Genomic DNA, 115,343 nt, shown 5'->3' with positions numbered 1-115,343 from the left:
GCTTGAATTACCGCTAAAGGATTTTTGCGTTCGATGCGGCTGGAAAAGTCGAATACAAACAGAAAAATAAATTTATCTTTAGGTAAATCCAGTGCTTCTCTGTTCCGGGAAGGTGCGGGGAGAGCAATACTGGGCATGATTTTGATAACGGGAATTGGCGAGACTGCGGAAATTGCCTCGGCGCAATAGTTGCTGTAAGTCCATATTTCGTGAAAGTGATTAAATGCGGGCTGCCATTCTGGGGGAAATGCGGGAAGTTCCCAGGCCCAAAAGCCGATATTGTATTTGTTTTCAAAATATCTGGAACCTATATGTTTGATAAAGGTTGCAACTTCATCGGCGTTGACTTGAATTAAGTTTATGGGATGGGGATTGTCTTGGCTAAAATTTTGGTATGTGGTGTCTTGCTTGCGGTGGGGACTAAGGGTAAAATTGTGAATATTGAAGGGAATGTTGGCGGCTTCTGCGGCTCTGATATTTGCTCTGACACCTTCTCCTATGCCAAATTCGCCGTTGATGTAGCCGGCGATGTTAATTCCTAGATTAGGGTTCATAGTTTCTAATGTATTCAGTAAATTGTTGTGTTGATTTTTTGGAAAAAAGCAGAATTAATGGAGTTTATCAATCGCGCTAAATGAGGGTATGGGTTGAGAATAAATTATAATTTGGCTCACTATTTTCTAAGATATAGCAATCATTGTAGGATGGGTGAATAAGATTAAATGAACCGCAGAGGGCGCAGAGAACGCAGAGGAAGAGAAAAGAGGGAAGAGAAAGAGTTGGCAACAGAAAATTTGGTGCTTGACAAATGTGCCGATCGCCATTGTATACTGGCATCGCAATGCTAACCTTCGGCTGGTTGTCTGTCGGCATGGGTTGCTCTGTTTTATTTTACGATCAACTAATCAGGAATTTTAGACAAAGTGATCGATCGCGTCAACCACGACCTCTTGAAGTTGCTACCGCCGGATGCTAAAGTCATTGTTGAAATTGGCTGCGGTACGGGCTCGACGGGCGAACAGTACAAGCTGATCAATCCCCATTGTCAGTATATTGGCATTGAATGCGATCGAGAAAAAGCTAAAATTGCAGTCGATCGGCTAAACTGGGTGACGTTCGCCAATATTGAAGAAATTGCCGTCGAAAGTCTCGACATCGCCCCAGGAACCGTCGATTGTTTGGTTTTTGGCGACTTGCTACCCTACCTCAAAAACCCTTGGGATATCCTCAAGCAGTACAGTGGTTTGCTGAATCCAGAGGGGCAAATTCTCGCCAGAATCCCCAACGTTCAATACTGGCGGCGAATTGTCAATCTGTTGCGGGGACAGTGGGAGAATCCCGACAGCAAGATGCAGCACTGGTTTACCCTAGAAAGTATTAAATCACTATTTGCTCAAGCCGGATTGCAGGTTTATGAATTTCAAGGAAAGGGACACAAAACCGAAAATTTTGTCCGCTTTCAGGAATTACTGCATCCCATGGTAAAGGCTTTAGAGCTAACATCAAGCAGTTTTGCTACGGAAACCGGTGCTGAATATTATATCGCGCGATCGACCAAATCGACTGTACCGGCGCGCAGACTGCTGATTCAGACTATCATTATGGCTCCTACAGGGTGCGATCGCGTGCGAGTTTTGGAACCGGACAAATTTAGCGCTACAATTCCGGGTGTCCGCACCGTATCAGCGGTGAAAACAGCAGAGTTAATTCCCCCCCTGCTGGGAGAAGAAAAAGTCTTCATCTGGCAGCGGACAATCATGCAATATCCCGCCTACATTCCCCAACTCAAAGAATTGCTGCAACAAGACTATTTAATAGTAGCTGAAATTGACGACAATCCCATCCGTCGCCGCGAATATGCAGATAATAATTACCTCAGCTATCGCGGCTGTCACTGCGTGCAAACTTCTACAGAAGCCCTAGCAAAAATTTTGCGCCAATACAATCCAAATGTGGCTGTATTTCCCAATCACTTAGCTTATCTACCTCCGCCGCGAATTTATCCGACAGAAGAGACAGTAACAATTTTTTTTGGTGCACTCAACCGCGAAAAAGATTGGCAGCCGATTATGGCAGCACTCAATCGAGTTTTAGTCGCCCACAAGCACCGGATTCGAGTTAAAGTAATCCACGACCGAAAATTTTTTGAATCCTTGAAAATACAGCAAAAAGAATTTGAACCGTTTTGCAGTTACGAACGGTATCAAGAAATCATGTATAGTTGCGATATAGCTTTGCTGCCGCTTGTTTCCAACCCGGTTAACGAAACGAAATCCGACTTAAAGTTTATTGAATGTGCAGCGCGGGGAGTAGCGGTGCTGGCCAGTCCCACTGTTTACGAACATTCGATTGTCGAAGGTGAAACCGGATTTATTTATAGATACGAAAAAGAGTTTGAAACCAAACTAAATTCGCTGATATCTGACACTTCTCGGCGCCGGGAAATAGCCGCGAATGCTTACGAATGGGTGCGGGACAACCGCTTGCTGTGCGGGCACTACCGGCAGCGCCGAGATTGGTACTTGCAGATGCGGGACGAGTTGCCGCGTTTAAATGCTGAGTTGCGCGATCGCCTGCCGGAGTTATTTGATGACTAAGTGCGGAGATGGGGAGAGGGGGAGATGGGGAGAGGGGGAGATGGGGAGATGGGGAGATGGGGAGATGGGGAGAGAGATTGACAATAATTTTTTAGACGAAACTGATGTGAGGAGAAGATGAGCAATCAACGAATTCAAAGTCATCGAGATTTACAAGTATATCAACAGGCTCTCAATGCTGCCATGCAGATTTTTAGGTTAAGCAAAAAGTTTCCTGTTGAAGAGAGATTTTCATTAACCGATCAGATACGTCGTTCATCACGCTCTGTATGTGCTAATTTGGCTGAGGCTTGGCGAAAACGCCGTTATGAAGCAGCTTTTGTGGCTAAGTTAAGCGACTCTGAAGCCGAAGCGGCTGAAACTCAAACCTGGATTGAGTTTGCTGTCAAGTGCAATTATTTAGATATTCAGTCGAGCCAAGAACTCGACCTAGCTTACGATCAAATTCTCGCTATGTTAGTGAACATGATTCACCATTCCTCAGATTGGACAATCCCAAATAATACAAAAAAGTAAGGTCTCCCCCTCTCCCCCTCTCCCCCTCTCCCCCTCCCCCTGTCCCCCTCTCCCTCTCCTCGACACCAATGCGAATTCTATTCACTATTGCTCACTTTTACAATCCCAGCGGCGACGGGAAACACGCTTCCCAGCGAAATGATCCGCAACCGCGACTAAATGCTTTAACCGCTTGCCTGACATCGCTGCAAGCTTTGTACGGCAAATCTCAGTCCATGATTGACATTAGCGAATGTGCAACTATCCCAGCCAATCAATCTCAACAGCACGAAATTGACATTGTTGTTTGCACTACTCAAGGTTATCATCTGTTGCCTCAATTGCCAGTGCAGCCCAGATGTTTTATGCACCATGCTACAAAATGCGAACCGCTGCTGTTGGGGTTTGAGTGTCAAGCAGTATTGCGAGCGTGTCTTGACAAATACGATTATTTTTGTTATTTAGAAGATGATTTAATTCTGCACGATCCGTGGTTTTTTAGTAAATTAAAGTGGTTCACACATCACGGGGGAAATGGAAATTTGCTGCAACCTAATCGCTATGAAATAGCGCCTCAAGGCCCGGTTTTTAAAGCATATATTGATGGTGATTTAGCGGCAACAGCTACTGCTAAGTTTCAAAATGTGGAGGAGCAGCGGCAGTTAAAGGGAAAAATAATGGAACAAACAATCGCTTTTGAGCGGGCTTTGAATCCTCATTCCGGCTGCTATTTTTTGAATGCGGAACAGATGACACACTGGGCTAAGCAGTCTCATTTTTTGGATAGGGATACTAGCTTTATCGGCCCGCTGGAAAGTGCCGCGACTTTAGGAATTATGCGGACTTTTAGAGTTTACAAGTCAACTCCTTCCTATGCTAATTTTTTGGAGATTCAACATTTTGGCACGAGTTTCCTGAACTTGATTGGTAATAAGGTGAGGGTGCCGGAAGCAGGATGAGTTAAGATATTCAGGTAAGTTGCAATACTTGAGAGGTAGCATGACCCCGGCAACCGAAAAAATTGTCCTTCCCTCTCCATTCCCCGACCACACTCAACTGCCAGAGGAAGATGGCACTTTTGTGAAGAATTTTCAGGAGCATCCCCAGAGCATTCTTTTGACTGATTCTATCGGGTCGGTATTGCAACGGCTTCATGCCGACGGGCAATATGCTATAGGGCAAGACTGTGGCATCTACTGGCGAGAAACTGACCCGCTTGAAAAGGGAGCAGAAGCTCCTGATTGGTTCTACGTGCCGAACGTGCCACCAAGACTAGGAAATCAGATTCGTCGCTCTTACGTGCTGTGGCGGGAATTCATGGCTCCGATGATTGCTTTGGAGTTCGCATCGGGAGATGGTTCAGAAGAGCGAGACACAACGCCGCTATCGTACTCGGAAGTTGGAGCGGCGCAAAGGCCTGGGAAGTTTTGGGTATATGAGCGGATCATGCGGATTCCGTATTATGGCATCTATGAAATCAATAGTGGCAGGCTGGAGGTTTACAGCCTGAACAATGGGTTTTATCAGCAGTTGCTTCCGAACGATCGCGGTCATTATTCGATCGCGCCAATGGGCGTAGAATTAGGACTGTGGCAAGGCAGTTATCAAAACCAGACAATGCTGTGGCTGCGGTGGTGGGACAGCGAGGGCAATTTGCTGCTGACAGGTACAGAACGAGCTTCCTTAGCAGAGCAGGCTTTGACGGCAGAAGCCCAAGCGCGGCGGGATGCCATCCCTCGGTTGTTGGCAATGGGATTGAATACAGAGCAAGTGGCAGAAGCACTGAGTTTATCAGTAGAAGAAGTTAGGCAGCATTCACCATCTTGATGTGGCTTTTGATTAATATCTCAGTTAATATCAAGTCCGAGCGATCGCTTATATTGATTGTTTAGTGCGAGCTTCTAGCTCGCGAGCTTCTAGCTCGCACTCAAATGATAATCGCACCCCGTGCGATCGCGAACTGTTAAGCAGTCAAAACATCGCCGATTTTAACATTGCCACTGTCGATCACTTTAGCTAAAACTCCGGTTTGCGCGTGACCGAATTCCTGTTGCAGTAAACTGAGTAGAGAAATATCCCGATCGCCCGTTTCTGGATTCACTTCTATATTGACACAGCGACCGATTCGTGCTGTAACTTGTATGCGCGCCGTGCCTAATTGAAACTGTTTTCCGATCAACTCAAATTCTGACCAAGCTGCCATACCTTCTAGCACAATGTTCGGGCGAAATCGGCCCACGTCAATGTTTTGAAGAGCAATTTCTGTTAATTGGTCTAATGTGGCTTGACTGAGTAAAGAAATGTGTACGGGTTCTCGATCGGGATAGCGAGTTTCGCCGCTGGTGTCGCCCACTAACTGCACAGGTGCAAGCTGCGGGTGTCTCGCTTCTTTTGTGGGTTCAATTTCCGCCAAATATTCGGTGAAAAAAGCGCCGATGCGATCGCGCCCCGCTGCTGTATTTGTTTCTGCGGATAACACTTCAACTCCTTGACGCTTGACTGTTAAAACCGTCGTTTCCGGTTGATAATCGCATTCTAAAGCTGCTAAGAGAGGCCAATCGTTTTGGACAGCAAAATTTTTTTTGCTCATCCAAGGCACATTGTCTGCCGGCATTTTTGCAGCTTCAAGATTATCTGCAAACATTAAGGCAAAAGCTCGATCGCCCTTAATTCCGTGTCCTGCTGTTAAAGCAAACTCCGACATTTCTTGCGGTGTCAGTCCCTTAATTGGATAAATAAATAACTGTTTTATTGTTGCTACTGTCATAATTTTTTTAGCTCTGCTTCAATTTAAACTGAACTCTTGTCCCCCCCTTACTAAGGGGGGCTAGGGGGGTCGAAGCTATTTTATAAACATTAATAAAATTGCTATAAAAACCCGATTAAGCTAGCAATTCATAGCGGCGGATATCTGGATGCCCAACGGCCAAACCGTCTAATTTCTGCACAGCGTCTTGAATGTGAGTTGAACCGAGATGTAGTTCGAGCAAATCTGCACTTTCCCACTCTTCAACAAACGTAAAATCTGTGGGATCGGCTTGATTTTGCAGGAGTTCGTATTTGATGCAGCCTTTTTCTTTGCGAGTTGGTTCTATAACGCTCAGCAGCAGAGATTTAAGTTCTGCTACTTTGTCGGGAAACGCGACGAGGCGGGCGACTACTCGCAAGGTTGTTTTGGACATAGGACAAAAAAGTCACAGATAGGACGATCGAATTTACTGATTTTTATTTGGCAAACTCAGCAACACACGATTTTACTTAAAATAACCTAAAGAGGTCGATCGGTCAACGGCAGTAAAATCAGTGCTGGACGCACTCATATCTCAGAAACCCGGTTTCTTTCCAAATTCTTCGTTACTAACCGCAGAGCGTCGTATAAACCCGGTTTCTTGATAAATTTGGCGAATACCGGAGGAACTCAATCTTTGGGATAAAATCGCTTTTTTTCTGTAGAATATTCCCAGGCGATCGCCTCCGGGTCTTTTTCGCGGCTCCACTGAGCAAACTCCGGCTTAAGTTTCCACTTGCCGATCGTAGTTGCGTGAACTTTGAACCTGCGGGAGAGGTCCGTTTGGGTAAAAGAGATTTTGGGCTTTTCAGGAGTCTTGGTTTGAGCAATGGGGAATAAATTTGGTTTTTTATCTTGTGCTTTTTCCCGATTTGTGGGAGGTTCTTGAACAGCTATTCCCGCATTAGCTGTTTCGCTTTGATTGACAGGTGGAGCTATTTGAAAATAATACAAAATTCCGCCTTGTTCCGTCACCTCAAAATCCGCTGCAAATTCAGAGGCTCGTTCGTCGAGATACTCTTGAACTTTTTCTCCGGGGAGTTTCGCATTCATCGCCAAATCCAAAGCCGTAACTCGCCCTTGATTTTCCTTGATCAACTTGTAGAAAACCGAGTCTAAATGAGCGAGTTTATGTTTTTGCTGCTGCTGGTAGAGCCTGCAAGCCCAAGCAATGCCCGCTGTGGTGGCGATCGCCCAAAACATCCTTCCAGACTCGAAACTGGCAACCGCCGTCAAGGAAATAGGCAAAAGCAGGGTAAGATATCCCCAAATGCTTCCCTTCTTTAGGTTATTGCTGTTTTTGACCATAGTTCCCAAACAGGTACGTAGTTTAGCTTAGTAGAGCGTGTCTGAATGCCGCGAAAGTTTTTCGACAGTCGATATATCGATCGGCCCGCTGACACACCCAAAAACGGATACTGTGCCGCGTACACTCGCCTTGTGGACAATCCCTAATTTTAGACCAAAGTTCCAGCTCCTTTGATTCAATGTCGCAAGTAAATCGAAAATCGAAAATCGAAAATCGAAAATCGAGTGACGCACTCTACGACAAAATCCCAGAATCTACTTTTTTTGCAACCGAGGGTTCATGTACTTTTTTCGCAAACAGATTGCCATCCTGCTGATAGTTGTTGCTTGCTGTACGCTGACGGTTAGTTGCAGCGATAGCCGAGCTGTCCAGTGTACTAAATTTACTGAAATTGTCAACAAAGGCAACGCTCTCATTGATGTTGATAAAGACAGCAACGATGCTGCGACGACCGACCACTTAGCTAAAAATTTGAACCTGATAGCGAATGAACTTGAGGATCTGCGAATAACAGATCCAACCCTCAAAGAAATTCAGGAGCCATCGGTTAAATCCTTCCAGGAAATTAGTCAAGCACTCGGCGACATAAGCAAAAGCCTTCAGGCTGGAAATCTCGCTTCTACAAGTATAGAAGGTCGAGAGCAAATCCAAACAGCTCAAGCAGATATTATTAGAGCCGGACAGCAGGCGAATCAAGCAGCCGCAAATCAAGACGCTTTGACTGGCAAACTGATTAATTATTGTAAGAGCGATCGCTAAAAGCTAAGAGTTTTGAGTTTTGAATGCGTGAGTTTTGAGTTTGAGGAAGGCATCGCCTTCATCTATAGCGGTCTTCAAGGAAGTGAGGTACGCGCTATAGAATTCGGAGAAAGAAAAGGAAGCGCCGATGCCCGATGCCCGATGGCCGATGCCCAGGAACACCTAATTTACCTGAGAAAGGCTATAGCATCTACTAATTCCCCATTACCCATTACCAATTACCCAGTTTAGTGATGAATTTCTAGATTCAAAATATAGCGACCGAGTTGTACTTTCTCCGACCACAATTCGTATTCTAACCGCAAGTGTTCCGGTTCTGGCTTTCCTGTCAGCGTCAAGTTGCGGGTGAAGTTGCGGAGCCGCAACTGTTCGGGAGTCGCCAGCGAGTTACCCTGAAGCCAATAACGACTCAAGCCGTACATTCCTCGTTCCCAGCAGTGGCGGTAACTGTATTTGCCGTTTCCTTGCATGGTCATAATGACTCGATAGGGCGAAACTTCTAGCCAGAGCAACCGGGGTTTTGTAGTTGCGGGCAAGATTGTAACTTGCTCGCCAGATTCGTCGGAGTCGTCGGAAAATTGGCGATCGATGATTGCTGGTTCGTGCAACAACAAGTGAAAGCGATCGCGGTCTTTTTGATAAAGCGTACCAGCGGTTTCAACAACTGACCACAATGGTAAATCTGTGGATACCAGCGATAAACTTACAGGCTTGCGGTGATGCGTCAGCATAAATAAAAGTTTAGGAGTTATTGTGAATTGGGCGGTTTGAGATTTGAAATTTTAGGCTTGAGATTTTAGATTTTAGATTAGCTGGGCTCCTAATTCCGGAGCTTTTGCTTAAAAAAATGAAAAATCTACAATTTGCAATCGAACCTCTAAAATGGTTCACTCAAAATTCAATCATCTGGTCGATAACTGAGAGCGGGAGATGAAATCTAAGCAGATACACGGATAATATTGGTGAAATTAAGATGAAATTAAAGTTAAATCCGTGCCGTTGCGTCCGCACTCCCGTGTCGCCGACAAGTGACAGCGGAGTCTCCGGGCGAGTTTAATCAGCCTTTGAGTTAACCGGACACATTGGGAAAAAACCCGCAGCCCGTACAAAAGACGACTGACTTAGGACTGGGAAAAAGGTAGGATAGCTAACGCCATCCAATCCTAGTTTATCTCAATGCAAGCTGACATTATAACTACTACGCTTCTTGACAAAAGCCAAACTTTAAGCATTCAAAAACCTGCCTCTGGCTTGTCACTGGTGGGGAGGATTCGAGTTCCGGGCGATAAGTCGATTTCTCACCGAGCTTTGATGTTGGGTGCGATCGCCCAAGGTGAAACTACTATTGAGGGACTACTCCTAGGGGAAGACCCCCGCAGCACGGCTAAATGTTTCTCGCTCCTGGGAGCCAAAGTTTCTGAACTCAACGCGGAACGGGTGACAGTCCGGGGCGTCGGAATTGGCGAGTTAGAGGAGCCTGTGGAAGTCTTGGATGCGGGTAATTCCGGGACGACGATGCGGCTGATGTTGGGAATTTTAGCGTCTCATCCGGGGCGTTTTTATGCAGTAACGGGTGACAGTTCTCTGCGATCGCGCCCCATGTCGCGCGTCATTAAACCGCTGCAACAAATGGGAGCGCAAATTTGGGGTAGAAAGAGCAATTCTTTAGCTCCTTTAGGGATACTGGGACAGCAGTTAAAACCGATGCACTACCATTCTCCGATCGCCTCGGCTCAAGTTAAATCTTGCATTTTGCTCGCCGGTTTGATGGCAAGCGGAGAAACTACAGTCACAGAACCCGCTCTGTCGCGGGATCACAGCGAGCGAATGCTGCGGGCGTTTGGAGCACAATTGAGGGTCGATCCAGAAACTTGCAGCGTGACAGTCACTGGGCCGACACAACTGCAAGGGCAGAATGTGATTGTACCGGGAGATATTAGTTCGGCGGCTTTTTGGCTAGTTGCTGGGGCGATCGTCCCGGGTTCGGAACTCGTAGTCGAAAATGTCGGCGTCAACCCAACTCGTACAGGCATTTTGGAAGCTTTGGAAATGATGGGGGCCGACATTGAACTGCAAAATCAGCGAGAGGCGGCCGGGGAACCGGTAGCGGATATTTTGGTTCGCAGTTCCGGCCAATTGCGGGGATGCACCATTGCGGGCGACTTAATTCCCCGACTGATTGACGAAATCCCGATTTTGGCAGTAGCGGCGATCTTTGCGTCGGGTACTACAATAATTCGAGATGCGGCCGAGTTGCGAGTCAAAGAGAGCGATCGGCTGGCCGTGACTGCTGCGGAACTCAACCGCATGGGAGCTCAAATTTCCGAGTTACCCGACGGTTTAGAAATTATCGGGGGAACTCCTTTGACCGGCGCGGATGTTGACAGCTACACCGACCACAGAATAGCGATGAGTTTGGCGATCGCAGCGCTCAACGCCACAGGTATTACTAACATTCACCGGGCCGAAGCCGCTGCCATTTCCTACCCCGACTTTACTGCCACTTTGCAACAAGTTTGCCATCCAAATTGAGAGGGGGAGAGTGGGAGAGGGGGAGAGGGGGAGAAGGGGAGAGTGGGAGAGGGGGAGAGGGGGAGAAGGGAGAGTGGGAGAGGGGGAGAAGGGAGAGTGGGAGAGGGGGAAAAATCCTCTTTCTTCCTTCTTCCCTCTTCCCTCTTCCTTCAACATCCGTTTAAGAATCTTTACCTACAACTTGTTCTTTTAAAGAATCAATTTCCGTTAACAACTCTTGGCGATCGGAAGCCTTGAGCAGATATCGGTAAACAAACCAACCCGTATATCCCATGCCAATCAACTCAAAAATTGGAGCCACCAAAGGGACATCATTAAGAGCATCTAAAACTCCCAGCATTACCTTAATACTAATACCGCCTGCCAGGATTAAACCAACAGTTATGAGGGGCTTTTGGTAGTCAGCAAAAAAATTAGAGAGATAGGCTGGAAGTTCCGACAAAATTGTAATAACTTGGTCTTTAATATCTTGCAACTGGCTGGTCGGTGTTTCTGTGGTTGTCACTGCAGTCATGACCCCCGGTTCGTCCTCCACCAGGTCTACTGTGACGACTTCAGTGATTGTTTGTGTCTCGTCCGAAAAGTTAGCTTGTGTCATTGGATACTTCCTCCGTTGTCAGGTAAAATTGCAGGCTGTGAATTGCTGCCAGTATAATTCTCCGGCAATTAGCACAGCATCCGCGCTGCAGGGACTAATTGATGAGACTAAGGCAGAGTTTCACAAATTGCAAGCAAAAATAACGATATGACTTGATTTTAAACAATTGCCTTCGCTGCCAAATCGGTCTTTTGACTCATTTTTTCACTCGATCGAGGTCGATTTGATTGGGGCATGGGCGTCCTTGTTCAAAGTCGGTGATATTGGCGATCGTGGTTTCGGCGATATTTTTCAAAGCTTCCTCGGTGAAAAAAGCTTGGTGTCCGGTAATCAGGACGTTGGGAAAAGTCAGCAAACGTTGAAAAACATCGTCTTGAATGACGTGATTTGACAAATCCTCAAAAAACAGATCCGTCTCTTGTTCGTAAACATCTAAACCGAGGTAGCCAATTATACCAGACTTCAGTGCTTTGGTAACAGCTTTAGTGTCAATCAACTGACCGCGGCTGGTATTGATCAGCATCATCCCGGGTTTCATTTGCCCGATCGCCTCTGCACCGATTAAATGGTAAGTTTCCGGTATCAGCGGACAGTGGAGGCTGACAATATCAGAGGTGGCGAACAGTTCCGGGAGTGCGACGTATTCCATACCTAGGGCGAGGCAATCTGGGTTTTGATAAACATCGTATCCCAGCAGACTGCACCCGAATCCGTGCAGAATTTGGGCAGTAATTGCGCCAATTCTGCCTGTTCCGACGATTCCCACCGTTTTGCCGTGGAGGTCAAAACCCAACAAACCGTCTAAGGCGAAATTGCCTTCGCGGACGCGGTTGTATGCCCGATGGATTCTGCGGTTGAGGGACAAAATCAAAGCGACTGCGTGTTCGGCGACTGCGTAGGGAGAATAAGCCGGAACTCGGAGGAGAGTTAGATCTAAATCCTTCGCTGCTGCTAAATCGACGTGATTGAATCCGGCGGATCTCAGGGCCAGCAAGCGGACGCCATTTTGGGCAATGCCCAGCAGCGTTTTCGCGTCCAAGGAGTCGTTCACGAACGCGCAGACTGCCGGAAATCCAGCAGCCAAAACGCTGGTTTCCAAGTTCAGACGCGGTTCAAAAAAAACTAAATCGTGTTTGCCGCCGACATTCGCTGCTTCCAGAAATGTGCGATCGTAGGATTTGGTGCTGAATACGGCTACCTTCATGATTTTTGCCTGCAAACCCAGTAATAGTTGGAAATTCTTTTCAGATCGACTCTAAATTTTACTAGAATGCCGTTGCCCCAAACAACCCAGTTTCCAAGATCGATATTGAGTTTCGCAACGAGAGCATCTCTGAAGAAACCAATTTTTAACTTGAGGCCAACTCCTGCTTATTTTTTGAATCTAATTGCTTATACTGTAGTAAAGTGCGAGCGTTGATTGTTCATTTATTAGGAGAAACTCAGATGCCTAAACAAATCAAAACTCAAATTTATGAAATTTTAGAAAAATCTGAAATCGGCAATTTATACAGTTTAGCCGACGATATTGTTATAACTTGTTTAATTGTGATAAACGTCGCAGCTTTTATTGCTTCTACTTCACCCACATTGTCCCCAGAACAAAAGTTTATTTTGGAAAATATTGAAATTGTTTCATCTTTAGTATTTACCATAGAATATCTTTTGAGGTTGTGGGTGTGTACAGTCGATAGCAGATACAGCCACCCGCTTTGGGGAAGATTGATATACGGTCTTACACCGCTAAGTCTGATCGATTTAATTTCAATCCTACCCTTTTACTCATTGCTGTTATTTCCTAATTTAAGCTTCGTTAATTTAATTCGCCTACTGCGCTTGTTGCGGTTGCTAAAAATGAGCCGTTATTCAGAGTCACTCAGAACTCTGGGAACAGTCTTGTATGCTAAAAAAGAGGAGTTGATTGCCACTGCCTTTGCAGTTTTTATTCTGTTAATATTTGCCTCTAGCGTCATGTATTTTGTTGAAAACGAGGCCCATCCAGAAACTTTTGCGAGCATCCCCGATGCAATGTGGTGGGGAGTTGTGACATTAACTACTGTCGGTTACGGTGATATTTATCCAATCACTCCTTTAGGGAAGTTTTTAGGAGCAATATTAGCATTTTTGGGAATCGGAATTTTTGCGTTACCTGCGGGGCTCATTGCTGCGGGTTTTTCCGAGGAAGTACAAAGGAGAAAGCAGGAAAAAGTGGCGGCAAATTTACAGCAATCTGCTAACGATCGATCGGTCAAAATGCTGGCGGAAATCGAGGTCGGGTTTCAACAAAACCAAAGTGCGATCGCGCTGCACATCGAAAGTTCATCCGAGTTGATGAAAATCTGTGTTTTAACGGCGAAAGAAAAGTTAGGCAATGATTTTACAAATGAAGAAATTATTCGCGATTTAGCTGTTCATTTTTATAATGAAGCTGTTCGGAAATTCGAGCTTTAATTACAGATATATATGGCCTGTCATTGCGACAGAAGTGTTAGCAGAGCAAGCCGAAGGAAAGCAATCACTTGCAGTTAGCACCGAAAGCATCCAGGATACAAGCCCTCGGATTCATTCCTTCGCAGACTCATGACGGAGAAATAAAAAACTTGTATCCGATGAAACTTGCCCCCCGGATTCATCCGTGAGGTGGATGCTTCAATCTAAAATCTAAAATCTAAAATCTAAAATCGATTGACCGCTTTACGTACAGCAGTAATGACTAATGGCTAATTACCAGTCTGGCGGCAAATTGTAATATTCAAGAGTCGATCGATCTTTTAGCAATTCTTGCGTTTCTCGATCGACCTGAATCTGACCGTCAGCCAAAACTAATGCCCTTTGAGTCGTTTTCCCGATCCAATTCAAATTGTGGGACGCGATCAAAATTACCTCGATCGGCAATTGGGACAAAACCTTAGCCAAGTGACGCCGCCACGACGGATCGAGTCCGTTAGTCGGCTCATCTAAGATTAAAATTGCCGGCTGTAATGCTAAAATTGCTGCTAATGCTGCCAACCTTCTTTGACCTCCCGAAAGTTCGTGGGCCGAACGGTTGGCAAATTCTACTAAACCGAATTCGTCTAATAGGGCTAAAGCTCGATCGCGCGCAACTCTCGGAGGCACTCCGTAATTCCGCGGCCCGAACATTACATCCTCTAAAATAGTCGGCATAAATAGCTGGTCGTTAGCGTCTTGAAAGCAAAATCCAATCTGCTTGCGCGCCTGCGATAAAGTCGCCTCTTCCAGCTTCTTTCCCTGCACTCTAATCTCGCCGGATTGAGGCATTTTTAATCCGATCAAGTTTTCTAGCAAAGTGCTTTTACCAGCACCTGTCAGGCCAAGTAGAGCAACTCTTTCTCCCGGCTGCAAAGTAAACGAAATTCCCCGCAACACTGGCTTTTGCTCGGGATAGCCAAATACTAAGTCTTGCACTTCGATTGTTGGCGGGGATTTGAGATTAGTCATCCGATTTTAGATTTTAGATTTTAGATTGAATAATTTTTACTCGTTACCAGGGTCTGTCTGGGAACGCAGATTGGGAGGCTCTGCCTCCAATTTCCCTCCACAAGAAGCGAGGCAGAGCAAGAGTGAAATCGGTTCCCAGGTTGTTCATGGGAACCAGTTAATTACCCATTCCCAATTACCCATTCCCAATTACCGTAAGAAGCTGTTGTTAATCCGGCTACTGTTAAAATTGTTATTGTCAGCCAGAGTCGCTCTTTTGGTGTGGATTTTGAGTCGGCGGGCAAACTTCCTTGATAGCCGCGAATTAGCATGGCTGCGTGTACTCTTTCTGCCCGATCGAGACTTCGCAAATAAAGGGCTCCGATCATGGAAGCACTGGCGTAGCGCAGCCATCCTCCCGTACCGGACAAGCCCCGGAGTTGGGCAGATATTTTCATGCGGTTGACTTCGGCCAGGAGGATTTCTAAGTATTGTCCTGTTAAAAGTACAATCTCTTGCAATCCTGCTGGTAGGGGTAATCCTTTGAGGGCGATTCCGAAACTGTGGGGTGGCAAAGTTAGCAGAAAACTGTTCATAATGAGCAAGCAAATTAGGGAACGCAGCAACAAAAAACTGGCGCGTTCCCAACCTTGGGGCAGCACTAATAAGGAGAGAAAAAGCAATTCTGCTCCCAAAAGTTGCGCTAGGGTTCGCGCCGGAGCCCTGAGCCAAAACGACCAAAAAAGTGCGATCGCCCCATAAACTCCCAGCCACAGCCAAGCGCCTGTCTTCAGAAAACCCATGCCAATCACAATTGTGAGAGACACTCGCAATCGAAAAGGTATGGACAGTTTAGACATCTTTAGGTTTTACCACCAACTGAGCAATCCCAAAAGCCGCGCCGAAGCTGAAGGCAGACCCTAAAAGTCCAGCAATGCTAGTACCAATAGGCTGTTCTTCTAATCCTTTAACTGTGTAATCTGCTAAAGGAGTGGGATTTTCGATCGCCACAGCTTCTTTATCTTTAAAGCCGTATTTTTCGGCTACCGCTTCTAACCCGTCAGGCCAACTTGAAGCAAACAGCGAAAGCACCCCGGAAATTAATAAAACTCCGATTACTGGCACTACCCATTTCTGCAATTGTGGCTGTTGTCCCGGCAGTAAATCCGGCCGCACTTTGACGAGATAAGTTAAAACACCACCTGTAATTACCCCTTCGCCAATCCCAATTAAAATATGTACGCCTACCATTGCTGGCAATGCGATATTGAGCCCTACTGTTCCAGAAATTGCCAATTGGATCGCCACACAAATCGAAGCAGCCACGACGCTCAGACCGGCGGCTATACCTGCAGCTAAGGGCAAACGATTTCTGGAACCTCCCAAGAGTTGCTGCAACGGCTGCAACAGCCACCAGCCCACCCAAATGCCAACTAGCCCCATGTTAAAAATATTGGCTCCGAGGGCGGTGATGCCCCCGTCGGCAAACAAGACGCTTTGAATTATAAAAACCGTGCTCATCGCCAGAGTTGCCGCCCAAGGGCTCCCCAAAACTACAGATGCCAGCGCCCCTCCCAACAAGTGGCCGCTGGTACCGCCGGCTACCGGAAAGTTGATCATCTGGGCCGCAAACACGAAAGCTGTGGTTAAGCCCATGATTGGGGCTTGCCGCAGTCCAAGACTGGCGCGGGTTCGATTTAGGGCAACTGCGATTGCTGCTGCACTTGCTATGCCGGTGGCAACGGCTACTGGCGGTGAAAGAAAACCATCAGGTATGTGCATCGATCTATCCCAAACGAGAAAACTTCCAACCTTTTAGTCAACTATTTTTTACAAAAATTTACCATCCCCTCTGGGGGTATTGGTGTCGGCGAGCGATCGGGGGATTGGCGGCGGGCGATCGGTCTTTTGATATAGATTACCGCCTCAGGGGCAGAAATTTGAGGAGGAGAAATTGTACATTAAATAATCCTTAAGAATTATTTTGATATTTTACCGACCACCTCCACATCGAAGCTTTTTGATAAAAATTATCAATATTTCTTTACAGATTCAACTGCAAAATTGTATTCACCGTCAAGCTAAAACAAGAATATTAAAACAATATAAAGAATCATCTGAAAATCCCTCATTGGTTTTATTTTTAGCTCTTGAGAATAAATAGCATTAAGTTTTTGACAAGCGCAGCAGTGAAATTAGCAGATAGCTAGTCAAAGCCAAAGTATTGCGTGTTCTGGATCTTCCTTACTTAGTAAGCTAAATTTATAGGAAAATGTCAAAAAAGTAAAGCTCGCGTTTCAAAATTTTTAAAATTCCTAAAACCAAATCCACTACGTCTGAAAAGTTTTAATTTGTTATTAATTACCTCAACTATAGCAATCCTCAATGATTTTTTATGTATAAGTGTACTGATGAGTTTTGGCAAAGTAAAATTTATGTTTGTTAGTAAAATTGTTAGTAAAAAATTCAATACAAATTGGAATATCTTAAAAGAATTACATAAATACCAGTGTTTTATCAAAAAGTTTTTAGCTGGCACCCAAATATATTCAACGGGATTCTGTTGTGAAGCATTGGGAGCAAATAATACACAAGTAATTGACCAATCATCTGGTTCTCGATCGCGATTTGCTTCCGACAAAAAGTCTTTAAATGCTCCAAATCTACGAGAACTAGCTCCATCCAAAATGAACATTATTTTCCGACCTTTATATTTATCTTGTAAGTATTTGATAAATTTAACTGTTGATTCTCCATTGCCAGATGGATAACTTTGAATGTATGATTCTTGGCTTTGATAATTCAATGCCCAAATAAGTTTGTCTCCCTTTTTCATTAGCAATCGGGACCTCAATCCTTCGATCGTATCTCCCCCAAACGCAGCCATTTATATCGCCATGAAGCTGAAGCAGATGAGATTCATATAAAAAAAATACTATTATTTCCCTGAATTCTATACTAAGCCTGTGTTCGGACAACATCTGGTTGATTTATTATCTATTTTTTTTACTATCTCATTATCAAACTTTGGATGTTTTTTTTGAGTTATTTCTCGATTGATATTCGCTCTAATGAAAAGTTCATAATAGCTTTGTTTTGATTGATATACCACACCAAAATCTCGCTATACATAAGCTACTAACTTATCTAAATTCCAAGAATTTTGATTCTTGAGCCACTCGATTATTTCAGCCTTTTGTAGCTCTGTTAAATACCCGCGCGACCCTTGATAACCCAATTTGATTCCTGAAATTCCTTTGCTTTTAAATATTTTTTTCCAGTCACCTACAAAAAATTTACTTACACCTAAGATTTTGCTGATTTTGTGGTATAGTTTACCTTCAAGCGCCATCCTGACCGCTATTGATCGTTTGAGCTCTATTGCATCTCGAACGCTCTTAATTAAAGACTCTAATTTAGCTATTTCGTTTTACCAATTTTTGAATTCACGTTCTAAGTTATTCATTTTTTTATTGTCACGTTCGATTCTTGTATATAATTGTATCATACTCGCGATCTTGAAAATAATTTAGGATTGCTATATACGCTCCGGCTGAGGGTTATAAAGTTGTGTTTTCTAGTCAGAGTTATGATGAGGCGCAGTATTGGCTTTTAGAGGATGAGTATGAACCCGTAGAAGGGCGGCTGAGAGTGTCAGAGTTAGTTTGAATAATTCATGTAGGGGCGATTCCCTACGGGATAGCTGCGCTTCACGCGCTTTTTGACAATTGGGGACGTAAGGGCGATCGCTATTTCATTACGATCGCGATCGACCCCTACAAGCTACAAAAACTCATCTACGAAACCCGGTTATTCTCACTTATAAATTAGCTATAAACTCATCAGGTGTGACCTTTGCTTGCTTTATAACACCGCTGAGAGTACCAATTTTTAACTCGCGGTGGAGTGGCACAACGCAAACAATTTCTCCGTCTGGAAGAGGCTTTTTAATGACAACGTGGCTACCCGTTTGTCTGGCTTGATAAAAGTCTAAACGCTCTAGTACGCGAATTACTTCTAGGCTTGATATTCTGGGCAAGCTAGGCATAGCTAACCTCTATGCTAGTTACAAACCTGGGAGTGATTTCGTCGGGTAAAGGAGACTCTTCGAGATAGAGCCTTGTAGCTTCTTTGAGATTGGCTATCGCTTGTTCTATGGTTTCGCCTTGGTCAATTGTGCCGACTTCTGGACATTCGGCAATGTACATATCTTCTTCTTTGTAAATGATGACTGTGAAGCTTTTAGTTTTCATTATATTTTTGCTTTCAGCATCAGAGGTTGCTTAGTTTCTATTTCCTAGTTTATCTTGGATGTAATTTTTTTGCAAGTACAGGGGAAGAGGCGCGATCGCGCTTTGGGACAAGTTGGGATGTAAGGGCGATCGCGCTTTTTGACAAGTTGGGATGTAAGGGCGATCGCATGATTTAATCATACTTGTATGCTCAGTAATTAATTAATGAGTGGAATTAATTGCCAAATCACCCTTGACAGCAGGCACATTGCGAAACACTTGCCAGACACGCCACAAATGAGAAGACTGCTTAATAAAGGACGTGCTGCTCATGTTTTTAACGATGAGGCTACTATGAATCAGGTAGCTCAAGCCATAATAGAAGATGGAGAATTTACAGGTACGATTCGGGGCTACGATCGTTATGGTATGTTTTTTGTTGAATCAATTGGTTATAGAGTTGACCCGGATGGTAGCCGTCTTTTACTTTATTACGGAGAGATAAAAGTTGATGCAGAAAACCGATACCACGTTACGCCTCGAAGCCGATTTAGTGAAGAATAACTGGGAATTCACAGAGGTATGGATCGATCCAAATCTTTCACCGCCTTATCTGCTTTTATTACTAAGTGATGCTGAGGGGAATTGTCGCATATACGATCCGGCTGAGGGTTATAAGGTTGTGTTTTCTAGTCAGAGTTATGATGAGGCGCAGTATTGGCTTTTAGAGGATGAATATGAACCCGTAGAAGGGCGGCTGAGTGTGTCGGAGTTAGTTTGAATGATGCAAGTTGAAGGGGCGATCGCACTTTTGGACAATTTGGGACGTAAGGGCGATCGGGCTTTTTCAGCTTCAAGTATTCGGATTAGCTGTAGCCTTCGTGATGGACTGGATAATCACATCAAAATCCTTACGGATGTCTGCCAGTTGTTTTACCCAAGTATTAGAAGCAGAAATCGCTTCCTCTCCCTCCTGACGAGCGGCTGCAATTTTCTTCTCAATCTCTCCGTAAACCTGTTGCTCAAATTCAAATAGCTGTATTTCAATTTGATTTTCCAAGTCTTTTGCTATTGATTGAAACTGACTGGTAATATCACGACGGACATCAGACATTTGCCTTTCTCGCTGATGTTCCTGTTGCATTTGTAAAATATCTACTCCTACTGAAACAAGTGCTAGAGCCGGCCCCAGGAATTTAGCAGCATTGCCGATGTTTTTGGCCATACCAACCGCCTGCCAAGGCTTAAACTTAAAGCCGACAAATTTTCCCACAGCCACAACACCTTGATGTAGACCGCTTCCTACTACATCTCTAGAACGTAGAAAGCCTTGTCCAGCGGTCTGTGCAAAACCCCTCGTTGCCAAATTAGTCAGCTCCACTCCGGCCGTCTCACCAATTTTTTTAAACCAGTTAACTTGGTCTTTAAGTCGCTCCACATCCATACCAGAACCAGGATTTTGGGCTGATATATTTTGATTTTTATCTAGGCAAGCAACAAAACTATTGACTAGATCACCTTCTAGAACTTTTTCAACTTCCTGCTGGATATCGTCAACTGCTACATTAACAGCTTCTTGCAGTTTGGTTTCTGCTTTCTCATAGTGCTTCTGCACGTTGAGTTCAGTTTGTTTATTAAGCCTTTCAAAGTTCGGATCGCTACCTACTGCTGCGGCAAGAGTGTTACCTTCGCTAGCAACTCCTGAAGACATCTCCAGGGCTATATTTTTAACCTTGGTTCGCAGGCGATCGCGCTCTTTACGCACGGTGCGAGATAACCGTGTTAGCACTTCAAAAAAAGTAGAATCTTCGCTAGAGTTGCGAGTAAAGCTCAACTGAGCATCATCAACACAGCTAAGGGCAATTCGGACTGGTGTATCAAAACGAGCAAGAGAGCCACGACGCTCTATAAACTGATTGAGCGCCTCAATAAAAGTTGGAAATCGGCTGATTTCCCTCAGAAAATCATCGTTAGAATCAATGCCTTCACAGTAGTCTTTGGCATCGATAAAGCAGATAGGAAATTCATCAAGACTGTAAGGCTTCAGTGCATCGGCAAGACTTTGGCGGTAGTTGACAATTTTTTGCTCTTCTTCTCCTGCTTCATCAGACATTTTATTAATAACCAGCATCATTTTCCAGCGATAGCCTTTTTCATAGGCTAACTTCTTGAAATTCTCTGCTGTCAGTGAGTCAAAGAGCATATAGGTGAGGCAGAAAACCAGCAAGTCTGATTTGTTGATCGCTTCATAAGTAGTTTCATCGTGATCTTGGCGGTCTGTAAAAAGTCCAGGCGTATCAATTAGCTTGATCCCGTTCCAGTCATAATTGGTAGTTTTATCAGTAGCAATATCAGCATCAATACGGATATCGCGTCGTCCTGTCATGCCAGAGATAATAGTTGATTTGCCTGCACTGTACTGCCCCACAAAAGCTACGCCGACAATTCCCTGTTCTCGATACTCTTTTAACTCATCGCGCACTTTTTGGCGAATCGCTGTTAGTTCGGCTGTGTTTCCCTGAGCCAGCAAATTGTCAAATTTTACTAGCGTTTTCTTGAAATAAGCACCGACATCAGCCGCTTTAAAGTTGGGGTTGTTCTGAGTCATGATAGTTTAGTCCTTTTTAGTAGATTTGAGGCTAAAGGAAATATCCTCTTGAAGGATGTGTTTAATATCCTCTAGGGATTTTAGTAGCTGAACTTGGGATTTGGTAACAATTTTCATTTTACTACGCCCGAAATCTCGCTGAACTTTGGCAATGGTTTCGTTGATCCGCTCATCTGTGAGAGTTTCATTTTCTTCAACACACCAGTCAATAATTCGCTTAGCATAAGCACGATTTAGATAATTTGCTGTACCTGATAACCTGTTTTTTGCTTTTTCAAGCTCAGTGGCGATCGCCTCTAGCCCTGCAATCAATTCTTCAAAATAGATGTTGATATTCCTGGTTACAGAATCAGAATACTTGCCAAAGTCCCCCTTAGCCTGCTGTAGAGTTCTTTGCCGATGAGTGTTGAGCTGACTTTCCAATGAAGTAGATATATTTATAACAGCTTCGCGTCGCTTTTCATCTTGGGATTTAAACATTCCAACAATCCCGCTAACCACAGCACTTACGATGCCGATAGCGAGACCAATAGGAGGGGCGAAGAACGTTATAATAGCAGAAGCTATCAAGAGCAGACTGCTACCAATTCGCACAAAATCTCGCAAATTGTTTGAATCCTGCTCAGTAAAGCTGAAATCGCTGCTGCTAAGCTGAGATATTAGCTGTAATTCATTTCCTATTTCCTCCAGAGCTTCCTGAACTTCCTTATTAAAATTTTTGCTCGCCTCTTGATAAGCTATTTTTAAGCGTTCTTCAAATCGAAGTGCTTTTAATTTTTGTTGCCATCCCACCTTTATCGCAATTTCTTTAGAGTTCCAATGATCTTCTGCAAAGGATGGTATAGCATTGATAGTATCTTGAAAAATACTATCAATTTGTTGAACTAAAGAGTCTTTAGCGTCCTTAGCTGCTTTTCGGAGGTCTTTTTGGATTCCCTCGCGCTTATTTTTCAGAGTTCCTGTCAATTTTTCATAGACTAAAGCTTGTTGATTCACCCATTTATTAGGATGATCAATTGCACCTACGGTAGAACCAAGCAGAGTTTGAGAGCGACGAATTGCCCCATGATTAACCAGAGATACACGGATTGACTCCAGAAATTTCTGCATCCGACTTGCCTTAAAAAGCTCCTGTTTCTTCTTGACGTGTTCTGGTTCGCGGGAAAGCTGCGCCGCCAGCAACATCACAGGAATAATATCGAAGTAGTCATTAGCATAATGCTGTTTAGCGTACCGGCGGATACGTTGAATGTGCCCACCAATACCGCTTTGACCATCCATTTCAAACAGTTTATCAGGGTTCTGTAAGAAATGCTCCAACCGTCGAGGATCGCGCAGGTTGTTCTTGACATTCAGTAAAATAATTAATGGCTTGGCTTTTTCCTTTAATAGCCGCAAGAAACCAAACTCACTCTCTTGGATACTGTCATTTGTCACCACATAACAAATCACATCTGACTCGTCGATAATACTTTTAGCAATTTCTTCATCACTTTGACCACCGGGAGCGCCAATCCCAGGAGTATCAATGATGCGGATATTCTTCCACTCGTACACCCGATTAAACCGAGTTGTGCGTTGCTTGCCTACACCGATCGCATCCCACCCATCATCTGTAACGATGGCGTGAAGAGTGCTTTTTCCTGCCTTAGTTCTGCCCATAAAGGTGATGCTGAAATGATTGAGAGCGCGTTCCTTGGCACGAAGTGACTCCCGTACACTCTCAATTTCTTTGATAATTTCGGCACTTAGATCATTTCTAGTATCCTCAAGTTGCTTGGCGACTTCCTTAGCTGTGGTAGCTTGACCTTTACCACCTGTTTTATGTTTGATGTCTTCGATAGCAACTTGAATATTTTTGTCCAATTTTTTAAGTGCTGATAAAGTGCTTTTAAGTGCCAATTCTGCAAATTTGTAATCTTCATCCGCGATGACTGCACACTGACGAATCGCCTCATCATATTCTGGCCCAGTTAACAGGATTTCCCGTCGTATTTGTTCAACTTTTTGCTCACTCCCAGTGAGCTTTGCTACATTATCCACCAATGCCCGTGAAAGGAGAGAATCAGCCCCTTTAAGGAAACGCGCACCGAAAGAGACTTTCTGTTGTTGGTTGTGTTCGCCTATGAATCGGGTATCAGTGAAGGCTCCAACTTCTGCCAACTGTCGCTGTACTTCTCCCGGTGGCCAGTTCCAAATCCGTGCTACTTGTTCCGCCATCTGGCGTTCTAATGCTGAACAGAAACCGTCAACATAGGCGATCGCCAACATTTGCGACATGGCCTCACTTTGCTTACCGGGCGACACTTTCCGAGCTAAATCCTCTACAGAAAGCTGGTTTTCGTCTTGAGCCAGAATTTTTTCCATCTCAGCGAGAGTGCGTTGAGAAGCGCCGATATGCGTTGCTAGTTCGCGTAGTGCTTTCGACTCTTCACTGTGAATCTGCTGATCCGCACATACCATGTGCGTGACTAATAGAAATGGGTAGTCTAGGTGTTCGGTGGTTTTTGAGATTAGGTCAGACATATTAATTTATTCAATATCTGGTAATTGCAAAGTTAATTGGTCATCTCGATATAGGTCATAAAAAGTCACATTTAGTTGCTTGCTACTGAAAAAGCTATATACCGAATTATTTTTAGCTTTTTCTTGGTTTATTTATCTGTACTATCTAAACGTTCTTGGAGAGGAACTTTATCAATTACATTCTGGAACTGAGGACAATATACTTTTGTAGCCGCTCCTTGTATCTCTAGTTCTACCACAAATAAATCTAGATTTTCTCGCTCACTCATAGTTCCGTTTTGTATAGAGTTCATATGTCTATTCAGTTGTCTATCGTTGTAGGCACGGAATAATGTTTCTTTACTAATACCTTTTGATAAGTCACTGCAATACTCTAGACCATATTTTTTTGCTCTCTCGAAGGTATAGGCTTCAAACATTTTTTTGTAATTTTCTTGTTGGGATTTTTTCGGGTAGCTATCAAAGGAAGCATATACTTCACTTTTAAACTTCGCATCTTTATTGAAATATATCCCAGTAACTATTCCTAGCGCTATCAATAGAATAGCGATTGTCAGCGTTTTTTTATTTTTTATAAAACAATTATTGTCTGTGATAAAAACTAAACTTTGTTCATACAGTTTACTGATTATTGGATGACTAAGCAATGTTGTTTGGAGAAAGTTTAAAGCTGACTGAGCTAGTTGTTTTTGCGTATTTTTGTCTGGAATCGTCACTTTAAAACCTGAAGCTTGATTATTCACGCTTAATTTCGCTGGGCTTGATGTCAATTGTACTTGCGCTATCTCAAACTCTCGATTCCAAGCCGGAAAATCCTCACCCGCCTGCTGCCCGTAAACCTTCACAGATGCGATCGCCCCCGCCTTCAAATTCATCAACTCCCTGCGGACAATCCTGATAGAAACCTCCTCATCAGGAACCACGTCCGACTCCAGCATCACCTGTAAACAACCATCTTGCAAACTCGCAGTCGCACTAATCCCTTTATTTTGCAACGGAAGATTTAACAGACTGGCGATCGCCTCCACATCCCCAAGCTTAGCCCGTTCCTTCAAACTAAGCTGATTTGACTCCGTATTCTCACCAGAACTTGCTCGCCCCTCTGTAACATTTGCAACAGGCAATTTTTGCCCTGCCACTTCAAACTCTTGACTCCACGCCGGCACCTTCGCCCCCGTCTGTCGCCCGTAAACCTTGACTTTCTCAATCGATGCAGCCCCCAAATCAGCGATCGACTTACTCACCCACGGGGCCAAAACTTGCTGACTAGGCGCTTCTGCCGCTTCCAGCATCACCTGTAAACAACCATCCTTAAGGGAAGCTGCGGCGGTGATGCCCTTGGCTTGTAGCTGGCGGTTCAGCAGAAGCGCGATCGCCTTTGCATCTCCCTGTTTCGCGAGTTCCAAAATATTCGGTTGTGTCATAACAGGTAGATACAACTAGCGCTTAGCATAACTTTTTGTTGTCTTAAGTATAAATTCTTTCCTAAATACCAAAGCTTGTCAAGCCATATAAAGTCATTTTTAGTAGTTGTTTTCATCCCAACTAGGTCATAAAAAGTCACATTTAGTTGGTTGCTATTGAATAAAGTCATATTTAGTTGGGTTACAATCAGGTCAACCCCTTGCATCTGCCTGACTGATGGACGTTGAAGAAGCCTTAGAATTTGTTGACCATCTAGCTTTGACTACTACGGGAAAACATTTAGATAGTCTGCAAAAAGCTATATTACGTGGGGCTTGGAACAATCAAAAATATAAGGAAATTGCACAGCATCACAACCGTTCAGAGAAATACGTTAAAGAGGTTGGCTTTAAATTATGGAAACTTTTATCAGTTGCATTAGGCGAGGAACAAGTATCTAAAGCAAATTTTAGAGCCAAACTGGAAAATTTACAAGTTTCCAATGTCTCACTCGTGGGGAATGGCTGTATCCATATTCGTAACATATCCGCAGATACTTTTTATTCTCCAAAATTCTCACAAACTGAATTGCAAGACAAGGATAGATTTAACGAAAAAACAAGCAATTCCGAACCGAAAGTACATTTAGATTTAGGTGATGCACCAGAACCCAACCTATTCTATAACCGCACATCCGAACTCACCACCCTCGAAAACTGGATTTTAAGCCGCACCCGCCTCATCACCATTTTAGGCTTATCCGGTATTGGCAAAACCGCCCTTACTCTCCAACTAATCCCACAAATTCAACACGAATTCGATCGCATTATCTGGCGAAGTCTCCGCAACTCTCCACCGCTGGCATCACTTCAAACCGACTTAATTAAATTCTGTAGTGGCGGTGTCCCCGTGCCCGCCCCCTATCCCGAAGAAAGGGCAACCACGGGGGGATTGCCCCTACTAGAATATTTACGATCGCACCGCTGTCTCATCATCCTCGATGATCTCCAAACCATCTTCAGCAGCGGACAACTCGCAGGAAATTACCAACCCGGCTATGAAAATTACGGCACATTCTTTAAAAAAATAGCAGAATCATCCCACAACAGTTGCTTAATCCTCCTGAGTTGGGAAAAACCCAGAGAAATTGCCGCCTTAGAAGGCGAAAACCGCCCATGCAAATCTCTACAACTCAACGGTTTAGGCGCGGAAGCACAAGAGATATTCAGAGAAAAAGGTTTAGCAGAACCGGAGAAATGGTTAGAACTGATCGACCTTTACCGAGGCAATCCCCTATGGTTAAATATAGTTGCAACTATGATTCAAGACTTATTCGGCGGTAGCGTTTCCGAATTCCTCTCCTATGATACCCTATTCTTAGGTGACTTAGAATCTCTGCTGCACCAGCAGTGCGATCGCCTAACCGCATCCGAACAACAAGTTATCTCTTGGCTAGCAAGTACCCCCGAACCAGCAGACATCTCAAAAATACCAGCAAACCTGCAAATATCACGGGCAGAACTATTAAATGTCATGCAATCTTTAGGACGACGGTCATTAGTTGAAACAGTACAACAAAATGGGCGAGCGCACTTTACGATCGTGCCAGTAATCAGAGAGTATATAACCAACAAAAAATGAAAATCGCCACCTGGAACGTCAACTCAATCCGCACCCGCCTAGAACAGGTTACTAGCTGGCTGCAAACAAACTCCCCAGACGTTCTCTGCCTCCAAGAAACCAAAGTTACAGACAAAGACTTCCCCCTAGAACCATTCACCAACCTCGGCTACAACTGCTACATTTCCGGTCAAAAATCCTATAACGGCGTCGCCATTTTTAGTCGATCGCCCATGTCGGAAATCAGCAGCGGATTTGCCCCCCTTCTCGGCGACGAAACCGCAGGTATTTTTGACGAACAAAAACGCCTCATAGCCGGAATTATCGACGATATTCAGATTATTTGCGTATACGTTCCCAACGGTTCCGAAGTCGGAAGCGAGAAATATGAGTACAAGCTAAAGTGGCTCAAACTGCTGCAAGAATACCTCAAAATAGCACTAGATAAATCCCCCAACTTGTGCATTTGCGGCGACTTCAACATCGTCCCGGACGATCGAGATATCCACAATCCCAAAGCCAATGCTAACTCCGTCGGCTTGTCTGTCGCCGAGCGGCTCGCACTCACAGAAATCATAGAATTAGGATTAAACGACCCCTTTCGCAAATTCACCTCAGAAGGCGGCCATTATAGCTGGTGGGACTACCGCGCCGCCGCATTTCCCCGCAACAACGGCTGGAGAATCGACCACCATTATCTCAGCCCTCCCCTGTACGAACAAGCAAAAAACTGTACAATAGACATTGCTCCCAGAAAATTAATTAAACCCAGCGACCACGCCCCCGTAATTGTCGAAATTTGATTTATAAGTTATAAGGTTAATAACAATTGATATCTTGCACCATTCTCAACAATTCTTTTATTGGCGGGCAGGATGCTCACCCCACAATAAAATTCACTCTTTGTGGTACAGGCATCTTGCCTGTTCTTGAGAAAGGTGCCATATGTAAGTAACAACCAACCACAAAAAATCATGTTCTTAGTAACCGGAGCAACAGGCGCACTAGGCCGCCGAATTGTACGAGAAATCAGACAGCAAGAAAAGCCTGTCCGCGCATTCGTTCGCCTCGCATCTCGCTACTCAGAACTAGAAAACCGAGGCGCTGAGATTTTTATAGGCGACTTAAAACAAGACAAAGATATTAAAAAAGCCTGCCAAGGAGTGAAATACATCATCAGCACCCACGGCACCGGCGGCGACGTTCAAGCAGTACACTACCGCGCTAACATAGAATTGATCGACTGCGCCAAAGAAGCAGGAGTGCAGCACTTTGTCTTTGTTTCGGTACTGGGAGTCGATCGGGGATACGAAGATTCCGCAGTATTTAAAGCCAAACGAGAAGTTGAAAAATACCTGCAAAACAGCGGATTAAATTATACCATTTTGCGGCCGGCTGGTTTTGCTTCGAGTTTGGTGCCGCTAGCAGAAAGATTTCGAGAAACCGGACTTTACCTGCTGATTGGCGATGGCAAAAACCGCACATCTGTTGTCAGTACCGACGACTTGGCAAGGATTGCTGCAGACTCACCAACAGTCGAAGGTGCGCGCAACCAAATTTTACCAGTCGGCGGCCCGGATGTGCTGACCAGAGACGACATTGCCCGCATTTTTGGACGCTTGTTCAAGCGCGAACCGATACTCATCAACCCGCCATTGGTTGTGTTTGACGGCTTGCGAAATGCCGTGGGTTTATTCAACCCTCAAGCTCAAAAAGGCTTGGGAACTTTGCGGGTATTGTTGGGTAATGAATTTTTTTGCACTCCTGAAGAAGTGCAAAACTTGGAATCAATCTACGGTCTGAAAATGGAATCCCTAGAAAGCTTTTTGCGGCGCAACGTGAGTGTTTAAAAGGCTAGTTTGCAGTTGCGGTAAAGCGCAACTGCAAACATTTTAAGCAGACACAGGCAAAGCTTCCACCTCACCAATATAGCTCGTAACTGCGATCGGTGGAGAAGTTGGCTTCGCAATCAAATAACCTTGAACAAAAGTTGCTCCCCGTTCCCGTACCCACTCCAACTCCTCCACAGTTTCCACACCTTCGGCAACAGTTTTAATCTCCAATTTACAGGCAATTTCTAACATCTTTTCCGTAATTAGTGCCTTATAATAATCTTGATGGACATTGCGAATCAATTCCATATCCAATTTAATAAAATCAGGACGCAACTGGTGCATTAAGTTTAAATTAGAAGAACCGCTGCCAAAATCGTCCAGGGCAATTAAAAACCCAGCTTCTCGGTAAAACTCAAGAATCCTAATCAGGTGAGCAATATCTGGAGGATGCCGAGATTCCGCTACCTCAAAAACAATATTGCTGTGAGGGATTCCGGATTCATCAATAGCGTTCACCGTCCTTCGCAGACACGTAGCCGGATCGTAAACAGAAGTCGGCGAAAAATTCATAAAAAGTAGTTCCTTCATCTCGTGTACCTTGGCTTCTTGGATAGCGCGAGTCCGGGCTAAAGCATCTAGTTGAAAAATTATACCCGCTGATTCTGCTTGGGCAAAAATGCGACCCGCAGGAATTAAGTTGCCCTGCTCGTCAATTCCTCGGAGCAGCGCTTCCTGGGCAAAAATTTTAGAAGGATCTGAGGTATAAACAATGGGCTGAAAATGCGTAGTAATGCGTTCTTGGGACAATAAATCTAACAGCCAATCAGACTTGCTGAAGTTAATAAAAGAGCCTAATGAAGTGCTGCGATAAAAATCGCTAAGTTTTGGCTGTTCAACTTCGCGCATCCACAAAACTTTTGTTTCTTTCAACTCTTGATTTGTCAGCGCCGATGATGCTAGGGCGCTAAACTTTTCTTTCGCTATTCCTTCAAGCATAATGTACAAACACTTGCTCTCTTCTAAAAGCAGGAATTCAAGTTTAGCCTTGGTCAGTGCAGAAATAACCTTGTTCAGCGTGTGCGATACTGGAAACCACAGGTATAGACCTCCCCTGCCCTCTATTTTTTCAGGTATTGTTTCGCAGCCAGAGCAGGAGCCGAAGGCTTTGCCACTTCTTTGCATTGGAATATCGTCCAGTTTGTGGGTTGAGTTGAGGAATACTAGGAAATATTTTTTATTATAAGCTCATTCAGCTATTAATACATATATCTCAAGATGTAAATCTTAAGCAACTTGTATTTAAGAATAATTGCAGTATTTATACTTGCCTCTGGTTTCAAACCTTGGTTAAATTGCTCGGCATTGACCACGTAGGTGTCATTAAAGACTATCCAAATCCTCACAGAGGGAGAAGGCAAAGACTTGTTCTTTACTATCTACTGCTGATTTGATTCTTTACGTTTTATTCTCTAATTGCTTTTTCAAAAATAGCAGCTACAGTTAATTTTTTTCCACATGGGAATTAAAAGGACAATGGGCCCAACAAATGTCAGCCGCACTACAAATATACACAGCCGGTCGATCGCCCCAAACAAACTCAGTTCCTGCAGAATATCCGATTTTATTTGAAAATCGGGATGACAGGATTTGAATTAACCTCTCGGAACTATTCTACCACTTTCCGCCATCCTAGCCCATTTTTTCGCTCAATCTAGGCAACATATCTTGCGCCTGAGCGAAAACTGAGCAGCCTGCTGTATCCTTTACACAGTAAGCGACTCAGCATTGTGAGTTAAGTGAGTGGAATATGAGTGGAAAATCTAAATCAGTCACACTCAGCACATCCGCTGACTACCTTATTGGGTATGAGCGGATTCTCGACTACTTCAAGCAAGCACAGAAAGAATGCCCGTGCGATTCGTTGAGACCCAAATCACGGTGAAAGTCTGTACATAGCGCCTCCAGCCACAAGGCTGAACTCTCGGTCTGATAAGGGTGCAAGCCCATTCTGCCAGACTCAGGTATGACTCCCTATCGCCCCACACCGACCAAGCTCGATTCTTAGAGAGTGAAGCTGGAAGACGCAATCAGACATCTATTGTGGGATGACACTAGCGTTAATGGGAAGTTCCAATGGTGAAACTGAGCCTATAAAAGTAACTTACTTTCAAGCGGGACACAGTCCATAAATCCCGACTGCACTGGAGACTATTCCCGCCGAGTTTGAGGCATGATATCGGCAAGAGTCCAGGGAATTCAGTAGTTAAGCGCGACCTGAACTGGTCGTTTAGTACCGGAAGCCTACTTCCCTAGAGGATTCACACCCTCTACCCCTACGTAAAAGACTCTTAAGCGAGTCCGGTCACGTACCGAGTAAGCAATGAAAGGACGGAGTGCAGACCACGAACGTAGCCAAAACTGGCAGCCCAAACTGGTTAGGAGCAAAGGGGAGTTCTTGAATGGTAAACGCAAGTGAACTATCACTTAAACTGCGTTACTGGATAAGAAGCCAAATAAGGCTGATAGGCTTCGACCAAAAGGTAAGTGAGTAGACTTATGATTTTAACCTTCATAAATCGTGTGAATATAACCCTCACCGCAGAATAGATAGTACCTAAACGAGAACAGACAACTAAGCGATACAACAGGATAAACCCTACTGAGTCTATCGGAGGTCGAAACCGATAGTAAGCCAATGGCAACCGAAGCAGAATTCTTAGGAGGGTAGAGGATGGAAGAAAAAGCGAATGCTGGCTTGTAATGAGCCAGATAGGGGTTGAAACATAATCCCTGACCGAAAGGAAAGCAGACTTCTTCTGGGTCTTATACGAAAGTAAACTCGACAAAGGAATCAAATCCGAGGACAAGTTAGATGATGTCAACTACGACAACAAACGGACTGAAGAAACGACTTGAAGACTGGAACCAGGTTAACTGGAAGAAGGTTAGCAAACTCGTTAGAAACCTACGGAGCGAGAATCTTTCGTGCGAGAAAACTTGGTAACTTCCGTAAGCTACGAAGCTTACAAAAATTGATGCTACGAAGCCATGCAAATTTACTAGACCTCTTGCAAAAATAGCTGGGACGGGCTCTCCGGCCCGTCCCACAAAAAGTTTTTTCTCTTGTGGGATGGGCCGGAGAGCCCGTCCGAAAATTTGATCGAAAGGACTTTTGCAAGAAGTCTACTGTTGTCTGTGCGACGTATCACCCAGACCAATCAAGGCAAAGCAACGGCAGGAATTGACAAAGAAGTGGTCAATACCCCGTCGCAACGGGTGATTCTGGTAAACAACTGGGGTAGTCATGCATAGTAATGATCAAAGTTTTAATGAGTCATTGTAGTGATGAACAAAATCCCAGACAGCGCCAATATGATTGCTTAACTTTTTGGAAAACGATAACGTTTGACGGACTAAACGCCCGACGCGTTGCCGCACTGTATTGTTGAAGCGTTCAATATAGCTGGTGTGCCCTGTTTCTTTGCCGACGGCCTTACGGCCGTTTGCTGGGTATCACCTGCTCATAGGCTTGCCAAAAGTCGGTATAACAAACGGCACATTGGCGGTAAACAGGCGGCAACGACTGCCGAGCGCGCTTTCGCACTCGCCCGACTCCGGTCGCCGATGAACACGCCCACAATCTCCCGGGTTGTCGCATCCAGGGTCAACCAAATCCACTGTTTGTTTGTTTTGTTAGCGACAAAAGACCACATTTCGTCACATTGCAACGTCAACTTACCGACTTTTTTGGAGTTACGGTCACCTCCTGCTGCAGGGCATAATATTTTTGATTCACATACATTTGCAACCACCGTTGTGATACCCCCGTGACCCGAGATATCGCCGCAAGTGCCAGTCGTTCTTTCAGGAGTTTCTCAACCAGTTCTCGTGTGGCTTGGTTAATGGGTTGACGGCTAGGCGCTTCGACAAACTGACGCTTACAGTCCTGACAGCGAAAACGTTGTTTGCCATAGTGAGTCCGTCCATATTTGACAATTTGCGCTGAATTGCACTTGGGACATTGCATAACTCATACCCGAATAACTGCCTACCTGTCTAGCTTACAGCTTTATCATTAACGTCAGTACGGGTTTAAAAAAAAGCTGAAGCCCTTTTCCAGCAAGACTTAAAGCCAATTTACATCACCGACTAACAGGAAAAGGAAGGGGATAATGCTGAAAATCTCAAAAAAACATTCATTCAGCCCCCCTTCCTATGATTAGTCTAGAAGATCTCTTTTGCCAGATCGATGATTTTTGTCAAAGCTTTGAACCGAGATGGCAGGCAACGCTTTTAGGCAATGGCTTGAAGCACCGTCAGCGTCGCCGCTCCTTGAGTTTGAGTGAAATCATGACGATTCTCGTCAGCTTTCACCAACAGTCCTATCGCAATTTTAAGCATTTTTACGAGAAACACGTGAGTGTCTATTGGCGACAGGCTTTTCCCGGACTCCCCAGTTATCAACGGTTTGTCGATTGGATGCCCTCCAGCTTGATGCCTTTATGCGTCTATCTCAAACAGTGCTTTGGGACTTGTAGTGGCATCAGCTTCATCGATTCAACTAGCTTGAAGGTGTGCCACAATCGACGCATTTCGAGCCATCGCGTGTTTGAGAACCTGGCGGCACGGGGCAAAACCTCGGTCGATTGGTTCTTTGGTTTCAAGCTTCATATCGTGGTCAACGAACACGGAGAACTGCTCAACTTTACCTTGACACCAGGCAATACCGATGACCGCAAGCCCGTCAGAGAGCTACTCTCTGAGTGATGACGGTAAAGTATTCGCCGACCGGGGCTACGTCTCCAAAAAGTTGGCTGGGCAGTTGCTTGAGGACTTTGGTATCACATTTTTTGCCAAACCCAAGCGCAACATGAAGAATCAGTTGATGCGACTAACTGACAAGCTGATGTCCCGAAAACGTTCGATTATTGAAACGATTATTGACCAATTTAAGAACATCTCTCAAATTGAGCATTCAAGGGCGTCGCAGCCCCATCAATTTTCTGGTCAATGTCGTCTGTGGGTTGATTGCTTATTGTCACCAGCCCTCCAAGCCCTCTCTCAATATACACTGGGCTTTACCCCCTGCTGCTTAACCCGTACTGACGTTATCATTACTATGCAGCACTACCCCCCGGAATACGGAACTTTCCCGTTTTCATTAAAGTTGATTCGATATCAGTTACAATTCGGCAAATAGTTGATTCAGATACTCCCCAACTTGTCCCAATATGAAAATATGTTCGATATTCTCGCCAATATTAATCGGCTACTAAGACCTGTTCTTCGAGAGTTAGAATGGTGCGACGTCCTCTTCTGTCTTTAGGATTTTCTAACCGTCAGGTTTCTAAGGCGTTAACCATTGCTTTTAGGGTTTGAATCTTGATACCAAATCTACGTTGAAATTGATCGGGTTTCAAATTTAGATAAGATTGATTTTTCATGCTTTACTTATTGTGTAACGACAACAGAAATTTCTAGCATTTTATCCTGTTTATAGCAATACCAGAGTGAAAATAAGTTAGGAGTTGGGATTCAATCAACTCTCAGCAAAACTTTTCATTATATCATAAAATTATTTTGCAAGAGGTCTAATAAGTAATAACTAATAACCCACAACTACCACTGCGGCTCGGAAGCCATCAAAGCAGTAGCCTCATCCCTCGGTAACGGCTTAGCAAAAAAATAACCCTGACCGTATTCACAGCCGATCGACCTCAACCTAGCTAATTGTGCCGCCGTCTCCACACCCTCAGCAATCACATCCATACCCAAAGCGTGAGCCAGCGCCACAATCGTCCGCACGATCGCCACATTCTCCCCCTCGCTTTCGATCTCCATTCGCCCCACAAACGATTTATCAACCTTCAAAGTATCCGTAGGAAACCGACTCAAATAACTCAACGACGAATAACCAGTGCCAAAATCATCAATTCCCAACTTGACATTTAACGCCTTCATGTGCTTTAAAACCGCGATCGCCGACTCCACATCCTCCATCACCACACTCTCGGTAATCTCCAACTTCAAACTCTCGGGACTCAAACCCGTTGCCCCTAAAATAGCCTGAATGCGCTCCACCAAATCCGGCTGAGCAAACTGCTTCCCAGATAAATTTACACTCATAATTAAAGGTCGATCGAAGTCAAACATTCCCTGCCACAGCCGCAACTGCCGGCAAGCCTCCTCCAGCACCCACTCACCCAGTGGCACAATAGCCCCCGTTTCCTCAGCCACGGGAATAAACTTCACCGGCGAAATCAAGCCCCGCAGCGGGTGCTGCCAGCGTACCAAAGCCTCAAACCCAATAATCCTCCCGCTTGCCAAACACACAAACGGCTGGTAGTGCAGCAAAAACTCCCCGCGCTTTACGGCCATCCGCAAATCAGTTTCCAACTGCAACCTCTCCACAGCCAAAGCGTGCATTGAAGCATTAAACACCTGATACCTTCCCGTTCCCAAAGCCTTCGCCCGGTACATCGCCGTGTGGGCGTCCCGCAGCAAGTGTTCCGGCTGTTCCCTGACTGTAGCAGCGGGTTCGCCCCCCAGCGCAATCCCGATGCTTGCCGTCACAAATACCTCCTGCCCCTTCAACTCAAAAGGCACAATTAAAGCTTGGTGAATTTGATCGGCCAAATCCACCGCACTCCCAACATCAACATTCCTCACCAAAATCGCAAAATCGTCGCCTCCCACCCGCGCCACAGTATCCCCCGAGCCAATAATCGCCCTCAACCGCAGCACCACCGCTATCAGCAGTTCATCCCCCACCAAATGACCCAAAGAATCATTAATTACCTTGAACCTGTCTAAATCCAGAAACAGCACCGCAAACAGATAGCTGTGGCGGCCCTTAGTATTGGCGATCGCCCGCCCCAAGCACTCTACAAACAAATCCCGGTTCGGCAAACCCGTCAGAGAGTCGTGAAAAGCATCGTAAAGCTTCCTGTAAGCGCTGACGCCGACACCAGTCACCACCAAACCCAAAGCCGGCGACACCAGCGGCACCCACCCACCCCCAATAAAAATCCCAAAACTAATCCCCAACAGCCCCATCAATGCAGCACCCCCAAGCAATCCCGCCCTCACAGGGTGGTGAATCCGCCAAGCCACAACCCCCCCAATCACCGCCCAAGCACTGTTCCACAAAATTTCCGCCCATTCGGGCCACACCCAAAATAGCGATCGCCCCTGCAAAACCGCACTCAATATTTGGCTGAGCATTTGCGCGTGCAGCAGCACCCCCGGCATTTTCGGACTTTGTTTCTGGGCGGGACTGTAGGGAGTCAGAAACAAGTCTCTGGTACTTGGTGCAGTCGTCCCGATCAACACAATTTTGTCCTTTACCCAACTCGGGTCAACTTCCCCGTTCAACACCTGCCTGATACTCACTTGTCGCGCCACCTGCTTGGCAGACCGATATTTGAGCAGAATTTGGTAGCCTCTGGCGTCAATATTTGCATAGCCGCCGCTGTCAGAAGTTAAAGGCACAAATTCTGCTTTTCCCCAGTTGATTTGGTTGGGATTAACACGGCTATTTTCCTGCTGCACTCTGTCTTTGAAATACAACAAAGCCAGTTGCACAGAAAACGAGAAAGCAGTCTTCTTCTGTGCTTGGGAGACTGAAAGTAAATTGCGGCGCACAACGCCGTCAGCATCGAGTACGAAGTCATTAAAACCAACCCGATCGGGCGGTATCCCCGGAGGCGCAGGTACTCCCGGACTTTCTGAATCGCTCAATTTGTTGATCGCCACCACATTCGGTGCCTTCAATTGAGCCAGCAATTCTTGGTGTCCCGGCGCTTGAGGCAAATCCCGGTACAAGTCCAAACCGATGACTTTTGGGCGATATTTTTGCAGTTTTGTCAAGGTTTGAGCGATCGCCCCGTCGGAAATCGGAAATCTCTCCAAAGCTTGAATATCCGCCTCAGAAATTCCCACTACCAGCAGCCGCGGATCGGGGCCGGCATCTGGCTGCAAGCGCACTAACGAGTCAAAACTCCCCAATTCCCAGTTTTGCAGCCCTCCCAACTGCCGAACTCCCATACTCAGCAGCGTTAAAGTCGCGCCTGCAAGCATTGCAGGCAAAATCCTGACTCGTCGGCCTTGAGAACTCAGGTCGAGGCCAGTTGCGACAGACAGTACAGAACGAAGATTTCGAGAGAATTGGGCAGTCACAGCAAAAATATATCGGTGCAAATTCGCTTCGCACAAGTCTGTTCTTACAGAATTGAGCTTATTATGAGATTGAATGTAATTTTTTCAGAAGTTTGGCCCAAACCGAGTTTATTTAAGCTAATTACTCGATTTGACAAAGTATTTCTGGAAGGGGAAACCGGGTTGCTCAAGAGTTACCGACAAGTCCTGTCTTTAATTCCCCCGTTTCCCCAAATTTCCACAAGCGTTAAAATTTAGTCGATCGAAATTTCAGGATATTTTTGAGATTATGACGAATCAACTTCCGATTCCGGTGATTGTTAACGGTGCAGCAGGCAAGATGGGCCGCGAAGTAATTAAAGCGATCGCAAATGCTGATGACCTGACGCTATTCGGGGCTGTAGACCGCTCTCCTGAGTGCCTCAACGCCGATGCCGGGGAATTAGCCGGATGCGGCCCGTTAGAAGTTCCCGTCACTGAGGACTTGCAAGGGATGCTGGTATTAGCATCTCAGGAAAAGCAGTTAGGCGTGATGGTAGATTTTACGCACCCTTCGTCAGTTTATGAAAACGTGCGATCGGCAATAGCTTATGGCATTCGCCCGGTAGTCGGCACTACAGGCTTGAGCAGCGAGCAAATTCAAGACTTAGCTGAATTTGCTGACAAAGCCAGCATCGGCTGTTTGATCGTACCCAATTTCTCGATCGGCATGGTTTTGCTCCAACAGGCGGCTGTCACCGCTTCTCAGTATTTTGAACACGTAGAAATTATCGAGCTGCACCACAATCAAAAAGCCGATGCACCCAGTGGCACGGCTATTCAAACTGCTCAAATGCTAGCAGAAATAGGAAAAACCTTCAATCCCCCCGACGTGGATGAAACCGAAAAATTGCATGGAGCTAGAGGCTGTTTAGCCGAGGAAGGGATTCGCATTCATAGCATCCGCTTGCCCGGTTTAATTGCCCACCAAGAGGTAATTTTTGGCGGGCAAGGTCAAGTTTATACTTTACGACACGATACGAGCGATCGCGCTTGTTATATGCCAGGAGTCTTGCTATCTATACGCAAAGTCCTTGAATTGCGATCGCTCATTTACGGCCTGGAAAAAATTTTGTAGTCATTAGTCATTAGTCATTAGTCATTAGTCATTAGTCATTAGTCATTGGTAATGTGGAATTAATCTAACTTCTAACTTCTGACTTCTAACTTCTGATTGGTGACTTCAACATCAATCCGTTAGCTCCGTTCAAACCCTTATATAATCCGCTGCCGAACAGACCTCCGCTGCATCCGTTACAAAATCTGTTGCCGAACTTATTATGCTAATTCCCTTAACGCGCGAAACCTTTCAAGAGCTAATTCCCGCCGTCGCCACGGGAGCGCAATACAAATATATCTGGGGAAAACCGCCCGATTTTTTGAGGCGAATGTTAATCTCTGCCGTCATCGTAGTTTTCCTCGTGATAGTCTATAACTTCGCCGGTTCCGATGTCGGGCCGCTAGTTTTAATCACCGGATTGATCGCCGGTTTGTACTGGCTGTGGGGACCGATTTTGTGGGCCAGTTTGCGGAATGCAGAATGCCGCAAATATCAATACTGCGGTTTTTGGCAAGGACGAGTTTTGGATATTTATATCACAGATGAAGTCACAAGCCAAGAAGAAACAGTCAATCAAAAAGGACAACTCGTAATTGTTGACAACTTAGAACCGCGAATTAATTTAGAAGTCGGCGACAAAACCGGATTTACCACTACACTGCGAGCTCCCTTGCGGAAAGATCACCAAGGAATTGCCCCCGGCCAAGCTGCTTTAATGTTAATCATGTCGAATCAAGAAGATTTGGGACGGATTGCCAAAGTTTCAGATATTTACATTCCCAGCCGCGACGTGTGGGTGAGCGACTATCCTTATCTGCGTAGAGATTTGTTTGTCGAGATCAGCCAGCAAATTAAAAAAGGCAGGCAGAAAAAAAGAGAAAATAGCAGCAATCAAAGCACAAGCCGAAACAGGAACTCATCCCCCGATTACGATTAATATCAAATGCGTTCGCATCGGAAGTTGGGTTGGGGCAGGTTTTTGAGATTGTCAGTTTCAGGCGATGATTGGTTGGTAAAACCCGCCCCTACAAATTCAAATTTTGTAGGGGCGGGTTCACTAACAATATCTAACAATTATCAACCCTCTAAATAAACCCGCCCTACTCACCACTAACCCACATCAACCTAAAATTTGAATCGAATGTTAAGATGTTGGTGATGATTGTTGGTTGGGTTAGGGCGGGTTTTTGGGATTGTCAGTTTCCGGCGAGGATTGTTGGTGAACCCGCCCCTACGAACCAATTTTAATTTCGGCTCGAAGGTCGAGTTTTCGGACGCCAGAAAAATTCAGAAAGATTCATTTTTGGTTGACCTAGCCGTTTGCGCCACGCTTCCATATAAGTGTAAAATACCGGAGTAAGATACAGCGTTAAAACTTGCGAAAACAGCAATCCACCGACGATCGCAATTCCTAACGGACGGCGCGATTCGGAACCGCTACCAACTCCCAGGGCGATCGGCAAAGTTCCAATTAAAGCCGCCATCGTCGTCATCATAATCGGACGGAAGCGGACGATGCAAGCTTCGTAAATGGCATCAAACCCGCTTCTGCCTTCTTGGCGCTGTTTCTCGATCGCAAAATCCACCAGCATGATACCGTTTTTCTTGACAATTCCCACCAGCAGAATAATCCCGATAAACGAATAGAGATTGAGTTCAACCTGAAAGATTACCAGCGTTAACAGTGCACCAAATCCCGCTGACGGCAAACCGGACAAAATTGTCAGCGGGTGAATGAAATCCTCGTACAAAATACCGAGAATTAAATAAATCACCACAATAGAAACTAGCAACAACCAACCTAAATCGTTAAAAGATTGGTTGAATACCTGGGCTGCACCTTGGAAACTTGTTGTCACTGACGGCGGCAAAACATCCTTTGCAACTTTCTCGATAGCTGCGGTTGCTTGACTCAGTGATGTGCCTGGAAGAGTGTCAAAGGAAATTGTAGCAGAGGGCAATCCAGTTAGGTGATTGACGGTTAGCGGGCCGACTGTTTGGGTGACATTTGCGATCGCACTTAGCGATATCATTTGTCCGGTGTTCGATCGCACGTACAGCATCGACAAAGCACTCGGATCGCGCTGATACTCAGGCTTGAGCTCTAACACAACCGTAAATTGATTGTTCGGGGTATAAATCGTCGAAACCTGTCCTGAAGCGTAAGCTGCGCTGAGGGTTTTTTGCACTTGTTGAGCACTAACGCCGACGGCTGCGGCTTTGTCGCGATCGACTTTAACTTGAAGCTGAGGCGTGCTCAGTTGCAAATCGCTATCCACACCGCGCAATCCCGGTAGCGTTTTGATTTTAGCTAACAATTCCGGCACCGCTTGACGCAGCGCTTGCAAGTCTAAACTTTGCACCGTAAACTGATATTGTGAATTTGTTTGTTGACCGCCGATCGGAATCGCAGCAGGAGAGCGTAAAAAAGCTTGAATCCCCGGAATTACGCGCAATTTAGGAGTGAGTTGTTGGATGATTTCGTCAGCACTGAGGCGGCGCTGCGATCGGGGTTTGAGCCTAATTGTGATGCGTCCGTTGTTCGCGGATGCGTTCGGGCCGCTGGCACCTACAGTTGAGTTTAACGCTGCGATGTTGGGATTTTTCCGAATGATATCAACGATTTGTTGTTGGTGAAGCAGCATATCTTCAAAGGAAATATCTTGGGCTCCTTTTGTGTTAGCCATCAGTTGTCCGGTGTCTTCAGTCGGAATAAAGCCTTTCGGAACCAGAACGAACAGATAAGCCGTCAATACTAGCAGAATTACAGAAACAATCAGCGTCACAAAACGGTATTTCAAAACAGGCTTTAGCGACCCTTCGTATCCTTGCAGCAGCAGCTCAAATCCGCGCTCAGAAATGCGATAGAAGCGGCTTTGTCGTTGGTGGTGGGACGATTTGAGAAATCGACTGCACAACATCGGCGTCAGGCTCAGAGAAACAAATCCCGAAACCAAAATTGCCACCGAAATAGTAACCGCAAATTCATGAAATAATCTACCGATTAATCCACCCATAAACATAAGGGGAATAAATACGGCAACCAATGAAAGCGTCATTGATAGAATTGTAAAACCAATTTCTCTCGACCCTTTTAATGCTGCTTCCAGCGGTGCTTCTCCCATTTCTTGGTGGCGAACAATATTTTCGAGAACCACGATCGCATCATCCACCACAAACCCCACTGAAAGCGTCAGCGCCATCAGAGACAGGTTATCTAAGGAGTATCCCAACTGATACATCACCGCAAACGTACCGATAATCGCTACAGGCAAAGCTAAACTCGGAATTACCGTCGCTGTGAGGTTCCGCAAAAATAGAAAAATTACTAAGACAACCAGACACACCGACAAAAGTAAGGAGAACTTTACATCATCTACAGAAGCCCGAATTGATTGAGAGCGATCGTACATAATTCCCATTTCGATCGATTGGGGAATTTGTTGTTTGAGTGCGGGTAACATTTGCACGATCGCATCGACGATTTCGACAGTATTTCCATCGGGTTGAGGCTGGACGGCTAGCAAAATTGCAGGTTGATTTGTAACATTTTTATCGGTGTATAAATTCAAAACTTTGTTATTCTGCACGTCGTCAATCACGTTTCCTAAATCTTGCAGCCTCACTGCTGCGCCATTTTTGTAAGCAACGATCAGCGATCGGTATTCGGCTGCCTTATTTAATTGACCGTTTACCTGAATTAAAAAGCTTTTGTTATCGCCCGAAAGGCTTCCGGTTGGCAAGTTGACATTTCCTTGCGTAACTGCGGTTCTAACTCGATCTAATCCGATTCCCCTGGCGGTCAATTCTCGCGGATCGAGTTGAATCCTCACTGCATATTGTTTCTGCCCGTAAACCTGCACTTGCGCCACACCGTCGATCGCTGAGATGGGTTGTGCGATCGTCACTTCTGCAGCTTCATCCACTTCTGCAATTGGCAGGGTTTTGGAGTACAAATAAAGGTAGAGAACCGGCGCAACTGAAGGGTTAACTTTGCGGTAGGTAGGCGGTTTGGGCATTCCCGAGGGCAATGAACCTGCGGCGGCGGCGATCGCAGCTTGTACGTCTTTAGCAGCAGAATTCACACTGCGGCTGAAGTCGAATTGTAGGGAAATGTTGGCGCTACCGGTGGAACTGGTGGAGTTAAACGAATTGAGGCCAGCTATTTCCGTAAACTGTCTTTCTAGCGGCGCGGCGACTGAGGATGACATTGTTTCGGGGGTGGCACCGGGTAAGCTAGCAGAGACACTCACAAAGGGATATTCAACGTGAGGCAAGGCGCTAATTGGTAGCAGGAAATAACTCATCAAACCGAAGATTAGAATGCCGATTGTGACCAGGGCGGTCATTACGGGGCGGCGGATAAAAATTTCTGAAAGGTTCATATATTTTAGGGTAAGGAATGAGAATTAAATAACCTGTACTCCTTATTTATGAACGGGCAAGATGCCCGTTCCACAAGAAACTTAAGTTTTGTAGAATGGGGATTTGGCGATTTTCAAGAACAGGCAAGATGCCTGTTCCACAAAGATTGTTTTTCTTATGGGTGGGCATCCTGCCCGCTTTTCAAGAACAGGCAAGATGCCTGTTCCACAAAGATTGTATTTCTTGTGGGGTGGGCATCCTGCCCGCTTTTCTAGAACAGGCAAGATGCCTGTTCCACAAGGATTGTATTTCTTGTGGGGTGGGCATCCTGCCCGCTCATAAATACTTATTGACATTGGTATAACATCTCATTTACTACAAACTTAGAACGACTGTTTTACCGCCCTCATTTAAACGAAAAAACTTGCCGAAACTTCACCTCGCTGAGCTTTTTTCGCCACGATTCCATGTAGATGTAAAAAACGGGCGTCAGATAGAGTGTCAAAACTTGTGAAAACAAAAGTCCGCCGACAACGGCAATTCCTAACGGGCGGCGAGATTCCGAACCCGCACCAACTCCAAGGGCGATCGGCAATGTTCCCATTAGTGCCGCCATCGTTGTCATCATAATCGGCCGAAAGCGCACTAAGCAGGCTTCATAGATTGCTTCGGCTGGTTTTTTGCCGTCGTCGCGCTGGGCTTCGATCGCAAAATCCACCATCATAATGCCGTTTTTCTTAACAATCCCTACCAGCAAAATGATGCCGATGAATGAATAAACGTTGAGTTCAACGCCAAACAACATCAGCGTTAATAACGCGCCAAATCCCGCCGAAGGCAATCCCGACAGAATTGTAATCGGATGGATGAAATCTTCGTACAAAATACCCAGAATTAAATAGATGACGAGAATTGCGATCGCCAACAGGATACCCAAACTCGGCAGCGAACTTTGAAATACTTGGCTCGCGCCCTTATAATTGGTAGAAATGCTGTCAGGAATTACCGATTTCACGATTTTGTCGATCGCACTATTTGCCGTTCCCAGCGCCACCCCAGGAGCGAGGTTGTAGGAAATTGTCGCAGCATTCATCCGCCCGACGTGGTTGACAATTAACGGTGCAGTTCCCGGAGTGATTTTGGCAAACGTTGCTAGCGGTACTTGTGTTTGACCGCCAGAAGAATCAGTCGAATTACTGCCCGCTGTAGCGATGTAAAGCTGCATCAAAGCATTGGGATCTTTTTGATACTTTGGTTCTAGTTCCAAAATAACTTGATACTCGTTGCTCGCACCGTAAATTGTGGAAACTTGGTAAGCGCCGTAAGCATTTCTCAGGGTGTTTTCAATTTGACTGGCAGTAATTCCTAATGCTGAGGCTTTGTCGCGATCGATATCAATTTTGATTTGAGAAGTCATCTGCAAATCGCTGTTAACATCCTGAATTTCTGGCATTGCTTTCATTTTGTCAACCAGTTGCGGGACGTATTGCCGCAGCGGTAGAACGTCAGAACTTTGCAGCGCGAGTTGATACAATCCAGTGCTTTGTTGAGTCCCCAGCGGGATTGCCGGAGGATTTTGCAAGAAGACTTGAATGCCGGGAATCTCTGCTAGTTGCGATCGCAAATTCTGCACAATTTCATCGGCTCCCATCTGCCGCTGCGAGCGCGGTTTCAGCCGAATAAACAAGCTTCCCGAATTTCCGGCAACTGCCGCCCCGCCGCCATTTGCACTCGCTCCTGCCCCGATATTCGAGTTGACTGATTCCACATTCGGATCTTGGCGAATCGCGCTGACAACGGCTTGCTGGTGGCGAACTAATTCATCAAAAGAGGCATCTTGTGCAGCTTGAGTAATGCCCGTTATTTGTCCGGTATCTTGGCTGGGAATAAAGCCTTTGGGAACCGCGATAAATAATCCAACTGTGACAAACACCATTGCGAAGGACAAAATCATCGTGGTACGGTGATATTTTAAAGCTTTCTTGAGGCTCCAATCGTACCAACTCAAAAAGACCTCGAATACATACTCTGAAGTTCGATAAAGCCGGCTTTGATTGGCGTGATTTACCGGACGCAAAAAACGGCTGCACAACATCGGTGTCAAGCTCAAAGATACAAAGCCTGAAACCAAAATTGAAACTGCAATCGTCACTGCAAATTCATGAAACAAGCGCCCCAACAACTCGCTCATAAATAACATCGGAATAAACACCGCCACCAAGGAAAGCGTCATCGATAAAATCGTAAAGCCGATTTCCCTAGACCCGTTTAGCGCCGCTTCTCGCGGGCTTTCTCCTTCTTCTATGTGGCGGACGATGTTTTCGAGCATGACGATCGCATCATCGACTACAAAGCCGACGGATAGCGTCAGTGCCATCATCGACAAGTTATCTAGCGAGTAGTCCAATAAGTGCATGATGCCAAAGGTTGCGATCAGCGAAACCGGCAGCGCTAAACTGGGAATGACTGTTGCAGAAAGATTGCGTAAAAATAAGAAGATTACTAAGATGACTAGGGCGATCGTCAAAACCAGGGTAAACCGAACGTCGTCAACGGAATCGCGAATTGATTGAGACGCATCGTACATCACCCCAAGATCGATCGAACTCGGAATCTGAGTTTTTAAGTTGGGCAGTAATTTTTGAATCGTCTCTACAACTTCTACAGTATTCGTGCCCGGCTGTCTTTGAATCGTGAGGATAATCGCGCGATCGTTGTTATACCAACTAGCAAGTTGAGTATTTTCTACGCTGTCAACCACTCGCCCTAATTGTTCGAGATAAACAGGCTGTCCATTTTTATAAGTCACAATTAAACGGCGGAATGCTGCTGCATCCTGAAGCTGTCCGTTGGTTTGCACAGTAAAGTTTTTATGGCTGCCGGAAAGGCTTCCTGTGGGTAAGTTGACGTTTCCTTGTTCGATCGCAGTTTGCACTCGATCGATGCCAATTTGCCGCGTTGCTAACTGTTGCGGATCGAGTTGAATTCTAGCAGCATATTTTTGAGAACCGTAAATCTGTACTTGCGCCACACCGGCGATTGTCGAAAGCTTTTGCGCTAGATAGGTTTGTGCGTATTTATCAACCTCAGAAAGCGGAAGCGTTGGTGAAGTGAGATAAAGGTAAAGAATCGGCCCGTCAGCGGGGTTGACTTTGCTGTATGTAGGCGGATTTGGCAAATCGTTGGGCATTTGGCCGGATGCCGAGGAAATTGCCGATTCCACATCTTGCGCCGCATCGTCAATATTGTGGCTGAGATTGAATTGAAGCGTAATTTGAGTTTTGCCGCTGGTACTCGTTGAGGTTAGCGTATCCAGTCCAGCAATGCTAGAAAATTGCTTTTCTAGCGGCCGCGCCACCGATGCCGCCATCGTTTCCGGGCTGGCGCCGGGCCGGGAAGCGCTGACTTGAATCGTGGGATAATCGACGTTTGGCAAATCGCTAATCGGCAGTAAGCGATAACTCATCCAACCAAAAATCAGAATTGCCGCCATCACCAAGGTGGTCATAATTGGACGGCGAATAAACGGTTCTGAGAGATTCATTAGTTATATCAATTCCGGTAAAACCGGAATGACGGTTGACGGTTGACGGTTGACGGTTGACTGTTGTACGTCCGTCGCAAAACTCAATGATGGTTGACTATTTAACCTTCGACTTCGCGATCGGGCAATAACGAAACGAAGTGAAGCAATTGCAGGGGTTTGAGATTACTTTTGTCTGCAAAACAACTTTCGATAATCCAAATATAAAATCGCTCGCCCTAGGGATTCTTACGCGATTTCCATGACTGATTTCCCGATGAATTGGAATCGCTGCCCGATTTTACCCAGGATTTTTTAGCCCCTGATGTGTCTGAATTATTATTGCCTTTAGTATCTGAATTATCTTTAGCATCTGCGGCGGTTTTAATGCGAATCTTGCTACCATCAACCAGATTTGCTTGTCCGTCGGTGACAACTTCATCACCCGCATCCAGACCTTTTTTGATGACAGTTAAGCCGTTGATTGTATTGCTGACAACTACAGGCACATTTTCCACTGTATCGTCTTCTTGGGCGACAAATACGAATTGTCCGTTCGGCCCTGTCTGTACAGCTTGTGAGGGAACAACAATCGCATTTGGTTGTTGACTTAATGTTAGAGTTGTGTTAACAAATTGACCTGGAAAAAGTTTGCCATCTGCGTTATTAAAGTCGCCAATCAGTTGAATGGAGCCAGTGGCATTGTCAACCGTATTGTTCACAAATGACAAGGTTCCCGATATTGGACGATTGTTTCCGGCAAAGGTGACATCAACTTTAAGTTTGCCGTTGTCTGCGTATTTTTGGATGTCTGGGAGGTTGGATTCAGGAACGGAAAACGCAACTTGAATTGGATTAATTGTGGAGATTGTCACCAAGGGTTTGTCGGTGCTTGCTTGCACCACATTGCCGATTGTCACCAGAATATTTCCGGCGCGCCCGTCGATCGGCGCATAGACCTTGGTATAGGATGATTGCACCTGAGCATTTTTCAAGGCACCGCCGTCTGCACTCAACCCAGCTTGAGAACCCTCGATCGCAGCCCGATCGCCTTCCACTACGGCCCGAGCATTCTCAATCCCCACTAAATCGCTTTTCACCGCCGTCTCAGCATTCTCAATCCCCACTAAATCGCTTTTTACCGCCGTCTCAGCATTGGCGATCGCCACTTCATCACTTTTGACGGCTGCCTCAGCATTGGCGATCCCGATGCGATCGCTCTTCACCGCCGTCTCAGCATTGGCGATCGCTTGCTGGTCAAGATCGACCGTTGCCGCAGCGGCTCGGCTGCTGGTAGCGTATTGTTGGGCTTGGTCTTGACTGATTACTCCTTGTTGGTAGAGGGCTGCGTAGCGTTGACTTTGTGCTTCGGCATATTGGGCTTGAGCTCGATCCTTGGTCAAGGTGGCGATCGCTTGCTTGACTGCTCCTTGGTCTTTTTCCAGCGTCATTCTGGCTTGTTCGACGATTCCTTTGTCTTTAGCAAGGGTCATTCTGGCTTGCTGAACAATTCCTTGGTCTTTAGCAAGGGTCGCTTTGGCTTGCTCGACAATTCCTCGGTCTTTGTCAAGGGTTGCTCTGGCTTGTTCGACAACTCCTTGGTCTTTAGAAAGGTTGGCTGTGGCTTGTTGCACCTGTGCTTGGCTTTTTGCTACGATTCCTTGAGCTTGCTGGATCGAGGCAGTTTGAGAGCGATCGTCGATCGAAAACAGCAGTTGTCCTTTCTTAACTTCTTGTCCTTTCTTGAAATAAACTCCTGTAATCCGCCCGCTAGCTTGTGGTGTCACCGAGACAGTAGAACTCGATTGCACGTTGCCGATCGCTTGCAACTGTATCGGAACCGTTTTTTTCGTTACTGTTGCCACCGTTACCGGAGTTATTTGCAGTCTGCCGCTGCGGCTCGGTTTTTCCGCTTTAGGAGCAGTCGATCGCACCCAAACCAAAAATCCCAACCCACCCACCAGCAGCAACCCCAGCAGAAACAGGGCAATCCGCCCTTTCGCCAGCACCTTTTCCGTCGGTTGTTTGGCTGCAACACTTTCCGCCGGTTCGCTCTCCGGCAATGTTGGAGCTTCCTGAAAAACTTCGCGGAGAGCGTCTTTCGGAGTTTCACTAACAATTTCTACGTTGTGCGTCGGTTGCTCGTTCAGCTTCAGATTTTCGTCAGAAACTTTAGGGCGAGTGCCATTCCGACTTTCACTAATAATTTCCTCGATCATCACAAACCTCTTTTGTAACTAACATCTTGCACTATTCTCAAAAACAGGCTTTCCGGCCTGTTCTACAGGAGATAAATTTTCTCGCTTTACAGGCCGGAAAGCCTGTTCGTAAAATGCTTATTGACAATGGTGCAAAAGGCGAGCAACATCTCAGTTGTAACTAACATTTTGTATCATTTATCATTCTCAAGAACAGGCATATTTCCTGTTCCACAACAGATCGATTTTCTTGTGGAGTAGGCCGGAGAACCCGCGCAAGTTCTGTATCAGTTACGCACTGCAAATTGCCCGATCGGAACGTTATTGCGAGCTTGTTTGAGACTGCTTTTGCCCCCGAGGATAAACAGTCTTGAGAATTTCTTTAATTTTTGTCTTTTGTTCGGCGGTGAGATTTAGCTCGGACAAAGCTTTCCGCATTTTTTCACCTCCCTTGACTTTGGTTTCTAACTGTTGTACCTGCTCGGGAGTCAACACCGCTTCGACTTGTTTGCGAAGTTCCTCGCGTTTTTGTGCGCGTTCTGCATCCGTTGCTTTCGGTTGCGCTGAACTTGGAGTTGCAGTCGCCGCGACAGGTTGAGCAGTTTGAGTGGAAGCAGAATCCGCCTTCGCTTGGTCGGAACTTACTGGATTGGTCGCAGTCGTGTCAGGTTGGGTAGCTTCGGAAGTATTGGATTGCCTACTAGCAGACAAACCGCCTACCAAAAGTGCACCGACGAGGACAAATGCTGCTGCGATCGTTGTTCTTTTCATGCTTCACTGCCTCTAATTAACCTTCACCACCAAATCTTATCGGCTAAAATCAGCCAGCGCATGACCCAAGATTCCTAACTTGATTAGTCAAAAAGCACTTTGCGGTTGTGACTTTTTTCCTAGTCCCAAAGGCCAAAATCAGCCCAAAAGGCTCTAGCGCGATCGTTGGCAGATTCGCTAAGCTGCTACACATAACTTGTCTGTTATGGCAAAAGGGGAGCGCGGGAGAGGGGGAGAGTGGGAGAGGGGGAGAGTGGGAGAGTGGGAGAATTGCTCAATGACCAATGACCGATGACTAATTCCAATTCCCTCAACATTCATCCGTTAAATCCCGATTCACTGCGCGTTGCCTACTGCCTTCTGAACATAAGGGGGTAACGTGTTTTTTGACTCCAAGATACCTTCTACAATTAGGTCAGCGACCTTGCTTGAATCGCTCCAGCTTTTGATGGGGAAAAGTTCTATGATTCGCTTGACCTATCCGTCCTTTCGTTTGTTGCTTTATTTGGAGTGGCTGCTGCTGGCGACGGCAGCCTTGATGGAAGTGCTGCACCCGTTTCATTCGCTATGGTCGCCGCTGTTACGGGTTGGCGCGATCGCACTTTTCGGCGCTATCGGGTTGCGTTTGCCAACCGTTCGCTTAGGTAGAAAAGTTTTATTTACAGCCCTAGAATTTGGCTTGATTTTGCTGCCAATTGTCCGGGAAGGCTTATCGAGCCGATCGAGCTTTTTGCTTTTTCTCGTGCTGCTGATGCGGAGTTGTCTGATCTTTCGCCAGCCTGGGCAGGTGACAGTCTTGGTTTTAGCCCTGCTGTCCTATAGCTCGCTACTGTTATTAAAACCTATTTTACCTGAAAAAGTCATTGCAACTGTTTGGGAATGGCGATTTAGCAATGTGTTATTATTTGGCTTGACATTAGTGTTCGCTTTATTGTTAATTAATGCGTTGATTGCGGAACGCCAAAGCCGAGAGCAATTAGAAATTGCCCATGATAAATTAGCCATAACTCACGAACAACTCCGCCACTATGCACTGCGAATTGAAGACCAGGCAACTTTGCAGGAACGCAATCGGATTGCCCGCGAAATCCATGACGGACTCGGACACACCCTCGCGGCTCAAACGATTCAGCTCAATAATGCCCTATTGGTATGGAAATCGGAGGATGAGAAAGCGCTGGAGTTTCTGAAACAGGCCAAACAACTCGGATCGGAAGCTTTGTTAGAAATTCGCAAATCTGTTTCGGTGTTGCGATCGAATCCTTTGCAAGGATTGTCCCTCGAAAGTGCGATCGACAAACTTCTGCAAGACTTTCAGCGCATGACTGCGATCGAAGTTTCCCACTCGATTCGCTTACCAGTTCTGCTATCTCAGGAAATCAATACAGCACTTTACAGAATTGTGCAAGAATCGCTCACAAATATTCACAAACACGCTGATGCAACGATGGTGAATGTTGGGTTGCAGCAACACGCAGGACAGATTTATTTGTCGATTGCTGACAACGGCAAAGGCTTCGAGCCCGCACAAAATACCACTGGATTCGGACTCCAGGGAATGCGCGAACGAGTGGCCGCGGCAGGCGGTCAATTTGCGATTTACAGCAAGTCTGGAAACGGTTGCCGGATTTCGGTTTCTTTGCCCTCTCAAAACATATAGGAATCAGCGGTTTCAACCGCGTCTATACAAACTTTTGTCCCTCTCTAAGAGGCTGAAGAAATGATAATGCAGTGCGGTTTTGCCGACGCTAATTGATGCGAGGATTGTTATATGATTCGGATTTTGCTAGTGGACGACCGGCATATTATTCGCCGGGGAATCAAGAGTATCCTGGAATGCTATTCTGATATGCAGGTAATTGGTGAAGCTGAAAACGGACAGGAGGCGATCGCCCAAATCCCCATTTTGCAGCCCGACATTGTGCTGATGGATATTCGGATGCCCGTGATGGATGGCGTAGCAGCAACCGGGGCGATCGCCGAATCTTATCCCGATACAAAAGTGCTGGTTTTAACCACATTTGATGACGATGAATATGTCAGCCAAGCAATGCGGCTGGGTGCAAAAGGCTACCTGCTCAAAGATACCGAACCCGAGGAACTTGCGTTAGCGATTCGCGCTGTTTATAAAGGACACACGCAACTCGGCCCGGGATTGTTTGAAAAAGCCCTGATGACTCCTGCTGTAACTAATCCGACGGTTGTTTCTCCGCCAGAATTAGAGCAACTCACGCCCAGAGAATTAGAAGTATTGCGTTTAATAGCTTCGGGCGCGAACAACCGAGAAATTGCTCAAACCTTATTTTTGTCGGAAAACACTGTCAAGAACTATGTAACGAATATTTTGAGTCGGTTAAATTTGCGCGATCGAACTCAAGCCGCGCTGTTGGCTCATTCACTCTTTAATTAGGGACTTACCGATGCCTGAAAGTGGCAATCCAAGCCTTGCTCAGAGACAGATTCAGCCACTTTCTTACCGCCCGATTTTTTACACCCACCCATCCGCGCCAGCAGCACACAAAATCATCAACTGTTCCCCTCTTGGCCGTAAGCTTGCCAAGCCAAATCCACCAGCCCGTTAACAACAGCCACAGCCACCACCGCAGAGCCCTTGCGGCCCTCAATCCGAATGTGAGGAATCATCGAATCGTGCAGCCGCGACTTCGCCACGTCAACCCCCACAAACCCAGAAGGAGTCCCAATCACCAAAGCCGGTCGAATTTCCTCAGCTTCAATCAAATCCACGATCGCCGACAAAGCAGTTTGAGCCTGGCCCACCACAAAAATCCCCTCAGGATAGCGTCTTGCCAAAGTTTCAATCCCCCAAGCAGCCCGCGTCCTTTCCTTTTGGGGGCGCGTCAAAGCCTCCATCGAACAGTAAACCGGATTCGCAAAGGTACTTTGGATCAGGGGCGTAATTCCCACTTGCACCATCGGCACATCTACCACGATCGTAGTCCGAGCAGCCAAAGCAGCGGCCCCGGCTTGCAAAGCCTGATCGGAAAAACTAATTAAAGACTTGTACTCAAAATCAGCAGTCGCATAAATCACGCGGCGGACTATTTCGTACTCCGCCGCTGAAAAACCGTGGTCGCCAATTTCGTTATCGATTAATCCCAGACTCTGGGCATCGCTTACGTGCCATTCCATTTGTTGGATAGCTGTCGCCTCTGAGTTGTCAGGTATCAGCTTACCAGCTTTTAGTCAATTCGTTGACTGTTGACTGTTGACTGTTGACTGGCAACTGGCAACTGGCAACTGGCAACTGGCAACTGGCAACTGGCAACTGGCAACTGGCAACTGACAACTGACAACTAAGTTTCCGACGACGAAGAAGACTTACCCAGCACCGGAGTTAGGAATGCCACCAAAGCTCCGATCGCAAAACCGGAGACATTCCGAACCACAGGCAACCAGTCAGAAGTCCGAGTCACCACCGGCCCAAGTCCGAAAGCGAAAAACAGAATGCCCCACAGCGGCGAAAAAATCAGCGCCCACTGCCAAGCCACAACCTGTCCCGGCTTCCGAGGCTGAGCCGCAAACCCGCAGATGACGCCGCCAACCACCGACGTAATTAACGTCAGAATCCACTGTTCCCTCGGCAAACCGGGAACCACGCGGCATCCGCCCTGACGCAAACAGCCTTCGATCGACTCCAAAGATTCAATAATCGCTCGATCTTCGCCATTGTCCCGGACAAAAAATTGATTACCGTAGCGGGTTTGCAGTTCCACCCAAAAAGTTCGCGGCAGCAGCGGATACAGCGAGTCGCCCACATTAAAATTGAGCAAATTGCCCCCTCGGGGGTCAGCAACTAGCAACACACTCTTGTTATCTAGCCCCCAATAACTTTTGACAGCCAAACCGGGCGTGCGATCGAACTGAGTCAGCACTCGCAGTTTCCACCCGGTTTCGGCTTCAAAGGCCTTTAAATTTTTTGCCAATCCCTCTTCTTCAATATCCGTGAGGGCTTTAGCTAAATCAATGATCGGCGTCTGAGTAGACGGCAACAAATCAGGATTGTTGAAAGCGTGGGCCGCAGGTGCGATCGTCCACACCGACAAAGCCAGAAAAAATGCGGCAGCAAAGGCTAGAAATTTTCGCGGGAAAAGCTGTGACATAGGAACTTATAATCCGGGTCTTAATTGTGAATGCGAGGTGGCGGTCTTAACCAGAGGATAAGAGAAAACTCATATTTCTTTACAATTATTTACTTTACAGGAAGCCGAGAGCAAGGGGAAGGGGGAAAGAGTTTTTGAGAAAGGGGGAGGGGGAGAAGGAGAGGGGGAAGCGCGGAGAAATTAGCGATCGAGCTCCTCAAGGGGGTGAGTAACATCGAAAATCTAAAATCGACTGCATCCCCCAATCGAAAATCTAAAATCGACCGCATCCCCCAATCGCCAATCGCCAATCGACTCAATCCCCCAATCGCCAATCTAAACGGAACTTACCCCTGCAGGGGGTAGTTTCGGTGGCTGTATTCTTTGAGCCGTATTCGTTTTAGCTATTTGGCAGTTCCAATTTTGTAGCCATGTATTTAAGATTTTCTTAATATTTATAACCAAAGTATTGCTGTATCATAAAATTAACTCAAACCCGCTCCACATAAGGGTTGTAAAAAGTTGTAGTCATGTACTTGATTTTCCCGCTCCAGGAAAGTCTTGCCCTGTAATGGTTTCAGAAGAAATGAATCTTATGTGCGGGGTAAGTTCCGTCTAAAATCGCCAATCGCCAATCGACTCAATCCCCCAATCGCCAATCTAAAATCGACTCAATCCCCCAATCGAAAATCTAAAATCGACTGCATCCCCCAATCGCCAATCTAAAATCGCCAATCGCCAATCGACTCAATCCCCCAATCGCCAATCTAAAATCGCCAATCGCCAATCGACTCAATCCCCCAAGCGCCAATCGCCAATCGCCAATCGCCAATCGACTCAATCCCCCAAGCGCCAATCGCCAATCGCCAATCGCCAATCGCCAATCGCAAATCGACCGCATCCCCCAATCGAAAATCTAAAATCGCCAATCGAAAATCGACTCAATCCCCCAATCGCCAATCGCAAATCTAAAATCGATTTGGTTTTGCCGCTACCCCGTCGCAGAGACGCCGATCGCGATCGCTCACATTAGGATTAGTTCTCAGATAATCCCCCACCCAATCGCAGCCCCTCACCAGCAAATCGTCAAGATCCAAATTCCACAAAATCACCCGATTATCCCGGCCAGCAGAAGCCAGAACCTTCCCATCCGGGCTAAAACTCACGCTCATCACGCTATCTTTGTGACCCGTCAAAGTTTTCAGCAAAGTCCCGCTGCGGCTCCACAGCTTCACCTTATGATCGTAACTGCCCGAAGCAACCAACAAACCGTCCGGGCTAAAACTCACGCTGGTCACGCTGTCGCTAGAACCTTTAAGCAGCGTCGCAACCAAAGTCCCGTCCACCTTCCACAGCTTCACCGAATTGTCGTAACCCGCCGAAGCCAGCATTTTGCCGTCAGGGCTAAAAGCAACCCCCAACACAAAACTGTTGTGAGCCCCTTCCAAAGTCCTCAGCAAACGACCGTCCCGATTCCAGAGTTTGACAGTACCGTCATCGCTTGCAGAAGCAAGCATTTCTCCGTCGGGACTGAAAGTCACCCCAGTCACCCAGCCTGTGTGTCCCGTCAAAGTTTTAATCAACCTGCCGTTTCTCGTCCAGAGTTTAACAGTCTTGTCCTTGCTCGCCGAAGCGAGAATCTCGCTGTCGGGGCTAAAACTCACGCTCATCACGCTGTCCCCGTGGCCGTCGAGACTAAAAAGCACAGAAGGCGAACACGGGAATAGCGGAGCCGAAGGACAAGGCAGAATATTACTCACGCCCTCTTCTTTCAAACTCCAGACTTTCACCGTTTTGTCGTAACTCCCAGAAGCAATTAGCTGGCCGTCGGGGCTGAAACTGACGCTGGCGACTCTCTGAGCGTGTCCTTCCAAGGTTTCGAGCAAAACTCCCGTGCGGCTCCAGAGTTTGATAGTTTTATCCGTAGAAGCAGAAGCGAGCTTTTGGCCGTCGGGGCTGAAAGTAACGCTTTGCACCCGGTTTTGGTGTCCGTCGAGGGTTTTGAGCGGCACGTCATCGAGCCGCCACAGCCTGAGTGTTTTGTCAAAACTTGCTGAAGCCAGAGTTTTGCCGTCCGGGCTAAAACTCACCTGAGTAACTCGATCGGCGTGTCCCTCAAAAGTTCTCAGCAAGCGGCTCTCCGGTTTAATGTTGCTAGCATCGGTTGGGCGTTTGTCGCCCATACCAGCCAGACTCCAGAGTTTGACCGTCCCGTCTGCACCTCCTGAAGCAAGTGTTTGACCGTCGGGGGAGAAACTGACACCAAATACCCACTTGCTGTGTCCCCGCAAAGTTGCCAGCAGTTCACCTTTATGTGCTGGTGCCGAATTTTCTCTGAATGAATATTTTTGAGCGGCAATGCTCCAGATTTTCACAGTTGTGTCTTCACCGGCACTGGCGATCTTTTCACCGTCGGGGGAGAAACTGACGGTGTAAACTTTCGAGGGTTTTCTGTTTTGGCTGTGCCAAAAATTAGCGATTAACCTGCCGTCAGAACTCCACAGTTTCACAGTACCGTCATCGCTCGCCACAGCGACTATTTTGCCGTCGCGACTGAAGCTGAGCCAATTTACGGGAGCTAGTTGTTCGATCGTTTGCAGCAGCGTGCCGTCGGTTTTCCAAAGTTTGATAGTTTTGTCTCTAGATGCACTGGCGATCGTTTGGCCGTCGGGGCTGAACGCAACGCTGGTAACGCTGTTAGTGTGGCCTTTGAAAGTTGCTAGCAAAGTACCGTCAGTTTGCCAAATATTGACAGTTTTATCTAAACTTGCCGAGGCGATGGTTTTGTTGTCGGGACTGAACGCGACAGAGGAGACGCTGTTAGTGTGACCTTTGAAAGTTGCCAGCAAACTGCCGTCGCGCCGCCAAAGTTTGACGGTTTTATCTACGCTTGAAGAAGCTATTGTTTGGCCGTCAGGACTGAAACCCAGACCCCAAACTACGTCGCCGTGTCCCTCCAAGCGGTTGCGTTCTTTGACGCCATAAACTGCCTGCTGGAGGGCAGCAGAAATCAGAATTTCGGTGTCTTTGAGAGTGTGCATTTCTTGAGAGTGTTCGATTTGTCTCCACTGTCTCCCCGCTCTCAAACTTTCCATCATGGCATCAAATTTGTTGTTTGAGAAATAAAGGGCTTCTGAAGCTGCTGTGAGGGTACTAATTTCTGCTCGCTGAGTTTGAGCGACAGCTAGCTGTTTTTGACCCACGGCCCGCCACCAAAAGTTTACGGCGGCGATGGTGGAACTGGTCAGCAGCAGTACGCCGATCACTGCTACTCCCAGCAGTTGTTTGAGAAAAGTATTGGCTCGGTAGAGCTGTGCTTGACTCATGTTTTTGTCGGCTTCTGCTTTGTGCAGTCTGGCTTCTAAACCGAATCTTTGGCGGATCGGCCGCACTAAATAGTCGTGTACCAATTGATAGCGGTCTTCTGGGGCTTCCCGCAGCAGAAATAGCAAACCGTGACCGACTAAAATGTCTAAAATTAAGTCGAGGTTATCGGTTTTCTTTTGTCGGCTTTCTGGCTCTTTTGCAAACTGTCGCTGTAGGGAAATTCGGTTTTTGCCGATCGCCGATAATTCGGTTTTGCCGCCATCTGCTGGCTGCTGGCCTGTCACTAACGAGAGTTCGTGTTTGGTTTTTATCAGTCGAACGCCTCTTTCATCTGTCAGGGAAAACAAGATTTTCCAAGCTGCGTCTTCGTTAACCAGGCCGCAGTCAGAAATGACTCCTTCGAGCGATCGTTTCACTAATTCCGCTTTGGGATTGTCCCCCAATTGCTGGTATTGTGCTAAACTGGTAATACCTTCTTCTTGCAGTTGCGCTCCCACTACCTGCAATTCGATCGGTCGCACTTCTTGCAGTTCGTCTGCTAAATCTTCTACGAAGGCATCGATCAGTGCCGGCTCTAAATAAAATTCCGCCCGTTCCGTTAAGTGTCCGATGACAGCCCGCGCATCTTTGATAGAAAAACTGCGGAGTTGGTAGCGGATACTTTTGTCGAGAATATTATTGTTAATAGCGTCAAGATTTGGGAAGCGATCGCAATCCAGTAAATAGTGTAAATAATCTTCGCGCAAGCACAGAATTACTTTGACATAAGGCAGGTTCAAAAACAAGCGCAAAAAGTTATAAAAAACTTGTCTTTGTGCCATTGATGTCGAAACAAAGAAAAACTCTTCAAATTGATCGAATATCAAAACAGTCAACAAATTATTTGTGGCATTATCGCGCAACTTATCTATAATAAAAGAAGAAATTTCCGAGCTGCACTGTGGGATAACCGAGCAACTTTTTTTGTGGATTTCCTGTACTCCTTTGGAGATTAATTTTCTTTCCTCTTCGGCTTGTTTGTCGTACAGTGCGCCGTTTAAAGCATTTTCTAACTCCACGAGCCAGTCGGTGTAAACCTTGACTACTACGGGCAATGTATCGCGCGCGCCCGGAGTAATATTTTTCAAAGCAGGTACTAAGCCGGCATTGACTAGAGAACTTTTTCCGACACCGCTGGGCCCGTGAATAATAGTTAATTTATGGTCGTCCCTGCTAATTCTTTCTAGCAAGCTATTGATATCTTTTTGACGCGAGTAAGCTGTCATGGACGCTGCGATGGCGGCTTGATTTTGAGCTGAGGGACTCGAAGGATTGACGGCTTGTCGCTGCTGTTGCAATTGGCTGGCTCCGATAAAAGCTCTAAATCCGTATTGATATTCGATCGAACGTTGGGTTTTTTTAATCCGAAAAGCTTTGAGATACTCTCCCTGCTCGAAATAAACCGCTTGCAGTTCCGTCAAAATATCGATGTAAAGTCGGGGGTCGTACTTCGGCTCGCTTTGAGCTTGAGCCAACTCCAATGAATGAACCGCCGCTTCCCACTGGTCTAGCTGCCGCAAACTTCGGGCTAGCAGTAAAAGATACGAACTTCTGTCGGATTTGGGATGTTGGATTTTAGATTTTGGATCGTTACTTGACTCGTTAGTGCCCACAATTTCTGGATAATTTCCCTCAAACCCCAATCTCAAATCTTCAATCAGCAATCTCAAATCGTTAGGCGTTTGATCCAAAATTGCCAAAGCTAACTCGGCTAGCTGGCGGGCTTGACTCCACCTCGACTGTTGCAGGGCAACTTCAGCCAAAAAGCCGTAATCTTGAGCTAGTTGGCTGGGAGTACCGTAAGTAAAGTGCAACTGCAAAGAATTTTCAGCTAATGCTTGCAACTCTCCCCAAGCTTTCAAGCGCTGCAGCACTTCTCCGAGGTGTGCTGTCACCTCAGCTACCAATTCGGGGCGCGAGGCAAGGGAGAAAGCGTTTCTAGATTGTTCGAGGCTAATCCAAGCTTGTTCCCAGTGCTGGCGGTTGGCTACCGGATTTCTGGCTGCTTGCAACCTGTGACACAGGGCTATGTGAAACAGCACTATGCCTTCTCTCTCTACAAATAAAATGTTGGGAACAGGATTCGACAAGGAGGAAGAGAGGGTTTTTCTGTTTTCGGAATCTTCCCAGTTTGCGAGTTCCCAGTTGCCGGTTTGCTGCTGCCAAAATGCTAAGCTTTCTTGGTAGTGAATTAAGGCAGTTTCGGTTTGGTCGCTGACATAGTAATCTCGACCGAGAACGAATTGCAGGCTGGCTTTGAGGGCGGGTTCTAATTCTTGACCGCGATTTTGTAAATCTCTTAAAGCTAATTCTAGTTCTCGGCGGGGCAAAGAGCCGATCGCCAAATCAAGAGTATTGCCGGGGCTCAAAGGCGAATAGGAGCGGACATCTGATTGTCGTCCGTTTTGGGGGCCTGAGTTAAAGGTGAGAAAGCTTTCTCCGGGGCTGATTTCGCGTTCCAAGGCGCGTTTTTCCCAGTCGGTTGTGCAGGTAGCAAAACTTGTTCGGGTGCCGGCGGTGCTGCTACGGAGTTCTTGATTTAGTTCGCCTACTTTAAATATAGTATCGGCGCGCCCAGCGAGGAAATTAATTAATTCGTCAACGGCCATTTCAAATTTAATGGTGGCGGCGGCCCAACTTTTGAAATCCGGGGCCAAACGAATCATTTTGGTCGCGATGTCATCTGTTACCCACAAAATCACCGGGCAGGAAAAATTTTTGCGAAATTCGTCTCGAACTTGATTGGTAGAGGCCATCAGTTCGTCGATCGCTACTACTGTTTCTAAACCGAATACCATCAAAGCCGAGGCAGAATCGGAGGGCGAATACCGGCTCTGGAGCGTGTTTGCTAGTAGGGTAGTGTAGAGGGTTTTGACTCCTGCTGGCAGGACTATATCTTGTATTTGAACAGGGCAAATTTCTCGCAGACGTTGCGCTATTTGCTGTCGCAATTGCTCGTAGTTGCAGCGCACCAAAATTAGCGAAAATTGCTGTTGAGACATTGCGATCGCTCTTACTAGAGTTTTGAGTGCTCGCTCGTTGTAGCTGGCAGTTTCTTGTACCTTAATTAGATCGGTCATGCGTGCACCCCTTTTGCAGAAATCAATTACCTAACGCTCGCCGATGGCGACTGAAATCGTATCTACTTAGAGATACCCGTCTCTATCGGGCGCTTTATATCAGTAGAACTACGTAGTTCTGCGTACTTTTTTTATCAATACTTACACAGTCATTATACCCAATGTAAAGATATCATACCTCTCAAGATCGGAGAATGCTAGACTTCACAATAAAATTTGAAGCCCGCCTAATATATTTTTTAGTCAGCTACAGATAAATGGCTGCAGACCATCAATAGCCGACAACTAAATTTATGGCTAATAGCGACGACTAGCTATTAGTAAACAAGTCCGATATATCTGTAGCGGGGATTTAGCAAAACAGCCCAAAAAATTGTCCTCGGGGATGGAATTAGTTGAGGCTAAGAGCAACAGGTAAAAACAGACATAGGGGGTCGGGCATTGCAGATATGAGAGTTGAGATTGGGGAAAGTCCTTGGTGGTGGCAAGTTTTTAGGCGGCAATCAGTAGAAGCAAAAAGACCCTTCGGCTCCCTTCCATTCGGATCCGATCCCTTCGGCTACGCTCAGGGATCGGGGCAACTCGCGATCGGGTACAAAGAAGGAAGAACCAATCGACCGCATGGGTTTGAGGAATTAAGAATGTCCCAACCCTCGGGCATTGTTGCCATAACATTCGCGGCGTGCAGTCGCCATCCTACACCAATCAGCCAGCGGCAAAAACCGCTGACTGCGTGCTGTATTCGATTGTAAGAGTTCGGAGTTTTGACCCGTGAATCAGAAGTTATGCCCTTTTCGATTTTCGATTTTCGATTAAAGAATTGAGAATGACTAATGAAGTTCGCGGTTGGGAACTCGCCTACAGTTGCATTATTTTTAGGAAATGGTGTTAAAGAGTTTCTAATTCACTCGCCGTGAAAAGTTTGGGGAATCGCTCAGCAATCTCAAAAATCCCAACTATTTTTGGTCGCTGCGCTTCTGCCACTCCTGATATTTTCTGGTTTCTGCTAGGGCTGGATTGATACCAAACCAGCGACCTTCTCGATCGCGGTATTCAAAGACAAACATACTTCGCAACAAGATTTGAGACTCTTCTTCGCCGGTTACACTTTGTCGGTTGACGACTTGAAACAGCAGTTCCCATTCCATGTCATTGATGGCTGCCAAAAGGTCATCGCGATATTCTTGAATGACGCTTTCGAGACATTCGCTAGAGAACGGCGGGTCTTCGTGCTGCAAACAGCTATACAAAAGCATCAGTAGATTGCGAACGTGACCGCCGCTAATCCGGCAAAGCCTGTCTAAAGTTTCGGGTGAGTCAAATACTTTGGAAATCAAATCGATGCGTTGAAGGGGAGCAACTGTGGGGAAAGCTCTAGCCAATACTAACTGTCGCAGCAGTGCCATTCCTTCGAGGTGGTCGTCACCCGATCGCATTTGCACCGGTACCATCGGCATCACCTTGGGTTTGACTCCAAATCGACTGGCGAGGCGGCCGAAGTCGTTGGAAAAAATCAAAGTCAGGGGAATCGTGTAGACGACGTGGCAATTGAGTTTTTTCAACTGTTCGCCGCGGTCTAAAAACAGGTATTCTGGCTGGGTGCGTCCGCTGGGTTTGAGGGAGGCGTCGAGGCGGTCGAGGTTGTCAACGATGACTGCGAGCCCTTTTTTGCCTTGGTGCTTGAGTTCGGCGTTAGCTTTGTTGAGGAGTTCTTCGTTGATCGACTGCAAGATGCTGTTGGTGCGGGGTTCGAGATATTGCCTGAGTTGCGATCGCAGTTTGGGAGAGTCTTTAGTTTTAGCAGTAACTCTAGCAATACCTACAGATAACTCGGCTTCCGCTGACAAATCTATGGGAGTCTGCAAAAATTCTGCCACTTCTGCAAACAGATTCGTAAAATAGCTCGGTCTGAGTTTGATTTTAGCCGATTCCATAGTTTCGCTGACTTGGCGGGCAATGCTCAGCAAAATATCGCTGATGTCTACATCCCCCATGTCTAAGTCTTGGGAAGACTCGAAGTAGACGACGCAAAAACCCTCTTGCTCTAACTCAGCTTTCAGTCGAAACAATTCCGTGGATTTGCCGCACCCGATATGGCCTGTAAATAGCTGACAGGTTGGCTCGTCAGGGGAGATACGGGTAATGGTTCGCTGTAAAGATTCAATGATTTTCCCACCGCGCACGGAACCAAAATCAATGTAGTATTGATAATCTCCTGGGTCTCCCGCAACAAGGGTCTTGCTCGGGTTGCAGGCTTTATAGAATCTGTCTAATTCGAGTGCGATCACAATTGAAGCCGAATAAAAGTTAAAAAAGTTAATCGAAAGTCTAAACTTTCGTTAGTTGAGTTTAGTTTGATTTGTAACCTTTTGCCCTGTGGGGTAAGGCCCTAAATACCCAAAGAACCTTGATCTGGCAAGGGGTTTTCCCGGCGCGGGAATTGGGAATTTTTAATTAATAATTTTTTATTACTTAATGGGATCAGTGATATTACTGATATTGGCAGGAGGTTGGGTAAATTTGCGGGGATCTGGTTAAATGGTAGGGGAAAACAGGGCTCAAGAGACAAAGATTAAACAGTTTTGAATTTGTGTTAATCCTTAATTACTATATTGTCAAGACGTAGATGGCTAGTTTTGGAGCGGTTTCTCAAACAGAGTTAGGGCGCAGGCGCCAAAAGTTGCGACAGCAGAGGCGCGCTCGATTGGCGGCTGTTGTGTGGCAAATGCTGGCAGCGAGCGCAATGGCTGGAGGTTTGCTGTGGTGGATTGCTCAGCCGGCTTGGTTGATTGCCCGATCGGAACAAGTGAAGGTGGAGGGCAATCAGTGGCTGTCGGATAAAGCGGTGCGGTCTTTGGTGCCGCTGTCTTACCCGCAGTCGCTGTGGGGGATTCAACCGCAGGCCCTGGCCGAAAAGTTGGAGTCAACGGGGCCCATCGCCAAAGCTAAGGTGACTCGCAACTTGTTTCCCCCGAGTTTGACTGTAGAAGTGGCAGAACGCCTGCCGGTGGCGGTGGCGCAGCCGACAGCGGTGTTGAGATCCAACAGCGACAAGGAAAAAGTGGGGTGGCTGGACGCTCGCGGAGGTTGGATGCCGTCGGATAGTTATACTGCTGTACGATCGCAGAATAGTTCGATCGGGCCCGGCAGCATTCCGGGAACGCAACCTCAGCGTTCTTTGCCCACTTTAAAAGTCATCGGACCTTTGGAACAGTATCGCGCCTATTGGCCGAAGTTTTACCAAGGACTCAGCGGCTTGACGGTGAAAGTGTTTGAGATTAATTGGCAAAACCCGAACAACTTGATCTTGAAAACAGAGATCGGTACCGTACACTTAGGGCCTTACAGTTCCAAGACTGCGGAGCAACTTAAGGTTTTAGACCGAATGCGACAATTGCCAAAACAGATAGATTCAAGCAAAATAGCCTACATTGACTTGAAAAATCCTGCTTCGCCGATCGTCCATTTGCCAGAACTCCCCCCCAGTTTGGAGAGTTCAACTCCCGCACCCACTCGCGCCCAGAATTGATTCTCTGTCAACAGAAGGTAGAAGGTATCGATCGACAGGCAGAATTTTTGCCCACCAGGATCGATAGGCAGGGCTTGCAATCAGCACAGTTTTTGGATAGCACCCCGCGTTTGGGGCTAGTATCCTTTTTTTTCCTTCTGCCTTGCTTACAACTGCCTTAATCCGGTCAAGTACCTGGATGGCGTCAAGCGAGGTCTGGGCTAGCGAGGTCGGCCAAATCCGAGATTGCTAACATTAAGCATCGACCAGTGTTAGTTTTTCGCGCAACTTAGCCTATAGTTGATTGTGAATTGGCGTTTAGTTAAAAAGCTGTAATCTACTATCCCCGACTCTAATGAAGCTTAATAATAGACAGGGGTCTGACCAAGACAGTCCCCCTTCGGAAGAAGTAAAAAATTTTCCGGTGGCTGCAGATTCCGCCAATCCCTTTAGACGCAAGTCTGGTTATGTAAATGTAGATAGTATTGATATCGATCCTATGGTCAATCCCAAAGACATAATGCCCAGCAGCGCTGCCAAAATCAAAGTAATTGGCGTCGGCGGTGGTGGGGGCAACGCCGTTAACCGGATGATTGCTAGCGAGGTTTCTGGTGTCGAGTTTTGGTGTGTGAATACGGATTCCCAAGCTCTAGTTCTCTCAAATGCTCCGAAACGCTTGCAAGTCGGACAGAAGTTGACGCGCGGTTTGGGGGCGGGGGGCAATCCGGCGATCGGTCAAAAGGCTGCTGAGGAATCTCGCGACGAGGTTGCTAATGCTCTGAATCATGCGGATTTGGTGTTTATCACGGCCGGCATGGGCGGCGGTACGGGCACGGGCGCAGCTCCGATCGTGGCTGAGGTGGCTAAGGAAATGGGCGCCTTGACTGTGGGCATAGTGACCCGGCCTTTTACGTTTGAGGGACGGCGGCGCACCAGCCAAGCTGAAGAAGGGATTGCCGCTTTGCAAACCCGGGTGGATACGCTGATCGTAATTCCTAACGACAAGCTGCTGTCTGTGATTTCGGAACAAATGCCGGTACAAGAGGCTTTTCGAGTTGCTGACGATATCCTGCGCCAAGGGGTTCAGGGTATTTCTGACATTATTACTATTCCCGGTTTAGTGAATGTTGACTTTGCTGACGTGCGGGCAGTAATGGCTGATGCGGGCTCGGCTTTGATGGGCATCGGCGTGGGTTCTGGCAAGTCGCGGGCTAGGGAGGCTGCGATGCAGGCTATTTCTTCGCCTCTGCTGGAAGCTTCGTCTATTGAGGGCGCTAGAGGTGTGGTGTTTAACATCACTGGCGGTACTGACATGACGCTGCACGAGGTGAATGCGGCGGCTGAGACGATTTACGAGGTTGTCGATCCGAATGCCAATATTATTTTTGGAGCGGTGATTGACGAGCGGCTTCAGGGCGAAATTAAGATTACTGTGATCGCTACTGGTTTTTCCGGGGAAGTTTCCCCGCCTCCGACTCCGGGGCGGACGCAAAATGTTAATGCTCCTTGGCGGGCTGCAACTGTGCCGGTGACTCCTGCTCAACAGACGCCCGATCCGAAAGCGAAACCGCCACAGGATTTGGGATTGGATATTCCTGAGTTTTTGCGCAACCGTCGCCCGCCAAGATGATTTTAGATTTTAGATTTTAGATTTTAGATTGGGGATTTGGCGATTTTGGATTTTAGATTTTGGATTTTAGATTGGGGATTTGGCATTGAATCTCCAATCTCCAATCTAAAAAATCTAAAATATCGAGCATCTAAAATCAAAATCTAAAAAATCTAAAATCTAAAATCTAAAATCTAAAATCTCCAAGGTTTGGCCTGGTTCGGGTTCGAGGAGTTGGGTGGAGAGTCCCGATTTTGCTAGTAAATCGCGAAATTCGGGGATGCTGCCGATCGATCGCACTAACATTGGTAAAATGCCTGTGGCTCGGATGTCTCCCGCCGCTGTAGGCAGGAAAAACCGAGGTTTGAGTGTTTGAGCGAGGCTGAGGGCTTCCGAAGGGCCGATGATGACTTGTCCCAGGAATGGGAAGATTTGACCGATGACTGGGGCGATGGCTACGTCTACTGTGTCTATTTTCTGTTTGACTTTTTCTAATGGTGGCAGGTGCGGTTCGTAATAAAGTGTCTCGCCGCTGCTTAAATCTTTAAGCAAATAGCCGTTTTCTTCTTGTCCCGGCTGGATTTCGGCTCCGGGTACGGCGGTTATTTGTAACTTTTCTTTAAAATTTGATTCTTGCCAATTTGCTAAAGATGTGATATTGGTGTAGCCTAAACTGCTGAGGACTTTGGCGGCGGTGGGTGAGGCGATCGCGGGAATTGTGCGATCGAGCTGTTCGAGTGTTGGTCGGTGGCAGTGGTCGTCTAATCCTTGGGAAATCAGGATGAGGTCGATCGGCGGTAAGGTGCTGGGAGTGAAGGCGACGGGGGTGTTGTGGTAGGCGGTGAACAGCCAGGGTTGACCGTAAAATACGAGGGGATCGATTAGCCAGGGATCGACGAGGATGGTTTGGCCTGCGATGTGGAAGATCCAAGAGTTGAGGTCGATTCGGGTGATTTTCACTGTTGTTTGCAATAATTCTTTACAATTGGTTTAATCATAGCTAATTTTGTTTGGGAATTTTAACCGTTTAGGAAGCACAGGCGGGACGCCCGTGCCACGGGGAAGCACAGGCGGGACGCCCGTGCCACAGATATGATGGGATGTGTCTGGGGAAAGTTTGCGTTTATCTGCGGTTGAAAAAGATGGTTAAATCGAGAATTCCTGTGGCTTTGACTGTGGCTGGATCTGACAGTGGCGGGGGGGCCGGGATTCAGGCGGATTTGCGGACTTTTGCGTTTCACTGCGTGCACGGTACGAGTGCTTTGACTTGCGTGACGGCTCAAAATACTTTGGGGGTGACGCGGGTAGATGCTTTGTCTGCGGAGGCTGTGGCGGCTCAAATTGAGGCGGTAGTTGGGGATATTGGGGTGGATGCTGTGAAAACTGGGATGCTGCTGAATCGGGAAATTATGGCGGCGGTGGCTTCACAGGTGAAAGCTTTAGGAATAGGGAATTTGGTTGTCGATCCGGTGATGGTATCACGATCGGGCGATCGATTGATTGATGACGGGGCGATCGCTTTTTTGCAGGATGTTTTGATTCCAATGGCTGCTGTCGTGACTCCGAATCGGTTTGAGGCTCAGATTTTGAGCGGTTTGCAGATTGATTCTGTGGATGATATGCGATCGGCTGCGGAGAGAATTCACAGTTTGGGTGCGAAAGCTGTTTTGGTGAAGGGCGGCGGGATGGCGGGAGATTTGCGGGGGATTGATGTTTGGTTTGACGGTACGCGGTTGGATGTGTTGAAGACTGAAAATGTTGATACTCCCAACACTCACGGGACTGGTTGTACTTTGAGTGCTGCGATCGCCGCTAATTTAGCATTAGGTAAAGATTTATTGACAGCGGTGACATTGGCTAAAGATTATGTTACTACTGCTCTCAAATATGCTTTGGATATTGGGGAAGGTCAAGGGCCAGTAGGTCATTTTTTCCCACTGTTAAAGGAAGAAGGAAGAGGGAAGAAGTCAACAGTCAGTTAATTTCTTAATTTCTCAGGCGATAGAGCGATCGCCACCAAGTCTTCGATTTTCTTAATATTCGGATCGCCGGCTAAATAACCAATCCCTCGGTGCAAGTGGAGGCGAAACTGTTTGGCTAGAGTTTCTTTTTCTGTGCCTAAATTGTCTTGGTGACAGCGCTGCTTGAGGGCCATTATCAAGATATCGGCCATGTCGCCGCCGAAGACATCCCAGCTTAATTCGACGTTGCTGTCGCTGGGAATTGGTACTGGCGATGGGATGCTGGGTTCGGCGAGCGATCGGCAAAATCCCCACCTGCATAGAATATTCCACTGATCGATTTTGGTCGATCGTTTCAGTTTTGATAGTTGGTCTTTGCCGGTTTGGGAGAGGCGGATGCGATCGACTGGTGGTTCCATGAGTTTGAGATGGTTTGGTATATTGTAAAAAGTGTTAATATTGGGGAAGCAAAGCCTCTAGATAACGAGAAATAATTAACATTTTTTTACACGGCGCGACTTGATTAAATCGGTTTTTTTTGGTATTTTGATTGTAGTAGGATTTATCCTTAATAATGGGATGGTGGCAAAAATAAAATTTTCGCCACCATCCCATTATCCTATATATACTACCGCAACTCCCCAGCAAAGTCAAGGGGGTTGCGGCTATTTTTTAGCCTGAATTTTCATTCCCAGAAGTAACCTTTTTCGACGGTGGTTTGGTGTTTTGCGGAGTCGTATTTGAGGAGGTAGCTGTGGGCGATCGCCTCTAATTCTTGGAGTTTTTCGTATTCTACTTTTCTAATTTCGGTGTCGGTAGAAAGCAGGATGACTTGGTGGCTGGCCGAGGGGAAATAGCGTTCGACTAGGTTGTTTCTGTGGGAGGAGTCGAGGCGGCCCAAGGGAGTGTCGATCGCCACTGGCAATTGTCTCCCGGATACTCTCGCCAATCCCCACAAAAAGGCGATCGCCAGCAATTGTTTTTCCCCGGCTGAAAGTCGGTGTTTGGGTACCGGTTTGCCTTCTGGATCGTAAATGGAGAGGCTAAATGTTTGAGTGTGGATCGCAACTCTGTGCACGAGGTCGGTTTTGTGCAACAGGTAGCGGAAACAGTCGGTAATTTCTATTTCGAGTTTGTTGAGTTTTTTGAGGGTGAGTTTTTCTTTAAAGAGTTTCAGGGTGGCTTGGGCTTTGGCGATGGAAGCGATGACGTGTTGGCTGTTTCTGATGGTGATGTATTCGCTGCTGTAGTTTTCTAGTTCTTTTTGGTTTTTGGCTAATTCTTTCTCTAATTCATCGACGCGGCGGTTGGCTGATTCCAAGGCTGCGGCTGCGATAGCGACTGCTTTTTGGGCTTTCCTGACTTCTTCTTCTAGTTTTTCGTAGGCTTCGGGGGAAGCTGCGGTTGCCAGTTGTCTGTCTGTGAAGTCGATTTCTGCTTCGATGCTTTTGATTTCTTCTATTTGATCGCGGGCTAGAATTTGCTGGGCTTTGATTTGGTAGCTAAGGAGGTTTTCTAGTTGCTGGATGCTGTTGTTGTCGGCGTTCATCCAGGGTGGGGAGTCTGTTCCGGCTTGCTGTTCGAGTTCTTGGTTTTCTTGGCGGATGAAGTCTTGAATTTTATCTAGCTGTTGGGGATTTAACGAGATTTCCGCGATGTAGTTGAGAAGGCGATCGCTTCTTTGTTTAATAACATTTTGGGCAATCTTTGCTTGCTGCTGGCTGGCTTCTGTTTCTGCTTGAATTTTGGCTTCACTTAGCAAGGGCGAAATTAGGGCTAGTGGTAGCGTATTTGATGCCAATTCCATCATGGCTTGACGGGTTTTATCTGCCTGATTTCTGTAGTCGTTTAGCTGTCTGTCTAGTTGACTGCGATCGGCGGCAATTTTTCCGCCTTCAAAAATAAACTTGTCTGATGCTTGTTGCTGATTTTTTTGAGCTTTATCTAACTCGTTTTTAAAGCTGGCTTGTTCTTGCTTAGCTGAGTCTATTTCATCACTAATTTTCTTAAAAGTTTGTTCTATTTTCTCTAAAGCAGCCAAGTCTTTTTTGCCAGCAATTTCTTTCCGCTTGCGGCCGGCTAATATTTCTAAATCGACGGCGAGGCGTTCTGCTAATTCTAAACCTAAAAGAGATTTAATCGCCCCGACGACAAACTCTGGCGGTGTTTCGAGTTCGGCGAGTTCTTTTACTTGTTCGCCGTCAAACAAAAATAGGTTGGATATTCCGACGGGCAAAAGGGTTTCGATGTATTCGTCCCAAGTGTTAGTAATCGCTTTGTCCGACCACCAATCGCTGACAATTTCGCTGTATATGAGAATGCTTAGGTTGTCTTTGATATCTAGTTTTTTCCAGTATCTAACTATTTTGAATTGAGCTAATTTGTCATCTTGGACTTGTTCAAATGTTAGTTCGACGCGGGTATCTTCTAATGGGGGTGTGTGGCGGTTGACGCATTGATTGAGAAAGTCGCTGTAGCTTAAATTGCCTCTGGTGGAACATTGGGCGCGCCCACCGTAGAGGGCGAGGCGAATGGCGTCCATGAGGGTGGTTTTGCCGCCGCCATTCATGCCGCCAAATAAAATGACTGGGCAGGGATTTCCGTCTTTTTCGGGGCGGAGATTGATGGTTTGGGTGCCTGCATAGGGGCCGAAGTTTTTGAGGACGAGTTCGAGGAATTGCATTGTAGATGTAGATGTTGTTGGTTGGTGGGGGGGCGGTTAGCAAGGGAGTTGGTAGCGGATTTAACGGATGGGTGGTTGGTGGGGGGCGGTTAGCAGCGGATTTAACAGATGGGTGGTTGGTGGGGGTGGTTAGCAGTGGATTTGGTAATCACCCACTAATCATCCGTTACATCCGTTACAAAATCCGTTGCTAACCGTCCCCCCCCTTTGCTACCAATCAATCACATCGGTTGAATCTTCCTCCTGGTTCTGGGGCGGAATGCTGGGAGGTAAGGGGAGTTCCGCATCTGTTTCTTCATAGGTTGCTGAACTTCCTCTTGTCCAACCCCTGCCACTTGTTTTCGGCGTCCACAAGTATGGTTGAATATGTTTCTGCCAACCTTGTACAGATTTTGGTGGGAGGATGCGGTGATATTCTAATTTGCTGCGTCCAAAGTTTATAAATAAACCTACTTGCGCTCCTGTAGCTGCTACGTAAGCTATTATTTGAGCTTTATCTTTATCGGTCATTGGATAATTTACGGCTTTATCCTCTACTACAATACCTTGATTCACCCAATGGTCTAGATAGAGGATTCCCATCCAAACTTCACCGTCGTAAATTTGTCGGGGATACTCCATTTCTGTTGTTAAACCGGATTCTATCATTTCTGCCTCAAAGGCTCTTTGGTAATGTTTTTCTCTTAAACCTTTTTGCGTCCTCCGGTGTACTCTCATTGCACAGCCGATGATGCTGTATGTAATATCCTGATGGGGAATATTAGGATTAATCATGGTCGTAAAAATTTTGTAATTTAAACGATAAGGGTTGGGTAATAATGAGGTTAGTTGACAGCCTATTGTATCCGATCGCTCGGCGGGGTGGCTGTCAACAAGTTTGGGTTTAACCGCAGGCTAGTGCGTGCTAATCGCTAGGTTTTTCCCCTCCTGAATGGGGCGGTGAAAATTTGATGTCTGCCCAAGATAGCTGTCTGCTTTGATTGCTGTTGCTTTCGAGTTCTTCTTTAAGTTTGGCAATATCAACGGTATCGTTTTTGGCGGAACTGTTGGTTTGGGCGATCGCATCTTTGAATTGCTGAATGTTTTCCGTCGGATTTGCTTTAATATCTTCCACCGCTTTTTTTAAATTGCGTTGATAGTGGGCGTTGCCAATTGCTTCTTCCTTCGATCGCGAACTGGTTTCAAAGCATTTGTCCAAATCCGCGTAAATGCCTGTACGGCGGGGTTTCGTGTAGTATTGGCGTTCTGTATCGAGGAGTTTTGCCATCAATTCGAGGTGCATTTTGTCCTCACTGCAAATCTCTTCGATCGCAGCCCATTCATCGCTACCGAGGAGTTTTCTTTCAGCGGCGGGACGGGAATCTTCAAAAGGTTCGCCCGTGACTTCTTCGTAAATCCGGGGTAAAGAATCGTCGAATTCGTGCTTTTCTTCCAGCCAAATGCGGCGGATTTCGCTAAGTTCTTCTGGGGTAATTAAGGTGATGTCGCGCATTTCTAGGGGTGCGGTTTTGCGGATTTGGGTTTGTGCTTCCAAGACTCGTCTCAGCCAGTGTTCTCGCCAGAATTTGGTGTAGGGCCCTGGGATGGGTTCGACGGAGGTTGTGTCGTCGCCCATGTTGCGTTCAAACAGTTCTACTCTACCGTAGATGCGTCGGAAGTCTCTTTTTGGGCGATCGTCTTTTATGTCTAATTCGTTGCGAATATCGAGGAGAGGCTGCATCCATTCTTTTTCCTCATCGTTTTGAATCATTGCCTCCATAGATTTGTCTTGGCTTACCATTGTGCAAACCCAGCAGCCAAAGCGAGAACTGCCACAGCTAGGTGTAGACGTATCGACAACTAAAGGACATTCATTGTCTGCTGTTGCGCCTCGATACATGGTAAATAAATCTTTGTTGCTATTTTCCCAAGGATTAGGCCACTGATTTAGATAAATCCAGACTTCATCAGTTCGCCAATCTTCTATCGGACTATAAATTAGGGAATTAGGCAGACTAGGACTCTGATAAAGCAGAGATTTAATGGAACTAGATTTATCATTTAGACGGTCACTCATGCGACCTATTTCATGTTTCTCCATTGAAACAGCGCGTTTAATGCTTTCAGCTTTGCGAGTACCCAATATAAGAATTACTTCTCCATTGATTCTCACCATATCACGAACAAACCGATTAGAAGGAAGAATTTTCAGGCGTTCAGTACACCAGCGAAATCCATGTCTCGGTGCTGGGTAGCCTTTTCCCATCAAGTTGACCCAGAAAGTATCTTTGACATCTGGATAAAGCATATGAGGCTCTATTGGGAGCTGCTGTTTTATAGCCGCAGACTTCATCTGTTTTAATGACTGACGTACCCAAGTAGAAACTATCGGGTTCTCTACCAGTGTATCTGTGGTAATTACATAAATTTTTTTCGTCCTTTTTTCAGGTGGTAATTCTGCTATTGCATACCAGATAAGCTGCACTACCGCAGTGCTGTCTTTCCCACCGGAATATCCTAAAACCCAAGGTAGATCATCTAAACAATATAAATCTCTAATTTCTTGACTTAATTTTTTTATTTCTTCCACTAAGTCCCTAACGGTACGGGGTGGAAAAAGTGGTAGCATTGTTTCTGTCATGTCTTCAACCTCAGTTACTTTATTAAGCTCTAAATACATTCCGCCGATGCCATTCTAGCGATTCAAGTCTTGGTAAATCTTGGTCGGAAGTGGGCAGGAGAATAGTTTCACTATGAAAATCTTTCATACATCTGGCATTGGGGGATTCCTCTTCTAAGTCATTAGCGACGATAATTCTGTAATTATCATCTATAGCAAACCAACCCTGGTCAAAAGCCCAATGATGATTTTTGCACAATGATATCCCATTATTAATTTGATTATCATAAAACTTTGAAAATGGCTTAATATGTGATCCATCTACAATATTTTGAGTTAGATTTCTGATAACTTTCAATCGACAAAATGCACACTTGTAATCATATGTATGTACTACTGCTTTCCTGAAAAAAGCATTTCTAACAGCAGATTTTGTTAAATAAAATCTCGGTTCTCCGTCAGTAACTTCGGCTGTAGCCGACATTTCTCTTTCTGTGTGACTAACATTTTCAAACTCTTGATTGACCTGCAATATCTCTCCAATATCGTCTCTATTTGATGAAAACCATTTAGCAACCAGTGTATCTATTAGTTCCGCTCTAGAATTTTGGTCTTGGAGTAAATCGAATAATTCATTATCCCAACTACCGTATTCTACAGCTTCTCTTAGCTTGTTAGTTGTTTTAGGCTTTGAACCGTTAAATCCCGATTTCAAGGTTTTATGCCAGAATCCATCACCTTCCAAATGCCAAAATGGATAGTACAAACCACGATTGTGAGAGTCAGAACCTAAAATTTCCCAATACTTGTTAAATGTTTTAACCAAGGCATCCGAAACATAAATTCGATTTTCCCTAATTATTCCTTGAGCAATTAGATCGATGATTGACAATAGTAATATTGGCTTATGATTAGCTTGGCCACGTTGGCGTGTATTATTTACATTAAGAGCTGCAAAACGTTGGCGATAGTATGCTAAATTCTTATTTGGGGACTCTTCTCCAGTAGTCATTTTCTCCTCCCGCTATGATTAAATAAAATCCGACCGGAAATTTTACACTCTTGTCAACAAAAAGTTAAGCGCAGGCAAAACCATAACGCAGAAACTAGACAATTTAAGCAGTGTCAGCAGACTAAAAATTAATTTTATAGCCTATACAGGAGATAATTATATCACTGTCCGCGTGCATCTGCGGTTAAAAAAATCATCTCTCACCCCCCAAATCAAATATGTCCTACAGCGACTTCAAAACCATCGACCAAGCCGTCTCAACCCTGGATCTAACCGTTGAAGACATTCCCCACTTATTCAGCCAAATTAGCCCCCTCGCACCTTCAGAACGCCTCAAAGAAACTCTAGACGAAGCTTTAGACTTAGCCTCAAGTATCAGCACCGAAAAAGCTCGATCGGAATTAATCATTACCCCCATTCTACTCGAAATACGGCGCACTTTCAACAACAAAATTGGCTACTTTTCCGGCAACACATTTAACGTAGAAGAGAGCAAAGGATTAACCGGGGCTTGTGACTTCCTCCTCAGCGCATCGAGCAATCAATCATTAGTTACAGCCCCAGTCTTGACATTAGTGGAAGCCAAAGACAACGATATTAGAATAGGATTGGGACAGTGTGCGGCTCAGATGGCAGCAGCTCAAATATTTAATGCCCGCAAAGGGCAAGAACAATCCGCAATTTATGGAGCAGTTTCAACTGGTACAAACTGGAAATTCCTAATTCTAGAAAATCAGTTGTTAAAAATTGATTTGACTGAATATTTTATTACTCAGCTAGACCAAATCTTGGGCATTCTTGCAGAACCATTCAGACGCTATTTTAATTAGCCTAGTTTTTGGAGGCATTTTGGCGCTGCAATTACAAACGCAGGTGGCACGGGCGTCCCGCCTCTGCTGTATCTGCGATTTCCAAACCCAACTTCATCTTCAAATAATCACTCATCCAACTAACACTCGCCCTCGACTTAGAAATCCCCCCTTTCAACAAAATCCCTCCATCCCAATCAGGATTAGAAATCGACCAATCAACCTGCTGCAAAAGGCTCAAACGTTCCTCCCAACTCTCAGGAAAAACCGATCGCAAAGCCGCCCCAACTTCCCCCAAACTTTCAAGCACAACACTGTGACAGTGCACGCAATCCCGGCGCATTTCCCCCGCCGCCACTTGCTTGTGCAGAACTAATTGCCAATCTGGAATAAAACTGCTAACCGCATTCCAATAACTAACCGCCAGTTGTATTTTTTGAGCAATTTCTTCCTCTTTCTGTTCTTTTTTGGTGCGAGAACCAGAGGGTTTTGGCTGTTCGCTGCGGTGAATATTAGACAGCAAAGCCATAATAGCACGATCGATCGCACTCAGCGCAAACAATTTGTGCGATCGCCCGTTCAAACTCCCCCTCTCCATCTCAGTCAAACACCGGAAAACCTCAACCTGCTTAACAACAGCCTTCACCACAAAAGCGCGATCGTCCCGGTGGTTGTAAAGTACACTTAGCGACGACTCCAAAGGAACTTGAAAATTATTCAAATCAGCAAACATCTGCTGCGATTTTTCCAACCCAATATCGAGAAACAAAATCAGCGCCACCGTCTCATATCCCAACTGTGGATTTTCCCTCAAAGCCATCTCAAAAGCCGCCCGACGATGCTGTCCGTCATTAATAGTAAACTTAGCATCCATCGGCACCCGCAAGCGACCGATTTTCCGTTCCTCTGCCTCATTTCCCACAGCTTCAAAAGTAATATCCGCATCAATCGAAGCAGCAATTGCCCCACAAGTATAATTTGTAGGATTCTTAACAAAATAATCAGCTATTTCGGGAATCCTAGCTTTGTTAAGCGCGCGTTTCGCCCGCATAGACGGCGGCAAATCTTCAGATTCAAAGGGAAACAATTTCGGCAAAAAACGCACCGGACACATCGACACGTAATATTCGCGGCCCGCTTGAATTCCCCGGATCACCGGCAAAATGTATTCAAAAGAAGGAGTAGACATATTTTTTTTGTGAAACCGCAGATACACGCCAACTTTCCGCAGATGAATAACTCTTATCTGCGTCTATCTGCGTTCATCTGCGGTTTAAATAAATAAATCCTTGACATCGTGCAATAAATATGATAAGCAGTCGGGACTTTTCTTCGATAACTCAAGTATTTCACAAAAATTTTTAAAAAACAAGAGTTGACATAATTTTTAACTCATGATATTTTTGAAAAATAGCCTAATTATATAAAAACAGCCAATGACTACCAGCCCAGCGGATGACCTCGCTAGTAAAATATTAGAAAAAGAAAATAGCGACAGACAGGAAATCGCACTTTTATTAGATAATTATTTAGGAAAGGACGATCGCATTTTCGTACAAAAAACCCAGATGGGAAACAGCGAAGCATACATCGGTTCAGTCACCCTAGAATGGTTAGACTCTCGCGTCCGTTTCGCCTCCCAAATGCCGCTTTTCCGCCAAAAATTCGACCTCCAAACCAACAACATCGTCCGCGACGACGAAACCATTGACGAAATTATCCAGCGTCCCTTAGATTGGTCGCGCCAAGCAGCCCTCACTCAATACTTAGCCGCCCGAAAATCGCACAAATTCCCCGCAGTTTTAGTAGTAGTCAGTCCCCCGTGGGTAGACAATCCTCTAGCCGAGGAATGGGATAAAAATGGCATAGCAACCAAATCCGCGACTGAATTTACATCCTTTGATAAAAACGAGAACTTAGGGCTTTTGAATGTTTCTAAAGAAGTGTTGATTTTTGCCTTAGACGGCCAGCATCGGCTGATGGGAGTTCAAGGTTTAATGAGTTTAATTAAAACCGGAATCCTGCAAAGATACAACAAAAATAAAAAACCTGTCGGCGCTGCAATAACTCTGGAAGATTTAGCAGAAGAGTATCAAATCGACCCCGAAACAGTGTATAAATTAGCTCACGAAAAAATCGGGATTGAGTTTATCCCGGCGGCGGTAGCGGGGGAAACGCGGCAGCAAGCACAACGGCGCGTGCGATCGATCTTTGTGCACGTTAACCTCATGGCGGTAACGCTGAGTCAGGGCCAGCTAGCATTATTGAACGAGGATAACGGATTTGCGATCGCCGCCCGAAAAATTGCCGTCACCCATCCTTTATTAAAAGAACAAGATGACAGAAACCCCCGCGTCAATTGGGACAGCGCCACAGTCGCAGCAAAATCAACAGTCCTAACCACATTGCAAGCGCTGCAAGATATGTCCGAACGGTATTTAGAATACAAATTCCCTCATTGGAAGCCGGAACGAAAAGGTTTAATTCCCATGCGTCCCGAAGATGAAGAACTAAAAGAGGGAATTGAAGAGTTTAAAAAATTGTTCGATCATTTAGCAACTTTACCCAGCTATCAAAGAATTGAAAGCGGCGAAGAAACGGCAGAATTGCGCCGATTTAGTTTTGAAAAGCCAGGGGGCGAGGGAAATATTTTGTTCCGTCCAGTCGGTCAAATTGCTTTAGCTAATGCTTTGGGAATTTTAGTATTTAGAAAGAAACTTTCCCTGAAATCTATTTTCGACAAACTCCGCAGATTCGATGTCGATGAAGGATTTAGCCACATGGACAATCCTGAGTCTGCCTGGTACGGGATTTTGTACGATCCGAACAAAAAGCGAGTGCTAGTTTCTGGAAAGGATTTAGCGACGAAGTTAATTGTATATTTGGTAGGGGGAATTCAGGACGATATGGAGCGAGCTCATTTGCGGCAAGCGGTAGCGGAAGCGAGAACTTTTGAGGATAAAGCTATTAGTTTTAACGGCCGATTTGTGCAGCCGCAAGAGGTAGGATTGCCGCCAGTGCTTAGCTAATTTTTTATGCTGATATCTGCACCAGTCAGGGATTGAAATTTAGGAGTATTTTAAAGCGCGATCCCTAAATTTCGATCCTAGTTAACGTTATTTCTTGATTATGATTGTTGCTGATTGCGGAAGCTATCGATAATGTCATTGATTTCTTCAACGGCGACCGTTTCTTGCTCAGATTTGGCATAGATGATGAGCAAGATGAAACAAGTGGTTGATGTGACTTGATAAATAATGCGATAGCCTCCACTTTTTCCTTTACTGATGTCGCTGTTTTTGGCTCTTACTTTGAATACGGTGTAGCCCGTACCGGAAATGCGATCGCCTGGACATTCGCCTGCTTGCAACTGCTGTAGGAGAGGTTGCAAGTCGGTTTGAATTTGGCGATAGCGTTTGGCGAGGGTTCGGAGTTGGCGCTTGAATTGATCTGCAAACAGAACCTGAATGCTGGGTGGTTCAGACATCAATACCATCCCAAAGTTCTGCGATGGGGTGAACTTTGCCGTCTTCTACTTCCTGAAGCGCAATCCGAAGGCTGTTAAGGATATCTTCTTTAGATATATCTTCTTCGTCTTCTTGAAACAGTTGGCGTAGGGATTGCAAAATCAGGGTTTCGATCGGCAGGTTGAGTTGGCTAGCTTTCTCAAGAAGTTGCTGTTCTAAGCGATCGGTAATGGTGAGGTTAATTTGCATGGGGTGTGCCTCTCAATTTTATTAGATGGCTAACTGCTGCGACTTCTTGCCGCTTCTAATTTGCGACGGATTGCAGCTTGAACTTTCTCATCAAAATCTGGATCGCTGGGACTTGCAATAATCCTCAGCGGATGCTGATTGATTCTGTCCAAGTACGCCTGAAAAGCGGCTCGATTTCCACGATGTTTAAGAAAATACTGTTTTAATTCAGTATTCGACATTGCATTATAGTTAACTTGGCTCATCAGCAAACTCCCCATTGGGTAAAATCTGGAACTCAAGCTCTTCATCGTACCCAGCCAATATGTATACGTTACGAGTGCGATCGTCAACACAAATCAGATGTATAGGCTGAAGCATCGTGTAGGTCAGTTGATAACTGATGCGATATAAACTCTCTAGCTGGGCAGCAGTAGGCATTGAGGTCAATCACTCCACCTAATACTTATTTTAACATATAGCTTAAGGAAACTTGCATATTTCTATTATCACTTTTAGCAATTTTTGTCGCTATAAAAATACTACAGATCGCGATTTTACCAAAGTTTCCCTCTCAATTTACATACATTATACCGCTTTATTTCAACAAAATAAGTTCTGCTGCTACAGGCAAATGATCCGACTCGGTTGCCTCCAAAACGGAACTCGATTTAGCACCCCAATGCTGGGAATACCAAATATAATCAATCCGGAAAACCGGATAATTTAATCTCCAATTCGACTTTTTTACCAAGAATTTAAGTTCCCAACCGTGAGGCCAGGTAAAACCAAACCCAAATCCAGATTTTCGGAAAGAATCTTGCATGACTTTCTGCACCCTGTCATAGTCTTGAGTTTCGTCTGTCATATTAAAATCGCCCGCGACAATTACTGGCAGAGTTTCTCGCTCAACTCGCTGCACTAAGTCTTGAATTTCAGGCGATCGTTTGTCATATTTGTAAACTGGAATTTTGAGAAAACGCCATTTTTTAGATAGTTTCAACCACGGCCCGGTAGCTTGCATATTATAAATCACTACTTCTTGTTCGTTAAATTTAATAATTGCCCGCTGCTGTGTTTCTGGATGGTTCGCTAAGTGCAGTATTTCGCTAGATACAATTGGATATTTACTGAGAATTCCTACAGGGTGAGTTCCAATTTGATATGGGTAGTCTCCTTTTAACCAGGTAAAAACTCTTTGGGTATGTTTCTTAACGATTTCTTGTAAAAAGATAATATCGGGTTTTTGCTGGTTAATCAGTTTTAGTAAAGTAGGTGACTGCGTTTTATACCAACTGAGGTTGTGAGATAAAACTTTGATGGTGGGCTGCGAATTTGTGATGTTTATTGGTTGTGGGCTAAAGTATTTGACGTGCAGCCAACTTATTAGCAGAAGGCAGGCGATCGCAGAAATAACAGTGAACCATCTTTTTTTGATGATTAACCAGCCGATGATGGGAAGCAGGAAAGTTGGGAAGAAAATTAATGGGCTAAAAGTGCTAATTAAGGCAATAATTCCTATTCTATCCCAAAAGATTAGTTTGAGAAGGAAATAGCAGATAATAAATGCTGAGTAACTGTAAGCAAGAAATTTTGCAGATGCCTTTAAGCATCTCTTGATTATATTTTTTGGGATGTGCTTCATTGGGAACCTATTAAAATAAAAACTTGCTTAAATCGAATTCTTCATTTGACCGATGTTGGTTGTCTCTTTCTGAAATCAAAACTAACAACAGGCGATCGGTATAATCCGCCGCGCCCCGCAACTCTTCGCGCAAAATTTCCAGTCCACCATTAGCATATTCTTCAAAAATTTGCAAGCGTTCTGCTTCCAATTTTTCGTCTAGATGGGAGAGAATTTGAGGATTTTTGGTTTCGGCGATCGCAATTAATTTAATCGCCATATCGTAACCCCTCGATACAAAAATATCAACATCTATCGCACCCGGTTCTCGTTTAGAAATTTCCCCCAAAGGCGATCGTTTTTTCCGCTGATTTCCCAAGGATGCGGCGAAAGCGATGACATCGGCGTAAGTCTGAAATGGCGCGGAGTTGTTATCCGATAAAGTTAATGATTTGACTAACTCGGCTTTATCTTTAGCAATTCTAATTTTGTTAGCAGCCATTGGGATTAATATGTAATTTTTAAGTGAGTAATTTGATAGAGTAACCGCAGATTTGAGGCAGATAAACACAGATTAACGCAGATAATTTTCAGAATGTCCGCAACAACATAATTTTTTGGGCAAAACCTCCTCTGGCTTCCCGCCGCTTGATTTGTTCGGCCAAAAGTCGATCGCCCGAAATGCCAAAACTCGCCATCACCGCATCTATCACCTCATACAAATCAGCCAATTCCGCCACCAAATCTTCCTCGTGGGCCTCTGCCACTTCCCCCGCTTCTTCAATCAATTTCTGCCGCAAAGCTTGACGGTATTCTGCCTCCGACAAAATTACAACCTCGCATTCATTCCCACTTTGGCGAATAATTTCAGGAATGCGATCGCGCACCAACTTATGATACTCTTTTTCCACGTCAAACTCCCTTCAACCTTGACTAAAAGTTTGAATCAACCAGCGATTAATTTCCCCGTCATCTTCTGTTTGACTCCGGTTCAAAGCTTCCTCAACTAACGCTATTTCTAAGCCCGGTAAAACCAGTGAATTTTGAATGATCCCACTCCCTCCCGCAGTAATAGCAAATGCAAATACAGCATTCGTATTTGCATTTGCAGCCCAATATTCTTGAACGTCAGAATGTTCGTAAATTAAGCGCTTTACTCCCAAATCATCGGCACTAGAAGACGATCCTATTTCCACCACTAAAGCTGGAGGTGCAAACACATCCAAATTAATTGGCGTATTGGTGCGAGGAGGCAATTCAAAATCGGCACCTATATAATAAGACAAATCAGGTTGAAATTCCCGAATACCTGTTTTGCGAAAACTGGCATTAATTAACTCGACTATTCGGATATTTCTAAAAGCAGTATAAAAATTGACAACTCTCGAAACTACTGAATTATGACGCCCGTGCAATGGCCCTACTGGTGACATTTCTACCCTCATGTGTCCTTGATAATAATAAAACTTGCCCTTTTCCCATGCTGAATCCTCAGCAAAATTTAGAAACTCTTCCCACGTCGCCTTCATCCAAATATCTGTTTCCAAAGCTTGCGTAATTGCCGAATTAGAAGCCATAATCCACCTCTACAATTTCTGTATATTCAAGTTCCACGTCAAACTCCATTCAACCTTGACTAAAAGTTTGAATCAACCAGCGATTAATTTCCCCATCATCTTGCGTTTGACTGTGATTCAAAGCTTCCTCAACTAACGCAATTTCTAGCCCTGGTAAGACCCGCGACTCTTGAATTCTCCCGCTACCTCCGCCATTAATCGCAAACGCAAAAACCTCCCGCGTGTTTGCACGTTCAACCCAATATTCACTAATTCCTGCATTTTCGTAAAGCAACCGCTTACTGCCCAAATCATCGTTAAAAGAAGATGCCCCAATTTCAATTACCAAATTAGGCGGATCGTATTCATCCAAATCAACAGGTGAATTGCTGTCATTAGGAGGAACTCTCAAATCTGAACCGATGTAGTAAGCTAGATCGGGTTGAAACTCGCGAATACCTGCTTTCCTAAAACTGGCATTAGCAAATTGAACTACTCGGATATTTCTCAATGTTGCAAACAGAATAACTACATACGGGATGATTGAATTATGACGCGCGTGCAATGGCCCTACTGGTGACATTTCTACCCTCATGTGTTCTTGATAGTAATAAAACTTGCCCTTCTCCCATGCTGAATCCTCAGCAAAATTCAGAAACTCTTCCCATGTCGCTTTCACCCAAATATCCGTTTCCAAAGCTTGCGTAATTGCCGAATTAGAAGACATAATCCACCTCTACAATTTCTGTATATTCAAATTCATTGGGACTGCGCCTAACTAAAGGATAGCGCGTCCCGCCAAGTTCGATCGCATCTTCTTCACAATCAGCTTTCGGAGAATTGTACACCAGCACGTATTCCCTGCCGATGCAACTTTCCATCTCTTGAGCAACTTCTCCGCGCCACTGAGTTTTAGTTACCAAAACTACCAATTGATTCGCCAACTTCGGCAGCTTATTCGCGATTTGCTTGCGATAAATTTCGTCCAAACTGCCAAAGGGAGAATCCATCACAATTGGAAACGTACTGCTATCCGGGCCCATCAAAGTATTTTTTTGACTCCACTCACGTACACCCTCAATAATTCCGCCGATAAACGACAAACTGAGAATTTGATTTTCTCCTGTAGAAGCGGCAACTAAAGATTCTTTACCAGACGTATTTTCTACTAGCGTCAGTTCGTATTTATCGCTCAACTTGGGGATATAAGGAGTAAAAGAAATCTGACTGAAAATATCTTGCACCCGCTTTTCCAACTGAGAACAAAACTGTTTTTCTAAGCGCGATCGCACTTCAGTTAGGCGATCGATCGCATCCTGAGTCGCAGCAATCCGGCGCTGGGCTAATACTTGCCTTTGTTCGTTTAGCTGCTGTTTGTCGATTTGCTTGTCCAAAGCCGACACCTGCACATTCAAACTCTCAATCTGCTGCTGGTTAGAGCCTGTTTCCCGGTGCAAATCGCCAATTTTTGCCTCAATTTCATCCAAGCGCTTTTGCAGGCGGCTGACATCGCCGTCAGGAAAATTCCGCAGCTTGTTGTGAATATCGTCTAGCTGATTTTCCACGCGAGAAAGTTCGGTTCTGTCGCGGCTGATATTGCCTTGTAGTCGGTCAATTTCCTCCCAAAAATCAGTTACTTGCCTATCAATTTCATTTACCCGATCGCTAATCCGAATAGTTGTTTCTTCCACATCGCCAACACCCGCCTTATCAATCCAACCGCTAACCTGTTGGCGAGACTCAGAACCCTCCACTAATTCCGTACCGCAGATACACCGCTGCTGTGCTAACAACTCTTCCAAAAACGGTCGCTGAATCCCCGAAAGCAACGAGCCACCTTCCCGCAAATCCCCGACTATTATTTCAAATTCAGCCGCCGCATTTGATAAAAATACCCCATAACCCCGCATAGATATTGAGCGTTTTAGAGCATCTGTCGCCTGTACAATTTGTTGCTTAAATAAACTTCTTTGCATTTCCAATTCGTCTCGCAACTTTTGTAAATCCGCAGCACCGCTAAGTTCCAACAAGTTACCATTAACTGCTTTTTTTAACTCTCCTTGGTTGGCCAATTCCCGCTCAATTTCTACTTGTCTGTTCGCAAGTTTATCGGCTTCTTGCTCATTTTTTTGCTTGTCTTTTAAAAGTTTCTTCGTTTCAGCATTCCCAATTATATTTAAATCTGTCTCTAGAGATTTTTTCGCTTCTCCTAAATGCCGGATCGATCTATTCAACACTTCCACCCCCAGCAACTCCTTAGTAGCTTCCGCAATTTCTGCCTTCTTGTCATAGCGGACAATTTGCTCGATTCGCTCCCCATCAAAAAAGAAATATTTATGTAAACTTTCCGGCAAAATCCGCCCGATAATATCATCGGGATGCTGATCCGGCTTCAGCCACAGACCGTTATCTTTGGCTACAGTTAGAAACAATTCAGCCTTGCCATGTTCTACAGTATTTTCACTTTTATAAGCACGGCAGATGCGTTTTGCTTGGTAGCGCGTGCTGTCGTGTTCAAACACAATTTCCGCCCAACAACCTACGGCTTTTCCCATTTCAGCCTCAGCCAGAGCGCGCTTGTTTACTAATTGTTCTTCTGCCGCAAAAGCCGCGCTAAATTCTCCGTACAGTACCCACGTAAAGGCATTCATCAATGCCGTTTTTCCTGCGCCGTTATTCCCGTGAATTACTGTAATATTTTGCCGACCCCAAGCTAGTTTAATTTCAGGACTTTTACCGTAAAATTGACGAAAGTTGCACAGAGTAATAGAGATTAACTTCATACAATTGCTTCCTTAATGATTTTTAAAATGTCATCGTTAATGTGGCGGGGAGCTCTCATGTACAACTTATCTTTTTCAATTTCCAATACCCGCTCAATAATTTGACGAACTTCGGGCGGCGCGCTAGTAATAGGTTGCTGTACGTCGCTGAATTCTTGATGAGTTTGATAAGAAGAACGCTTTTCTGCTAAAATGCTTGTCGGTACGGATACGATCGCACTATCTTCATATCTAAATGCCACAATCAGATTTTCATGCAGATTTTCAGTCATTTTTTTTCAAATATTAAAAACTAGCAGCTCAAACTGCGATCGAATAATTCTCTATTCTCAAACATAAACCGAACCTTAATAAATGTCAAATGTCTAATAGCCCGTAACGCCTCTGAAGTTGCAGCAATTTAACTCTAGCTTCCCCAGCATTGTCGGCTAAATCGGCAAATTCCAAGAACCGCTTCAACTCTTTTCGCAGCAAATTGCGCTCGACTTCTAAGGTTTCCCGACCTAAATCTGGAGGCAAAACTATCATGTCAAATAAAGTTGCCCTTTCCTTCCCCGGATGCGGCCGCAAAATCCGTCCCCGGCGCTGAATAAACTGGCGCGGGTTGCTGCTGCTTGCTAAAATTACAGCATTGCGAATTGCCGGAATATCAACGCCTTCATCCAAACAGCGAATCGCCACTAAACCTTGCAATTCTCCACTCTCAAATTGCTGGCGCAATCGTTCTCTTTCTGCTAAAGGAGTTGCCGCCGTATAAGTGTTCACTCGGTAGCCTAATTCTGAACCCAATAACTTCGCGGTTTCTGTTAGTTGGCGGTTGTTATTTCGGCGCGCACTTCCTTCGATCGCACCGTCGCCGCAGTAAAATAAAGTATGGGCTGTGTCGAGACGGTGAATCATTAATTCTCGCAAAGCTGTTAATTTATTAGCCGCTGCCCCAATTAACCGGGCTCGCTGCATTAATAAAGTTGTTAAAGCATCATTTTCTTCTACTTTTTCATCGCCCCAAAGCGCCCAGCCAATTTTTTTAGTTAAGTAGGAGTATTTGCGGGTTTCGGCTTCGGTCAATTCTACTAAAATCGGATAGTATAAATAATGTACTAATGCTTTTTGGCGGATGGCGTCGGCTAAGGTGAGTTCCGGCTGCAAAACTGGGCCGAAATAATCTAAAATAGCTTCGGTTCCTTGTTCGTCGAAATGCCTTTCTGGGGTGGCGGAAAGGGCGAGTCGCAGTCCAATATTGCGCGGCAAACTTTCTCCTAAACGGGGCGCACCTAAGTTGTGAACTTCGTCTCCAATAATCAGGGTTTTTTCGGGGAAATAGCGCAGTTGGGATTGCAAACTATCTCCCATTAAGGTAGCATTGGTAGTGATGATTGTGAGAAATGCTCGCTCGCCAGATCGCACTTCATACAAACCCGCAGCCAGCTTATTCTGCCAACTGCGGGCGCTATCAAAAGCCAAAATAGGTTTTAAACAAAATTTCTCGGATTCCCGCGCCCACTGATTCACCAGGTGGCAGTAAGGGCAAATTACGAGCAGGACTTGCAGGTTAATTTTATTGTATAATTCAGTGGCGATCGCCAGCGCAGTAATCGTCTTGCCGCTACCCGTCGCCATCTTCAGCGTACCGCGTCCCTGATTCGCAAACCAATTAGCAACCGCCACTCGCTGATACTGTCGCAATTGCAGCGATGGCGGCATTTTCGGAAACCCAAATTGCGAATTATTAGCCGTTGAGCGATTCACCTTTAAATGCCGTTAGATGCAAAATTCCCTATACTCAACTTTAACTCACGGGCGATCGAAACTTAACAGCCCAAACAAATCATCCGCCGACAGTTGCAAATCCGACAGCACATCGAGCACAGGTAAAATATCTTCATTCTCCTTAATCTCAGGTTCTTGCTGCGGTTTAAAAACAATTACCAATTCTTCTTCCGGGTCAATCATCCAACCCAATTTAGTGTGATTTTTGAGGCAAAACAGAATCTTATTAATTACGCGACTTGAACTTTGCTCTGGCGATAAAATCTCAATTGTCCAATCCGGAGCAATTTCAAACCTATTTTCAATTTTTCCCTGAGAATTCAGAGGAATCCGCGGCCACTCGAACACTGCTATATCTGGAACAATAGAACGTCCCCCAAAAGTACAGCGCAATTCTGGAAACGCATAAGCTAATTTCTGCGGCTTGCCAACTCGATTAATAACAGATGGAAACTCGAATTGTAACGTGCTGTGTTTTCCTTGGGGCATATCTTTTTGAGAAATTTCACCATCAACATACTCGCTAGCCGGCTTAGTTTCTGGAAGCAGCAGAAACTCTTCCAGAGAAATCTTTGACGGAGACTGAATTGACGTTACCATAAGCCATTAAACCCTCAAAAACTCTTAAAAATTCATATCGCTGTCAGTTTCCCAATCGGCACAACTCTCCGATTCCACACCAGTAGGGTGCATCGCACAAACCAACAAATTTCCCCCGTAAACTTGACCGTGATAGTTGCGACAACCGCGACAAGCCGGCTGCTGCGTCGGCGAAGGGTCTACATAAGTCACCATCGACAAATCTATCTCATCAAACTCCGGGTCGAAGTCGCGGCAAATTTCAATTATCGGTTCGATAAATTCATTAAATAAACCGTCAAATTCATTGAAATAACCGTCAATGTCATTAATCAGATTATTTTGTACTTGTTCAGTAAACTCTTCCGACATTTTTGCCAAAACGTCCAGCATTTCGACAAACTCTTCGCCCATTTCGCTGAAAAAATGCTCTACTTCAGAAACAGCATTTTCCATTACTCCAAAAAAATCTTTAGACCAATCTTCCATGAATTTGAGAGCTTGCTATTACAAAATATTTTACAGACAGGTGGAGCCAGCCTCATGCGAAGCGATCGCACCTACTTTCAATTCTATTACCTATTGCCGGATATCCGGTCAAGTTTAACAAGACAGATCTTCAAAAAGGGAACTCAAGAGTATTATCCTGAGTTCCCTTCCTGCTTTGCTGAGCGAGTTTTTTCCTGCTTAATCCCGCTTCAGACGCCGCAATTCCTCTTGTAAATTCTGCACTTGTTCGCGGAGCTTGTCTACGCCGCCTGTCTCTTTAGCATCTTTTGCCGAGACATCTTCTTCCTCAGAAATAATTTCAATCCGCCGAGGTTCAGCCGGTTTTTGCTCCCGGGCCGATTCTACGGGAGGCTGCTGCTGAGCCTGTTGCACCATGTCATCGACAAAGCGACGAGCTTCTTCCGTGGACATCTCGCCCCGCTTCACCAATTCGTCTGCCAGCTTTTGGGCTTCAGTGCGTAATTCAGTTAACTTGCTGCCAGCTTTTTCACCAGCGTAGGAAGCTAGCCCGACACCAAGGTAAACTGCTTTTTGTAAAATATCTCCGAAACCAGGCATAGGAGCTACACCTCATAAAACTGGGTGAACCGGAGACCACGCCTATTACAAGCATCCCGTGTTGCTGCTACCTTCCGGTCCTGACAAGATTTGGGCGTTGGAATCGCGTGGGTCCAGTTCATTTATGAGTATAACACAGTTATTTATTCTTCAACCACACACCAGTGATAAATTTCATAAATAACGCAACCGTTCTTCACCAGCGGGTCTTCAGCGACGATCGCCTTCGCCTCATCCATCGAACCCGCCTCAAACAGCAACATACCGCCGCCGCGCCGCGCCCAGTAGCCAGTTTTCGCTCGGTGTCCTTTAGAAATCAACTCTCGGACATAAGCTCTGTGAGCTGGCACGTATTGGTCAAAGACAGGCTTTTCGACAATTCCTTGCTCAATTTTGACAAACCAAGGCATTTTTATTTTGGATGTTAGATTTTATATTTTAGATTGGGAATGGGCGATCACCAATGGGATCTAGAGCAAATGCTCTATATTCCATTTTGCACCATCCTTTCTTAACTGCGATGTTATCCGATGAACCAGTCAAAACAGCGATTTTTTATTGCCCTAGTGCCGCCTCCCGATATTGAACAGCACATTACTGAGATTCAACAGTATTTTGCGGAACACTACAACAGCCGCGGTGCTTTGAATTCGCCGCCGCACATCACGCTGCAACCTCCTTTTCACTCGTTAGCGCAGGATGTTCCAACATTAGAGCAAAGTTTGAAGGAGTTTTCGGCAAATCGGCTGTCAATTCCGGTTACTCTATCCGGTTTTGCTGCTTTCGCGCCCCGCGTCATTTACGTTGATGTTGTCAAATCACCCGAATTGCTGGAGATTCACAAAGATTTGATGAGTTATATGGAGGCAAATTTGGGAATTGTCGATCGAGTTTCTCAAAGTCGCCCATTTGTACCGCACATGACAGTAGCCTTTCGCGATTTAACTAAGGAGAATTTTCAAACGGCTTGGTTGGAATTTGCAGGGCGATCGCTCCACTTTGAGTTTACCGCTTCCGCGTTAACTTTACTGCTTCACGACGGCAGCCGGTGGAACATCAGCAACCAATTTCCACTTTCCGTCTAAACTCTCTCCCTTCTCTTTCTTCGCGTCAATAGCGTCTTCGCGGTTCGTTTTACGCAAAAAATATTGTTAGCAAAGCATCATTAATCAACACTTCGGACAGTTTCAGGGCTGACTCGCGGGGGGCGAGAAACCCGGTTTCTACGAGTTTTGCGTCTAGGAACGAGAAATATTCGTAGAAACCGGGTTTCTGAGGTCGCAAGTGCCTCCACAAACCTGATGACTTTAGTCCTCACTACAAATCTGTTTAATAAAGGCAGTCACAGCTTACCGATTAATCTTATTAGGAGTTGCAAGTGCCACAGTTCCGTAAACCGAAATTCCCGACTGTTTCAATATTTTAGTTGCCGACTTAACCGTAGTACCGCTAGTGTAAATATCATCAACTAACAGCACTCGATCGCGCGGGAGCCGGCGGCGAAAATCTTTCCCCAAAATTAAAGCATTTTCCATTTCCGCTTGCCGCTGCTGTGCTGTCAGAGCGAATAAAGGCTGAGTATTTTTCACCCGAGCCAAACCGTGGCGCTGCAAAGGCAAACCAGTCAGCTCGCAAAAACTTTCAGCCAAAAGTTCCGCCTGGTTAAAACCGCGCTCCTTGAGCTTTTCTTGGTGCATGGGAATCGGTACAACTGTTAAATTATCTATAGCTAATTCGGGAAAACTCAACCAAGCTTCGGCCAGCCAGCCGCCGAGAGGTTTGGCTAATTGCGGATTGCCGTCATATTTCAAAGCTGCGATCGCCCGTTTCAGAGCCCCGCCGTACTCACCCCACACAAAAACAGGCTGCTCTGAATGCCAAAATCGACCGGGATCGGCTAACTGAAATCCCTGAAGTTGCTTGTGGCAGTAGGGACAAAACTCTCTGGCGGCTGGTCGCTGACAAAGAGGACAGTTAGACTTAAGAAATAAATTGAGAAAAGATTTGAGTAATCCGGTCCATTGTCGCTTGTTCATCCTAAAATTGTGGTAAGTGATTAATGGGAAAAACTATCAAATTCAATCAGTTTGCAAGAACAGGATCGCAGCGTGAAAAACCTCTACTGGCTAGACAAAATTCAACCTTCAGACCGAGATGCAGTGGGAGAAAAAGCATTTTACTTGAGCTGTTTGCTCCAGAAAAATCATCCCGTTGTACCGGGTTTTGTCGTGCCGGCTAAAACATTTTGGCAGTTTTTAGAGTCGATCGACTGGCTAGAACCGCTGTTTGCTGACTGGCCCCACTCTTCCCTGCATTTGAATGTCGATGAACCCAGACAACTGCAATCGATCGCCCGCAGCATCCGCCACCAAATCCTCGCCGGCAAACTGCCAGATTCACTGCTCTCCACCCTAGAGTCTGCTGTTTGTCAACTAAACTCAAACTCAAACTCCAAAGCCTTAATTTTTCGCCCTTCCCTGACTTCATGGAACCCGAAAACAATCGGAATCCTGCAAGCTCACGCAGTACGGGCAGAACCAGAAGCTATTGGGGCCGGACTCAAACGAGCTTGGGCAGAACTGTTCAGAGCCCGAAGTCTATTTTACTGGCAGCGCTGCGGCCTGAGGATACAGCAAATCAATCCCGCAGTTTTGGTGCAGCCGCTTCAAGGAGCCATCGCCGCAGGCGAGGTGAAAACTAAAGCGGGTGCAGCGTGGGAAATCCAAGCCACCTGCGGTTTGGGATTGTCCCTCGCTAGGGGAGAAACCATCCCCGATTACTATCAAGTACAGCCGGAAACAGGCGCAGTTAAATTCCAGCGGCTCGGTTACAAAACATTAGCCTACAATCTCAAAGTCGGCGACGGACAAGCGAAAAAAAAACCGCAGACAGGGAATTTTGCTGCTGTCAAAATTCCCAATTATCCATTTCTAATTCCTGATTTTCCTGAAAGTTGCGTGGAAGTTTTAGCGCTGGGAGAGGAAGCACAAACTGAATACGTTTTAGAGGCATCGCAACTGCAAAAAATCATTGAATTGAGTAAAAAAGCGATCGCAGAATTTGACTCTGATTTAATCTTGAAGTGGACGATCAACCAGATAGCAAACAGCAGTGAAGCGCAGTTTTATTTTACTCAAGTTCGTCTTTTGAAAGGGGAAAAAGTCGCATCGGTATGGGAAAAGCCGATCGCCCCAGCCAGGACTCCTGCGATCCTCAGAGGTTTGGCTGCCGCATCAGGAAAAGTTGAAGCAATTGCCCAAGTGATGACTAATTCGCACCCAGAAAACGCGGAATTTTTAGCCGGAGGCATTTTGGTAGCCCGGACAATCGAGCCGAATTGGTTGCCTTGGCTGAAAGTTGCTGCTGGGGTAGTTGCCGAACAAGGAGGCATGACAGGCCACGGTGCCATTTTAGCGAGAGAATTGGGGATTCCGGCTGTGGTGGGAGTTGCCGGGGCTACTCGGGCGATCGCCTCGGGCGATTCGGTGTTGGTAGACGGCGATAGCGGAGAAGTTTTTGCCACCGCCCAACAGGATGCGATCGAGACAGGAGACAGTAGCAGACTTGGGGACAGATCGACAAATGCAGATATATACAGTACAGCAGCAAAAATGTCAATAGCCAACCACCAATTTTCAAGCTCAGATCGATCGTCCAATCGCGGGCCTAAATCTCGACGGCCTGAGTCTGGCGAATATGTTTGGTACCCCCCAACGGCGACTCAACTGCTAGTTAATGTCAGCCAAACGAGTTCTATCGACCGCCTCAAAAATCTGCCAATAGACGGCATCGGATTGGTGCGATCGGAATTAATGGCATTGGAAGCGTTGGACTCTCAAAACCCCAAAGTTTGGCTGCAAGAGGGCCGCGAATCGGAATTTGTCTCGCGCATGGCGGATTGCCTCAGTTTATTTGCTGCTGCCGTTTCGCCGCGACCGCTATTTTATCGAGCTCTCGATTTGCGCGAATCAGGTGCCCACGGCAGTTTCAGTTATACCTTTGAACCGGAGTTATTTGATTGGGAACTGTGCGTACTTCAAAAAGTCTGCGAGTCTGGCCACACAAATGTCAATTTAATTTTGCCTTTCGTGCGCTCTGTTGACGAGTTTGTCTACTGCCGCCAGCGCTTAGAAACAATTTGGAAAAAGCGACCTGCGGAGTTTCAACTGTGGATTATGGCGGAAGTTCCTTCCGTGTTATTTTTATTGCCAGATTACGTAAAAGCAGGAGTTCAAGGAATTTCCATCGGCACCAACGATTTAACTCAATTGCTGTTAGGCATTCACCGCAACTCCGAACAGGTAGCAGGTGCTTTTAACGGGCGCGATCGGGCAGTGATGAGGGCGATCGAACAATTAATCCTTGAGGCCCGGGCCGCCGGCATTCCTTGCTCTATCTGCGGCGATGCTCCAGCATTGTATCCCGAGACAGTTGAATCCTTCGTGCGGTGGGGGATTTCGTCTATTTCTGTCAATGTCGATGCCGTAGAACAAACTTGCAGGGCGATCGCCCGCGCCGAACAGCGCCTGCTTCTAGAACTCGCTCGATCGATAATTAACCATTAACCACTCCCGGACGCACTTTACCTCAGAAACCCGGTTGCTACTCTAAATCATACCTTTGGCAAGCAGCAACCCGATCGGAAACCGGGCTGATAGACACCAGTGCGACCAAGACTATTCACAATGACACCAACCAGGTTTCTCATTTATAGCAACTGCTCAGACGGTTATACTATTTGAGATTTTAGAGTAAATAATTGAAGAATTGGAAAAGACTGATGGCAGCCAGGGTTTAGAACACCGGTCTACAGTTGCATTCTTTTTGTAAACTGGTATTATAACTTTCTTAATTGTTGAAAGTCTTGCTTTCATTGTCGAAGGCATTCTTGCTTCTACCGAACGCTATATATCGCGCTTAGCCCTGATTTTTCCTACCAACCGGGTTTCGGAACCTAAGTTCTAAATTAAAAACATCTGATTTTCAAGCTAGGATAGAAATATCATTAACACTTGACCCGGAGGTACAAACAGTGAAATCCAAAATTATTGCAACCGCAGCAATACTTGCCGCCCTCGGCTGTCTGCATCCCCACCCAGCATTGTCTCAACCTGCAACTGACGGCGGGACAAAACCCGGATTCTGGCAACCTCAAGCGCAGGTTGACAATACTCGCAACATTACCCTCAGACTCTTAAATGAAACAGGATTAAACCTAGAATACGGTCAATCAGGTGCCAGCTTGTCATCCTTGCCCGTCGGAGTCTCCAAAAATATCACTGTTCGCATCAGCAATCGCACCGGCGACATTGCCAATATTCCGATTAATGCCACAGGAGGAAGCACAAGTTTGAAATACGACTATAACGTTGACTCGCAGAAAAATATTGTGACGATTCGCATCACCAGATCGGACGACCGCACTAGGCAAGACCGGTCAGTTTATATTGATGAAAAAGGACGAGTTTACTCTTTCTAAGGCTGACGCCGATCGACCCGGTTTCTCCTCATAAATTTTGGTTTTAGCGGTGAGGTATCCAGGAAGAAATCGGGTTTCTAAACTCCCGTGCGTCAATTTTGGCTGTCTCAAAAAGTACGATCGAGTGCAGCCCATTCAGGGTCGATGTTTTTGTGCAGCGGATTTGACATTGCATCCCCAAAATCAACTGCTGCTAGAAATTCGGTGCTGGTTGCGCACTGGCGCATCAGGTGGGTTCCGAGAGGATGTCAACCGCCGCATCGCGGACTAATATTCGCCGTTCCTCTTGATACCTGCGCCTCGATAGCCCTCTTCTTTCGGTTTAGCTTTGTTCACTCGCAAGGGGCGTCCCATCCACTCTGCACCGTCTAATTCGGCAATTGCAGCGTCTTCTTGGGCATCCTCCATCATCTCAACAAATGCAAAACCGCGCATCCGACCGGTTTCCCTGTCGGTAGGCAAGACAACTCGCTTGACTGTGCCGTGTTCTGCAAATACTGCTTTCAGGTCTTCTTCGGTGGCGCGGTAAGACAGATTTCCAATGTAGATAGTCATGTCGATCGAACTAAACTTGTTGTGCTATACATAATAACCTGTTCATTTTACTGTCAAGTGCTATCTTGCTTGCAACCGGGCAATCGAATCTGACTAAAAGGGTTTGCCACACTGACAAACCCTTTGTAGTGACTTCAATAGTTAGTGCTTTTCCTTAGTCGATCGAGATTGACTGAGGCCCTGTGCTTTTACCGTTGGTGGGTTCGGCTGGGGGAGTAGTGTAGGAAGTTGAACCGGCTTGCGAGTCGATCCAGCTTTTAACGGGATCTTCGTGAAGGTTGAGTCGAAGCAGGCCAGATAAAAATCCGCCCGCGAAGGCGATGGGCTGTTGGATCAATTCTTTGGTCATTGGGATGAGTTCGTCGAGAAACATTCAAGAGTCTCCTTGTGTTGCAGGGGTTCTACCTTAACTGTACCGTTTGTACTGCGATGCTGGCAGCGACCTAAAAAAAACCTTCCAGCGCTGAAGATGCGCGATCGGCTAATTTGCCCGCTATTGACCTACAATGCTAATCAATTTGCTGGAAAATTTTTATGTGCCGTTTGCTTGGCTACCTCGGGGAGCCGATTTTACTTGATGCTATTCTGTACAAGCCGGAACATTCCCTAATTGTGCAGAGTTACCAGCCCCGCGAAATGACTTCTGGCCTACTCAATGCTGACGGTTTTGGTATTGGTTGGTATCACCCGCACTTAGATACTGACCCGTTTACCTATAAAAATGTACAGCCAATTTGGAGCGACATTAACCTTCCGAGTATTAGTCGATACGTTGAATCAGGATGCGCGATGGGATATGTTCGCAGTGCAACTTCAGGACAAGCTGTAGATTTGAGCAACTGTCAGCCGTTTCAGAAAGATCGCCTGCTGTTTGTACACAACGGCTTCGTGAAGAATTTTCGGCAAACTCTTTACAGACCAATTCGCGATCGACTCAGCGATACCCTTTATCAATCAATTAACGGTACTACAGATTCTGAGCATATCTTCGCCTTGTTTGTCAATGAATTGACAGCCGGAAATCTGACTCTAGAAGCTGCTTTGCAAAAGTCGCTGAAAACTTTGGCAGAGCTAGCAAACTTTCACCAAGTAGAATTTTCAGCTAATATAATTATCAGCGACGGACACCAGCTCGTTGCCTCTCGCTTTGCTTCCCAAAAAACCCCTCCTTCCCTCTATTGGCTGCGGGACGATTTAAATTTCCCGAATTCTGTCATCATTGCTTCTGAACCTTTATTTGCTGGCAATTGGCACTCCTGCCCAGTCCAGAGCATTATCAGTACCGGAGTAGAGCGTGATCTCGAAATCTATCCAATCTTGTAGAGAGGCAATTTATCGCGATTTGCAGCAGTGTCGCAGCGGCACTTTCAAGCTATTTGCAGACATCGACTACGATACTTTTTGCCGTCAAGCTCATCCTGATTTCAGTCCAGTTGGCTGGCACTTAGGTCACATTGCTTATACTGAGGATTTGTGGCTGTTGCAGCGGTGTGCGGGGTTGAAGCGAGTCTTTCCTGAGTATCACCAACTGTTTGCTGCTGATATTTTGCCGAAAAAACAACGGGTTTTTTTGCCGACGTTACCTGAAGTTGAATTATATCTGGACGCCGTGAGAAAACAGGTGTTAGATTATTTGGAAGTAGCGCCGATCGACGAGCAAGAACGTCTGTGGCGGTTTATTATTCAGCACGAAAGCCAGCACTGTGAAACTGTTGCTTTCGTGTTGCAAATGCACAGGAAGAAGGAAGGAAGGCACGACACGGATTTGGACACGGATACACGGATTAATTATCCACAAGAGGGAAGAAGGCAGAGGGAAGAAGGAAGGCACGACACGGATTTGGAGACGGATACACGGATTAATTATAATTATCCACAAGGGGGAAGAAGGAAGAAAGAAGAAGGAATATTAATTTCCGATGCCCAATTCCCGATGCCCGATTTCCAATGCCCGATTCCCAATTCAGCGATTGAAATTCCGGGCGGGGAATTTTACATGGGAAGCGATGCTGCTGAGGCTTTGGATAACGAGCGATCGCGCCACCTGTGTTATTTAGAAGCATACTCGATCGATCGCTATCCCGTCACTTGCCGTCAATACCGAGATTTCATGGAATCCGGCGGCTATCAAAACCCTGATTGGTGGTCAGCGGACGGCTGGAAATGGCTGCAAGTCGAAGCCGTCTCTCGACCGCTTTACTGGTCAGAAAATCCAGCTTTCAACAACCATCCAGTTTGCGGTGTCAGTTGGTACGAAGCCGAAGCTTACTGCAACTTTATCGGCAAGCGTTTGCCATCGGAAGCCGAATGGGAAAAAGCTGCGAGTTGGGATGCCGCAAATCAAACATATCGCATCTATCCTTGGGGAGAAGAACCGCCAAACGGCAGCCTGTGCAATCACGGCAATAATATTGCCAATACCTCACCAGTTGATGCCTTTGGCAAAGGAGCAAGTGCGGCAGGCTGCTATGATATGTTGGGCAATGTTTGGGAATGGACTGGTTCAACTTTTGATGCCTATCCGGGATTTGAAAGTTATCCTTACAGGGGATATTCTCAAGTTTATTTTGATGGAGAACACCGGGTTTTGAAAGGCGGCAGTTGGGCGACTTTTCCGCAGGCACTGCGATCGACCTTTCGGAATTGGTATTATCCGGGCGTGCGGCAAATTATTGCTGGTTTTCGCTGCGCTAAGTAGTTGGCTAGGTAATTAGAATTACTATCAAATTTGTTCATAGTGAAAAATTTATTCATCGGACTTGGCCGATAACAAATTCCTTAATACTTGCATTATTAAGCTTATTTTACGAACATCAGATAAATGGCTGGAGAGGGAATTGGGGAAAAAATTTGTTTGCGAAATGCTCAACTTTTTTCCATGTGACAAGCTCAAAGAAAACAAGTTTGGTTAAGTATTCAATAATTATTGTGGATAAATTTTAAGTTTTAATTGTGGATGCGATCGCCATCCGGTGAGACAATAGAGAACCGAGATCGGCATGGAAAATCTCACTGGAACGCGATCTTTGGCAACGCGACTGCGTGCTATGCCCATATGTGCATCTAAAAATTACTTTATGAAATCCCCAAGACTTTCCGACACGGCAAACTTAGGCTCAACCAAAGAAAAGCGACTGCACTTAGAGCGACTCGTGAGCGCTGCAGCACCGACACCTGCTGAAATCAATGCTGGCAGCGATGCAGTTAGGGGGTTGACTCAAAACCCCAAATCCCTGCCTCCAAAGTATTTCTACGACGATCGCGGCTCAAACCTGTTCGAGTTGATTTGCCAGTTGCCGGAATACTACCTGACACGCACTGAGACGGCGATTTTGCAGGAGTGCGCGGGGGCGATCGCCAATTTAACGGGCCCCTGCGAAATTGTAGAACTCGGCAGCGGCAGTTCCACCAAAACTCGGATTCTCCTCGATGCTTACAGTCAACTGGAATATCCCCTGCACTATTTGCCGATCGACATCAGTCCCACTATCCTAGAAAGCAGCGCTTGTCAACTGTTGGCAGATTATCCGTCGCTCCAGATTCACGGACTTGTCAGCACTTACGAATTAGCCTTAGCTAAAATTGCACCGTCGCCGTTGCCAACCCGAATGATTTGCTTTCTCGGCAGTACCCTCGGCAATCTCAACGCTCGAGAATGCGATGTATTCTTCTCGCAAATTGTCGGTGCATTGCAGCCGGGAGAGTATTTTTTGCTGGGAATTGACTTGGACAAATCTAAGGATATTTTAGAGCCTGCATACGATGACAGTCAAGGAGTAACGGCAGCATTTAACTTGAATATGCTGCGGCATTTAAACCGAAAATATGAGGGAAATTTTGATTTGACACAGTTCGAGCATTGGGCTTTTTACAATCAAGAGGAATGTCAAATTGAAATGCACTTAAAAAGTAAAAAAGCGCAAACAGTGCAGTTGCGCGCTCTCAATTTAACGGTTGAATTTGCAGCGGGAGAAACTATCCGCAGCGAAATATCGCGCAAGTTTAATCTCAATACTGTAAAGGAAGAACTTTCGCAGCGCGGTTTAATGCCGGTGCAAGTTTGGACAGATCCAAATCAGTGGTTTGGCTTGATGCTTTGTCAGATTTCAACTGTTAATCAATGAGTTCTTCAGATATTACCCACAGTCATGACACGGCAGTGCCGTGTCCCTAAAAATTGGGCAATGGTTACATCGAATTGGGCGATGGCGGGCGATACCTCGCCGGTGCTACGACGTTTTGGGGTAGGGACACGGCACTGCCGTGTCCTCAATTTCTGTGCTGTCAATGGTTCTGAATTCAGCATATCCTGTTAGCAATTACCAATTCCCAATTACCAATTAACAAATCGGCCGCTGTCCGGGTTTGACAGCGTGAATGTACTCGCTGCCCGAAGCCGGCCATCCCCGCTTGTAATAAGCTTCCTCCGGCTTCCCCCAGCCCAACTGCAACAAAATTTCCATAAAATCCAACTTTTCCCACTTCGAGAGACTTGCCCATTCTGTGCGCTGGGCTAGAGACTCTACATCAACCTGCTGGATATATCGAAAATCCTTCCCGCTGTTAATGCTTAAATACAAATCCATCCCGGCAGTTACCTGCTGCCAGAATTCCAACATAGCAATCTTAGCTGCCTTCAACGTAATCAAATCAACCGGTAGAGCTATTAATTCGTCATCCACTGCCGGATAGCGTAGAGTATTGCCTTTAACCGCCATTTCCCGCCAGACAATCCCAGAAACTTGATGTTCCCGCTGGTATTCGTGCACGGCAGCCTTAAAATTTTGATAGGCAGTGAACTTCTGAACTCCCTCAGATTTGAGAAAGCGGTCAATCACGGGGTTGCCTGTAGCAGGAGTTTCAGTCAAATTTAGACGCCGCCCATGCAAGCAGGCTTGGCGCTCTTCTTCGAGGATTTTAATGAGTTCCACCGTGCTGTAGACCTTGGCCATCTTTATTCAGGCAAAATCAATAGATTTACTGGTCGGGCTGGTTTTTTCGGCTAATTTTCAGTAAAAATTGTTTGTTTTTTGAGCAATATCACTTTGCCGGGAGCATCTCATATTTGTAAAAATACTTCTTTTGGCTCCTTCCTTCTTCCTCTTTCCTTCTTCCTTCTTCCTCCTGCCTCCTGCCTCAAAACTCCAATTTCTAGCTTGGCTGCAAAACTGAGATGCTCCCACTTTGCCGTTATTCTAACTTTTCTTTGTGCTTAATTATAGTTTGACAGTTTACAGGAGTGCAGCCCAGAAATCCCGAAAGCCTCTTCAAAAAAGCCGTTAAGAGCATACCGAATCGCAAGTGAGGCTGGGAAATCGGCCGCAGGCGTACCGGGCGGGATTTTTCTCCAAACACAAAGCCCCCTCGAAGGAGGGGGCAAAACTAACTTAGGAATGAGAATTAAATAACTTACAATGCGTGATGTTCTTGTGGGATGGGCCCATCCCGCCCGTCCAGAAAGGGCGGGCTTTCAGGCCCACCCCACTTTCAAGAGTGTAAATTATTTAATTCGCGATCCTTAGAGGTTTGGGAGTTTTATTGGGCGGGTCGATGGAACAAACGACAAAAAAAGCAGCATTCGCACCTGCCGCCAACTACCAAAACTCAAATTTTCAGTCTCAAAGCTTAGTAGCGTTGTGAAGAGCGATTGTTGTCGCCCCAGCCGCAGCGGCCCGATGAGTGTTTGTTTTAGCGAGGTTTGGCTTTGTTGACTTTCAAGTTGCGGCCCATCCACTCAGCACCGTCTAGAGCTTCGATGGCTGCTTCTTCTTCTGCCTCGCTTGCCATTTCCACGAAAGCAAAACCCCGTACCCTGCCTGTTTCCCGGTCCTTTGGCACTTGGACGCGGCTTACGGTACCGTACTCGGCAAATACTTCTTTAAGGTCATCTTCTATTACCTGATATGAAAGATTACCCACGTAAATCGACATAAAAACTCCAGAATTATTAGGGTGCAAAGAGTTAGATTCGGAGAGACGCCTGTAAATACACACCAACAAACTACGCAACCGAATTTAATTCTTGAAAAACAACTATAACATGAAGCCAGCAGAATCAGCCATTGGCTGTCATAAATTTCAACTGTCTTGGACGCAAGTGTCACAATTAGTCAGGTGCCCTACTATCGGGAACAGTTGATAATGCGTTCACAATCAAAGTCGGACGCAGCCTACAAATCGATGGTCCCGATGCCCGTTGGCATTAGTCCTATTCAATTTTGGATGCCGTCGGGCAATCTCCGACAGCAAGTATTGGCTCGGCAGCTAGAACAAAAAATATTCTTATTAGCGTCCTGCAATGGCGGCCGAAAAATAATTCTGAAAAGATATCTTAGCAATATCTACGCGCATTTTCTTACCTCAAGTACAGGAGCATCTCATATTTGTAAAAATACTTCTTTTGGCTCCTTCCTTCTTCCTGTTTCCTTCTGCCTCTTTCCTTCTGCCTCTTTCCTTCTGCCTCTTTCCTTCTGCCTCCTGCCTCCTGCCTCAAAACTCCAATTTCTAGCTTGGCTGCAAAACTGAGATGCTCCCTCAAGTACAGACATTAAAGCTAACCCGATCGCGATCGACCTTGCCAGAACTTTCCTCTTGAATTGCGATATTTCCCAACAGCGCCACCCAGTGACTCCGCTGGGGTATCAGCATCGCGAGTCAGGCTGGGAACCGGTCTGCCGGCGTACCGGGCGGGATTTTTCGCCAAACACAAAGCCCCCTCGAAGGAGGGGGCAAAACTAACTTAGAGGTTTGGGAGTTTTATTTGATGGGCAGATGGAACAAGCAGAAAAAAAAAGCAGCATTCGCACCTGCAGTCAACTACCAAAACTCAAATTTTCAGTTTCAAAGCTTAGTAGCGTCGTGAAGAGCGATTGTTGTCGCCGCCCCAGCCGCCGCCACTCGATGGGCGTTTGTTGTTGTTTTCGCGAGGTTTGGCTTTGTTGACTTTCAAGTCGCGGCCCATCCACTCAGCACCGTCTAAAGCTGCGATGGCTGCTGCTTCTTCTGCCTCGCTTGCCATTTCCACAAAAGCAAAACCCCGCATCCTGCCTGTTTCCCGGTCCACTGGCACTTGGACGCGGCCTACAGAACCGTACTCGGCAAATACTTCTTTGAGGTCGTCTGATGTTACCTCATATGAAAGATTACCAACGTAAATCGACATAAAATCTCCAGAATCATTAGGGTGCAGAGAGTTAGATTCGGAGAGACGCTTGTAAATAAATACCAACAAAGCTACGCAACCGAATTTAATTCTTGAAAAACAACTATAACATGAAGCCAGCAGAATCAGCCATTGGCTGTCATAATTTTCAATTTTGGGGGCGATCGGGCAATCTCCGACAGTAAAGTATTCGTGATAACTGACATCTTGCACTTTTGGCGTCATCCGCTTGGTTTATTGCGGCGCGATCGACCTGAGGGTTAAAATTTTTCGTCGCTGTTACCAGGTTGATTGGGTCTTATTGAGAACAGTGCCTGACATCAGTTATAACTGACATCCGGAACTGTTCTGGCTGGGCAAGCATCGTGCCCGTTCCAGCAGAGATAAATGTTTTTAGCCCAAGAGTCATGTTTCGAGTCAATCTCGCATCTCCCATCTCCCGTCTCTCATGGAATCCGATTTAGCGCCAGATCGTGGCGGTTGCCAAGTAATTATCAAAAGAGTTATTAGCAATATCTACGCTAATTATTATACTTCTAATATAGAAAACAAACTTAATCTGATATAGAGCGATGTTCCCAGAATAGTTATCTTGATTTGCGGGTATTACTGCACCATCAAAAATACGTTTAATTCTTCATTTATAATTTTTTATTTTGAATCTGTCTAATGTCCAAACTGCCGATTTCAATACATTGTAAAAAACATCACAATTCAACAAATTTATCAATAGCAAAAATGCGAAAAAAATTGTCATGTATCTCAGATTTAAGCCCATTTTATTATTCACGATCAATTTGATCGTTCGGTTAATAGATCGGGGTTTTGGGTGAAAATCATTTAATATTGTTCTATATATCGATCTGTAGCTTTTTGATGTTTTTCCTTCAGCCTCTCAGCTTTTATACTTTCTAGATTGTCTGGCTTTGAATGAATGCAGCAAGAGGATTGTTTATTTAATTAACAGCCCCAAAGCTCAGCAATTGTAACGGGCTTTATCCATGATTCAGAAAGAATAAAAGCAGGATTATTCCTGTAAAAATTCCATTTTATTAAGTGTTAAAGGCTTTATGTAGTTTCTATATTTACTCTCTCTATGAAATGATTCTGTGCTGGTATTTTTACACTGATTGAATGATTTTTGTTCGATTATACCCTATTTAAATGTCTAACAGCTTATGTCCTTGGAAAGATGCGATCGCACTCCTACCTCCCTAGCTTTGTAAAAGTTGAAAGCCCACAGTTCACAAAGATTGTCTGGTACAGAGAGAAGCAAGCCTAGACAAACGAGCGTTAAGCAGTTACAGAGGATTTTAAATGGTTATAAACAGTTCATTGACCCGGCCCTTGGCTGTCGTGACGGGTGCCTCTAACGGTATCGGCTACGAACTCGCCAAACAGTTCGCTCAAAACGGATTCGATCTCCTAGTCACCGCCACCGGAGCGAGCATCAATGAAGCGGCTCAAGCTTTTGAGGGGATCGGTGCCAAAGTCGATACAGTGCAGGCAGACCTCGCTACCTACGACGGTGTTGAGACGCTCTACAACCAGATTAAAGTGACTAATCGGCCAGTGGATGCGATCGCAATTAATGCCGGTGTCGGCGTCGGCGGCGACTTTGCTCGCGAGACAGACTTGAAGGACGAACTTAATCTGATTAACCTCAACGTCGTGTCATCCGTACATCTCGCCAAACGAGTAGTTAAGGATATGGTCGATCGCGGCCAGGGACGGATTCTATTCACTTCCTCCATTGCCGCCCTAATGCCGGGCCATTCGAGGCAGTCTATGCAGCATCCAAAGCATTCATCCACTCGTTTTCCGAAGGACTCCGCAATGAGTTAAAAGATACAGGTGTAACTGTCACCTCGCTCATGCCCGGCCCAACCGATACTAACTTCTTCCATCGGGCGGGAATGGACGACACGAAGGCCGGCGCCGACAAGAAAGACGATCCAGCCGAGGTTGCCAAGCAGGGATTTGAAGCCTTGATGGCCGACAAGGACAACATCATTGCAGGTTCACTCAAGACAAAGATTCTAGCCAGCGCCAGCAAAGTTTTACCTGATACCGTGAATAGACTTCTTGCAAAAGTGCTTTCGATCAAATTTTCGGACGGGATCTCCGGCCCATCCCACAAGAGAAAAAACTTTTTGTGGGACGGGCCGGAGATCCCGTCCCAGCTATTTTTGCAAGAGGTCTATTGATTAGGTAAAGTAAGCGGTTGGGGAAGTTGCAGCCGGACGGCGCTCAGGATTTTGAGACATCTTAAATTTACAGATCAAAACTCTTTAGTGCAGCGAAGCGGTGAGTCCTAGTAGTTTCTTGAAGGAGGCATTTATTTATGAATATCAGCAGACGCAATTTGTTAAAAGTAACTTCTGCTTCGGGTTTGGTTGCAGCAGGGCTGGCAGCTTCCGAAGGGTTTTTCAAACCTTTGTTAGCTCAAGAGGAACCGACCCAAGTATACCCTGAAAATGCAGTTGCCCAAGGTCAAACCCAAAGCGGCGACAGAATATCATTAATTATGAGCTGATATTCTGCCGGATATAGCAATAGTAATTGTTGTGGTAATTAGATTTTTTTTTGAACCGCAGAGGGCGCAGAGAACGCAGAGGGAGAGAGAAGACGGAAAGTTTTTAGTTTTCAGTTAAATAGTTCAAACTTTACCCCAGCGCGGTATTACGAGGAACAAAGCAATTTCAAAAATCAAAACTATTTGTCACTTTCCCCTTACCACTTTCCTGACATCGCGTCTTTCAATCTCAATTCTTCTCGACTGACTAAAGCTTCGTAGTAATCGGGTTTGATTTCGAGGGCGACTCCGTAAGAGCTCATGGCATCTTGAGTTCGCTGCAATTTTTGCAAAACGTCGCCCCGCTGCGCCCAAGCTTCCCAGTTGTCTGGCTTGAGTTGAATCACTTGGTCAAAAGCGACGAGTGCTTGGGAATAGTTCTGCATTTCCCCTAAGATCAGACCTCGCTGTACCCAGCCTTGATAGTTGTCCGGCCAGATAGTAATTGCTCGATCGTATGATGCTAGAGCTTGTTCGTACTGCTGCAATTTTGACAAAGCGTTGCCGCGTTTCAACCAAGCTTCAAAATTGTCGGGCACGATTTTAATTACGCGGTTGTAAGCTGCTACGGCTTCTTCGTAACGCTGCAATTTTTCCAGCGCAGCCCCTTGCTGCAACCCTACTTTTGATGTAATTTCTGCTTCTGAAGTCAGAGAGATTACTTTATCAAAACAGGCGATCGCTTCTTCGTATTGCTGTAATTTTTCCAGAGCTTCGCCTCGCAAGTTCCAAGCTTCTAAAAAATTACCTTCAATTTGTAGGGCATTACTGTAAGCGATAATTGCCTCTTTGTAGCGTTCCAATCCTGCTAGGGCGATGCCTCTACCCAGCCAAGCTTCGGGAAAATTCGGATTAATTTGAACGGCTTGGTCAAAAGCAGCGATCGCCCCTTCAAAATCTCTCGCTTCTGACAGTGTTTGACCGCGCCCGATCCATGCTTCGGGATAAAAAGAATTAATTTGAATTGCCCGATCGAAACAAGCAATTGCCGCGTCTGCCCACTGGTGTTTGAGGGCCATTCCTTTATAAAACCAAGCTTCGCAGTCGTTGGGCTGCATTTGCAGTACGCGATCGTAAGCTGTCACCGCTTCTGCATATTTGTGCAGTTTTGCAGAAGCAATGCCCCGATTGAACCAAGCCAGACTATTTTGCGGTTGCAGTTGAATGGCGCGATCGTAAGAAGTTACCGCTTCAGCGTAGCGTTCGGCTTTCATTAAAGCCAAACCTCGGTTCAGCCAAGCTTCCCAATTAGTCGGGACGAGTTTCAGCGCGCGCTCGAAAGCGGCAACGGCTTCAGGATAGCGCTCCGCTTGAACCAAAACGTTGCCTTGCCGGTACCACATAGCGGGCAAATTCGGATGAATTTGGGTTGCTCTTTTGTAACAGCTTGCGGCTGTATCCCACTGCTGCAATTCCTCTAAAACTCGGCCTCGCTGATACCAAGCTTCGTGCTTTTCTGAATTGATTTGAATTGCGGTGTCGAAAGCCGCGATCGCTTCTGAGTGATTTTGCAAACTTAACAGCCCTGTCCCGCGCAGCATCCAAGCCCAGTATTCTTCGGGATTAATTGCTGTAGCTCGATCGGCGCAGGCTACGGTTTCTGCGTAGGAGTGCAGTTGCTTGTAAGCTTTGCCCAGATTCAGCCACGCCCGGGCCCAGTCCGGCTTAATTTGAACCGCTTTTCCGTAGCAAAGGACTGCCGCTTCGTACCTTCCCGATGCGTACAATCTATTGCCCCGATCGTAATCTGGAAATGCTGCAAAAATTCTTAAAATCGGCGGCAGCAGCGCTGGCTGGGGGTTTGAGGAGTTTTCTGTAGCCGAAGTCGAGAGGTCTGGCATACGCCTTGCACATAAAAAATTTAGTTGGATAACAAGCTTGCGGTCTTATATATTAACTTATGCTTTTCTTAATCTCGCTGCTGTTTTGAAACAAATTTAGCATATCAGGCTTGGTGCGACAAATCATTTTTACTTAATTCGAGTAGGTATAAAATTATGCACCCTTCTCACTTTTGGTACACCCCTGTAAGATACGGTCAGTCGATTTTCGATTTTCGATTTTCGATTTTCGATTGACCGAAAGCATCGAGGACACAAGCACATATGCCCTAATTCAGGTTTAAAACAAAATTGAAGATGCTAGAGTTGCACACGCTTTTAGATTTCACTGACTGTCATTGGGAGTCGATCGACTCGCACCCAAATTATTGGTACGAAGGCCGTTGTCCTCAAAGCGGCGAGCTGCTGAGACTGCCGCGCACTCGAATGTCCGAGGATCTGGCCCGGGGTTTGATGCGGTACCTTGCGGCTGACGGTGCCTACGATCGCGAGGGCAAGATGTACGGCATATTACTGGTGGAAATGCCTTCGGGGGAACAGCGGATACTCAAAGCGTTTTCCGGGCTGCTGAACGGTTGCAGCATTGTTAAGGGCTGGGTGCCGCCGATTCCGGGACGAGATCGTGTGGCTTTCGAGGAAGCCCGCACGTTAACTCAATTGGAGGCGATGAAACAGGAACTTATTGCACTGAATCAACTCCCGCAGCGACAAGAGTATGAAGCCTTATTTCGGGAGTTTGAAGTGCAAATGCAAGTTTTGAGCGATCGGCACCGCAATTGCAAGCAGCAGCGAGATGAAAAACGCCAGTTACTGTGTCAAACTCTCGCCGCAGAAACACTAGAAATTGCCCTCGAACAACTGAATCAAGAAAGCCGTTTGGAGGGAATTGAACGCAGGCAATTGAAACGGCAGCGGGATGAAACATTGCAGCCGCTCAAACAATTAATTGAAGCTGCGGATCGGCGGATGCGGGTGCTGAAACAGCAGCGAAAAGAACTTTCCCGCGAACTTCAGACGCAAATGCACGCAGCTTACACTCTGGTCAATTTTTTGGGGAAATCGCGATCGCTATCCTCATTGATGCCAACTAATTCTATTCCCACTGGTACCGGCGACTGCTGCGCGCCAAAATTGCTCCACTGTGCGGCAGCAAACAATCTGAAACCGCTGGCAATGGCTGAGTTTTGGTGGGGGCAGCCATCGGGCGATAAGAGACAGGGAGAATTTTACGGTGCTTGTGGCGATCGGTGTCAGCCGTTGATGGGTTTTTTACTGTCAGGATTGGCTCAAAATCCGACTGTTTCTAATATAAATCAGGGTTTGACGGGCGGGCTAGAAGCCCACCCCACAAATCATCATATTGCTTGTGGAACGGGCATCTTGCCCGTTGCCGGCGGGCTAGAAGCCCACCCCACAAATCATCATATTGATTGTGGAACGGGCATCTTGCCCGTTACCCAAATGCTACCGATCGTTTATGAAGACAAATGGTTGATTGCGGTCAATAAACCCTCTGGGTTGCTGTCAGTTCCAGGTCGTTATCGGGAAAATCAAGATAGTGTTTTCAGTCGTTTGCGTAACTTGTTACCTGATAGTTGGGATTTGATGGTGGTGCATCGTTTAGATTGGGAAACATCGGGAATTTTGCTATTGGCACGGGACAAAGAAACTAGCAGTCAACTCAGGCAGCAATTTGAAAGAAAGCAGACTCACAAAGTTTATGAAGCGGTGCTTTCAGGTACTGTAAAAATTGAGGCGGGGACGATCGAACTCCCACTTTGGGGCGATCCAGCAAATCGCCCTTACCAGCAAGTCAATTGGGAGTGCGGAAAACCCAGCGTTACTCGCTTTCAGCTAATGGCGAGGGAGGGAAATTGCGATCGCGTCGAGTTTTTGCCGCTGACGGGACGCACGCATCAATTGAGGGTTCATGCAGCGGATGTTCGAGGGTTGGGTATACCGATTTTGGGCGATCGACTTTACGGATGTCGGGCTGCTGCGAATCGGCTGCACTTGCACGCCCGGGAACTTTCCTTTAAGCATCAGCAGTTGGGAGAAACGCTATACCTAAAGGCAGAAACACCATTTTGAACTAAGGGCGATCGGGCAACGATCGATAATCGATCGCGAATATGTGATGCCGTTAGCATTCCGGGCGATCGATTCAAGTTATATTAAGCTTATCCCCCGACAATCCGTGCGGAGGATATCACCTTAATTATGTTAACAGGTAACAGTTAACCGCTAAGTGATTTCCCTCATTTTTCAGTTGATAAAACCTCAAGATTATGACTGCTCAAACAACTTCTCCACTCCTACTCAGTTCCTTCAAACTCGGAGATTTATCCTTAAAAAACCGGGTAGTCATGGCACCCATGACGAGAGCCAGAGCCGGTGAAGCGCGGATGCCCAACGCCTTGATGGAAGAGTATTACACTCAGCGAGCCGGAGCTGGTTTAATCATTACAGAAGCCACAGTGATTTCTACTCAAGCTAATGGTTGGCTCAATACGCCCGGTATTTATTCAGACGAGCAAGGCGAAGCTTGGAAACAAATTGTAACTGCGGTTCATGCCCGCCAAACGCCGATTTTCATGCAGCTTTGGCACTGCGGACGGGCTTCCCACAGCAGTTTTCATGAAAACAATCAATTACCAGTTGCAGCGTCTGCCATCAAAATAAACGGAGAAGGCATTCATACCCCTCTAGGCAAACAACCCTACGAAACTCCCCGCGCTCTAGAAACCGATGAAGTTTCCCTGGTTGTAGAAGATTATCGCAAGGCGGCTGAACGGGCAAAAATAGCAGGTTTTGACGGTGTAGAAATTCACGCGGCAAACGGCTATCTCATTGACACGTTCCTCCAAACCAGAACCAATCACCGCACTGATTCCTATGGCGGTGCAGTCGAAAATCGCTACCGTTTTCTCAAGGAAATTGTGGAGGCGATTATCACAGTATTTCCGGCAAACAGAGTGGGAGTTAGACTTTCTCCAAATGGTGTTTTCAATGATATGGGTTCTCCCACTTATCGGGAAGATTTTCTGTATTTTGCGGGGCAGTTAAATGCCTGTGGTTTAGCTTACCTTCACTTGGTGGACGGTCTGGCTTTTGGCTTTCACGAATTGGGAGCGCCGATGGTGATAGGTGAGTTTCGCGATGTGTTTGCAGGGCCGCTGGTCGGCAACTGCGGATATACTCAAGAACAGGCTGAAACGGCCCTGAGCAGCAAAGTTGCGGATTTAATTGCTTTTGGTCGAGATTTTATCAGCAATCCCGATTTGGTAGAGCGTTTTACTAATGGTTGGCCGCTCAATCCCCCTGCCGAAGTCGGTACCTGGTATTCTTTTGGACCTGAAGGTTATATCGATTTCCCTAGATATCAGGAATCGGCCGCTATTTCTTAGTTTAGTTGGCTGGGGCGGGTTTATCAATACCGAGTATGTGAATCATAGATAATGGTGAACTCGCCGCAACAGGATTTATGGTTAATTCACAAAAGTAGGAGTGGGAGTTGAAGCGATATTTAATTGTCATCGCCGGTTGAGATCGAGAACGTTTCCCCATATCCTAATAACCATAGGGTACTTCAAAAAATTAGAGCTGCTAGCTCAGCTTTTGAGTGCCTGAAAATAATCAATAGCGGAAGCGCTTTTAACAAGATGGCACAAAATCACAAATCAACGGTTATCATCACCGGCGCTTCCTCCGGCGTCGGTTTGTACGGCGCGAAAGCACTCGCAGACAAGGGATGGCACGTAGTCATGGCCTGTCGGGACGTGCGGAAAGCCGGAGACGCCGCCCAAGAGTTGGGCATACCTCAAGGCAGTTTCTCCATTATGCAAATTGACTTGGGGGATTTGGAGAGCGTGCGCCGATTTGCCCGAGAATTCAAGGCAAGCGGCAGGCCTCTGGACGCTTTGGTGTGCAACGCCGCCATTTATATGCCTTTGATTAAGGAACCGCTGCGGAGTCCCGAGGGTTACGAGTTGACGATGACTACCAATCACCTGGGTCATTTCCTGCTGTGCAACCTGATGATGGAAAATATGAAGCCTTCCTATTATTCCGATGCGAGAATCGTGATTTTGGGAACTGTGACTCACAATCCAGACGAGTTGGGCGGGAAGATTCCGCCGCGCCCGGATTTGGGCAAGTTTGAGGGTTTTGAAGCCGGTTTCAAAGACCCGATTTCGATGGTTGACGGCAAGAAGTTTGAACCTGTCAAGGCTTACAAAGATAGCAAAGTTTGCAACGTGCTGACGATGCGAGAATTGCACCGCCGCTTTCACGAATCCACGGGGATTACTTTCACTTCGCTGTATCCGGGATGCGTTGCGGATACGCCGCTGTTCCGCAACCACTATCCTTTGTTTCAGAAGCTGTTCCCGCTGTTTCAGAAGAATATCACCGGGGGTTACGTGTCGCAGGAGTTGGCGGGGGAAAGGCTGGCGATGGTGGTTGCCGACCCAGAATACAAGCAATCTGGGGCTTATTGGAGTTGGGGGAACCGCCAGAAAAAAGATGGCAAGTCTTTTGTGCAGAAGGTTTCTCCCCAGGCCCGCGATGATGAAAAAGGCGAGCGGATGTGGGAGTTGAGCGCTAAGTTGGTGGGATTGGCTGACGGGGCTAAAATGGGTACTGCGGCTGGTGCAGGCCGCTCTGCTTAATTCAGAGTTGATATCAAATCCGGTTAAATCCGAACGATCTAAGGAATGAGAATTAAATAAAATCCACTTTTCCTGTTTGTTGTGGGATGGGCTCTCGTAGCCCGTCCCCGATAGACGGGCTACGAGAGCCCATCCCACAAGAAAAAAGGGAAATTATTTAATTGACGATCCTAAGCGGAGGACACGGCGCCGTGCCGTGTCCTCGCTGATCATTCCGGTGCAGCCGGAATTGATATCACTCGGAAGAAACCGGGTGTTTGAGGGGAACTGCGAGCGGACTTGAAGTATTGCTGTGAAAAAACCAAGGTGATGGTTGTCAAGTACGATCGCGAACTGTTGTAGCGGGATCTGCCTGAAAGCGCTGGTTTTGCGACCAAAGAAATTGGGTTTTTATTTTGTTTGCGATCGACTTACACGATATTTTTTCGGATAATCACCCGATTCAAGCGTAATATCATGTCCGATAAAGCGATTAAAAGGGCGGGTTTTTGAGATTGGAGATTGTTGGCAGATATTTTTCGTGAGGGGAACCCCTACCGTATTAGGGGTAATCGATTGGACATAATATAAGTCTTGGGAAATCAACAGCCGTCGATCGACCTTTTGGTTTGTAGCTTCGCCGAAACTGTTGGCTGCGACGGCTGTTTCCTTTTTTTTGCTGTTAAGATTGATTTTTACTTGAGGGTGCTCTATTGCAGAAAATATTTTCACCCAATTATTCGAGATAATTAGATCCTATGGCTTGTCGATCGCAAAAACTATTTTTATTCGCTGGTATTTTGGGGTTAGTTTTGTTGGCAAAACCAGCGAAAACATCCGCTAGCACCGGTGAAATTTTAACCTCAAATGTTGAGGATTTGGCAGCAGTTAGCAGCAAAGGCGATCGAGCTTTCGTCCCCAGCGATACCATTTTTGACAAACGCGAAGACTTGCCCGTAAAAGACGAGGAAACGCAGTTACCCGCTGAATCAGAACACTCAGTGGCGGCGGAAACTCCCGACTTACCGCCGTCTGCGGCAAATTCAGTCGATGTGACATCTTACACCATTCTCAAGAACAGGCAAGATGCCTGTGAAGCGAGGAGTGAGTTTGATTGTGGGGTGGCCATCCTGCCCGCCCGCAAAAGGCTGATTGACAATGGTGCAACATCTCAGGTCGATCGCACTTTCAGCACAAAAACTCAAGAAACCGAGCTTTTTAACCGAGATCGAAAACTAGAAGAAAATATTGACCCACAAAAAATTGATTTGGGTATCGAGCGCGACTCGCAACTGAGTCAACGGCCCAACCCAATTCTGCCGCGAGAACCCGAATTACCAGCTCCTGAGCCGCCGCAACCGCCTGCGCCGTCTCCCCTCCAACCCACCCAGCCAACACCCGTTGAAAGCGAAATTAGACCGGGGATTCCGGGTACAATTAAGGTCGCTGGCTTTGAATTTGAGGGCAACACAGCTTTTAGCGATCGCGAACTCGCAGAAGTTACGCAACAGTTTGCGGGCCGCGAAATCACCTTTGCGGAACTGATCGCAGCCGAAGCAGCCGTTACTCAAAAATATGTAGCCGCCGGATACATCAATTCCGGCGCTGTAATTCCCGCCAACCAAACCTTTCCGAGAGAAGGGGGTGTGGTGAAAATTCGGATTGTAGAAGGCGGATTAGATGAAATTGTGATTACTGGAAACAGGCGCTTAAATTCAAATTACGTGCGATCGCGCCTAGAACGCGCTACCAGACGGCCCCTCAATCGCGATCGGTTGCTGGAAGCCTTGCAACTGCTGCAACTCGACCCGTTAATTGGCAATATTTCCGCCGAACTCCAAGCCGGAAGCCGCCCGGAAAACAGCCGCTTAGAAGTGCGGGTAAAAGAAGCAGACAGCTTTAGCGGCGAATTGTTTGCAGACAACAACCGATCGCCCAGTGTCGGCAGTTTTCGGCGCGGTGTTCGCATCAATCAAGCAAATTTGCTCGGTTTGGGCGATGGATTAGAGGTATCTTATGCTAACACCGACGGCAGCAATGAATTCAACGGCAGTTACACAGTCCCCGTCAACGCGCGCAACGGCACGATTGGGTTCGCTGCGAGTGCTGCTAGCACCAACATTATCGAGGAACCGTTTGATCCTGCCCAAATCGAGGGGAAATCGCGGACTTACGAGTTAACTTACCGCCAGCCGATTGTCGAAAAGCCCGATCGCACTTTGGCTTTGGGACTGAGTTTTTCGCGGCAAGAAAGCGATACATTCCTTTCAGGAAAAGAGTTTGCGCTTTCGGCGGGAGCAAATGATCGCGGCGAAACGCGGGTTTCGGCTGTGCGGTTTTTTCAAGAATACGTGCAGCGGAGTTCCAGCCAAGTGTTCGCGGCGCGATCGCAATTCTCCCTCGGCACTAATCTGTTCGGCGCGACTGCGAACGATAGCGGGCCCGACAGCCGCTTTTTGGCGTGGCGCGGACAAGCCCAGTACGTGCGGCTGTTAGCGCCAGAAACCTTGCTGATAGTGCGTTCTGACATTCAATTAGCCGATCGCCCCCTGCTTTCCCTCGAACAAATTGGGATCGGTGGCGTTCAAAGCGTGCGCGGATACCGCCAAGATTTGCTGTTAACTGATAGCGGTGCGATCGCGTCTGCTGAAGTGCGAATTCCGGTTTGGCGTGTCCCGCAAGTCCAAGGGTTGTTGCAAATCGCTCCGTTTATCGATTTTGGGGTAGGGTGGAACCATTCGGAGGAAAAGCCGAATCCCGACTCGGATAAACTGCTGGGTGCGGGTTTGGGCCTAGTTTGGCAGATGGGCGATCGGTTGAATGTGCGTTTAGACTACGGTATTCCTTTGATAAATGCTCGATCGGGCGATCGAACTTTGCAAGAAAAAGGCATCTACTTTAGAATCAATTATTTTCCGTTTTAAACGGAACTTACCCCGCACATAAGATTCATTTCTTCTGAAACCATTACAGGGCAAGACTTTCCTGGAGCGGGAAAATCAAGTACATGACTACAACTTTTTACAACCCTTATGTGGAGCGGGTTTGAGTTAATTTTATGATACAGCAATACTTTGGTTCTAAATATTAAGAAAATCTTAAATACATGGCTACAAAATTGGAACTGCCAAATAGCTAAAACGAATACGGCTCAAAGAATACAGCCACCGAAACTACCCCCTGCAGGGGTAAGTTCCGTTTAAATTGTAGGTTGGGTTGAGTGCGATCGAACCCTACGCAACGCTAGAGCCCAACACTTTGATCTTTAGCGCTGACGGTCAAATTTTATTGAGTGGCGGCCTCGATCGCACGATTAAACTGTGGGATGTCGCAACCGGATGTTGTATTAGGACGTTGATGGGCGATCGGCTGTATGAAGGCATGAATATTCAAGGTATAACGGAATTGACGAATGCTCAAAAAGCGACACTGAAAGCGTTAGGGGCTTTGATTTGACATTCTCGATCGAGAGTGTCAAATCATCTCCAAGGTCAGGCAGCGTTTACGAGATAACGGCAAAATGTAGTGGCGGCAGACAACCTCGGCAACCCCACAAGTGGCTTTCGTCCGTCCGCTGCCGTGAAGTGTTAGCCCGTCGAGTACGCTTTCTCAGTTCGCTTTGCATTACTCAGACCTATCAACCTCATTCTGAGGCGGCGAAACTTCTCTAACAAGCCTAGCTATGTCTTCGCCAAATTCGTTCTTCCCAACTATATACTCAACACTGCTACTAACTTCTAATGCCTGAAAAGCTCTATGATCTTTTAGGAAAGTAGAGTGAAAGTATAAATTTTCTGGTTGAGCCGAAATAAATCCATAACCTTTGTCTTTATCAATACGAAATACAGTGCTTTCTAATATTTGCTGTGTTTTATCCTCAAAAGAGTAAACAACCTTCTTGACATTAGTTGCTATATCTTCACCGTTTTGATTTTGTCCAACTTGATATTGAACTACATCATGTTGAGAAAGCAAATGGAAGGCTCCCTGCTCTTCCATGAAAGATTGGTTGAAGTATAGATTACCAGTTTTAGAATAAATAAACCCCCATTTCTTATCCAAATTCAAACTTAGAATTGTACTTTCTCGAATAATCAGATCGTTTTCTTGAATCTGATTACTTTTGTGAATATTCTCAAAAGAGATTTCGAGGGGTTTTTCTGCATGAATAATAAATAGGGTCTTATCAGTTACAAGGAAGGCTTTTTCAATGTAGTGAATGATAGGAGATAAATTTGAATGAATCCAATCGCCTTTAGTTTTTTCGCGCGTTAGAAATATTACATCCGTCTTATCTGAGCCGTCTTTTCCACAAACCATGAACTTTAATATCTCATGAAAAATGATGAAGTCTCCGTATGGATCTTCTTTATCTCGCTTATCTCCACAACCAGGGAATGTTATTTCTCGACGCTTTGTTTCATCTTTTTCCATTTCATATTTCTGCCACAAGGCATCATACTGTTTTTTAACAAAGTCCACCTCTTCATCATTCAAAGCTGGAGTAATTTTCAACTTAGCACAAGCCTCTAACAAGTTATCCACAACGTAGATATTCTTATAATCTGTTGTCGTCGTTTCAATTGCTTGTGCAAGCTTCTCACTCAAAGTTTGCTCGTCTTCGAGAATTTCATTGAGCTTATGTTGCTTTTCTGAAAGTAAACTCCAGATGTCAGGGTAATCTTTTGATAAAGTATTTTTATTACTTTCAAGAAAACTTTTGAGCTTATTCTTGATTTCTTTGTACGTTGATTGAAAATCCGATTGAATCTTCTTAAGTGGATAAAAAAAATCTTTGTTAATGGTTCTTATTCTATTCCTTAAAAATTCTTTTTCAATCTGAGAGGTTAAAAATAGTCTGTCTTTGTTTTTATTTAAGAACTCAATTAGTTTGTCCTTCTCGATTTGAGACAGCCCATAATATGCAAGAAGTACATTGGTATCCAGTATTACTGGTATTGCTTCTTTTAATTCTAGGGCTTCTGAAAACCTGTCAGCATAGTTTTTTAGCGCCTTATGAGCAATCTCAATGGTTAATTTTTTGCTGGAATCAAAGCAAAACTCTGAATAGATTTTTAGTTCACTCATAAAACCACAGATAACTATAGGCGAGGTGCAATTTGCTGTGTCTAACAGATTTAAGGCTACTCTCTCTGAACTAAAGCAGTCAAATAGTCTAGCGACTTACACATCCAGCTATGCACTGGAATCGTTAAGTAATGTCTTCACAGATAAACAGATAAATTGAGGGCTAACTTATAATTGTATCGCAGTTGCGGTACAATGTGGTTTAGTAAGATGAAAATACCGCAAACTACGGATAAATGTCAACCCCTTTTTACTCCCCATCAGAATTTCCTTTCCTTAATCGAGTTCGGCGCACCAATCGGCTCAAACACATGAGCCGTCGTACCGAAAAAAGCTCTATTTATTCTAGTGAAAATTCCACTTAAGGGGTGAAAGAGAGTCGATATAACACTGGGGCGATCGGAAAAATTGAGACATTGATCAGAACTTACTCACGCTCCAATGACTGTAATTGATCGCCCCATATTCATTGTATAAATTATCGAAGTTTTCATCAGCAAGAAATTTTAACATGGTTCTTGCGATGTTCTGCGGGCAAGCAGGCGATCGCGCAAGCCTTGTGGGTCGAATTTTGCTTGATTCATAGCGCGAATCTCTTGAGATTGCTGCCGTCGCTGTTGCAAGTAAGCTTCTACTTCCGATTCGTGCTTGAGATAGAAGGCGATCGTGGCATAAACGTCAGCTAGATTCAGAGACGGATAGCGATAAACAGTTTCCTCTGCGGTCGCGCCCTGCTGAAAGACAGCGATTACAGTATCTAATGTAACGCGAGTTTTTCCGACGAGAATCACACCATCTTCATTTGCATTTAAAGGAGCAGGTTCAGCCACGATTGTCAGTGTCATAAGCATCTTCAAATTCAATATCCCAATAGTAGCAAATCTTCCTAGCCGTTTGGAATTCTGATAGCGGGTACTGAGCCATGCGCGTCGAAAGGTTGCTAAAATCTCTCCCTGCTTGACGTTGAAGAATACTCAGACGATCTGTATCCAGTAAATATTTCATAGCTCATCTTGAGCTTCGAGGAGAGACTCATCCCCTTGGCGAATCGCTCGTCCATAGGCAAGTAGCTCCTCAAAGGCAGGTTCATCTTTGAAAGACCCTATAATTTGTTGCAACCAATTCGTCGGTTGAGAAGCCACAATTTGCTTCTGCAACTGGGCGATCGCTGCTTCCACTGCTGCAAGCCGTTCCTCTAAAGAAGTGTTAATTGCTATTTGAATTTCCTAATTAATCCTTCCTATCTAAAGCCTATCTAAAGGTATCGGCTCAATAAGTAGGGGTAGCAGTTATTCTAGTTGCCAAGACAAGCCCAAGGGATAAAGAGAAGATTTTTCG

The 115,343-nt window shown here is 45.9% G+C and carries 102 protein-coding genes, 1 other RNA gene and 4 pseudogenes (1 of these 107 running past the window's edge); 39 read left to right on the top strand and 68 right to left on the bottom strand.

Translation table 11 applies throughout. From position 1 onward, the window contains the following. Nucleotides 1–554, bottom strand: partial view of a glycosyltransferase gene (locus QUA99_RS02870; RefSeq protein ID WP_333236250.1) — the 5' end (the start) only. Its footprint begins 3,298 nt before the window's first position; 554 of the gene's 3,852 nt are visible here — the first part of the coding sequence; the start codon lies at nucleotides 552–554; the stop codon falls past the left edge of the window. A gap of 369 nt (nucleotides 555–923) precedes the next feature. Between QUA99_RS02870 and QUA99_RS02865 the strand changes: the two genes are divergently transcribed. The 4 genes from QUA99_RS02865 to QUA99_RS02850 all read left to right on the top strand — a co-directional run bounded on the left by QUA99_RS02865 (nucleotide 924) and on the right by QUA99_RS02850 (nucleotide 4,919). Next, nucleotides 924–2,597 (top strand): methyltransferase domain-containing protein, encoded by a 1,674-nt coding sequence (locus tag QUA99_RS02865; protein WP_333236251.1) that lies wholly within the window; start codon nucleotides 924–926, stop codon nucleotides 2,595–2,597. A gap of 117 nt (nucleotides 2,598–2,714) precedes the next feature. Beyond that, nucleotides 2,715–3,113 (top strand): four helix bundle protein, encoded by a 399-nt coding sequence (locus QUA99_RS02860; protein ID WP_332943793.1) that lies wholly within the window; start codon nucleotides 2,715–2,717, stop codon nucleotides 3,111–3,113. Nucleotides 3,114–3,181: 68 nt separating this feature from the next. Further along, nucleotides 3,182–4,051 (top strand): calcium-binding protein, encoded by an 870-nt coding sequence (locus QUA99_RS02855; protein ID WP_333236253.1) that lies wholly within the window; start codon nucleotides 3,182–3,184, stop codon nucleotides 4,049–4,051. A gap of 40 nt (nucleotides 4,052–4,091) precedes the next feature. After that, nucleotides 4,092–4,919 (top strand): Uma2 family endonuclease, encoded by an 828-nt coding sequence (locus tag QUA99_RS02850; RefSeq protein ID WP_333236255.1) that lies wholly within the window; start codon nucleotides 4,092–4,094, stop codon nucleotides 4,917–4,919. A gap of 136 nt (nucleotides 4,920–5,055) precedes the next feature. On the opposite strand, the gene QUA99_RS02845 is transcribed toward QUA99_RS02850, so the two are convergent. The 3 genes from QUA99_RS02845 to QUA99_RS02835 all read right to left on the bottom strand — a co-directional run bounded on the left by QUA99_RS02845 (nucleotide 5,056) and on the right by QUA99_RS02835 (nucleotide 7,188). Continuing rightward, a complete protein-coding gene (locus QUA99_RS02845; protein ID WP_333236257.1) occupies nucleotides 5,056–5,859 on the bottom strand; it encodes an MOSC domain-containing protein in 804 nt (267 codons plus the stop codon). Between the two features lie 115 nt (nucleotides 5,860–5,974). Next, a complete protein-coding gene (locus QUA99_RS02840) occupies nucleotides 5,975–6,274 on the bottom strand; it encodes a putative quinol monooxygenase (protein WP_333236259.1) in 300 nt (99 codons plus the stop codon). A 236-nt stretch (nucleotides 6,275–6,510) separates the two neighbouring features. Beyond that, complete coding sequence (locus tag QUA99_RS02835) at nucleotides 6,511–7,188, bottom strand: hypothetical protein (RefSeq protein ID WP_333236261.1); 678 nt, start codon at nucleotides 7,186–7,188, stop codon at nucleotides 6,511–6,513. A gap of 280 nt (nucleotides 7,189–7,468) precedes the next feature. On the opposite strand from QUA99_RS02835, the gene QUA99_RS02830 reads away from it, so the two are divergent. Next, nucleotides 7,469–7,948: a hypothetical protein gene (locus tag QUA99_RS02830; RefSeq protein WP_333236263.1), complete on the top strand. Its 480-nt coding sequence runs from the start codon at nucleotides 7,469–7,471 to the stop codon at nucleotides 7,946–7,948. 12 nt (nucleotides 7,949–7,960) lie between these two features. After that, nucleotides 7,961–8,179 (top strand): hypothetical protein, encoded by a 219-nt coding sequence (locus QUA99_RS02825; protein WP_333236265.1) that lies wholly within the window; start codon nucleotides 7,961–7,963, stop codon nucleotides 8,177–8,179. Here the strand turns inward: QUA99_RS02825 and QUA99_RS02820 are convergent. Continuing rightward, nucleotides 8,176–8,679 (bottom strand): hypothetical protein, encoded by a 504-nt coding sequence (locus QUA99_RS02820; protein ID WP_333236267.1) that lies wholly within the window; start codon nucleotides 8,677–8,679, stop codon nucleotides 8,176–8,178. The genes QUA99_RS02825 and QUA99_RS02820 overlap by 4 nt on opposite strands. A gap of 445 nt (nucleotides 8,680–9,124) precedes the next feature. Between QUA99_RS02820 and aroA the strand changes: the two genes are divergently transcribed. Next, the gene (gene aroA / locus QUA99_RS02815) at nucleotides 9,125–10,480 is read left to right on the top strand and encodes a 3-phosphoshikimate 1-carboxyvinyltransferase (protein WP_333236269.1); all 1,356 of its coding nucleotides are present in this window, start codon (nucleotides 9,125–9,127) and stop codon (nucleotides 10,478–10,480) included. Nucleotides 10,481–10,640: 160 nt separating this feature from the next. Here the strand turns inward: aroA and QUA99_RS02810 are convergent, their stop codons facing one another. Together QUA99_RS02810 and QUA99_RS02805 are read right to left on the bottom strand one after the other, a co-directional pair. Next, nucleotides 10,641–11,078 (bottom strand): CAAD domain-containing protein, encoded by a 438-nt coding sequence (locus QUA99_RS02810; RefSeq protein ID WP_333236271.1) that lies wholly within the window; start codon nucleotides 11,076–11,078, stop codon nucleotides 10,641–10,643. 196 nt (nucleotides 11,079–11,274) lie between these two features. After that, nucleotides 11,275–12,282, bottom strand: coding sequence for a 2-hydroxyacid dehydrogenase (locus tag QUA99_RS02805; protein WP_333236273.1), 1,008 nt, complete (start codon nucleotides 12,280–12,282; stop codon nucleotides 11,275–11,277). Between the two features lie 242 nt (nucleotides 12,283–12,524). On the opposite strand from QUA99_RS02805, the gene QUA99_RS02800 reads away from it, so the two are divergent. After that, nucleotides 12,525–13,529, top strand: a complete 1,005-nt coding sequence (locus QUA99_RS02800; RefSeq protein WP_333236275.1) for an ion transporter — start codon at nucleotides 12,525–12,527, stop codon at nucleotides 13,527–13,529. 273 nt (nucleotides 13,530–13,802) lie between these two features. On the opposite strand, the gene QUA99_RS02795 is transcribed toward QUA99_RS02800, so the two are convergent. The 8 genes from QUA99_RS02795 to QUA99_RS02760 form a co-directional block, all read right to left on the bottom strand. After that, a complete protein-coding gene (locus QUA99_RS02795) occupies nucleotides 13,803–14,537 on the bottom strand; it encodes an ABC transporter ATP-binding protein (protein WP_333236277.1) in 735 nt (244 codons plus the stop codon). 161 nt (nucleotides 14,538–14,698) lie between these two features. Continuing rightward, on the bottom strand, nucleotides 14,699–15,376 hold the full coding sequence (locus tag QUA99_RS02790; protein ID WP_333236279.1) for an energy-coupling factor transporter transmembrane protein EcfT: 678 nt from the start codon (nucleotides 15,374–15,376) through the stop codon (nucleotides 14,699–14,701). Further along, the gene (locus QUA99_RS02785) at nucleotides 15,369–16,298 is read right to left on the bottom strand and encodes an energy-coupling factor ABC transporter permease (RefSeq protein WP_333236281.1); all 930 of its coding nucleotides are present in this window, start codon (nucleotides 16,296–16,298) and stop codon (nucleotides 15,369–15,371) included. The genes QUA99_RS02790 and QUA99_RS02785 overlap by 8 nt, the downstream gene beginning before the upstream one ends. Before the next feature lie 493 nt (nucleotides 16,299–16,791). Further along, complete coding sequence (locus tag QUA99_RS02780; RefSeq protein WP_333343271.1) at nucleotides 16,792–17,211, bottom strand: transposase; 420 nt, start codon at nucleotides 17,209–17,211, stop codon at nucleotides 16,792–16,794. A 429-nt stretch (nucleotides 17,212–17,640) separates the two neighbouring features. Continuing rightward, nucleotides 17,641–17,868, bottom strand: coding sequence for a hypothetical protein (locus QUA99_RS02775; RefSeq protein ID WP_333236286.1), 228 nt, complete (start codon nucleotides 17,866–17,868; stop codon nucleotides 17,641–17,643). Between the two features lie 468 nt (nucleotides 17,869–18,336). Beyond that, a complete protein-coding gene (locus QUA99_RS02770) occupies nucleotides 18,337–18,564 on the bottom strand; it encodes a type II toxin-antitoxin system HicA family toxin (RefSeq protein WP_333236288.1) in 228 nt (75 codons plus the stop codon). Continuing rightward, complete coding sequence (locus QUA99_RS02765; protein ID WP_333236291.1) at nucleotides 18,557–18,769, bottom strand: type II toxin-antitoxin system HicB family antitoxin; 213 nt, start codon at nucleotides 18,767–18,769, stop codon at nucleotides 18,557–18,559. The genes QUA99_RS02770 and QUA99_RS02765 overlap by 8 nt, the downstream gene beginning before the upstream one ends. 30 nt (nucleotides 18,770–18,799) lie before the next feature. Next, complete coding sequence (locus QUA99_RS02760; RefSeq protein ID WP_333236292.1) at nucleotides 18,800–18,949, bottom strand: hypothetical protein; 150 nt, start codon at nucleotides 18,947–18,949, stop codon at nucleotides 18,800–18,802. 96 nt (nucleotides 18,950–19,045) lie between these two features. Between QUA99_RS02760 and QUA99_RS02755 the strand changes: the two genes are divergently transcribed. Together QUA99_RS02755 and QUA99_RS02750 are read left to right on the top strand one after the other, a co-directional pair. Beyond that, on the top strand, nucleotides 19,046–19,312 hold the full coding sequence (locus tag QUA99_RS02755) for a DUF6972 family protein (protein ID WP_333343267.1): 267 nt from the start codon (nucleotides 19,046–19,048) through the stop codon (nucleotides 19,310–19,312). Next, nucleotides 19,302–19,529, top strand: coding sequence for a hypothetical protein (locus QUA99_RS02750; RefSeq protein WP_445250970.1), 228 nt, complete (start codon nucleotides 19,302–19,304; stop codon nucleotides 19,527–19,529). Before QUA99_RS02755 ends, QUA99_RS02750 begins: the two co-directional genes overlap by 11 nt. Nucleotides 19,530–19,601: 72 nt before the next feature. Here QUA99_RS02750 and QUA99_RS02745 read toward each other — a convergent pair whose 3' ends face one another. The 3 genes from QUA99_RS02745 to QUA99_RS02735 form a co-directional block, all read right to left on the bottom strand. Beyond that, nucleotides 19,602–21,356, bottom strand: a complete 1,755-nt coding sequence (locus QUA99_RS02745) for a GTPase (RefSeq protein WP_333156531.1) — start codon at nucleotides 21,354–21,356, stop codon at nucleotides 19,602–19,604. Nucleotides 21,357–21,362: 6 nt separating this feature from the next. After that, nucleotides 21,363–23,882, bottom strand: coding sequence for a GTPase (locus QUA99_RS02740; RefSeq protein WP_333236296.1), 2,520 nt, complete (start codon nucleotides 23,880–23,882; stop codon nucleotides 21,363–21,365). A 128-nt stretch (nucleotides 23,883–24,010) separates the two neighbouring features. Beyond that, complete coding sequence (locus QUA99_RS02735) at nucleotides 24,011–25,306, bottom strand: hypothetical protein (RefSeq protein ID WP_333236298.1); 1,296 nt, start codon at nucleotides 25,304–25,306, stop codon at nucleotides 24,011–24,013. Nucleotides 25,307–25,523: 217 nt separating this feature from the next. On the opposite strand from QUA99_RS02735, the gene QUA99_RS02730 reads away from it, so the two are divergent. From QUA99_RS02730 to QUA99_RS02720, 3 genes are all read left to right on the top strand, one after another. Continuing rightward, entirely contained in the window at nucleotides 25,524–26,927 is a 1,404-nt protein-coding gene (locus QUA99_RS02730; protein WP_333236301.1) for an NB-ARC domain-containing protein, read from the top strand. Beyond that, nucleotides 26,924–27,709 carry an exodeoxyribonuclease III gene (gene xth / locus QUA99_RS02725; protein WP_333236302.1) on the top strand — a complete coding sequence of 262 codons (786 nt, stop codon included), beginning with the start codon at nucleotides 26,924–26,926 and terminating at the stop codon, nucleotides 27,707–27,709. Before QUA99_RS02730 ends, xth begins: the two co-directional genes overlap by 4 nt. A gap of 171 nt (nucleotides 27,710–27,880) precedes the next feature. Beyond that, on the top strand, nucleotides 27,881–28,756 hold the full coding sequence (locus QUA99_RS02720; RefSeq protein WP_333236304.1) for an SDR family oxidoreductase: 876 nt from the start codon (nucleotides 27,881–27,883) through the stop codon (nucleotides 28,754–28,756). A 42-nt stretch (nucleotides 28,757–28,798) separates the two neighbouring features. Here QUA99_RS02720 and QUA99_RS02715 read toward each other — a convergent pair whose 3' ends face one another. Continuing rightward, complete coding sequence (locus tag QUA99_RS02715) at nucleotides 28,799–29,923, bottom strand: EAL domain-containing protein (protein ID WP_333236306.1); 1,125 nt, start codon at nucleotides 29,921–29,923, stop codon at nucleotides 28,799–28,801. A gap of 1,941 nt (nucleotides 29,924–31,864) precedes the next feature. Here QUA99_RS02715 and QUA99_RS02710 point away from each other — a divergent pair. Next, nucleotides 31,865–32,053, top strand: coding sequence for a reverse transcriptase N-terminal domain-containing protein (locus QUA99_RS02710; protein ID WP_333343265.1), 189 nt, complete (start codon nucleotides 31,865–31,867; stop codon nucleotides 32,051–32,053). Nucleotides 32,054–32,059: 6 nt separating this feature from the next. Here QUA99_RS02710 and QUA99_RS02705 read toward each other — a convergent pair. Next, nucleotides 32,060–32,768 (bottom strand): annotated as a pseudogene (locus QUA99_RS02705) (IS1 family transposase). A gap of 188 nt (nucleotides 32,769–32,956) precedes the next feature. On the opposite strand from QUA99_RS02705, the pseudogene QUA99_RS02700 reads away from it, so the two are divergent. Continuing rightward, nucleotides 32,957–33,837: pseudogene (locus QUA99_RS02700) on the top strand (IS982 family transposase). Between the two features lie 21 nt (nucleotides 33,838–33,858). Here the strand turns inward: QUA99_RS02700 and QUA99_RS33000 are convergent. Both QUA99_RS33000 and QUA99_RS02695 read right to left on the bottom strand, forming a co-directional pair. Further along, the gene (locus QUA99_RS33000; RefSeq protein WP_445250972.1) at nucleotides 33,859–33,972 is read right to left on the bottom strand and encodes a hypothetical protein; all 114 of its coding nucleotides are present in this window, start codon (nucleotides 33,970–33,972) and stop codon (nucleotides 33,859–33,861) included. Between the two features lie 388 nt (nucleotides 33,973–34,360). Beyond that, entirely contained in the window at nucleotides 34,361–36,820 is a 2,460-nt protein-coding gene (locus tag QUA99_RS02695; RefSeq protein ID WP_333343270.1) for an EAL domain-containing protein, read from the bottom strand. 367 nt (nucleotides 36,821–37,187) lie between these two features. Here QUA99_RS02695 and dapB point away from each other — a divergent pair, with 367 nt between their 5' ends. Both dapB and QUA99_RS02685 read left to right on the top strand, forming a co-directional pair. Further along, on the top strand, nucleotides 37,188–38,015 hold the full coding sequence (gene dapB / locus QUA99_RS02690; RefSeq protein ID WP_333236312.1) for a 4-hydroxy-tetrahydrodipicolinate reductase: 828 nt from the start codon (nucleotides 37,188–37,190) through the stop codon (nucleotides 38,013–38,015). A gap of 202 nt (nucleotides 38,016–38,217) precedes the next feature. Next, the gene (locus QUA99_RS02685; protein WP_333236314.1) at nucleotides 38,218–38,934 is read left to right on the top strand and encodes a phosphate ABC transporter permease; all 717 of its coding nucleotides are present in this window, start codon (nucleotides 38,218–38,220) and stop codon (nucleotides 38,932–38,934) included. A gap of 307 nt (nucleotides 38,935–39,241) precedes the next feature. Here QUA99_RS02685 and QUA99_RS02680 read toward each other — a convergent pair whose 3' ends face one another. The 4 genes from QUA99_RS02680 to QUA99_RS02665 all read right to left on the bottom strand — a co-directional run bounded on the left by QUA99_RS02680 (nucleotide 39,242) and on the right by QUA99_RS02665 (nucleotide 48,854). Next, the gene (locus tag QUA99_RS02680; protein WP_333236316.1) at nucleotides 39,242–42,382 is read right to left on the bottom strand and encodes an efflux RND transporter permease subunit; all 3,141 of its coding nucleotides are present in this window, start codon (nucleotides 42,380–42,382) and stop codon (nucleotides 39,242–39,244) included. A gap of 386 nt (nucleotides 42,383–42,768) precedes the next feature. Further along, nucleotides 42,769–45,906, bottom strand: coding sequence for an efflux RND transporter permease subunit (locus QUA99_RS02675; RefSeq protein WP_333236320.1), 3,138 nt, complete (start codon nucleotides 45,904–45,906; stop codon nucleotides 42,769–42,771). Nucleotides 45,907–46,124: 218 nt separating this feature from the next. Next, complete coding sequence (locus QUA99_RS02670; protein ID WP_333236333.1) at nucleotides 46,125–48,104, bottom strand: efflux RND transporter periplasmic adaptor subunit; 1,980 nt, start codon at nucleotides 48,102–48,104, stop codon at nucleotides 46,125–46,127. A gap of 300 nt (nucleotides 48,105–48,404) precedes the next feature. After that, nucleotides 48,405–48,854 (bottom strand): hypothetical protein, encoded by a 450-nt coding sequence (locus QUA99_RS02665; RefSeq protein ID WP_333236322.1) that lies wholly within the window; start codon nucleotides 48,852–48,854, stop codon nucleotides 48,405–48,407. A 463-nt stretch (nucleotides 48,855–49,317) separates the two neighbouring features. Here QUA99_RS02665 and QUA99_RS02660 point away from each other — a divergent pair, with 463 nt between their 5' ends. Then, nucleotides 49,318–50,514, top strand: a complete 1,197-nt coding sequence (locus QUA99_RS02660) for a sensor histidine kinase (RefSeq protein WP_333236324.1) — start codon at nucleotides 49,318–49,320, stop codon at nucleotides 50,512–50,514. Between the two features lie 111 nt (nucleotides 50,515–50,625). Next, nucleotides 50,626–51,264, top strand: coding sequence for a response regulator transcription factor (locus QUA99_RS02655; RefSeq protein WP_333236326.1), 639 nt, complete (start codon nucleotides 50,626–50,628; stop codon nucleotides 51,262–51,264). Between the two features lie 116 nt (nucleotides 51,265–51,380). Here the strand turns inward: QUA99_RS02655 and QUA99_RS02650 are convergent, their stop codons facing one another. From QUA99_RS02650 to QUA99_RS02640, 3 genes are all read right to left on the bottom strand, one after another. Continuing rightward, a complete protein-coding gene (locus QUA99_RS02650) occupies nucleotides 51,381–52,004 on the bottom strand; it encodes a precorrin-8X methylmutase (protein ID WP_333236327.1) in 624 nt (207 codons plus the stop codon). Between the two features lie 164 nt (nucleotides 52,005–52,168). After that, entirely contained in the window at nucleotides 52,169–52,975 is an 807-nt protein-coding gene (locus tag QUA99_RS02645) for a TPM domain-containing protein (RefSeq protein WP_333236329.1), read from the bottom strand. Between the two features lie 947 nt (nucleotides 52,976–53,922). After that, nucleotides 53,923–59,400 (bottom strand): WD40 domain-containing protein, encoded by a 5,478-nt coding sequence (locus QUA99_RS02640; RefSeq protein ID WP_333239563.1) that lies wholly within the window; start codon nucleotides 59,398–59,400, stop codon nucleotides 53,923–53,925. A gap of 449 nt (nucleotides 59,401–59,849) precedes the next feature. Between QUA99_RS02640 and QUA99_RS02635 the strand changes: the two genes are divergently transcribed. Beyond that, nucleotides 59,850–60,152, top strand: a complete 303-nt coding sequence (locus tag QUA99_RS02635) for a hypothetical protein (RefSeq protein ID WP_333343469.1) — start codon at nucleotides 59,850–59,852, stop codon at nucleotides 60,150–60,152. Between the two features lie 204 nt (nucleotides 60,153–60,356). Here QUA99_RS02635 and QUA99_RS02630 read toward each other — a convergent pair whose 3' ends face one another. Continuing rightward, entirely contained in the window at nucleotides 60,357–61,688 is a 1,332-nt protein-coding gene (locus tag QUA99_RS02630) for an ATP-binding protein (protein ID WP_333239561.1), read from the bottom strand. Between the two features lie 338 nt (nucleotides 61,689–62,026). Here QUA99_RS02630 and QUA99_RS02625 point away from each other — a divergent pair, with 338 nt between their 5' ends. Together QUA99_RS02625 and ftsZ are read left to right on the top strand one after the other, a co-directional pair. After that, entirely contained in the window at nucleotides 62,027–62,929 is a 903-nt protein-coding gene (locus tag QUA99_RS02625; RefSeq protein WP_333239559.1) for an FtsQ-type POTRA domain-containing protein, read from the top strand. Between the two features lie 334 nt (nucleotides 62,930–63,263). After that, nucleotides 63,264–64,538, top strand: coding sequence for a cell division protein FtsZ (gene ftsZ, locus QUA99_RS02620; protein WP_333082420.1), 1,275 nt, complete (start codon nucleotides 63,264–63,266; stop codon nucleotides 64,536–64,538). Between the two features lie 159 nt (nucleotides 64,539–64,697). Here the strand turns inward: ftsZ and QUA99_RS02615 are convergent, their stop codons facing one another. Beyond that, nucleotides 64,698–65,477, bottom strand: coding sequence for an MBL fold metallo-hydrolase (locus QUA99_RS02615; protein WP_333239557.1), 780 nt, complete (start codon nucleotides 65,475–65,477; stop codon nucleotides 64,698–64,700). A 182-nt stretch (nucleotides 65,478–65,659) separates the two neighbouring features. Here QUA99_RS02615 and thiD point away from each other — a divergent pair, with 182 nt between their 5' ends. Then, the gene (gene thiD / locus QUA99_RS02610; RefSeq protein ID WP_333239555.1) at nucleotides 65,660–66,499 is read left to right on the top strand and encodes a bifunctional hydroxymethylpyrimidine kinase/phosphomethylpyrimidine kinase; all 840 of its coding nucleotides are present in this window, start codon (nucleotides 65,660–65,662) and stop codon (nucleotides 66,497–66,499) included. Here thiD and dndE read toward each other — a convergent pair. The 5 genes from dndE to QUA99_RS02585 form a co-directional block, all read right to left on the bottom strand. Next, a complete protein-coding gene (gene dndE, locus QUA99_RS02605; RefSeq protein WP_015179042.1) occupies nucleotides 66,496–66,897 on the bottom strand; it encodes a DNA sulfur modification protein DndE in 402 nt (133 codons plus the stop codon). The genes thiD and dndE overlap by 4 nt on opposite strands. A gap of 266 nt (nucleotides 66,898–67,163) precedes the next feature. Then, entirely contained in the window at nucleotides 67,164–69,161 is a 1,998-nt protein-coding gene (gene dndD, locus QUA99_RS02600) for a DNA sulfur modification protein DndD (protein ID WP_333239553.1), read from the bottom strand. Nucleotides 69,162–69,371: 210 nt separating this feature from the next. Then, nucleotides 69,372–69,935 carry a GxxExxY protein gene (locus tag QUA99_RS02595; RefSeq protein ID WP_333239551.1) on the bottom strand — a complete coding sequence of 188 codons (564 nt, stop codon included), beginning with the start codon at nucleotides 69,933–69,935 and terminating at the stop codon, nucleotides 69,372–69,374. Nucleotides 69,936–70,065: 130 nt separating this feature from the next. Further along, nucleotides 70,066–71,781: a DNA phosphorothioation system sulfurtransferase DndC gene (dndC, locus tag QUA99_RS02590; RefSeq protein WP_333239549.1), complete on the bottom strand. Its 1,716-nt coding sequence runs from the start codon at nucleotides 71,779–71,781 to the stop codon at nucleotides 70,066–70,068. 22 nt (nucleotides 71,782–71,803) lie between these two features. Next, nucleotides 71,804–72,772, bottom strand: coding sequence for an HNH endonuclease (locus tag QUA99_RS02585; RefSeq protein ID WP_333239547.1), 969 nt, complete (start codon nucleotides 72,770–72,772; stop codon nucleotides 71,804–71,806). 218 nt (nucleotides 72,773–72,990) lie between these two features. Between QUA99_RS02585 and QUA99_RS02580 the strand changes: the two genes are divergently transcribed. Next, complete coding sequence (locus QUA99_RS02580) at nucleotides 72,991–73,602, top strand: hypothetical protein (protein ID WP_333239545.1); 612 nt, start codon at nucleotides 72,991–72,993, stop codon at nucleotides 73,600–73,602. 31 nt (nucleotides 73,603–73,633) lie between these two features. Here QUA99_RS02580 and dndB read toward each other — a convergent pair whose 3' ends face one another. Beyond that, a complete protein-coding gene (dndB, locus tag QUA99_RS02575) occupies nucleotides 73,634–74,770 on the bottom strand; it encodes a DNA sulfur modification protein DndB (RefSeq protein WP_333239543.1) in 1,137 nt (378 codons plus the stop codon). Nucleotides 74,771–75,017: 247 nt separating this feature from the next. On the opposite strand from dndB, the gene QUA99_RS02570 reads away from it, so the two are divergent. Then, nucleotides 75,018–76,610 carry a DGQHR domain-containing protein gene (locus tag QUA99_RS02570; protein ID WP_333239541.1) on the top strand — a complete coding sequence of 531 codons (1,593 nt, stop codon included), beginning with the start codon at nucleotides 75,018–75,020 and terminating at the stop codon, nucleotides 76,608–76,610. A gap of 98 nt (nucleotides 76,611–76,708) precedes the next feature. Here QUA99_RS02570 and QUA99_RS02565 read toward each other — a convergent pair whose 3' ends face one another. The 17 genes from QUA99_RS02565 to QUA99_RS02485 form a co-directional block, all read right to left on the bottom strand. Then, a complete protein-coding gene (locus QUA99_RS02565; RefSeq protein ID WP_333239539.1) occupies nucleotides 76,709–77,068 on the bottom strand; it encodes a type II toxin-antitoxin system RelE/ParE family toxin in 360 nt (119 codons plus the stop codon). Continuing rightward, nucleotides 77,061–77,297, bottom strand: a complete 237-nt coding sequence (locus QUA99_RS02560) for a hypothetical protein (RefSeq protein WP_333025532.1) — start codon at nucleotides 77,295–77,297, stop codon at nucleotides 77,061–77,063. Before QUA99_RS02560 ends, QUA99_RS02565 begins: the two co-directional genes overlap by 8 nt. Before the next feature lie 29 nt (nucleotides 77,298–77,326). Continuing rightward, nucleotides 77,327–77,542, bottom strand: coding sequence for a DUF6887 family protein (locus QUA99_RS02555; protein ID WP_333111772.1), 216 nt, complete (start codon nucleotides 77,540–77,542; stop codon nucleotides 77,327–77,329). Continuing rightward, nucleotides 77,529–77,717, bottom strand: a complete 189-nt coding sequence (locus QUA99_RS02550; protein ID WP_333077086.1) for a DUF6888 family protein — start codon at nucleotides 77,715–77,717, stop codon at nucleotides 77,529–77,531. The genes QUA99_RS02555 and QUA99_RS02550 overlap by 14 nt, the downstream gene beginning before the upstream one ends. A 157-nt stretch (nucleotides 77,718–77,874) precedes the next feature. Beyond that, entirely contained in the window at nucleotides 77,875–78,921 is a 1,047-nt protein-coding gene (locus QUA99_RS02545) for an endonuclease/exonuclease/phosphatase family protein (protein WP_333239537.1), read from the bottom strand. Nucleotides 78,922–78,931: 10 nt separating this feature from the next. Then, complete coding sequence (locus QUA99_RS02540; protein WP_333077092.1) at nucleotides 78,932–79,402, bottom strand: DNA phosphorothioation-associated protein 4; 471 nt, start codon at nucleotides 79,400–79,402, stop codon at nucleotides 78,932–78,934. Between the two features lie 88 nt (nucleotides 79,403–79,490). After that, nucleotides 79,491–79,811, bottom strand: a complete 321-nt coding sequence (locus QUA99_RS02535) for a nucleoside triphosphate pyrophosphohydrolase (RefSeq protein WP_333239535.1) — start codon at nucleotides 79,809–79,811, stop codon at nucleotides 79,491–79,493. Nucleotides 79,812–79,823: 12 nt separating this feature from the next. Then, entirely contained in the window at nucleotides 79,824–80,477 is a 654-nt protein-coding gene (locus tag QUA99_RS02530; RefSeq protein ID WP_333239533.1) for a Uma2 family endonuclease, read from the bottom strand. 49 nt (nucleotides 80,478–80,526) lie between these two features. Then, nucleotides 80,527–81,183, bottom strand: a complete 657-nt coding sequence (locus tag QUA99_RS02525; RefSeq protein WP_333239531.1) for a Uma2 family endonuclease — start codon at nucleotides 81,181–81,183, stop codon at nucleotides 80,527–80,529. Next, complete coding sequence (locus QUA99_RS02520) at nucleotides 81,173–83,239, bottom strand: AAA family ATPase (RefSeq protein WP_333239529.1); 2,067 nt, start codon at nucleotides 83,237–83,239, stop codon at nucleotides 81,173–81,175. The genes QUA99_RS02525 and QUA99_RS02520 overlap by 11 nt, the downstream gene beginning before the upstream one ends. Beyond that, entirely contained in the window at nucleotides 83,236–83,511 is a 276-nt protein-coding gene (locus QUA99_RS02515) for a hypothetical protein (protein WP_333239527.1), read from the bottom strand. Before QUA99_RS02515 ends, QUA99_RS02520 begins: the two co-directional genes overlap by 4 nt. 85 nt (nucleotides 83,512–83,596) lie before the next feature. Then, entirely contained in the window at nucleotides 83,597–84,943 is a 1,347-nt protein-coding gene (locus QUA99_RS02510) for a DNA phosphorothioation system restriction enzyme (RefSeq protein WP_333239569.1), read from the bottom strand. 90 nt (nucleotides 84,944–85,033) lie between these two features. Beyond that, nucleotides 85,034–85,609 carry a Uma2 family endonuclease gene (locus QUA99_RS02505; RefSeq protein WP_333239525.1) on the bottom strand — a complete coding sequence of 192 codons (576 nt, stop codon included), beginning with the start codon at nucleotides 85,607–85,609 and terminating at the stop codon, nucleotides 85,034–85,036. A gap of 24 nt (nucleotides 85,610–85,633) precedes the next feature. Continuing rightward, on the bottom strand, nucleotides 85,634–86,077 hold the full coding sequence (locus QUA99_RS02500; protein WP_333122939.1) for a hypothetical protein: 444 nt from the start codon (nucleotides 86,075–86,077) through the stop codon (nucleotides 85,634–85,636). Nucleotides 86,078–86,275: 198 nt separating this feature from the next. Continuing rightward, nucleotides 86,276–86,656: a phasin-related domain-containing protein gene (locus QUA99_RS02495; protein WP_333239522.1), complete on the bottom strand. Its 381-nt coding sequence runs from the start codon at nucleotides 86,654–86,656 to the stop codon at nucleotides 86,276–86,278. A 23-nt stretch (nucleotides 86,657–86,679) separates the two neighbouring features. Then, an RNA gene (gene ffs, locus QUA99_RS02490) (signal recognition particle sRNA small type) lies at nucleotides 86,680–86,776 on the bottom strand. Nucleotides 86,777–86,799: 23 nt separating this feature from the next. Next, on the bottom strand, nucleotides 86,800–87,066 hold the full coding sequence (locus tag QUA99_RS02485; protein WP_015179070.1) for a YciI family protein: 267 nt from the start codon (nucleotides 87,064–87,066) through the stop codon (nucleotides 86,800–86,802). Nucleotides 87,067–87,186: 120 nt separating this feature from the next. Between QUA99_RS02485 and QUA99_RS02480 the strand changes: the two genes are divergently transcribed. Next, entirely contained in the window at nucleotides 87,187–87,741 is a 555-nt protein-coding gene (locus QUA99_RS02480) for a 2'-5' RNA ligase family protein (protein WP_333239520.1), read from the top strand. Nucleotides 87,742–88,005: 264 nt separating this feature from the next. Here the strand turns inward: QUA99_RS02480 and QUA99_RS02475 are convergent, their stop codons facing one another. Continuing rightward, nucleotides 88,006–88,692 carry a ComF family protein gene (locus QUA99_RS02475; protein WP_333239518.1) on the bottom strand — a complete coding sequence of 229 codons (687 nt, stop codon included), beginning with the start codon at nucleotides 88,690–88,692 and terminating at the stop codon, nucleotides 88,006–88,008. A 51-nt stretch (nucleotides 88,693–88,743) separates the two neighbouring features. On the opposite strand from QUA99_RS02475, the gene QUA99_RS02470 reads away from it, so the two are divergent. Next, a complete protein-coding gene (locus QUA99_RS02470; RefSeq protein ID WP_333239516.1) occupies nucleotides 88,744–91,221 on the top strand; it encodes a putative PEP-binding protein in 2,478 nt (825 codons plus the stop codon). A gap of 467 nt (nucleotides 91,222–91,688) precedes the next feature. Beyond that, nucleotides 91,689–92,135, top strand: a complete 447-nt coding sequence (locus tag QUA99_RS02465) for a hypothetical protein (protein ID WP_333239514.1) — start codon at nucleotides 91,689–91,691, stop codon at nucleotides 92,133–92,135. A gap of 267 nt (nucleotides 92,136–92,402) precedes the next feature. On the opposite strand, the gene QUA99_RS02460 is transcribed toward QUA99_RS02465, so the two are convergent. Together QUA99_RS02460 and QUA99_RS02455 are read right to left on the bottom strand one after the other, a co-directional pair. Then, nucleotides 92,403–92,690: an RNA-binding protein gene (locus QUA99_RS02460; RefSeq protein WP_333239512.1), complete on the bottom strand. Its 288-nt coding sequence runs from the start codon at nucleotides 92,688–92,690 to the stop codon at nucleotides 92,403–92,405. Between the two features lie 154 nt (nucleotides 92,691–92,844). Next, a complete protein-coding gene (locus tag QUA99_RS02455) occupies nucleotides 92,845–93,063 on the bottom strand; it encodes a hypothetical protein (protein ID WP_333239510.1) in 219 nt (72 codons plus the stop codon). A 161-nt stretch (nucleotides 93,064–93,224) separates the two neighbouring features. Between QUA99_RS02455 and egtC the strand changes: the two genes are divergently transcribed. The 3 genes from egtC to egtD all read left to right on the top strand — a co-directional run bounded on the left by egtC (nucleotide 93,225) and on the right by egtD (nucleotide 96,814). Continuing rightward, on the top strand, nucleotides 93,225–94,013 hold the full coding sequence (egtC, locus tag QUA99_RS02450; protein WP_333239508.1) for an ergothioneine biosynthesis protein EgtC: 789 nt from the start codon (nucleotides 93,225–93,227) through the stop codon (nucleotides 94,011–94,013). After that, entirely contained in the window at nucleotides 93,985–95,388 is a 1,404-nt protein-coding gene (locus QUA99_RS02445; RefSeq protein ID WP_333239506.1) for an ergothioneine biosynthesis protein EgtB, read from the top strand. The genes egtC and QUA99_RS02445 overlap by 29 nt, the downstream gene beginning before the upstream one ends. 379 nt (nucleotides 95,389–95,767) lie before the next feature. Further along, a complete protein-coding gene (gene egtD, locus QUA99_RS02440) occupies nucleotides 95,768–96,814 on the top strand; it encodes an L-histidine N(alpha)-methyltransferase (protein WP_333239504.1) in 1,047 nt (348 codons plus the stop codon). Nucleotides 96,815–97,030: 216 nt separating this feature from the next. Here egtD and QUA99_RS02435 read toward each other — a convergent pair whose 3' ends face one another. The 5 genes and pseudogenes from QUA99_RS02435 to QUA99_RS02415 all read right to left on the bottom strand — a co-directional run bounded on the left by QUA99_RS02435 (nucleotide 97,031) and on the right by QUA99_RS02415 (nucleotide 99,852). After that, the gene (locus tag QUA99_RS02435) at nucleotides 97,031–97,642 is read right to left on the bottom strand and encodes a hypothetical protein (protein ID WP_333239502.1); all 612 of its coding nucleotides are present in this window, start codon (nucleotides 97,640–97,642) and stop codon (nucleotides 97,031–97,033) included. 739 nt (nucleotides 97,643–98,381) lie between these two features. Next, nucleotides 98,382–98,621 (bottom strand): annotated as a pseudogene (locus tag QUA99_RS02430) (RNA recognition motif domain-containing protein); the annotation flags it as partial. 446 nt (nucleotides 98,622–99,067) lie between these two features. Continuing rightward, entirely contained in the window at nucleotides 99,068–99,238 is a 171-nt protein-coding gene (locus QUA99_RS02425; RefSeq protein WP_333239500.1) for a hypothetical protein, read from the bottom strand. 5 nt (nucleotides 99,239–99,243) lie between these two features. Beyond that, nucleotides 99,244–99,393 (bottom strand): hypothetical protein, encoded by a 150-nt coding sequence (locus QUA99_RS02420; RefSeq protein WP_333239498.1) that lies wholly within the window; start codon nucleotides 99,391–99,393, stop codon nucleotides 99,244–99,246. Between the two features lie 144 nt (nucleotides 99,394–99,537). Further along, entirely contained in the window at nucleotides 99,538–99,852 is a 315-nt protein-coding gene (locus QUA99_RS02415) for an RNA-binding protein (RefSeq protein WP_333239567.1), read from the bottom strand. A gap of 1,317 nt (nucleotides 99,853–101,169) precedes the next feature. Between QUA99_RS02415 and QUA99_RS02410 the strand changes: the two are divergent. The 3 genes and pseudogenes from QUA99_RS02410 to QUA99_RS02400 all read left to right on the top strand — a co-directional run. Then, a pseudogene (locus QUA99_RS02410) lies at nucleotides 101,170–101,702 on the top strand (SDR family NAD(P)-dependent oxidoreductase); the annotation flags it as partial. Nucleotides 101,703–101,768: 66 nt separating this feature from the next. Beyond that, complete coding sequence (locus QUA99_RS32995) at nucleotides 101,769–102,059, top strand: hypothetical protein (RefSeq protein WP_333343470.1); 291 nt, start codon at nucleotides 101,769–101,771, stop codon at nucleotides 102,057–102,059. A 137-nt stretch (nucleotides 102,060–102,196) separates the two neighbouring features. Then, nucleotides 102,197–102,388, top strand: a complete 192-nt coding sequence (locus tag QUA99_RS02400; RefSeq protein WP_333239494.1) for a twin-arginine translocation signal domain-containing protein — start codon at nucleotides 102,197–102,199, stop codon at nucleotides 102,386–102,388. A gap of 197 nt (nucleotides 102,389–102,585) precedes the next feature. Here the strand turns inward: QUA99_RS02400 and QUA99_RS02395 are convergent, their stop codons facing one another. Then, nucleotides 102,586–104,268, bottom strand: coding sequence for a tetratricopeptide repeat protein (locus QUA99_RS02395; RefSeq protein WP_333239492.1), 1,683 nt, complete (start codon nucleotides 104,266–104,268; stop codon nucleotides 102,586–102,588). 297 nt (nucleotides 104,269–104,565) lie between these two features. Between QUA99_RS02395 and QUA99_RS02390 the strand changes: the two genes are divergently transcribed. The 3 genes from QUA99_RS02390 (at nucleotide 104,566) to QUA99_RS02380 (ending at nucleotide 108,938) form a co-directional block, all read left to right on the top strand. Beyond that, nucleotides 104,566–106,359: a pseudouridine synthase gene (locus QUA99_RS02390; protein ID WP_333239490.1), complete on the top strand. Its 1,794-nt coding sequence runs from the start codon at nucleotides 104,566–104,568 to the stop codon at nucleotides 106,357–106,359. A gap of 197 nt (nucleotides 106,360–106,556) precedes the next feature. After that, nucleotides 106,557–107,675 (top strand): alkene reductase, encoded by a 1,119-nt coding sequence (locus tag QUA99_RS02385; RefSeq protein ID WP_333239488.1) that lies wholly within the window; start codon nucleotides 106,557–106,559, stop codon nucleotides 107,673–107,675. A 255-nt stretch (nucleotides 107,676–107,930) separates the two neighbouring features. Beyond that, entirely contained in the window at nucleotides 107,931–108,938 is a 1,008-nt protein-coding gene (locus QUA99_RS02380; RefSeq protein WP_333239486.1) for a protochlorophyllide reductase, read from the top strand. A 390-nt stretch (nucleotides 108,939–109,328) separates the two neighbouring features. On the opposite strand, the gene QUA99_RS02375 is transcribed toward QUA99_RS02380, so the two are convergent. Further along, the gene (locus QUA99_RS02375; RefSeq protein WP_333239484.1) at nucleotides 109,329–109,649 is read right to left on the bottom strand and encodes a hypothetical protein; all 321 of its coding nucleotides are present in this window, start codon (nucleotides 109,647–109,649) and stop codon (nucleotides 109,329–109,331) included. Between the two features lie 26 nt (nucleotides 109,650–109,675). On the opposite strand from QUA99_RS02375, the gene QUA99_RS02370 reads away from it, so the two are divergent. Together QUA99_RS02370 and QUA99_RS02365 are read left to right on the top strand one after the other, a co-directional pair. After that, nucleotides 109,676–111,841 carry a ShlB/FhaC/HecB family hemolysin secretion/activation protein gene (locus tag QUA99_RS02370; protein ID WP_333239483.1) on the top strand — a complete coding sequence of 722 codons (2,166 nt, stop codon included), beginning with the start codon at nucleotides 109,676–109,678 and terminating at the stop codon, nucleotides 111,839–111,841. Nucleotides 111,842–112,133: 292 nt separating this feature from the next. Further along, complete coding sequence (locus QUA99_RS02365) at nucleotides 112,134–112,373, top strand: hypothetical protein (RefSeq protein WP_333239481.1); 240 nt, start codon at nucleotides 112,134–112,136, stop codon at nucleotides 112,371–112,373. Nucleotides 112,374–112,541: 168 nt separating this feature from the next. Here QUA99_RS02365 and QUA99_RS02360 read toward each other — a convergent pair whose 3' ends face one another. The 4 genes from QUA99_RS02360 to QUA99_RS02345 form a co-directional block, all read right to left on the bottom strand. Further along, nucleotides 112,542–114,005, bottom strand: a complete 1,464-nt coding sequence (locus QUA99_RS02360) for a PIN-like domain-containing protein (protein WP_333239479.1) — start codon at nucleotides 114,003–114,005, stop codon at nucleotides 112,542–112,544. Nucleotides 114,006–114,511: 506 nt separating this feature from the next. Then, nucleotides 114,512–114,850, bottom strand: coding sequence for a DUF433 domain-containing protein (locus QUA99_RS02355; protein WP_333239478.1), 339 nt, complete (start codon nucleotides 114,848–114,850; stop codon nucleotides 114,512–114,514). After that, nucleotides 114,828–115,010: a hypothetical protein gene (locus QUA99_RS02350; RefSeq protein ID WP_333239476.1), complete on the bottom strand. Its 183-nt coding sequence runs from the start codon at nucleotides 115,008–115,010 to the stop codon at nucleotides 114,828–114,830. The genes QUA99_RS02355 and QUA99_RS02350 overlap by 23 nt, the downstream gene beginning before the upstream one ends. Then, nucleotides 115,007–115,183, bottom strand: a complete 177-nt coding sequence (locus QUA99_RS02345; RefSeq protein WP_333239474.1) for a hypothetical protein — start codon at nucleotides 115,181–115,183, stop codon at nucleotides 115,007–115,009. Before QUA99_RS02345 ends, QUA99_RS02350 begins: the two co-directional genes overlap by 4 nt. Nucleotides 115,184–115,343 lie beyond the last annotated feature (160 nt).

The sequence above is a fragment of the Microcoleus sp. F10-B2 genome, from assembly GCF_036704965.1.
Taxonomy (GTDB): domain Bacteria; phylum Cyanobacteriota; class Cyanobacteriia; order Cyanobacteriales; family Microcoleaceae; genus Microcoleus.
The sequence above is the reverse complement of the archived record's forward strand: the minus strand, read 5'-3'. Positions and strand labels throughout refer to the sequence as shown.

Excerpts from the sequence above, each read along its gene's own strand:
- QUA99_RS02860 (WP_332943793.1), top strand. The coding sequence starts at position 2,715 with ATGAGCAATCAACGAATTCAAAGTCATCGAGATTTACAAGTATATCAA.
- QUA99_RS02855 (WP_333236253.1), top strand. The coding sequence starts at position 3,182 with ATGCGAATTCTATTCACTATTGCTCACTTTTACAATCCCAGCGGCGAC.
- QUA99_RS02850 (WP_333236255.1), top strand. The coding sequence starts at position 4,092 with ATGACCCCGGCAACCGAAAAAATTGTCCTTCCCTCTCCATTCCCCGAC.
- QUA99_RS02845 (WP_333236257.1), bottom strand. The coding sequence starts at position 5,859 with ATGACAGTAGCAACAATAAAACAGTTATTTATTTATCCAATTAAGGGA.
- QUA99_RS02840 (WP_333236259.1), bottom strand. The coding sequence starts at position 6,274 with ATGTCCAAAACAACCTTGCGAGTAGTCGCCCGCCTCGTCGCGTTTCCC.
- QUA99_RS02835 (WP_333236261.1), bottom strand. The coding sequence starts at position 7,188 with ATGGTCAAAAACAGCAATAACCTAAAGAAGGGAAGCATTTGGGGATAT.
- QUA99_RS02830 (WP_333236263.1), top strand. The coding sequence starts at position 7,469 with ATGTACTTTTTTCGCAAACAGATTGCCATCCTGCTGATAGTTGTTGCT.
- QUA99_RS02820 (WP_333236267.1), bottom strand. The coding sequence starts at position 8,679 with ATGCTGACGCATCACCGCAAGCCTGTAAGTTTATCGCTGGTATCCACA.
- aroA (WP_333236269.1), top strand. The coding sequence starts at position 9,125 with ATGCAAGCTGACATTATAACTACTACGCTTCTTGACAAAAGCCAAACT.
- QUA99_RS02810 (WP_333236271.1), bottom strand. The coding sequence starts at position 11,078 with ATGACACAAGCTAACTTTTCGGACGAGACACAAACAATCACTGAAGTC.
- QUA99_RS02805 (WP_333236273.1), bottom strand. The coding sequence starts at position 12,282 with ATGAAGGTAGCCGTATTCAGCACCAAATCCTACGATCGCACATTTCTG.
- QUA99_RS02800 (WP_333236275.1), top strand. The coding sequence starts at position 12,525 with ATGCCTAAACAAATCAAAACTCAAATTTATGAAATTTTAGAAAAATCT.
- QUA99_RS02795 (WP_333236277.1), bottom strand. The coding sequence starts at position 14,537 with ATGACTAATCTCAAATCCCCGCCAACAATCGAAGTGCAAGACTTAGTA.
- QUA99_RS02790 (WP_333236279.1), bottom strand. The coding sequence starts at position 15,376 with ATGTCTAAACTGTCCATACCTTTTCGATTGCGAGTGTCTCTCACAATT.
- QUA99_RS02785 (WP_333236281.1), bottom strand. The coding sequence starts at position 16,298 with ATGCACATACCTGATGGTTTTCTTTCACCGCCAGTAGCCGTTGCCACC.
- QUA99_RS02780 (WP_333343271.1), bottom strand. The coding sequence starts at position 17,211 with ATGTTCATTTTGGATGGAGCTAGTTCTCGTAGATTTGGAGCATTTAAA.
- QUA99_RS02775 (WP_333236286.1), bottom strand. The coding sequence starts at position 17,868 with ATGGCGCTTGAAGGTAAACTATACCACAAAATCAGCAAAATCTTAGGT.
- QUA99_RS02770 (WP_333236288.1), bottom strand. The coding sequence starts at position 18,564 with ATGCCTAGCTTGCCCAGAATATCAAGCCTAGAAGTAATTCGCGTACTA.
- QUA99_RS02765 (WP_333236291.1), bottom strand. The coding sequence starts at position 18,769 with ATGAAAACTAAAAGCTTCACAGTCATCATTTACAAAGAAGAAGATATG.
- QUA99_RS02760 (WP_333236292.1), bottom strand. The coding sequence starts at position 18,949 with ATGATTAAATCATGCGATCGCCCTTACATCCCAACTTGTCAAAAAGCG.
- QUA99_RS02755 (WP_333343267.1), top strand. The coding sequence starts at position 19,046 with ATGAGAAGACTGCTTAATAAAGGACGTGCTGCTCATGTTTTTAACGAT.
- QUA99_RS02745 (WP_333156531.1), bottom strand. The coding sequence starts at position 21,356 with ATGACTCAGAACAACCCCAACTTTAAAGCGGCTGATGTCGGTGCTTAT.
- QUA99_RS02740 (WP_333236296.1), bottom strand. The coding sequence starts at position 23,882 with ATGTCTGACCTAATCTCAAAAACCACCGAACACCTAGACTACCCATTT.
- QUA99_RS02735 (WP_333236298.1), bottom strand. The coding sequence starts at position 25,306 with ATGACACAACCGAATATTTTGGAACTCGCGAAACAGGGAGATGCAAAG.
- QUA99_RS02730 (WP_333236301.1), top strand. The coding sequence starts at position 25,524 with ATGGACGTTGAAGAAGCCTTAGAATTTGTTGACCATCTAGCTTTGACT.
- xth (WP_333236302.1), top strand. The coding sequence starts at position 26,924 with ATGAAAATCGCCACCTGGAACGTCAACTCAATCCGCACCCGCCTAGAA.
- QUA99_RS02720 (WP_333236304.1), top strand. The coding sequence starts at position 27,881 with ATGTTCTTAGTAACCGGAGCAACAGGCGCACTAGGCCGCCGAATTGTA.
- QUA99_RS02715 (WP_333236306.1), bottom strand. The coding sequence starts at position 29,923 with ATGCAAAGAAGTGGCAAAGCCTTCGGCTCCTGCTCTGGCTGCGAAACA.
- QUA99_RS02695 (WP_333343270.1), bottom strand. The coding sequence starts at position 36,820 with ATGCTTGCAGGCGCGACTTTAACGCTGCTGAGTATGGGAGTTCGGCAG.
- dapB (WP_333236312.1), top strand. The coding sequence starts at position 37,188 with ATGACGAATCAACTTCCGATTCCGGTGATTGTTAACGGTGCAGCAGGC.
- QUA99_RS02685 (WP_333236314.1), top strand. The coding sequence starts at position 38,218 with ATGCTAATTCCCTTAACGCGCGAAACCTTTCAAGAGCTAATTCCCGCC.
- QUA99_RS02680 (WP_333236316.1), bottom strand. The coding sequence starts at position 42,382 with ATGAACCTTTCAGAAATTTTTATCCGCCGCCCCGTAATGACCGCCCTG.
- QUA99_RS02675 (WP_333236320.1), bottom strand. The coding sequence starts at position 45,906 with ATGAATCTCTCAGAACCGTTTATTCGCCGTCCAATTATGACCACCTTG.
- QUA99_RS02670 (WP_333236333.1), bottom strand. The coding sequence starts at position 48,104 with ATGATCGAGGAAATTATTAGTGAAAGTCGGAATGGCACTCGCCCTAAA.
- QUA99_RS02665 (WP_333236322.1), bottom strand. The coding sequence starts at position 48,854 with ATGAAAAGAACAACGATCGCAGCAGCATTTGTCCTCGTCGGTGCACTT.
- QUA99_RS02660 (WP_333236324.1), top strand. The coding sequence starts at position 49,318 with ATGATTCGCTTGACCTATCCGTCCTTTCGTTTGTTGCTTTATTTGGAG.
- QUA99_RS02655 (WP_333236326.1), top strand. The coding sequence starts at position 50,626 with ATGATTCGGATTTTGCTAGTGGACGACCGGCATATTATTCGCCGGGGA.
- QUA99_RS02650 (WP_333236327.1), bottom strand. The coding sequence starts at position 52,004 with ATGGAATGGCACGTAAGCGATGCCCAGAGTCTGGGATTAATCGATAAC.
- QUA99_RS02645 (WP_333236329.1), bottom strand. The coding sequence starts at position 52,975 with ATGTCACAGCTTTTCCCGCGAAAATTTCTAGCCTTTGCTGCCGCATTT.
- QUA99_RS02640 (WP_333239563.1), bottom strand. The coding sequence starts at position 59,400 with ATGACCGATCTAATTAAGGTACAAGAAACTGCCAGCTACAACGAGCGA.
- QUA99_RS02635 (WP_333343469.1), top strand. The coding sequence starts at position 59,850 with ATGAGAGTTGAGATTGGGGAAAGTCCTTGGTGGTGGCAAGTTTTTAGG.
- QUA99_RS02625 (WP_333239559.1), top strand. The coding sequence starts at position 62,027 with ATGGCTAGTTTTGGAGCGGTTTCTCAAACAGAGTTAGGGCGCAGGCGC.
- ftsZ (WP_333082420.1), top strand. The coding sequence starts at position 63,264 with ATGAAGCTTAATAATAGACAGGGGTCTGACCAAGACAGTCCCCCTTCG.
- thiD (WP_333239555.1), top strand. The coding sequence starts at position 65,660 with ATGGTTAAATCGAGAATTCCTGTGGCTTTGACTGTGGCTGGATCTGAC.
- dndE (WP_015179042.1), bottom strand. The coding sequence starts at position 66,897 with ATGGAACCACCAGTCGATCGCATCCGCCTCTCCCAAACCGGCAAAGAC.
- dndD (WP_333239553.1), bottom strand. The coding sequence starts at position 69,161 with ATGCAATTCCTCGAACTCGTCCTCAAAAACTTCGGCCCCTATGCAGGC.
- QUA99_RS02595 (WP_333239551.1), bottom strand. The coding sequence starts at position 69,935 with ATGATTAATCCTAATATTCCCCATCAGGATATTACATACAGCATCATC.
- dndC (WP_333239549.1), bottom strand. The coding sequence starts at position 71,781 with ATGACAGAAACAATGCTACCACTTTTTCCACCCCGTACCGTTAGGGAC.
- QUA99_RS02585 (WP_333239547.1), bottom strand. The coding sequence starts at position 72,772 with ATGACTACTGGAGAAGAGTCCCCAAATAAGAATTTAGCATACTATCGC.
- QUA99_RS02580 (WP_333239545.1), top strand. The coding sequence starts at position 72,991 with ATGTCCTACAGCGACTTCAAAACCATCGACCAAGCCGTCTCAACCCTG.
- dndB (WP_333239543.1), bottom strand. The coding sequence starts at position 74,770 with ATGTCTACTCCTTCTTTTGAATACATTTTGCCGGTGATCCGGGGAATT.
- QUA99_RS02570 (WP_333239541.1), top strand. The coding sequence starts at position 75,018 with ATGACTACCAGCCCAGCGGATGACCTCGCTAGTAAAATATTAGAAAAA.
- QUA99_RS02565 (WP_333239539.1), bottom strand. The coding sequence starts at position 77,068 with ATGTCTGAACCACCCAGCATTCAGGTTCTGTTTGCAGATCAATTCAAG.
- QUA99_RS02560 (WP_333025532.1), bottom strand. The coding sequence starts at position 77,297 with ATGCAAATTAACCTCACCATTACCGATCGCTTAGAACAGCAACTTCTT.
- QUA99_RS02555 (WP_333111772.1), bottom strand. The coding sequence starts at position 77,542 with ATGAGCCAAGTTAACTATAATGCAATGTCGAATACTGAATTAAAACAG.
- QUA99_RS02550 (WP_333077086.1), bottom strand. The coding sequence starts at position 77,717 with ATGCCTACTGCTGCCCAGCTAGAGAGTTTATATCGCATCAGTTATCAA.
- QUA99_RS02545 (WP_333239537.1), bottom strand. The coding sequence starts at position 78,921 with ATGAAGCACATCCCAAAAAATATAATCAAGAGATGCTTAAAGGCATCT.
- QUA99_RS02540 (WP_333077092.1), bottom strand. The coding sequence starts at position 79,402 with ATGGCTGCTAACAAAATTAGAATTGCTAAAGATAAAGCCGAGTTAGTC.
- QUA99_RS02530 (WP_333239533.1), bottom strand. The coding sequence starts at position 80,477 with ATGGCTTCTAATTCGGCAATTACGCAAGCTTTGGAAACAGATATTTGG.
- QUA99_RS02525 (WP_333239531.1), bottom strand. The coding sequence starts at position 81,183 with ATGTCTTCTAATTCGGCAATTACGCAAGCTTTGGAAACGGATATTTGG.
- QUA99_RS02520 (WP_333239529.1), bottom strand. The coding sequence starts at position 83,239 with ATGAAGTTAATCTCTATTACTCTGTGCAACTTTCGTCAATTTTACGGT.
- QUA99_RS02515 (WP_333239527.1), bottom strand. The coding sequence starts at position 83,511 with ATGACTGAAAATCTGCATGAAAATCTGATTGTGGCATTTAGATATGAA.
- QUA99_RS02510 (WP_333239569.1), bottom strand. The coding sequence starts at position 84,943 with ATGCCGCCATCGCTGCAATTGCGACAGTATCAGCGAGTGGCGGTTGCT.
- QUA99_RS02505 (WP_333239525.1), bottom strand. The coding sequence starts at position 85,609 with ATGGTAACGTCAATTCAGTCTCCGTCAAAGATTTCTCTGGAAGAGTTT.
- QUA99_RS02500 (WP_333122939.1), bottom strand. The coding sequence starts at position 86,077 with ATGGAAGATTGGTCTAAAGATTTTTTTGGAGTAATGGAAAATGCTGTT.
- QUA99_RS02495 (WP_333239522.1), bottom strand. The coding sequence starts at position 86,656 with ATGCCTGGTTTCGGAGATATTTTACAAAAAGCAGTTTACCTTGGTGTC.
- QUA99_RS02485 (WP_015179070.1), bottom strand. The coding sequence starts at position 87,066 with ATGCCTTGGTTTGTCAAAATTGAGCAAGGAATTGTCGAAAAGCCTGTC.
- QUA99_RS02480 (WP_333239520.1), top strand. The coding sequence starts at position 87,187 with ATGAACCAGTCAAAACAGCGATTTTTTATTGCCCTAGTGCCGCCTCCC.
- QUA99_RS02475 (WP_333239518.1), bottom strand. The coding sequence starts at position 88,692 with ATGAACAAGCGACAATGGACCGGATTACTCAAATCTTTTCTCAATTTA.
- QUA99_RS02460 (WP_333239512.1), bottom strand. The coding sequence starts at position 92,690 with ATGACTATCTACATTGGAAATCTGTCTTACCGCGCCACCGAAGAAGAC.
- QUA99_RS02455 (WP_333239510.1), bottom strand. The coding sequence starts at position 93,063 with ATGTTTCTCGACGAACTCATCCCAATGACCAAAGAATTGATCCAACAG.
- egtC (WP_333239508.1), top strand. The coding sequence starts at position 93,225 with ATGTGCCGTTTGCTTGGCTACCTCGGGGAGCCGATTTTACTTGATGCT.
- egtD (WP_333239504.1), top strand. The coding sequence starts at position 95,768 with ATGAAATCCCCAAGACTTTCCGACACGGCAAACTTAGGCTCAACCAAA.
- QUA99_RS02435 (WP_333239502.1), bottom strand. The coding sequence starts at position 97,642 with ATGGCCAAGGTCTACAGCACGGTGGAACTCATTAAAATCCTCGAAGAA.
- QUA99_RS02425 (WP_333239500.1), bottom strand. The coding sequence starts at position 99,238 with ATGTCTGTACTTGAGGGAGCATCTCAGTTTTGCAGCCAAGCTAGAAAT.
- QUA99_RS02415 (WP_333239567.1), bottom strand. The coding sequence starts at position 99,852 with ATGTCGATTTACGTTGGTAATCTTTCATATGAGGTAACATCAGACGAC.
- QUA99_RS32995 (WP_333343470.1), top strand. The coding sequence starts at position 101,769 with ATGGACGACACGAAGGCCGGCGCCGACAAGAAAGACGATCCAGCCGAG.
- QUA99_RS02400 (WP_333239494.1), top strand. The coding sequence starts at position 102,197 with ATGAATATCAGCAGACGCAATTTGTTAAAAGTAACTTCTGCTTCGGGT.
- QUA99_RS02395 (WP_333239492.1), bottom strand. The coding sequence starts at position 104,268 with ATGCCAGACCTCTCGACTTCGGCTACAGAAAACTCCTCAAACCCCCAG.
- QUA99_RS02390 (WP_333239490.1), top strand. The coding sequence starts at position 104,566 with ATGCTAGAGTTGCACACGCTTTTAGATTTCACTGACTGTCATTGGGAG.
- QUA99_RS02385 (WP_333239488.1), top strand. The coding sequence starts at position 106,557 with ATGACTGCTCAAACAACTTCTCCACTCCTACTCAGTTCCTTCAAACTC.
- QUA99_RS02380 (WP_333239486.1), top strand. The coding sequence starts at position 107,931 with ATGGCACAAAATCACAAATCAACGGTTATCATCACCGGCGCTTCCTCC.
- QUA99_RS02370 (WP_333239483.1), top strand. The coding sequence starts at position 109,676 with ATGGCTTGTCGATCGCAAAAACTATTTTTATTCGCTGGTATTTTGGGG.
- QUA99_RS02360 (WP_333239479.1), bottom strand. The coding sequence starts at position 114,005 with ATGAGTGAACTAAAAATCTATTCAGAGTTTTGCTTTGATTCCAGCAAA.
- QUA99_RS02355 (WP_333239478.1), bottom strand. The coding sequence starts at position 114,850 with ATGACACTGACAATCGTGGCTGAACCTGCTCCTTTAAATGCAAATGAA.
- QUA99_RS02350 (WP_333239476.1), bottom strand. The coding sequence starts at position 115,010 with ATGAAATATTTACTGGATACAGATCGTCTGAGTATTCTTCAACGTCAA.